Annotated in this window: 107 protein-coding genes and 1 tRNA gene (2 of these 108 only partly in view); 45 read left to right on the forward strand and 63 right to left on the reverse strand. The window is 39.4% G+C overall.

The genetic code is table 11. The annotated features are described in order from the left end of the window. A protein-coding gene (locus ABJH98_RS11180) for a serine hydrolase (protein ID WP_348307758.1) crosses the window boundary here: on the forward strand, window positions 1-579 show its end. It extends 762 nt beyond the left edge of the window; the window shows 579 of its 1,341 coding nt (coding positions 763-1,341); the start codon falls outside the window, past its left edge; the stop codon is at window positions 577-579. On the opposite strand, the gene ABJH98_RS11185 is transcribed toward ABJH98_RS11180, so the two are convergent. Further along, window positions 576-3,197: a hypothetical protein gene (locus ABJH98_RS11185; RefSeq protein ID WP_348307759.1), complete on the reverse strand. Its 2,622-nt coding sequence runs from the start codon at window positions 3,195-3,197 to the stop codon at window positions 576-578. The two genes, ABJH98_RS11180 and ABJH98_RS11185, sit on opposite strands and share 4 nt — an antisense overlap. A gap of 54 nt (window positions 3,198-3,251) precedes the next feature. On the opposite strand from ABJH98_RS11185, the gene ABJH98_RS11190 reads away from it, so the two are divergent. Further along, window positions 3,252-3,869 carry a class I SAM-dependent methyltransferase gene (locus ABJH98_RS11190; RefSeq protein WP_348307760.1) on the forward strand — a complete coding sequence of 206 codons (618 nt, stop codon included), beginning with the start codon at window positions 3,252-3,254 and terminating at the stop codon, window positions 3,867-3,869. A gap of 84 nt (window positions 3,870-3,953) precedes the next feature. Next, a complete protein-coding gene (locus tag ABJH98_RS11195) occupies window positions 3,954-4,850 on the forward strand; it encodes a DUF6089 family protein (protein ID WP_348307761.1) in 897 nt (298 codons plus the stop codon). On the opposite strand, the gene ABJH98_RS11200 is transcribed toward ABJH98_RS11195, so the two are convergent. Both ABJH98_RS11200 and ABJH98_RS11205 read right to left on the reverse strand, forming a co-directional pair. Then, on the reverse strand, window positions 4,841-5,959 hold the full coding sequence (locus tag ABJH98_RS11200; RefSeq protein ID WP_348307762.1) for an aminotransferase class I/II-fold pyridoxal phosphate-dependent enzyme: 1,119 nt from the start codon (window positions 5,957-5,959) through the stop codon (window positions 4,841-4,843). The two genes, ABJH98_RS11195 and ABJH98_RS11200, sit on opposite strands and share 10 nt — an antisense overlap. A gap of 3 nt (window positions 5,960-5,962) precedes the next feature. Beyond that, window positions 5,963-6,553, reverse strand: a complete 591-nt coding sequence (locus ABJH98_RS11205) for a sugar transferase (RefSeq protein WP_348307763.1) — start codon at window positions 6,551-6,553, stop codon at window positions 5,963-5,965. A gap of 66 nt (window positions 6,554-6,619) precedes the next feature. Between ABJH98_RS11205 and ABJH98_RS11210 the strand changes: the two genes are divergently transcribed. Then, window positions 6,620-7,276 carry a DUF4159 domain-containing protein gene (locus tag ABJH98_RS11210; RefSeq protein WP_348307764.1) on the forward strand — a complete coding sequence of 219 codons (657 nt, stop codon included), beginning with the start codon at window positions 6,620-6,622 and terminating at the stop codon, window positions 7,274-7,276. Here the strand turns inward: ABJH98_RS11210 and ABJH98_RS11215 are convergent. The 7 genes from ABJH98_RS11215 to ABJH98_RS11245 form a co-directional block, all read right to left on the reverse strand. Then, entirely contained in the window at window positions 7,273-7,839 is a 567-nt protein-coding gene (locus tag ABJH98_RS11215; RefSeq protein ID WP_348307765.1) for a pentapeptide repeat-containing protein, read from the reverse strand. The genes ABJH98_RS11210 and ABJH98_RS11215 overlap by 4 nt on opposite strands. 3 nt (window positions 7,840-7,842) lie before the next feature. Beyond that, the gene (locus ABJH98_RS11220; RefSeq protein ID WP_348307766.1) at window positions 7,843-8,451 is read right to left on the reverse strand and encodes a helix-turn-helix domain-containing protein; all 609 of its coding nucleotides are present in this window, start codon (window positions 8,449-8,451) and stop codon (window positions 7,843-7,845) included. A gap of 65 nt (window positions 8,452-8,516) precedes the next feature. Beyond that, on the reverse strand, window positions 8,517-8,780 hold the full coding sequence (locus tag ABJH98_RS11225; protein WP_348307767.1) for a DUF2024 family protein: 264 nt from the start codon (window positions 8,778-8,780) through the stop codon (window positions 8,517-8,519). After that, window positions 8,780-9,508 carry a hypothetical protein gene (locus ABJH98_RS11230; protein WP_348307768.1) on the reverse strand — a complete coding sequence of 243 codons (729 nt, stop codon included), beginning with the start codon at window positions 9,506-9,508 and terminating at the stop codon, window positions 8,780-8,782. Before ABJH98_RS11230 ends, ABJH98_RS11225 begins: the two co-directional genes overlap by 1 nt. Before the next feature lie 47 nt (window positions 9,509-9,555). Beyond that, on the reverse strand, window positions 9,556-9,789 hold the full coding sequence (locus tag ABJH98_RS11235) for a thioredoxin family protein (protein ID WP_348307769.1): 234 nt from the start codon (window positions 9,787-9,789) through the stop codon (window positions 9,556-9,558). 99 nt (window positions 9,790-9,888) lie between these two features. Beyond that, entirely contained in the window at window positions 9,889-10,788 is a 900-nt protein-coding gene (locus ABJH98_RS11240) for a DUF5050 domain-containing protein (protein ID WP_348307770.1), read from the reverse strand. Between the two features lie 76 nt (window positions 10,789-10,864). After that, on the reverse strand, window positions 10,865-11,521 hold the full coding sequence (locus ABJH98_RS11245) for a LysE family translocator (protein ID WP_348307771.1): 657 nt from the start codon (window positions 11,519-11,521) through the stop codon (window positions 10,865-10,867). Between the two features lie 101 nt (window positions 11,522-11,622). On the opposite strand from ABJH98_RS11245, the gene ABJH98_RS11250 reads away from it, so the two are divergent. After that, window positions 11,623-13,911, forward strand: coding sequence for an FdhF/YdeP family oxidoreductase (locus tag ABJH98_RS11250; protein ID WP_348307772.1), 2,289 nt, complete (start codon window positions 11,623-11,625; stop codon window positions 13,909-13,911). 30 nt (window positions 13,912-13,941) lie between these two features. On the opposite strand, the gene ABJH98_RS11255 is transcribed toward ABJH98_RS11250, so the two are convergent. Then, window positions 13,942-14,823 carry an arsenite methyltransferase gene (locus ABJH98_RS11255; RefSeq protein WP_348307773.1) on the reverse strand — a complete coding sequence of 294 codons (882 nt, stop codon included), beginning with the start codon at window positions 14,821-14,823 and terminating at the stop codon, window positions 13,942-13,944. Between the two features lie 207 nt (window positions 14,824-15,030). On the opposite strand from ABJH98_RS11255, the gene ABJH98_RS11260 reads away from it, so the two are divergent. After that, complete coding sequence (locus tag ABJH98_RS11260; protein ID WP_348307774.1) at window positions 15,031-17,178, forward strand: transglycosylase domain-containing protein; 2,148 nt, start codon at window positions 15,031-15,033, stop codon at window positions 17,176-17,178. Between the two features lie 65 nt (window positions 17,179-17,243). Here the strand turns inward: ABJH98_RS11260 and ABJH98_RS11265 are convergent, their stop codons facing one another. Beyond that, window positions 17,244-18,734, reverse strand: a complete 1,491-nt coding sequence (locus ABJH98_RS11265) for a hypothetical protein (protein WP_348307775.1) — start codon at window positions 18,732-18,734, stop codon at window positions 17,244-17,246. 278 nt (window positions 18,735-19,012) lie between these two features. Beyond that, a complete protein-coding gene (locus ABJH98_RS11270; RefSeq protein ID WP_348307776.1) occupies window positions 19,013-19,540 on the reverse strand; it encodes a PH domain-containing protein in 528 nt (175 codons plus the stop codon). Window positions 19,541-19,616: 76 nt separating this feature from the next. On the opposite strand from ABJH98_RS11270, the gene ABJH98_RS11275 reads away from it, so the two are divergent. From ABJH98_RS11275 to ABJH98_RS11290, 4 genes are all read left to right on the forward strand, one after another. After that, window positions 19,617-21,386 (forward strand): ATP-binding protein, encoded by a 1,770-nt coding sequence (locus tag ABJH98_RS11275; RefSeq protein ID WP_348307777.1) that lies wholly within the window; start codon window positions 19,617-19,619, stop codon window positions 21,384-21,386. Further along, a complete protein-coding gene (locus ABJH98_RS11280) occupies window positions 21,383-22,012 on the forward strand; it encodes a response regulator transcription factor (protein ID WP_348307778.1) in 630 nt (209 codons plus the stop codon). The genes ABJH98_RS11275 and ABJH98_RS11280 overlap by 4 nt, the downstream gene beginning before the upstream one ends. Before the next feature lie 122 nt (window positions 22,013-22,134). Further along, window positions 22,135-23,415 carry a sodium:proton antiporter gene (locus ABJH98_RS11285; RefSeq protein ID WP_348307779.1) on the forward strand — a complete coding sequence of 427 codons (1,281 nt, stop codon included), beginning with the start codon at window positions 22,135-22,137 and terminating at the stop codon, window positions 23,413-23,415. A 265-nt stretch (window positions 23,416-23,680) separates the two neighbouring features. Further along, the gene (locus ABJH98_RS11290) at window positions 23,681-26,905 is read left to right on the forward strand and encodes a M43 family zinc metalloprotease (RefSeq protein ID WP_348307780.1); all 3,225 of its coding nucleotides are present in this window, start codon (window positions 23,681-23,683) and stop codon (window positions 26,903-26,905) included. Window positions 26,906-26,959: 54 nt separating this feature from the next. Here ABJH98_RS11290 and manA read toward each other — a convergent pair whose 3' ends face one another. The 6 genes from manA to ABJH98_RS11320 form a co-directional block, all read right to left on the reverse strand. Then, the gene (gene manA / locus ABJH98_RS11295; protein ID WP_348307781.1) at window positions 26,960-28,156 is read right to left on the reverse strand and encodes a mannose-6-phosphate isomerase, class I; all 1,197 of its coding nucleotides are present in this window, start codon (window positions 28,154-28,156) and stop codon (window positions 26,960-26,962) included. 163 nt (window positions 28,157-28,319) lie between these two features. After that, window positions 28,320-28,391: transfer RNA gene (locus ABJH98_RS11300), tRNA-Arg, on the reverse strand. A gap of 61 nt (window positions 28,392-28,452) precedes the next feature. After that, entirely contained in the window at window positions 28,453-28,752 is a 300-nt protein-coding gene (locus ABJH98_RS11305) for an antibiotic biosynthesis monooxygenase (RefSeq protein ID WP_348307782.1), read from the reverse strand. Then, window positions 28,752-29,243: a rhodanese-like domain-containing protein gene (locus ABJH98_RS11310; RefSeq protein ID WP_348307783.1), complete on the reverse strand. Its 492-nt coding sequence runs from the start codon at window positions 29,241-29,243 to the stop codon at window positions 28,752-28,754. Before ABJH98_RS11310 ends, ABJH98_RS11305 begins: the two co-directional genes overlap by 1 nt. Next, entirely contained in the window at window positions 29,240-29,536 is a 297-nt protein-coding gene (trxA, locus tag ABJH98_RS11315) for a thioredoxin (RefSeq protein ID WP_348307784.1), read from the reverse strand. Before trxA ends, ABJH98_RS11310 begins: the two co-directional genes overlap by 4 nt. A 153-nt stretch (window positions 29,537-29,689) precedes the next feature. Then, window positions 29,690-30,283 (reverse strand): LemA family protein, encoded by a 594-nt coding sequence (locus tag ABJH98_RS11320; protein ID WP_348307785.1) that lies wholly within the window; start codon window positions 30,281-30,283, stop codon window positions 29,690-29,692. 42 nt (window positions 30,284-30,325) lie between these two features. Here ABJH98_RS11320 and ABJH98_RS11325 point away from each other — a divergent pair, with 42 nt between their 5' ends. After that, window positions 30,326-31,201 (forward strand): TPM domain-containing protein, encoded by an 876-nt coding sequence (locus ABJH98_RS11325; RefSeq protein ID WP_348307786.1) that lies wholly within the window; start codon window positions 30,326-30,328, stop codon window positions 31,199-31,201. A gap of 56 nt (window positions 31,202-31,257) precedes the next feature. Then, window positions 31,258-31,911: a hypothetical protein gene (locus ABJH98_RS11330; protein ID WP_348307787.1), complete on the forward strand. Its 654-nt coding sequence runs from the start codon at window positions 31,258-31,260 to the stop codon at window positions 31,909-31,911. Between the two features lie 421 nt (window positions 31,912-32,332). Here ABJH98_RS11330 and ABJH98_RS11335 read toward each other — a convergent pair whose 3' ends face one another. Both ABJH98_RS11335 and ABJH98_RS11340 read right to left on the reverse strand, forming a co-directional pair. Next, window positions 32,333-33,226, reverse strand: coding sequence for a 3-hydroxyacyl-CoA dehydrogenase (locus ABJH98_RS11335; protein WP_348307788.1), 894 nt, complete (start codon window positions 33,224-33,226; stop codon window positions 32,333-32,335). 6 nt (window positions 33,227-33,232) lie between these two features. After that, a complete protein-coding gene (locus ABJH98_RS11340; protein ID WP_348307789.1) occupies window positions 33,233-34,063 on the reverse strand; it encodes an alpha/beta hydrolase in 831 nt (276 codons plus the stop codon). 149 nt (window positions 34,064-34,212) lie between these two features. On the opposite strand from ABJH98_RS11340, the gene ABJH98_RS11345 reads away from it, so the two are divergent. Then, window positions 34,213-34,800, forward strand: a complete 588-nt coding sequence (locus ABJH98_RS11345) for a hypothetical protein (protein WP_348307790.1) — start codon at window positions 34,213-34,215, stop codon at window positions 34,798-34,800. Further along, on the forward strand, window positions 34,800-36,248 hold the full coding sequence (locus tag ABJH98_RS11350) for an SPFH domain-containing protein (protein ID WP_348307791.1): 1,449 nt from the start codon (window positions 34,800-34,802) through the stop codon (window positions 36,246-36,248). Before ABJH98_RS11345 ends, ABJH98_RS11350 begins: the two co-directional genes overlap by 1 nt. A 60-nt stretch (window positions 36,249-36,308) precedes the next feature. On the opposite strand, the gene mgrA is transcribed toward ABJH98_RS11350, so the two are convergent. The 3 genes from mgrA to ABJH98_RS11365 all read right to left on the reverse strand — a co-directional run bounded on the left by mgrA (window position 36,309) and on the right by ABJH98_RS11365 (window position 39,729). Next, on the reverse strand, window positions 36,309-37,301 hold the full coding sequence (gene mgrA, locus ABJH98_RS11355; RefSeq protein WP_348307793.1) for an L-glyceraldehyde 3-phosphate reductase: 993 nt from the start codon (window positions 37,299-37,301) through the stop codon (window positions 36,309-36,311). Between the two features lie 117 nt (window positions 37,302-37,418). Beyond that, a complete protein-coding gene (locus ABJH98_RS11360) occupies window positions 37,419-37,925 on the reverse strand; it encodes a histidine phosphatase family protein (RefSeq protein ID WP_348307794.1) in 507 nt (168 codons plus the stop codon). 109 nt (window positions 37,926-38,034) lie between these two features. Next, window positions 38,035-39,729 carry a PHP domain-containing protein gene (locus ABJH98_RS11365; protein WP_348307795.1) on the reverse strand — a complete coding sequence of 565 codons (1,695 nt, stop codon included), beginning with the start codon at window positions 39,727-39,729 and terminating at the stop codon, window positions 38,035-38,037. A gap of 109 nt (window positions 39,730-39,838) precedes the next feature. Here ABJH98_RS11365 and ABJH98_RS11370 point away from each other — a divergent pair, with 109 nt between their 5' ends. Next, a complete protein-coding gene (locus ABJH98_RS11370; RefSeq protein WP_348307796.1) occupies window positions 39,839-41,326 on the forward strand; it encodes a polysaccharide biosynthesis C-terminal domain-containing protein in 1,488 nt (495 codons plus the stop codon). 67 nt (window positions 41,327-41,393) lie between these two features. Beyond that, window positions 41,394-42,185, forward strand: a complete 792-nt coding sequence (locus tag ABJH98_RS11375; RefSeq protein ID WP_348307797.1) for a hypothetical protein — start codon at window positions 41,394-41,396, stop codon at window positions 42,183-42,185. Here the strand turns inward: ABJH98_RS11375 and ABJH98_RS11380 are convergent. Together ABJH98_RS11380 and ABJH98_RS11385 are read right to left on the reverse strand one after the other, a co-directional pair. After that, window positions 42,178-43,362 carry an ATP-binding protein gene (locus ABJH98_RS11380; RefSeq protein WP_348307798.1) on the reverse strand — a complete coding sequence of 395 codons (1,185 nt, stop codon included), beginning with the start codon at window positions 43,360-43,362 and terminating at the stop codon, window positions 42,178-42,180. The two genes, ABJH98_RS11375 and ABJH98_RS11380, sit on opposite strands and share 8 nt — an antisense overlap. Before the next feature lie 199 nt (window positions 43,363-43,561). Further along, window positions 43,562-44,458: an EamA family transporter gene (locus tag ABJH98_RS11385; protein ID WP_348307799.1), complete on the reverse strand. Its 897-nt coding sequence runs from the start codon at window positions 44,456-44,458 to the stop codon at window positions 43,562-43,564. A gap of 157 nt (window positions 44,459-44,615) precedes the next feature. Here ABJH98_RS11385 and ABJH98_RS11390 point away from each other — a divergent pair, with 157 nt between their 5' ends. The 3 genes from ABJH98_RS11390 to ABJH98_RS11400 all read left to right on the forward strand — a co-directional run bounded on the left by ABJH98_RS11390 (window position 44,616) and on the right by ABJH98_RS11400 (window position 49,116). Next, a complete protein-coding gene (locus ABJH98_RS11390; protein WP_348307800.1) occupies window positions 44,616-47,360 on the forward strand; it encodes a PAS domain S-box protein in 2,745 nt (914 codons plus the stop codon). Window positions 47,361-47,363: 3 nt separating this feature from the next. Then, on the forward strand, window positions 47,364-47,708 hold the full coding sequence (locus ABJH98_RS11395; protein WP_348307801.1) for a DUF1801 domain-containing protein: 345 nt from the start codon (window positions 47,364-47,366) through the stop codon (window positions 47,706-47,708). A 157-nt stretch (window positions 47,709-47,865) separates the two neighbouring features. Next, entirely contained in the window at window positions 47,866-49,116 is a 1,251-nt protein-coding gene (locus ABJH98_RS11400) for a hypothetical protein (protein ID WP_348307802.1), read from the forward strand. A gap of 190 nt (window positions 49,117-49,306) precedes the next feature. Here the strand turns inward: ABJH98_RS11400 and ABJH98_RS11405 are convergent, their stop codons facing one another. Further along, window positions 49,307-50,056 carry an SDR family oxidoreductase gene (locus ABJH98_RS11405; RefSeq protein ID WP_348307803.1) on the reverse strand — a complete coding sequence of 250 codons (750 nt, stop codon included), beginning with the start codon at window positions 50,054-50,056 and terminating at the stop codon, window positions 49,307-49,309. Between the two features lie 113 nt (window positions 50,057-50,169). Between ABJH98_RS11405 and ABJH98_RS11410 the strand changes: the two genes are divergently transcribed. Continuing rightward, window positions 50,170-51,075, forward strand: a complete 906-nt coding sequence (locus tag ABJH98_RS11410) for a LysR family transcriptional regulator (protein ID WP_348307804.1) — start codon at window positions 50,170-50,172, stop codon at window positions 51,073-51,075. Here ABJH98_RS11410 and ABJH98_RS11415 read toward each other — a convergent pair. Continuing rightward, the gene (locus ABJH98_RS11415; protein ID WP_348307805.1) at window positions 51,053-51,775 is read right to left on the reverse strand and encodes a porin family protein; all 723 of its coding nucleotides are present in this window, start codon (window positions 51,773-51,775) and stop codon (window positions 51,053-51,055) included. The genes ABJH98_RS11410 and ABJH98_RS11415 overlap by 23 nt on opposite strands. A gap of 67 nt (window positions 51,776-51,842) precedes the next feature. Then, a complete protein-coding gene (locus tag ABJH98_RS11420; RefSeq protein ID WP_348307806.1) occupies window positions 51,843-52,319 on the reverse strand; it encodes a hypothetical protein in 477 nt (158 codons plus the stop codon). Between the two features lie 226 nt (window positions 52,320-52,545). Here ABJH98_RS11420 and queD point away from each other — a divergent pair, with 226 nt between their 5' ends. The 6 genes from queD to ABJH98_RS11450 all read left to right on the forward strand — a co-directional run bounded on the left by queD (window position 52,546) and on the right by ABJH98_RS11450 (window position 57,660). Beyond that, entirely contained in the window at window positions 52,546-52,902 is a 357-nt protein-coding gene (queD, locus tag ABJH98_RS11425) for a 6-carboxytetrahydropterin synthase QueD (protein WP_348307808.1), read from the forward strand. Beyond that, window positions 52,862-54,151: a peptidase U32 family protein gene (locus ABJH98_RS11430; RefSeq protein WP_348307809.1), complete on the forward strand. Its 1,290-nt coding sequence runs from the start codon at window positions 52,862-52,864 to the stop codon at window positions 54,149-54,151. Before queD ends, ABJH98_RS11430 begins: the two co-directional genes overlap by 41 nt. Window positions 54,152-54,153: 2 nt before the next feature. Beyond that, entirely contained in the window at window positions 54,154-54,381 is a 228-nt protein-coding gene (locus ABJH98_RS11435; RefSeq protein ID WP_348307810.1) for a ferredoxin, read from the forward strand. 119 nt (window positions 54,382-54,500) lie between these two features. Beyond that, entirely contained in the window at window positions 54,501-55,208 is a 708-nt protein-coding gene (locus ABJH98_RS11440) for a Crp/Fnr family transcriptional regulator (protein WP_348307811.1), read from the forward strand. A 305-nt stretch (window positions 55,209-55,513) separates the two neighbouring features. Then, entirely contained in the window at window positions 55,514-56,794 is a 1,281-nt protein-coding gene (locus tag ABJH98_RS11445) for an alginate export family protein (RefSeq protein ID WP_348307812.1), read from the forward strand. After that, window positions 56,791-57,660, forward strand: a complete 870-nt coding sequence (locus tag ABJH98_RS11450; protein ID WP_348307813.1) for a type IV pili methyl-accepting chemotaxis transducer N-terminal domain-containing protein — start codon at window positions 56,791-56,793, stop codon at window positions 57,658-57,660. The genes ABJH98_RS11445 and ABJH98_RS11450 overlap by 4 nt, the downstream gene beginning before the upstream one ends. 64 nt (window positions 57,661-57,724) lie before the next feature. Here the strand turns inward: ABJH98_RS11450 and ABJH98_RS11455 are convergent, their stop codons facing one another. Continuing rightward, window positions 57,725-58,180: an SRPBCC domain-containing protein gene (locus tag ABJH98_RS11455; RefSeq protein ID WP_348307814.1), complete on the reverse strand. Its 456-nt coding sequence runs from the start codon at window positions 58,178-58,180 to the stop codon at window positions 57,725-57,727. Next, window positions 58,177-58,503 (reverse strand): metalloregulator ArsR/SmtB family transcription factor, encoded by a 327-nt coding sequence (locus ABJH98_RS11460; RefSeq protein WP_348307815.1) that lies wholly within the window; start codon window positions 58,501-58,503, stop codon window positions 58,177-58,179. The genes ABJH98_RS11455 and ABJH98_RS11460 overlap by 4 nt, the downstream gene beginning before the upstream one ends. A gap of 93 nt (window positions 58,504-58,596) precedes the next feature. Between ABJH98_RS11460 and ABJH98_RS11465 the strand changes: the two genes are divergently transcribed. Next, complete coding sequence (locus tag ABJH98_RS11465; protein ID WP_348307816.1) at window positions 58,597-59,487, forward strand: DMT family transporter; 891 nt, start codon at window positions 58,597-58,599, stop codon at window positions 59,485-59,487. Between the two features lie 81 nt (window positions 59,488-59,568). On the opposite strand, the gene ABJH98_RS11470 is transcribed toward ABJH98_RS11465, so the two are convergent. The 6 genes from ABJH98_RS11470 to ABJH98_RS11495 all read right to left on the reverse strand — a co-directional run bounded on the left by ABJH98_RS11470 (window position 59,569) and on the right by ABJH98_RS11495 (window position 65,493). Further along, window positions 59,569-60,849: a hypothetical protein gene (locus ABJH98_RS11470; RefSeq protein WP_348307817.1), complete on the reverse strand. Its 1,281-nt coding sequence runs from the start codon at window positions 60,847-60,849 to the stop codon at window positions 59,569-59,571. An 87-nt stretch (window positions 60,850-60,936) separates the two neighbouring features. Beyond that, window positions 60,937-62,034, reverse strand: coding sequence for an AraC family transcriptional regulator (locus tag ABJH98_RS11475; RefSeq protein WP_348307818.1), 1,098 nt, complete (start codon window positions 62,032-62,034; stop codon window positions 60,937-60,939). Window positions 62,035-62,082: 48 nt separating this feature from the next. After that, on the reverse strand, window positions 62,083-62,826 hold the full coding sequence (locus ABJH98_RS11480; protein WP_348307819.1) for a LytTR family DNA-binding domain-containing protein: 744 nt from the start codon (window positions 62,824-62,826) through the stop codon (window positions 62,083-62,085). Between the two features lie 10 nt (window positions 62,827-62,836). Beyond that, complete coding sequence (locus ABJH98_RS11485; protein WP_348307820.1) at window positions 62,837-63,892, reverse strand: histidine kinase; 1,056 nt, start codon at window positions 63,890-63,892, stop codon at window positions 62,837-62,839. Window positions 63,893-63,900: 8 nt separating this feature from the next. Next, complete coding sequence (locus ABJH98_RS11490; protein ID WP_348307821.1) at window positions 63,901-64,611, reverse strand: LiaF domain-containing protein; 711 nt, start codon at window positions 64,609-64,611, stop codon at window positions 63,901-63,903. A 114-nt stretch (window positions 64,612-64,725) separates the two neighbouring features. Further along, on the reverse strand, window positions 64,726-65,493 hold the full coding sequence (locus ABJH98_RS11495; protein WP_348307822.1) for a DUF5668 domain-containing protein: 768 nt from the start codon (window positions 65,491-65,493) through the stop codon (window positions 64,726-64,728). Between the two features lie 172 nt (window positions 65,494-65,665). On the opposite strand from ABJH98_RS11495, the gene ABJH98_RS11500 reads away from it, so the two are divergent. Continuing rightward, on the forward strand, window positions 65,666-66,778 hold the full coding sequence (locus ABJH98_RS11500; protein ID WP_348307823.1) for a hypothetical protein: 1,113 nt from the start codon (window positions 65,666-65,668) through the stop codon (window positions 66,776-66,778). Between the two features lie 159 nt (window positions 66,779-66,937). Further along, complete coding sequence (locus ABJH98_RS11505) at window positions 66,938-67,423, forward strand: hypothetical protein (RefSeq protein WP_348307824.1); 486 nt, start codon at window positions 66,938-66,940, stop codon at window positions 67,421-67,423. Window positions 67,424-67,456: 33 nt separating this feature from the next. Here the strand turns inward: ABJH98_RS11505 and ABJH98_RS11510 are convergent, their stop codons facing one another. Beyond that, on the reverse strand, window positions 67,457-68,089 hold the full coding sequence (locus ABJH98_RS11510) for a hypothetical protein (RefSeq protein WP_348307825.1): 633 nt from the start codon (window positions 68,087-68,089) through the stop codon (window positions 67,457-67,459). 125 nt (window positions 68,090-68,214) lie between these two features. Continuing rightward, on the reverse strand, window positions 68,215-69,333 hold the full coding sequence (locus ABJH98_RS11515; protein WP_348307826.1) for a DegT/DnrJ/EryC1/StrS family aminotransferase: 1,119 nt from the start codon (window positions 69,331-69,333) through the stop codon (window positions 68,215-68,217). Between the two features lie 222 nt (window positions 69,334-69,555). On the opposite strand from ABJH98_RS11515, the gene ABJH98_RS11520 reads away from it, so the two are divergent. Then, window positions 69,556-71,874 (forward strand): family 20 glycosylhydrolase, encoded by a 2,319-nt coding sequence (locus tag ABJH98_RS11520; RefSeq protein ID WP_348307827.1) that lies wholly within the window; start codon window positions 69,556-69,558, stop codon window positions 71,872-71,874. 10 nt (window positions 71,875-71,884) lie between these two features. On the opposite strand, the gene ABJH98_RS11525 is transcribed toward ABJH98_RS11520, so the two are convergent. From ABJH98_RS11525 to ric, 4 genes are all read right to left on the reverse strand, one after another. Continuing rightward, window positions 71,885-72,433 carry a hypothetical protein gene (locus tag ABJH98_RS11525; RefSeq protein WP_348307828.1) on the reverse strand — a complete coding sequence of 183 codons (549 nt, stop codon included), beginning with the start codon at window positions 72,431-72,433 and terminating at the stop codon, window positions 71,885-71,887. Window positions 72,434-72,566: 133 nt separating this feature from the next. Continuing rightward, window positions 72,567-74,069, reverse strand: a complete 1,503-nt coding sequence (locus tag ABJH98_RS11530; RefSeq protein ID WP_348307829.1) for a M28 family peptidase — start codon at window positions 74,067-74,069, stop codon at window positions 72,567-72,569. Window positions 74,070-74,139: 70 nt separating this feature from the next. Further along, entirely contained in the window at window positions 74,140-74,841 is a 702-nt protein-coding gene (locus ABJH98_RS11535; protein ID WP_348307830.1) for a sulfite exporter TauE/SafE family protein, read from the reverse strand. Between the two features lie 90 nt (window positions 74,842-74,931). Further along, a complete protein-coding gene (ric, locus tag ABJH98_RS11540; RefSeq protein ID WP_348307831.1) occupies window positions 74,932-75,651 on the reverse strand; it encodes an iron-sulfur cluster repair di-iron protein in 720 nt (239 codons plus the stop codon). 75 nt (window positions 75,652-75,726) lie between these two features. On the opposite strand from ric, the gene ABJH98_RS11545 reads away from it, so the two are divergent. The 3 genes from ABJH98_RS11545 (at window position 75,727) to ABJH98_RS11555 (ending at window position 79,509) form a co-directional block, all read left to right on the forward strand. Further along, a complete protein-coding gene (locus ABJH98_RS11545) occupies window positions 75,727-76,320 on the forward strand; it encodes a Crp/Fnr family transcriptional regulator (RefSeq protein WP_348307832.1) in 594 nt (197 codons plus the stop codon). A gap of 272 nt (window positions 76,321-76,592) precedes the next feature. Continuing rightward, complete coding sequence (locus tag ABJH98_RS11550) at window positions 76,593-77,066, forward strand: hypothetical protein (protein WP_348307833.1); 474 nt, start codon at window positions 76,593-76,595, stop codon at window positions 77,064-77,066. An 88-nt stretch (window positions 77,067-77,154) separates the two neighbouring features. Beyond that, window positions 77,155-79,509: an ABC transporter permease gene (locus tag ABJH98_RS11555; protein WP_348307834.1), complete on the forward strand. Its 2,355-nt coding sequence runs from the start codon at window positions 77,155-77,157 to the stop codon at window positions 79,507-79,509. Window positions 79,510-79,590: 81 nt separating this feature from the next. On the opposite strand, the gene ABJH98_RS11560 is transcribed toward ABJH98_RS11555, so the two are convergent. Together ABJH98_RS11560 and ABJH98_RS11565 are read right to left on the reverse strand one after the other, a co-directional pair. After that, window positions 79,591-79,914, reverse strand: a complete 324-nt coding sequence (locus tag ABJH98_RS11560) for a hypothetical protein (RefSeq protein ID WP_348307835.1) — start codon at window positions 79,912-79,914, stop codon at window positions 79,591-79,593. Window positions 79,915-79,935: 21 nt separating this feature from the next. After that, window positions 79,936-80,373, reverse strand: a complete 438-nt coding sequence (locus ABJH98_RS11565) for a hypothetical protein (protein WP_348307836.1) — start codon at window positions 80,371-80,373, stop codon at window positions 79,936-79,938. 347 nt (window positions 80,374-80,720) lie between these two features. Here ABJH98_RS11565 and ABJH98_RS11570 point away from each other — a divergent pair, with 347 nt between their 5' ends. Further along, complete coding sequence (locus ABJH98_RS11570; RefSeq protein WP_348307837.1) at window positions 80,721-81,212, forward strand: MOSC domain-containing protein; 492 nt, start codon at window positions 80,721-80,723, stop codon at window positions 81,210-81,212. 192 nt (window positions 81,213-81,404) lie between these two features. Continuing rightward, entirely contained in the window at window positions 81,405-82,637 is a 1,233-nt protein-coding gene (locus ABJH98_RS11575; RefSeq protein ID WP_348307838.1) for a GAF domain-containing sensor histidine kinase, read from the forward strand. Between the two features lie 56 nt (window positions 82,638-82,693). Here ABJH98_RS11575 and ABJH98_RS11580 read toward each other — a convergent pair whose 3' ends face one another. The 3 genes from ABJH98_RS11580 to ABJH98_RS11590 are packed head-to-tail and all read right to left on the reverse strand — an operon-like array spanning window position 82,694 to window position 85,756. After that, window positions 82,694-84,913, reverse strand: coding sequence for a molybdopterin cofactor-binding domain-containing protein (locus ABJH98_RS11580; protein ID WP_348307839.1), 2,220 nt, complete (start codon window positions 84,911-84,913; stop codon window positions 82,694-82,696). After that, window positions 84,910-85,374, reverse strand: a complete 465-nt coding sequence (locus ABJH98_RS11585; RefSeq protein WP_348307840.1) for a (2Fe-2S)-binding protein — start codon at window positions 85,372-85,374, stop codon at window positions 84,910-84,912. The genes ABJH98_RS11580 and ABJH98_RS11585 overlap by 4 nt, the downstream gene beginning before the upstream one ends. Before the next feature lies 1 nt (window position 85,375). Next, window positions 85,376-85,756, reverse strand: a complete 381-nt coding sequence (locus ABJH98_RS11590) for a cytochrome c (protein WP_348307841.1) — start codon at window positions 85,754-85,756, stop codon at window positions 85,376-85,378. A 231-nt stretch (window positions 85,757-85,987) separates the two neighbouring features. Here ABJH98_RS11590 and ABJH98_RS11595 point away from each other — a divergent pair, with 231 nt between their 5' ends. Then, window positions 85,988-88,387 (forward strand): ABC transporter permease, encoded by a 2,400-nt coding sequence (locus ABJH98_RS11595; RefSeq protein WP_348307842.1) that lies wholly within the window; start codon window positions 85,988-85,990, stop codon window positions 88,385-88,387. Window positions 88,388-88,487: 100 nt separating this feature from the next. On the opposite strand, the gene ABJH98_RS11600 is transcribed toward ABJH98_RS11595, so the two are convergent. From ABJH98_RS11600 to ABJH98_RS11610, 3 genes are all read right to left on the reverse strand, one after another. After that, window positions 88,488-89,294, reverse strand: coding sequence for a hypothetical protein (locus ABJH98_RS11600; protein WP_348307843.1), 807 nt, complete (start codon window positions 89,292-89,294; stop codon window positions 88,488-88,490). 175 nt (window positions 89,295-89,469) lie between these two features. Further along, entirely contained in the window at window positions 89,470-90,048 is a 579-nt protein-coding gene (locus ABJH98_RS11605) for an SRPBCC family protein (RefSeq protein WP_348307844.1), read from the reverse strand. 223 nt (window positions 90,049-90,271) lie between these two features. Beyond that, entirely contained in the window at window positions 90,272-90,802 is a 531-nt protein-coding gene (locus ABJH98_RS11610; RefSeq protein ID WP_348307845.1) for a hypothetical protein, read from the reverse strand. 46 nt (window positions 90,803-90,848) lie between these two features. Between ABJH98_RS11610 and ABJH98_RS11615 the strand changes: the two genes are divergently transcribed. Further along, window positions 90,849-91,001 carry a hypothetical protein gene (locus ABJH98_RS11615; protein ID WP_348307846.1) on the forward strand — a complete coding sequence of 51 codons (153 nt, stop codon included), beginning with the start codon at window positions 90,849-90,851 and terminating at the stop codon, window positions 90,999-91,001. Window positions 91,002-91,020: 19 nt separating this feature from the next. Here ABJH98_RS11615 and ABJH98_RS11620 read toward each other — a convergent pair whose 3' ends face one another. The 6 genes from ABJH98_RS11620 to ABJH98_RS11645 form a co-directional block, all read right to left on the reverse strand. Continuing rightward, a complete protein-coding gene (locus ABJH98_RS11620; RefSeq protein ID WP_348307847.1) occupies window positions 91,021-92,646 on the reverse strand; it encodes a PepSY-associated TM helix domain-containing protein in 1,626 nt (541 codons plus the stop codon). Between the two features lie 4 nt (window positions 92,647-92,650). Next, window positions 92,651-92,953: a hypothetical protein gene (locus ABJH98_RS11625; RefSeq protein ID WP_348307848.1), complete on the reverse strand. Its 303-nt coding sequence runs from the start codon at window positions 92,951-92,953 to the stop codon at window positions 92,651-92,653. Window position 92,954: 1 nt separating this feature from the next. Continuing rightward, entirely contained in the window at window positions 92,955-93,284 is a 330-nt protein-coding gene (locus ABJH98_RS11630; RefSeq protein ID WP_348307849.1) for a hypothetical protein, read from the reverse strand. A 12-nt stretch (window positions 93,285-93,296) separates the two neighbouring features. Next, on the reverse strand, window positions 93,297-94,010 hold the full coding sequence (locus ABJH98_RS11635) for a DUF4198 domain-containing protein (protein ID WP_348307850.1): 714 nt from the start codon (window positions 94,008-94,010) through the stop codon (window positions 93,297-93,299). 146 nt (window positions 94,011-94,156) lie between these two features. After that, complete coding sequence (locus ABJH98_RS11640) at window positions 94,157-95,389, reverse strand: DUF4374 domain-containing protein (protein ID WP_348307851.1); 1,233 nt, start codon at window positions 95,387-95,389, stop codon at window positions 94,157-94,159. A gap of 12 nt (window positions 95,390-95,401) precedes the next feature. Next, window positions 95,402-97,753 (reverse strand): TonB-dependent receptor, encoded by a 2,352-nt coding sequence (locus ABJH98_RS11645; protein ID WP_348307852.1) that lies wholly within the window; start codon window positions 97,751-97,753, stop codon window positions 95,402-95,404. A 382-nt stretch (window positions 97,754-98,135) separates the two neighbouring features. Here ABJH98_RS11645 and ABJH98_RS11650 point away from each other — a divergent pair, with 382 nt between their 5' ends. Next, entirely contained in the window at window positions 98,136-99,500 is a 1,365-nt protein-coding gene (locus ABJH98_RS11650; protein WP_348307853.1) for an MFS transporter, read from the forward strand. A gap of 50 nt (window positions 99,501-99,550) precedes the next feature. Here ABJH98_RS11650 and ABJH98_RS11655 read toward each other — a convergent pair whose 3' ends face one another. From ABJH98_RS11655 to ABJH98_RS11665, 3 genes are all read right to left on the reverse strand, one after another. Then, window positions 99,551-100,183 (reverse strand): LysE family translocator, encoded by a 633-nt coding sequence (locus ABJH98_RS11655; protein ID WP_348307854.1) that lies wholly within the window; start codon window positions 100,181-100,183, stop codon window positions 99,551-99,553. A 728-nt stretch (window positions 100,184-100,911) separates the two neighbouring features. Next, window positions 100,912-101,478 (reverse strand): class I SAM-dependent methyltransferase, encoded by a 567-nt coding sequence (locus ABJH98_RS11660; protein WP_348307855.1) that lies wholly within the window; start codon window positions 101,476-101,478, stop codon window positions 100,912-100,914. 314 nt (window positions 101,479-101,792) lie between these two features. Then, a complete protein-coding gene (locus ABJH98_RS11665) occupies window positions 101,793-103,175 on the reverse strand; it encodes a hypothetical protein (protein ID WP_348307856.1) in 1,383 nt (460 codons plus the stop codon). A gap of 344 nt (window positions 103,176-103,519) precedes the next feature. Between ABJH98_RS11665 and ABJH98_RS11670 the strand changes: the two genes are divergently transcribed. From ABJH98_RS11670 to msrA, 6 genes are all read left to right on the forward strand, one after another. Further along, window positions 103,520-105,673 (forward strand): TonB-dependent receptor, encoded by a 2,154-nt coding sequence (locus ABJH98_RS11670; RefSeq protein WP_348307857.1) that lies wholly within the window; start codon window positions 103,520-103,522, stop codon window positions 105,671-105,673. Between the two features lie 28 nt (window positions 105,674-105,701). Further along, entirely contained in the window at window positions 105,702-106,124 is a 423-nt protein-coding gene (locus tag ABJH98_RS11675; protein WP_348307858.1) for a DUF2141 domain-containing protein, read from the forward strand. A 14-nt stretch (window positions 106,125-106,138) separates the two neighbouring features. Then, entirely contained in the window at window positions 106,139-106,807 is a 669-nt protein-coding gene (locus ABJH98_RS11680) for a hypothetical protein (RefSeq protein WP_348307859.1), read from the forward strand. A 61-nt stretch (window positions 106,808-106,868) separates the two neighbouring features. Beyond that, complete coding sequence (locus ABJH98_RS11685; RefSeq protein WP_348307860.1) at window positions 106,869-107,942, forward strand: histidine kinase; 1,074 nt, start codon at window positions 106,869-106,871, stop codon at window positions 107,940-107,942. Beyond that, on the forward strand, window positions 107,939-108,694 hold the full coding sequence (locus ABJH98_RS11690) for a LytTR family DNA-binding domain-containing protein (RefSeq protein WP_348307861.1): 756 nt from the start codon (window positions 107,939-107,941) through the stop codon (window positions 108,692-108,694). The genes ABJH98_RS11685 and ABJH98_RS11690 overlap by 4 nt, the downstream gene beginning before the upstream one ends. A gap of 196 nt (window positions 108,695-108,890) precedes the next feature. Then, window positions 108,891-109,487, forward strand: a complete 597-nt coding sequence (gene msrA / locus ABJH98_RS11695; protein ID WP_348307862.1) for a peptide-methionine (S)-S-oxide reductase MsrA — start codon at window positions 108,891-108,893, stop codon at window positions 109,485-109,487. A 211-nt stretch (window positions 109,488-109,698) separates the two neighbouring features. Here msrA and ABJH98_RS11700 read toward each other — a convergent pair whose 3' ends face one another. Both ABJH98_RS11700 and ABJH98_RS11705 read right to left on the reverse strand, forming a co-directional pair. After that, the gene (locus ABJH98_RS11700; protein WP_348307863.1) at window positions 109,699-110,376 is read right to left on the reverse strand and encodes a hypothetical protein; all 678 of its coding nucleotides are present in this window, start codon (window positions 110,374-110,376) and stop codon (window positions 109,699-109,701) included. Between the two features lie 187 nt (window positions 110,377-110,563). Further along, a complete protein-coding gene (locus tag ABJH98_RS11705; protein ID WP_348307864.1) occupies window positions 110,564-113,005 on the reverse strand; it encodes an ABC transporter permease in 2,442 nt (813 codons plus the stop codon). A 334-nt stretch (window positions 113,006-113,339) separates the two neighbouring features. Between ABJH98_RS11705 and ABJH98_RS11710 the strand changes: the two genes are divergently transcribed. Further along, complete coding sequence (locus ABJH98_RS11710; protein WP_348307865.1) at window positions 113,340-115,136, forward strand: acyl-CoA dehydrogenase family protein; 1,797 nt, start codon at window positions 113,340-113,342, stop codon at window positions 115,134-115,136. A 129-nt stretch (window positions 115,137-115,265) separates the two neighbouring features. Here the strand turns inward: ABJH98_RS11710 and ABJH98_RS11715 are convergent, their stop codons facing one another. Continuing rightward, window positions 115,266-115,343, reverse strand: the final stretch of a protein-coding gene (locus tag ABJH98_RS11715; protein WP_348307866.1) for an endonuclease domain-containing protein. It continues 300 nt past the right edge of the window; only the last 78 of its 378 coding nucleotides appear in the window; the start codon falls outside the window, past its right edge; its stop codon occupies window positions 115,266-115,268.

Here is a 115,343-nt window from a genome sequence, read left to right on the forward strand (position 1 = left end):
AATAGTGATGCCATTGGTCAATATGCTATTAGCGTACCTGCAGAATCTGACCCCGGCGTTTGGAATTACTCCTCTGGCACTAGTAATATTATTTCTAGCCAAACGAGAAGGTTTTTCAAATCAAAAAAAGACTATTTGAATTTCCCATATGATAGCCTTTTTTATCGACTTGGCATGTATAGCATGCTCATAGAAACTGACGCTACTGGAGAATTTGTAGGGTCTTCCTACGCATGGGCAACAGCAAGAGACTGGGCAAGAATAGGTCAATTGTATCTCCAAAATGGAGTCTGGGAAGGAAAACAAATAATTTCTAAGGATTGGATTTCGTTTATTCAACAACCCGCCCAAGGATCAGAGCAGCTTTATGGTGGTCATTTTTGGATTAATAGTGGTGGCCATTTTCCAAATGTGCCTCTGGATGCCTATAGCATGAACGGTTTTCACAGTCAAAGAATTATGATCATTCCTTCCAAAGAATTAGTGATTGTACGTCTAGGAGTCACCTACAAGCGCGGTGACTTTGATTTTAATGAATGGTATGGTCAGATAATTGATGCCGTAGATAGTAGTTACTAATCTTCACAAACTAAGTTTTCGTAGGCTTCTTCTCGGTAGGCTTCTGAAAATAGCTTATTGCCATTGGTATCATAATAAACCACCACATAGATATCGGCCTCAGGAACCGCAGTTTCCGTAAAATAAAGTTGCACTTCATCATTACCCAAGTTCATCACATCGTGAAATACTGTTGGAATTATCAAGCCTTTGGCGCCATGATATACGCCATAACCCTCCTCTTTTCTCACCAGTAATATTTTTTCATTGGGTGAATCCCTAATAAATTCGTAATAAAGCACATCAGATAGCACATTTACGCCATCAGACATGCTGACTATTTGCCAAACGCCATGGTTGAGCCCTAAAAAACTCGAATCTGACCAATAAGCTATTTGCTCATATCCTGGTTCCACACGGACATTATTGAATTTATCCAACAATCCATATTCACCTTCCTGATTTACAATAAATAATTCTGAGTTATACGACTTGATTTTTTCCTGATAATCCATTCGCAATAGCACACGATCTTTAAAGTTGTATGCACCAAACTTCCCATACAACAAGACGGGAGCCACCCCATCTTCTACAGCACTTATGGCATCATATCTAATCCTCATAATCAGACGACCATCAATTCCAACAGCACCATATTTACCATTTTTCTTCACATAAAAGGCGCTATCTGAAATATATCCTAGCTCATCACAATCCACCCGAAATTGCTCTACTCCATCTTTATACAGGATGTTTTTTCCTCTTTCTTTCACCACCAAATAGTGGGTATCTGTCTGAATTTTTGGACCAATGGACTTAAGATATTGGTCTTCTACAATTTCTATTATCCTCTTGTTTGGGAATATAGCTAATCCATCTCTCCCTCTAAAAACAATCGCAATATCCTCCCCTAACAATTTGAGTGAATCAACTCCGATGATGGGTTCATCATAGATATTTTTGTTGTAAACAAACCATTTTTCGTTCCTTGTAAGCCCTAACCATTCAGCATTTTGGAGTACCCCCTGATAAATATTGGAAGAGAGCTGACCCAACTCCGGATCAAAAGTGGTGTAGCCCTCAGCTAATTCTATTACCCAAGTTTCATGTCGAGTATTTATTCTCTTGGTGGATTCAGGAGTAATCACTTCCAAACGATGATTTAACAGGACTTCTGTGTCTTCATGAAACCCAATGATATATTTTTCATTAATTAACTCAACTTCTTCAAATGGCAAATCCACCGCGAAAGATTCGTCCCTTGCCTGTCTTATCTGCTCCCTATTGGAAACCCCAAAATTTTCACCTTTTTGAAAAACCCAAAATGACCCCTTAAGATAAATATCGTCAAATGTCGGTTTTATATATTCTGTACCCGAAACAGACATTACTCCAAGCTTTCCTTCCATTTCATACACCAGAAGACTGTTATCTACTAGCTCCAAGTCATCATAGATTGGATTTACAAGTCGGAAACCTGATTTATGTATCACTCCAACTTTGCCCCCTTCTTCCACCGACAACAACCCTCTTCCTAAATCCTCAACTCGTCCATCGTAACCATCAAAAACCACATCTCCATTTCGATTGATCAACTGTTTCGTACCCGCCGATTCTATCGCAAGCAACTCGTCAAAAACATTTCCACATCGATAAGTATCCTGAATTTGTTGAAATGTCTCGTTTATAAAAACATCACCGTTCAGGTTGACAAACTGAAAAATTTCATCTCGTAAGGTTATTGCCAATGGTTGTTGATTCAGTTGCTCCAGCTGCTTCACGGAATCCACGAAACTGGTTTTGATCTCCAAGACATCACTTAATCTAGTGAAGTTAACTTCATCCAAATAGTACAACATGTTCAGCGTTCTTGTAGCAAGGACTTGATTATCATATTTATAATAAAAGTCGATCATTCGACGTGAGTCCAGTTCTCCAACATAATCCTCAAAAATTTTCCTCTCGATCGAATGTCTGTAAGGCGTACTGGGTTCAACGATTAAAAATTTTTCTAAATCTTCTATTCTTCCAGACCCCGTTTTTTCTTCATAAACCAATTTATCATATTGAATTTGTGCCTTTTCCACTTGATTTGCTGATGGGTACTTGGATATAAAATCGGCATAGGCCTGCCAAGTATGCTCAGACTCAACTTCACTAAAAATCAATTGATTTCTTATGGAAACAGCCTGATCAAAATCGGCTGCTCCACGGTATATCTCAATATAATGCTCATAGGCTTCTATATCATTTTTATTAGAAGCCACGGTAAAAGCCATGCTATCAATAGCAATTTTTTTATTCTTTAAATCATACTCAAAAAGGTCTGCATCTTCCAATTCATCCAGATGATCTTCGTCTTGCTCTTTGATATGTTCACAAGCATATTCAATAAAAAAATGGGCAGTGTCTAGGTGAAATTTTGGGTAATTCTCATTGGAGTAAAGTAAAGCCCAAACATATTCAGTGGCAGGATTAAGACTATCTTCTTCCATGGACTTGGTCAAAATATCCTCCACTTTTTCGAAATCACCCTTTTCATAAGCACGCATGGCTTGCTTAGTTTTCTCAGCTAATAAAATTTGAGGAAACGAACAGAATATGACGAAAACAGAAAAGAATAGAAGTCCTTTTTTCATACTGTTGCTAAATTAATAAATTCGCCATCATTACCTCAACGTCAATTTCATTCGATGACTATACAGCAACTCAATAAATTTTTAGGAAATATAGATCTGTATCTGCTGGATCAGATACTAAAGAATAAAATTGCTCCAGATGTGAAAATTTTAGATGCGGGTTGTGGAGAGGGGCGCAATTTGATTTACTTCTTAAACAATGGGTTTGAAGTACAAGGAATAGATCAAAATTCAGATGCTATTCGAATGTTAAAATTTATTATTGGATCTAATTATCCTACCTATTCAAAGGATCTATTTCAGACAGGAGATTTAGTCGAACTACCTTATCGATCCAATCATTTCGATTATTTGATTTGTTCGGCGGTCCTGCATTTTGCACAATCTGAGGCTCATTTTTGGCAGATGTTTAAAGAACTGGACAGGGTACTTGCTCCAGGAGGAACTCTTTTTATCCGTATGACTTCGAACATTGGACTCAATGGGCATGAAAAACTTACCAATGGATTGTTTCAGCTAGCAGATGGAAGCCAGAGGTTTTTACTCAATGAAAATATTATCCAAACTATTCTTGATAAATATGGCTTCAGCAAAATTGAACCAGTCAAAACAGTCATTGTAGAAGATCAAAGGTGCATGACTACACTTGTACTTAAAAAGACTAAGCCATAAAATTGACAATTCTGGCATATTGATTCAATACGTCCGTTATCTTTTCGTTGATTGCATTAAATTTACCTCGTTGCACATGTGTTTATGATTAGAAAACTAATTCTACTTTCCATACTAGTCCTGACATCCCTAGTCAGTCAGTCCCAAAGCTTTTTGGGGTGGCAATTACATGATAGGTACTTTTCAATCTATGCTGGCACTGGCTGGACAGGATACATGGGAGATCTCACCAACGGAAATCCATTTTCGAAAGGACTAACTCACATGAATTTTGGTGTTGAAGCCAGACTACTTACCCGAATCGGAGCGCGAGTTCAATTTTCTAGATATAAATTAGAAGGCACAGATAAAAATGCAGCGGACAGTTCTTTCAATCGCCAGCGCAACTTGTCATTTCATTCAACCAACTATGAATGGCAAGTAGAAGGAGTCTATTACTTTTTGAAATACAGAGGGAAGTACCACAAAAGGCGAACCTACGAACCATACATAGCAGCTGGATTTGGGATGACCTATTACAATCCTAAAGCTGATTACACAGATATCAACGATGTAACTACAACCTATGATTTGCGTGACATTGGCACAGAAACTGAGTCATACGGCAATTCAGCATGGATAATCCCCGTCAATTTAGGAGTTAAAGCTGCGTTGAATGAGTTTTTAAATTTATCCCTCGATCTAGGTTATAGGTTTGCGTTCACTGGTCATTTGGACGATGTAAACGGTATTTATGGAGGTCCTTTTGAAGACGGATCAATAGAAGCTACTTTGAGTAACAGGAAAAATGAAGTACCTGAAATCAATGAAGGAGCCTATGATGCATTGGTGCCAGGTGCGCAAAGAGGAAATGGCAAAAATGATGGGTATTTTTTAGTGAATATTAATATCGAATTGTACCTACCACAAGACTTATTTAGATCCAAAAATGGAAGGCAGAGAAAAGAGAAGATATTAGGCAAACCTTCGGCCTACGACTGATTGATTACTCCTTTCAGTTTCTCAATTGCATAAGCTTGCTGGTTATGAGTCAAACCACACCCAGAAGGCAAACAAAGACCTCGTTGAAATAAATTATCCGAAATCTCACCTCTAATCACTTTTTCGTTCTGAAAAATTGGTTGTAAATGCATCGGTTTCCACAGCGGTCTTACTTCAATATTGAAAGAATCCATTTGCTGAACAATAGATGCTATCTCAAGATTCGAATCTTGATCAAAAAGCACACACGTCAGCCATCGGTCAGAAGTCACACCATTTGTTTCTTGCTGAAACTCACACCCTAAAGATGATAATTCAGATTGATACGTTTCAAAAATTTGCTGCTTCTTTTCTACACGATCAGACAATGTCTTGATTTGAGCAACTCCCAGAGCAGCCAAGACATTGCTCATTCTATAATTATATCCAATCGCTTCATGATGGTAGCCTATGCCATTGGATTTGGCTTGAGTAGCCAAATACAAGGCTTGCTCCGCCTCTTCTTTGTTATTTGTCACAAATGCTCCTCCACCAGATGTAGTAATTAGTTTGTTACCATTAAATGATAAAATACCACGAGAAATATGTTTCCCTATTTTCTCTCCATTTACTTTTCCAGCCAAACATTCTGCCAGATCATGTAATAATGGAATCTGGTATTTTTGACCCAGTTTCTCCAGTTTAAAGACATCAGCTGGCATTCCATATAAATGTGTAGGCACCATAGCTTTCACTCCATTGGACTCGGACAAATACTCTTCTACCAACCGAGTATCCATATTCCACGAATCAGATTCAGCATCTACAAAAACTGGAACCCCTCCTTGATAAATGATGGGATTGACTGCTCCAGCAAATGTAAGATTGCTCGAGAGCACTCTATCGCCTTTTGCCACTCCTAAAGTCATTAAACCTAAGTGAAGTGCGGCGGTTCCTGACGCGGTAGCTACTGCATATTTGAAACCAGTAACTTGGCATATTTCCTCCTCAAACCGTTCTAAATCCGGCCCCACAGGTGCCAACCAATTGGTATCTAGGACTTTTTGGAAAGCCTTAATTTCATCTCCTGATTGATGTGGGGGCGATAGATAAATCCTTTCTTGCTTCAAAGATCAGCGGATGTTTTCTTTGTAACCCATAAACTTCGAATCAGGTAAATCCTTCCTCTTGCCTCCTCCTAATAATGTCATTGTTTTGAATGCAATTTTCAAATCCATCCAAAAACTCAAGTGATCTACATAATAGGTATCCAAATCTAATTTTTCCTTCCAGCTTAATTCATTGCCTCCATTTACCTGCGCCCAACCAGTAATCCCTGGCAATACCCACTGACGCTTTTTATGTTCATCAGAGTACAAATTCAAGTATTCCATCAAGTAAGGCCTGGGACCGATCAGACTCATTTCGCCTTTCAATACATTCCAAAGTTGTGGTAATTCATCTAGAGAATATCTTCTCATCCAGCTGCCAAATTGTGTTACTCGATTCGCATCACTTGCATGCCCATCATTCATAGTTTTGAATTTAAGGATATAAAATGGTTCTTCTAAAAGACCCGGACGCTGCTGAGTGAATAATACTGATTTATGATCCAAATAAACTGCGCAAGCAATGATCAATAATATTGGTGACAGCGCTACTAGAAGTGTCAAAGCTATCAGCTTGTCAAGCACCAATTTTACAGATTTATAGCAAGGTATCATTTTAAAAAATCTTTCTACGGTTTAGCAGCATATCTCAAACAAATATATTACGTTTATCATTCAATTATGACAAAGTACGTACTCCTCTATATCTGTCTACTTATATCCTTTGCCTCTGTTGGTCAAAGCCAAATTCAACTAGCCAAGCTCAAATATGATGGCGGCGGAGATTGGTATGCCAACAAAACCGCTTTGCCCAATTTGGCTTCCTTTTGCAATAGGCACCTAAGAATGGATCTTGAAAAAGTAGATGAAGTCGTCGAAGTAGGTAGTCCTGATATATTCTTGTATCCGTATGTCTACCTTACGGGTCATGGCAATGTGGTTTTCAATTCCCGTCAAGCCGAAAACCTTAGAAAATATATGATCGCAGGAGGTTTCCTCCATATCGACGACAACTATGGCATGGATCAATTCATCAGATTGGAAATGAAAAAGGTTTTTCCTGAATTAGAGTTTGTAGAACTGCCATTTAACCACCCGATCTATGACCAAAAATTCAAGTTTTCAAAAGGACTACCAAAGATTCACGAGCATGACGGAAAGCCTTCTCAAGGATTAGGTTTGATCTTTGAAGGTCGATTGGTCTGTTTCTACTCTTATGAGTCTGATCTAGGCAATGGCTGGGAGGATCAGTCCATTTATAACGATCCAGAGAGTAAACGACAAGAAGCACTAAAGATGGGAGCTAATATATTGTCTTATGCGTTCATGAATTTTTAATCTACTCTAATATCAAACTGATCTAATAAACCAATCAGACCCTCTCTTGAAAATCTAGCCTTGACTACTTTGTTGTTTTGAGGATTGATTGAGAAATGAGTAGCGGTCCTAAAGTCTGCCTTTTCTAAATTGGTGTTGTCAAATTGAGCTTTGGTGAGATTACATGCTAAGAATTTGGATTCACTCAAATCTGCTTCAACAAAGTCGGTTTCCTCTAAACTGCAATGATCAAAAGTCGTTCCTTTCAATTTCAGTTGATAAAATGAAGCCAAATTCATCAAACACTTCTCAAAGTTCATTTCTAACAAGAATGGATTGCACGAAGAAAAATCCACACCCTGCAATTTACAGCCTATAAATCTCACATCCTTGAATGCCGTATCTCCTAGCTTCACTCCCGAAAAATCACAGTCCTCAAACTCGCAATCCATAAATACGCGATGAGACAAGTTCACCTCAGTAAAGAGACAGTTTTTGAAAACACAACTTTCATATTCACCATTTGAAAATCCATCTTGAGCATAGTCTAAGTTTTCAAAGGTTTGGTCGTAAAAAGATTCCATGTTTTAGGAATTTTTTGATTCGTATTCCGGACAATCGATTCTGATCTCTTCGCTACCAAGTGGTTGGTTGAGGAAATGGCAATAATCCTGATCAGTCTTTTTTTCATGAAATTGGCATGAATAGCACGTACGTTGTACACTGAGGATTCCTGACTGATTCAGCTGAAAAATCAAGTTTGACAAGGATTGGTAGATACTTGCTAGCTGTTTGTTTTCCAGTTTCTCCAACTCCGTCCCTACAGGAGCCGCGAACTGTTCGATGCCTTCCAATATCTGTTTTCCATCAGTTGTAAGTCCAATGATATAGCTCCTACTATCACCACCAGCATCTTTCTTTTCGATGTGTCCTTTGAGTAATAATACCCTTACTGCATCACTAACCGTGGGTTTGGTTACATTGAACTCCTGTGCCAGATAGCTCACCTTACACAGGTCTGGCTTGTGATAAGCCACAAAAACGATGATTTGAATTTGAATCGGGCTCAACCCTGTAGCTTTCGATTGATCCCATAAGAGCGTTTTGAAAACTTCTGAAATTCGCTCCAACCCCACCACCACTTTACTGGTGAGGTTTTGTTGCTGTGACTCCGTATCAAATGCGCTCTTTTTCATAAAATTGTCCGACGAGCATGATGCTCGTCAGACAAAGTTAGTATTCCTAATTAGTAAGTCAAGCTTCAATTACAGTTTTCAAATTCTATGATATCGAAACCTTTTCCCTCAATAGCCCGAACGGTCATATCAGTGGCACTTTCAATGTGACAGAATTGACACTTTTTAACCTCAACATGCTCTATATCCAGACCCTTGCTTGCCAAAAACTGAATGGCGTATTCAAGTATTTGATTACTCTCTTGCACTTCTGTTGAAACGAGAATATCAAAATGCATCAGTAAACCATCCGTACGATGGACATAGGTATCCCAAACTGCAATATCCATTACTCTGCTTTTACCTGATACGGAAGAGACAAATCTCCACTGGCTATAGCATACACTTCATAGACTCCCAACATGGGTTTGTCACTCAAAGAAGTATTCACTTGCATATAAGCCGTCACGCCGTCATAACTAAAAGACGTTTGGTTATTCATTCGATACATCGGTACAATAACTCTGATAAATGCTCCATCGGTGACCACCTGAAAACCAGGCGAATCCATATACATGGGCATACCTGGATTGGTTGGAGGAAGTACCACCTCTGGATCAGCAGCATCAAACTGTTTCACAGCAAGCCCTCCATCCACTCGGTCGTCTTCTACAAGCACCACCCAATGGGCGTGCCATTCCACTCCATCATTATCATATAACTTATCATTATTTTCATCCCATAAAGGCGTGTCATCAAAGTCTGGGTGTGCTGTAAGTGCCATAGCCACTATTCCATCAGTAGACGAAAAACCAACATCTGTGGGTTTTAAGTTGGTTGGAAAAACATAACCTAACACAGGAGCACCATCGAGTTGCCCAGCAGCTGTGGGAACAGAAGCACCAGCTGCTCCTTCAACTTCTATCTCCCAAATATTGATTCCAAATTTATCCAAGTGAGTGACTTGTACAGACTTGATCAATAGATTTTGATCTTCAGGTTTTATATCCTGAGATTCTTCGCATGCTCCTACCGTAATCGATAAGAACATTAAAGTTAACATGAGTATATATTTCATAATACGATTTTTAATAAGGATTCCTAACTTTTAATTTCAAAAAAATATTAAGCCTTCAAATCAGAAATTGAAGCACCAAAATTAATATGCAATACCTGACCTGATGGTGTCACCAAAGCCGGTACTGACTGTACACCTGCTTGCTCCGCCACACCAACCTTGGCCTGATCCTCTCCTAAATGAATGACTTCTACTGCATTCGCATTCATCAAACTTAGAATCTCCTGCTCGGCACTGACACATACCGGACAACCCGCGTGATAAAAAATTGATTTGTTCATAATTATTCATGTTTTGTGTTTGACAATATTGTCAATACAATTATAGTAAGGATTCCTTACTTTATACTAATCCAAAGTAGATATTTTTTTAATTATCAATTAATCCTTTCTAAATGCAAAAGAAGGCGCATAATTATAACCCGATCGGGTAAGCGGCTTTTGGTTAGAGCCGTCAGCATTCATCAAATAGATTTGTTGATTATTGCGCTTATTGCCTCGTTCGAAGACAATAAGATTGCTATCAGGAGACCATCTTGGTCTGATATCCATAAGTGAATCATTCGTCAAACGAGATGTTCTACCCGTTGATATATTCATCTTGTAGATTTCCATATTACCCTCTTGATTACCATAATACAGGATTTCGCTTTTATTCGGAGCCAGTTGCGGCATCAGCTTGTCTCCTTTCCCTGAACTCAGTTGTTTACTATCCGAACCATTTGGCTTCATACTATAGATTTGATATGCACTAGACACTTTACTTGAATAATAAATCCGATTGTCAGATGCCCAAGTAGGCATAGTATTGTTTCCACCATTAGAAATCTGTTGGATATCATTGCCTTCCGATGTCATAGTAAATATCTCTGACCCACCGTTTCGGCTCGATACGAATACTATTCGTTTGCCATCAGGCGACCAGGAAGGACTATATTCTGCACTATTTGCATCCGTAAGTTGTTTAAAAGTTTGTGTCTCCAAATTCATGAGCCAAATCTTCCACCAGCCTTTACGCTCTGAAGTAAAAACCATGTACTTTCCATCGGGAGACATCATTGGACTACTGTCCTTCCGAGGGTGATCCGTAATTTGCTTCAATCTACCGTTTTGATTGATAGAATAAATATTGTCATTATTGTTAAGCTGCTTGGTAAACAAGATATCATAATCCTGCTTTACTACTTTTTCTGATGCTGTTGTAAATGTCGTCAATTCAGATTGTGCTGATGCGTTCCATCCAACTACAAGTGTCAAAACTGTATTCAAAATTCTTTTCATACCACTCGATTACGCTGGGTACACCATTAGGTTTGTCAGAAAAATGACCAATCTACAAGTATCTGATAAAGTCTTTTTATTTTGACCCACTAAAACCACCTGGCTTATTCACCATAAAAGTTAAAAGCCCGAGTGTGATGTAAATGACAGCACTGAGATACTTTTGCATATGGACATAGCGCATACTTGACCTGAAGTACTTCACCAATTTGCCTGATAGCAGCACATAACACATATCGCTAATAAATGCAATGGCCAAAAATAACATGCCCAAAAACAGTATCTGTGAAGTGGTACCTCCCCGATCAGCATTGATGAATTGGGGCAAAAAAGCAAAGAAAAATATCCCTGATTTAGGACTGAGTGTATTTACAATAATTCCCTCATAGAATATCTTACCTAATGATTTTTTCTCGGTTTGGACAGATGCTAAAGAGGTGGATTTATCCCTCAATTTCTTAATACCTAAATAGATCAAATAGATGGCTCCACCATATTTCAAAATAGAGAATGCAGTGGCCGATGCTAACAATAAGGCAGATATCCCAACAGCGGCTGCCACCACATGAATCATTGCACCTACACCTACTCCGAGAGCCGAAACCAACCCTGCTTTATAGCCTTGTTCCATGCTTTTCATCATAATATACAGAACAGCCGGGCCTGGCACAACAATCAAAATAGTGGCTGCGGTAACGAATAATAGAATGTTCTCTGGACTAGGTAAGATCATAATCAATTGGTTAGTTTTCGTTAAATATAAATCAGGATTTACAATTGGAATCTTAGTCTTTACATTTTACTTTCCATTCGCTTTCAGTTAACTTCAAACCTATGAATACAAGAAAGGTTTCAATTGTTCCCCCAGAAGAATTTTCCAATCTCAAATTTCAGCCAGCGCCTGAAAGCTCGGTAGGTTTACCTGCTGTAACTTCAGCAATGAAACACATCAGTGAAGAAATAGGGATCATTGATGGACTCAAAGTAATTAACAAAATGAATCAACATGGTGGGTTCGATTGTCCTGGCTGTGCCTGGCCAGATCCTGACCATGAGAGGTCAGCATTAGGAGAATACTGTGAAAATGGTGCCAAAGCAATCGCCGAAGAAGCCACCAAAAAACGTGTGAATACTGACTTTTTCAGTACACATAATGTAGAAGAAATGAGTGACTGGAGTGACTATCAAATTGGTAAATCAGGTAGAATCACTGAACCTTTCTACATGGCAAAAGACAGCTCTCATTACCAACCTATTAGTTGGGAAGAAGCATTCTCAAAAATAGGAAAAAAACTTAAGTCTCTGGATAATCCAAATGAAGCAGCTTTTTATACCTCTGGACGAACCAGCAATGAAGCAGCTTTTATGTATCAGCTTTTTGCCAGAGAGTTTGGCACCAACAATCTACCAGACTGCTCAAACATGTGCCATGAGTCTAGTGGAACTGGCCTAAGCAAAACTTTAGGGATTGGCAAAGGTTCTGTGACGTTAGAGGACATTCATCAATCTGAATTAGTCGTGGTTATTGGTCAAAACCCTGGAACCAATCACCCACGCATGTTGATGGCTTTGGAAAAATGCAAACAAAACGGAGGAGCCATAGTGTCAATAAACCCCATCCATGAAGTAGGCACCAATGTATTCATAGATCCACAAAATCCTTTAAAGATTCTAAAGGGTGGCACTAAGCTCGAGGATTTATACATACAAGTTAAAATCAATGGAGATGTAGCTTTGCTCAAAGCAACTTTACTTTTGATGCTCAAAGCGGAAGAAGATCGCCCAGGAACGGTATTTGATCATGATTTCATCGAGCGGAAATGTGACAACTACCAAGAATTCATTCATCATTTGCGCGAATCAGATTTTGGTACTTGTGTGCAAGAAAGTGGACTCACTGAAATAGAAGTCAGGCAATTTGCAGACTTGCTCATTTCAAAAAAGAAAATCATTTTTTGTTGGGCCATGGGTCTCACGCAGCATGAGAATGGTGTGGAAAATGTACAAGAAATCGTCAACATCCTATTACTCAAAGGCAGCATCGGAAAACCCGGAGCAGGAACCTGCCCTGTTCGCGGACATAGTAATGTACAAGGCGATCGAACCATGGGCATTTGGGAAAAGCCCAAAGAAGCATTTCTAGCCAAACTAGATGAACAATTTGGAATTAGTAGCCCAAGAAAACATGGTTTTGATACTGTGGAAACCATACGTGCGATGGATGCCGAGCAAATCAAAGTCTTCATTAGTATGGGAGGCAATTTTATTTCTGCCACCCCGGATAGCCAATTCACAGGAGAAGCCATGAAAAAATGTGAATTGACGGTTCAAATTTCTACGAAGCTTAATCGATCACATTTGGTAACTGGCGATGAAGCTATTATTCTTCCCTGTCTGTCCCGTTCCGAATCAGATCTGCAAAATGGCAAACAACAATTTGTCACTACTGAAAACTCTATGGGTGTGATTCAGAAAAGTGAAGGAACATTTGAACCTGCTTCGCCTCAGCTGCTAAGTGAACCAGCCATAGTCGCTGGAATAGCCCAAACCACTTTGTCTAAATCCAAAACCAATTGGCAGGAGATGATATTAAATTATGACACGATTAGAAATCATATCGAAGCAGTTATTCCCGGCTTTGAGAACTACAACAGTCGAGTCAGAAAAAAAGGAGGGTTCTATTTACCAAATGGTGCCCGAAGTGGTGAGTTCAATACCGAATCTCAGAAGGCCGTATTCACCATCAATCCATTACCTAAAAATACGATTGATGCCAATCATTTCGTATTGATGACCATCAGATCTCATGATCAATTCAACACCACCATATACGGTATGCATGATCGCTATCGTGGTATTCACAACGAACGAAGAGTACTTTTGATGAATCCTAAGGACATGCAAAAACATGGTTTTGAAAAAGAACAGGTCGTTCATCTTACTAGCCATTACGGTAAGGAAACTCGCGAAGCTAGAAACTTCAAAATCATTCCTTACAACATAGCAAAAGGCTGTCTCGGTGCCTACTTTCCAGAAACGAATGTACTCGTTCCTATCAATCATGTGGCTAGAGAAAGTAATACTCCTGCATCAAAGTTTATAGCCGTTTCTGTGAGCACTTAAAGCATACAGAAAATAGCCTATTGCACACTTTTAGCAACAACCACTTCCTGGTTCGCAACTATTTTGCAATTCCGAAAGCTTCACTTTTGGTTTGTTTGATTTGGCTCCAGGCTTTTCTGCATAGACCGTGATACTAAAAATTCCTGTCGTTCCATTTTTGAAATCCGTCAGTGCTTGATCATCTAAATACTTCAATAAAATATCATCCGGAATTTCAATTGTCTTTTCTTTCTGAATGGTGATTTTAGCAAAACCCTGTGCTTCAATAAAACCTAAATAATCCTCTTTTTGAATCGCACCAGATACGCAACCTGCATACATTTCGGCGTCGTGCTGAAGAGCCTCTGGCAACTCGCCTACTAGCACAATGTCAGAGATACTAAAATGCCCACCTGGTTTCAATGATCTGAATATTTCAGCAATCACATTTTTCTTGTTTGGTACTAAATTTAGTACACAGTTGCTTACAATCACATCAGCGGTATCCTCAGCTACTGGCATCTTTTCAATGTCTCCATAGCGAAATTCCACATTGTTGTACCCAAGTTTATCCGCATTGATTCTGGCCTTTTCGATCATTGGTTCGGTGAAATCGATCCCAATCACTTTGCCCGTTTCACCCGTTTCATGCCTGGCAATAAAACAATCATTTCCTGCACCAGAGCCTAGATCAATCACTACATCACCTTTCTGAATGTTGGCAAATGCAGTCGGCAAGCCACAGCCCAATGCCAAATCGGCATCCGCTGCATATCCCTCCACCTCGCTATAGTCATCAGTCATAATATTGTAAACTTCACCCGAAGATGGAGTGGCTCCACAACAGGACGAAGCATTTATAGCCGTTTCTTGGGTGGCTATCTTTGCATATTTATCTTTTACGATTTGTTTTAATTCTTCTGATGTGCTCATGACTTATTTATTTATTGCAAAAATACGATAGAGTGATTGGATTGATTGTTAGTTCATAAGATTTCTTTCATACCTCAACAATAATTATGGTTTTATTGGTTCCACTTTCGGAATAAATTTATTAAGAAACCACATACCATAAGATATTTTCAGGAACCTACCATTTCATCAATTATTTGAAGAATATTGCGTTTGATATTCCAGCACATGACAAACAAGAAGAGAAAGAAGCCTAATCGAAAAAGTGGAAAAAAAGCCAGCTCATTCAGCCTTATAATCAATTGGTTCCTGAGACTGATCGTTTTTGGATTAGTGATTTTCATTCTTTTTTTTGGTGCGGTTCATTCTGGTGTATTTGGCCCCATGCCTAGCAATCAAGATCTAGAAAACCTGATCAATTCTCAAGCTTCAGAAGTCTATAGTCAAGACGGTAAACTCATCGGTCGGTATTATCTAGAAAACCGTTCTGAAGTAAAAATTGATAGCATCTCTATTGACATCATTCATGCATTAGTAGCCACAGAAGACTCCCGATTCTATGACCACCATGGAGTGGATCATCAGGGGATGCTGAGGGTATTGATTAAGTCGATCATACTTGGACAAAATGCTGGTGGAGGAAGTACCATTAGTCAACAATTGGTAAAGAATGTATTTGGCCGTGAAGATCATGGCTGGCTCACCATGCCAGCTGTGAAAGCTCGAGAAGCTGCCATTGCCAATAAATTAAATGAGGTATATACCAAGGATGAAATTCTCGAATTGTATCTCAATACAGTTTCTTTTGGAGAAGATACATATGGCATTAAAACAGCCTGCGAGCGATTTTTCTCTGTCTCACCTGCCGAGATTAAAACAGAACAGGCTGCAGTGCTGATTGGAATGCTCAAAGCGCCCCACTCGTACAATCCACGGCTCAATCCAGAACGATCTAAAACAAGACGAAACATAGTCTTAGGTCAAATGGAGAAAGAAGGTTTTTTATCACCTGATTCAGCTTCCTTTTTGAAAGAGCTTCCATTGGAACTCAACTACAATCGAAACATCAGTGAAGCCTCTTCGGCACAGCACTTGACCCAACATTTAAAGCTACGTCTTGGGAAATGGCTAAATGAAAACCAAAACGAAGAAGGACAAGCTTTTAACCTAGAAACTGATGGTTTGAAAATCTATACCACAATCGACTCACGCATGCAGCAGTATGCACAAGAAGCTGTAGTCGCACATCTTGATCACTTACAAAAAGCATTTGATACTGATCTAAAACAGCAAGGCAAATGGTCAGCTGAAATAGATGCGACTTTGCAGTCTGGATTTTTGGTGTCAAACCCTCATAACGGTAATGTTTTAGCATGGGTAGGTGGACGCGATTTCAAAACTTCTCAGTACGATCATATTCTATCTGAGAGACAAGTAGGTTCTGTCTTTAAACCGATTGTATATGCCAAAGCTTTGGAAGATGGGTACGTACCTTGCGACTTTATCCCGAACCGACAAATCGAATACACACAGTATGACGGCTGGACGCCACAAAATTCCGATGGAGATTATTCAGGCAGCTATTCTATCCTTGGTGGACTGACGCATTCGATCAACACCATTAGTGTGCAACTCCTGATGGAATCAGGCATTGAAGATGTGATCGAGTATGCAGAAAGTTTGGGCGCTAAAAGCGATTTACCCGAAGTACCGTCTATTGCGCTAGGTGTCGCTAATATGTCTATACAAGAAATAAGTAAAATCTACACCCCATTTGCCAATGAAGGCTGGCAACATTCGCAAGTGATCATCACACGTATAGAAGATACTAACGGACAAGTTATATTTTCCAATGAATTGGATGCTTCTGAACGAGTGGTTTCTGAAAAAGTTTCCAGGCAAATTACCAACATGATGCAATCAGTAGCCAATCAGGGAACGGCCAGAAGGCTCAGAAGTTGGTACGGCATTCAGGGACCAATTGCTGCCAAGACAGGCACCACACAAAACCATGCTGATGGCTGGTTTGTGGGCTATACCCCCGATTGGCTTGGTGTAATATGGGTAGGTGCAGATAATCCAGGCTTGCATTTTAGCTCGATCAAAGACGGTCAAGGTGCAAATATGGCACTTCCCATCTGGTCCAAATTCTATCAAAAAGTAAAGGCCGATCTTGAGCTCAGCAAACAAATGCAAAGCTCGTTTCCTTTTTCCAATGACCTCGACTGTGAGCTTTTTCAAGAAGACAATTTCTTACAAAAAACTTTTAGAAAGAAGCTCAAAAAGAACAAAGACACAGGCCTAGAAGAATCTGAAGAAGAGGAAGAGCCTAAGAAGAAAAAACGATTCTGGGATATTTTTAAGAAGAAGAAATAGACAAAAACAACAAAAAAAGGGTGCAATCCAACGACTACACCCTGCTTAATTAATTAAGAATTTGTTTATTTCTTTTTCTTATCCACTTTTTTAGTTGGAGTGAATTCTACCATTTTTCCTTCCACGTCTTTGGTCCCTTCAAGGTAAAATAGCACCAATGGAGCGCTTGTGGTTTTTTCAATGGCATCCGACCATTTGGGTACCGCTTTCGTAAAACTGCCAAAACCACCACTACTCACACTGCTGGCTCCAAAGTAGTTGATATTAGCTTTTACAGGAGATTTCAATATTTTACTCCAGGATTCTGTTTGATTCCTTTCTTCGTGATATTTCTGTTTACTATCACTTTGTGAATTACAGTAAATTTCGCCTTTGGCTGTAGCCATATTGACAAACACAACTTGAGTTTGCTTATTATCAGAAATTTTAATTCTATTGATATTAAACTCCTTGGCCATATTTCTCTGACAAGTCAAAATTTCCATTTTACCACCTTCATATCTGAATCCAGCTCCAAATCTCATTCCAGGTCTGCTCGCCAATAACTCACCTGCCGCTTCAATTTTTGGTGCTTCAATATTCACGATTTGAGTATATACAGTACGCGATACCACAGGCTTTCCATCCGGTTCTATCAATTTGAATAACATAACTTGATCAGACGACATTTGAATTTTTGAGAAACTAGGTAAATTATCATGCGAAGTATCATAATACAGTCCCCAAATCGAGTTGTCGCTTGCCGTAATGAGATCTAAACCTGCACCTGATCCAAACCGTTTGTAATAAGCAATGGGCGTCTTTTCCCAAGAATTCAATTTCTCATTGGTAGTTTTATATACAGCCACTTTACCATTCGGCATATCCTGATCCATGAGCATGTACCAGCACTTCTGAATTGGGTGATAAGTCAGTCCTGCTCCCCCACTATTCATTCCTTCTTGTGTAATTCTACCAGCCTCAACCGAACAAAAAGGATCTTTAGCCAAATCAAATATTTTTGCCATAGAGCGCGCTTCTCTGGTCGACCCCAAAGCTGCCTGACTTACACCGTATTCAGCTTCTATTGCAACGGTTAAATAATTACCTGTCACTTGAATAGAACAAGGATGCGGGTAGCCTTTTTCCAATTCGACCAATTTACCCTTCTTGGTATTTGTATTATAAATCCAAAGTTTACCATATTCTCCCATCTTAGCTTTTTTCGAAGCTTCAACCTTATCAGAAGAAACTTTTCCGCTACTAAATGCCACATAGATGAAATTTTTGTATTGTCCAACCGCCTGAGCATGCCACCCTCCCAAAACAGCCTTTACGTCCATACTTGACCCGTTCAACGTTTCTTTTGAAGAACCAGAATTTGCCATAGCAGTCAATAATTTCGGCTGATCTCCATTCAGCCATTTCACATCCACTCTGTTTATTTTTTTTGGTAATACTGTTACAGCTTCAGTTTTAATCTTTTTCTCCTTATTGATATTTTCGAAAGTAAAAGCAGGAAAAATCAAGCAAACGATAGCCAACAATATGCTCATTAATAAATATGTTTTTTTCATCAGTTTAATAGTTATAGTCTATACTTCATTGAATTTAATGTGCTAATAGTAAGCTAGTGAATTTGGTGCTCTACTCCAACAATTCATTCTGTTACTCGATTAAGTTTCTATTGATTTTTTTCTGTATTAATTAATTACTTCTCTTACTAAAATTCTGATTCACAGGATATGATTTAGCCGAATCCAAAAGATAAAATGACATCTAATGAATACTTCAAACGTCACAACTATATGTAGCAAAATGAAGGCTATTTTAATGACATGCATGAAAAAACAAATTATTTATTGTTTAATTCCTTCAATAGCCCCTTGATATCTCTGAGCAAAGCCACTACTTCTGAGGATTCACTTGCTAAATCATTAGATTGCTTTCTGTCAGACAGCTTCTCTCTTTGAGCCAACACGGCATCTTTGAAAGCATTGGCTTCAATGATTCCTACCAATTGCATATCGCTTTTCATCGGGTGCCCCTGACTAGCCGTTTCTATTTTGAGGATTTTGAGTTGAAGAAATTTTAGCAAAGGGTTTTCAATGAAAGTCAAATCTTGAATATTCTCTAGCGGAATGGTTTTCTCTACTTTGAACATTACCCCCTTCTTGAATTGCAAATGATGTGAGGTCAAAGAGCAACTCAAACTTTCAAAATATCTCCTGCTGATATATTGACCCAATCCCAAAAACCATAAAGGCAAAAGCACAATTCCAAAAATCGATAGGGCCATAAAAAAGGAAACTAAGAGTAACGTATATAGTTTGATGTTGGGGCTAAACTCAGCAGCAAGTATTGGTTCTGATGATTTTGTCATAGGTATATCGAATTTTGCTCTTACGAAAGGTATTAAACAATTCTCAGTCATCCGGCTCTTTCAACTACTAATAAATTTGTCAAGGGTACTTTATTTGATTCAAAAGAAAACCTATCATTGTACCATGCTGTTCAACCGACTCAATATTGGCAACAAATTAGCCCTGATTATGATTGGGTTGTCTCTAGCCGTTTCAGCCTTTTTGTCTTATCTATTTTATGTGCAGTTCGACGCAGCTTTGAAAGAAAGGGTTTTGCTCCAGCTTTCTTCTGTGAAACAGCTCAAAATTGTAAAAATCAGAAAGGAACTGAATGAAAAATACGACGCTTTTAGGGCTCGTTCAATAAATCCAAATGAAACAGAACCCTCTGACCTTTTTTTTCATGAAGGTATTTATGCCAGTGTTCCTGATTCTTTATTAGGTTACCCTATACCTAAAAAACTGGAAGATATTGAACAAAGAATAACCATATTCGACCTGACCCAGCATAATCCTTCGCATGAAATTACCATTGGTTTAATATCTCAAATTGAAAGTGGCTATTTAATTGCATTGGCAGAGGAGCCAGAGATACAAAGCATTTTGCTCGAACGAACTGGCTTAGGCCAAACAGGTGAATCTTACATTGTAGGCAGCGATTTCAACCTTAGAACTAAATCACGTTTTCTTCGCGACAGTCCAAAAAATGTCCTAGTCAAATCTGAAGGTGTCTTGCGAGCATTAAATGATCAACCTGGTGAAGATTTGATTTATGACTATCGTGGCACACAAGTTTTCAGTAGTTACGAAAAAATCGAATTGAGCGGTCTCAAATGGGTTATTTTAACGGAAATAAACCATCAAGAAGCCTTGTTTCCTCTAGAGGAATTGAAAAACAAACTAATGATAACATTATTAGTTATCATTTTTTTGGTTCTCATTGGTTCTTATTATTTATCAAGAAAAATGGTAAGCCCAATTGTAGAAATGGAGCAAAAATTGATTGATATGTCAAAAGGTATTCTCGATCCTATCCATCCTACACAAACCAGCAAGGATGAAATTGGACACATGTTTGAAGCCTTGAACAAATTGGTGAATGCTTTGAATGAGGCCATTGTTTTTGCTGGTGAAATTGGTGCTGGTAATTTTCAGGCGTCTTATCAATTACTTAGTGAAGATGACAAACTAGGTCAAGCACTCAAGCAGATGAAAGAAAAACTCCAAGAATATCAGAAAAACGAACAACACCTCTTGTTAGAAAATCAAAGATCTATTCTGAATGGTGAAGAAGGTGAACGATCCAGACTTTCTAAGGAAATGCACGACGGACTTGGCCCTATGCTAACCACTATGAAAATGAGTATACAGTCCGCTGAACTCTCTACTCCTACCAAAAAAAGCTTGTTGAAACATATTGATGAAACGATCAGAGAAGTCCGTCGAATGTCAAATAATCTAATGCCAAGTGTTTTGGCTGATTTTGGTGCAGGAGAAGCTATTGGTAATCTTGTCGATCAAATCAATGAAAGCTCAGATATCAAAATTCGCTATAAAAATGACATGTCAAGTGAAGCAAAGATTGATGATTCTATTCAAATCACGCTATACCGAATAGCTCAAGAGTCTATAAATAATGCTATTAAACATTCTGGAGCCAAAGAAATCAAACTTTCTATCACGGCTTTTGACAATCGTGTAAGTTTTTTTGTTTCAGACAATGGTGCCGGATTCGACCCCAATCAACACACCAAGGGTAATGGACTGCGCAATATGAAAGAACGTGTTAAATTAGCCAACGGTACTTTAGATATTGTAAGCGAACGTACAGGAACCACTTTAGAAATTGAAATTCCAATCCAATGAGTAAGATAAAAATTATTGTAGCAGACGATCATCAATTATTCCGTGAAGGAATTATTGCGTTGCTTGCAAAAAATGAGTCTCTGGATATCATAGGCGAAGCTGCCTCTGCCAATGAACTGTTTGAATTGATGGACAAGAATGTTCCTCATGTGGTACTGATGGATATCTCAATGCCTGAAACCAACGGCTTAGATGCGATCAAAGTAGCCAGAGACAAATATCCCGATTGTAAGTTTATAGTGCTGACCATGCATGCAGAAGGTCAGTATGTAGTGAAAGCCGTTCGAAATGGTGCTTTTGGTTACTTAATCAAGAATGCAGATGAGAACGAATTAATTGCCGCCATTGAAGCAGTTGCATTAGGCAAGAAACACTTCAATAATGAAATTTCACAATTGATGATTGGCAATATGGCACTCGAAGGAGAATCCCATAAAAAACTCTCCGATCGAGAAATGGAAGTATTGGAATTAGTCTCTGAAGGACGCACGACTAAAGAAATTGCCGACCAACTTTTTGTAAGTGCCAGAACTGTAGATACCCACAGAGTAAACATGATGAAAAAGCTGAGTGTGCAAAACACTGCCGAACTAATTAAAAAAGCTGCGCACTTGAAGCTCATCTAAGCCTCAGTATTTATACTGAGCAGACTATACAAATAATTGCATATATATGACTAATACACAAATCATTAACTTAGTGACTTGAAATTAAGGGTAAAACTCAGAATTCTTAAAACAATAGAACCATGCAAATATTCGACATCATTGCAGTACTGATTTTTTTCTCAGGATTATTCATTTTTATAAATACATTCTATCTCAAACTACCCTCCTCTATCGGACTAAGTATATTGGCACTTATCCTTTCTTTGGTGGTTCTTATATTCGGAAAAGTATATCCTGAGTTTCATCTTGCAGAACAAGTGAAGGCTTACGATATGGAAGATGTGCTAGTCAGGTTTGTGCTTAGTGTCATGCTTTTTGCTGGAGCTCTTAATATAGATTTTGGGAAATTAGGAGATCAGCTGGTTCCTGTCATCGTATTGGCATTTTTTGGAGTCGTTATTTCTACTTTTATCATTGGTACATTAGTCTATTATATGCTCGATTTCATGAATATAGAAATGAGCTATATTGGAAGCTTGGTTTTTGGAGCACTTATTTCATCCACAGACCCAGTGGCTATCACCAAGATCATTCATAGACACAAACTTTCCGTAGAATTAGAAAACAAGATCTCTGGAGAAGCATTACTCAATGGTGGGATCGCTATCGTACTAGCTTTGGTGTTGGTTAGCTTACACAGAGAACAAGCTGTCGTTGGCACCTTAAGCATAGGAAGTTCCATTTGGGTCTTTTTAAGAGACTTGGGTGGTGGATTGATTGTAGGTCTCTTTTTTGGATGGTTGGGCTATCAAGCTTTGAAGTATATTGACAATGATGAGGCTCAAGTAGAAGTGCTGATTACTATGGCCTTGGTCATGGTGGGATCTTATGTAGCCAATTATCTTAATGTATCTTCCATGCTCGTTGCAGTAATGTCTGGCTTAGTCATCCGCAACTCTGAAAAATCTGAGGACGGTGAAAGCGCTGTAGGATACTATGTCTTTAAATTCTGGCAACTGATGGAAGAATCTTTAGCTGCCATGCTGTTTGTGCTCATCGGATTCGAAATGCTCGTTATCCCTCTAAGATTAGACTATTTTGCTGCTGGTTTCTTTGCATTAAACATCGTATTATTCGCTCGCTGGGTGAGTGTATACCTTCCCATCAAATTTATGTCTTCCAGCCATGCATTTGATAAAGGGACCGTATCGGTGCTTTCTTGGGGTGCATTGCGAGGAGGACTACCCGTTGCTGTATCTTTGGCATTGTCTGGATTTCCAGGTCAAGAGATCATTGTAACCATGACCTACGTGGTGGTGGTTTGCTCGGTGATCTATCAAGGATTTACACTTGGCCATGTGGTCAAGTCCTATCAAGCTCAGCAATATCCAAGTCATGGGATGAAAACTGGAACCAGCTAAAAAATTTCAACACCAAAGTAAGTTGTTTTCCTACACCAAAATTATTGACAGCAAGTTATATTGGTGGTTTTGAATGGAAATATGGAGGCTTCATCTGAGCCTCCTATTTTTATTTGTTTTAATTTTATATAACAGTTAAAATCGAAATTTTATACCATTCGGTTAAGATTCTACTAACAGTCGACAATTTATTACTTGATAGTGCTTTGTAAAGCATGGAATTTACGGTTACTAAATTTTATTTTTTTAACTAACCAACAATTCTATGAGAGGTATTTTATCTATTATGATGGCAATATTGCTGTCATCTATTTTCAACCCAAAGGGGTTGATCGCCCAAACAACGGGCATAAATTGTGGCACTTCCAAGGTCATGGAAGAGCTTTATAAGGCAAGGCCAGAAGCTAAAAAAAATGCGGAGGCATTTAATAATTTTACTCAGGCTTTTAGCGCACAACGCTCTTCACAAAAAGCAGCTAATGCTAACTATACTATACCAGTAGTATTTCATGTATTTGGAACTGATTTTTCTGGTTCCTCAGTGACTCAAGCCATAATCGAAGATGCATTACAAAAGACCAACGAAGATTTTAATGGTTTAAACAACGACTATGTTGATGTATCTGCACTTTTTAGTGGAAGAAAAGCAACATTAGACATTGATTTTGCTCTAGCCAAAATAGATCCTAATGGCAACGCCACTACAGGCGTCACCTTCAACCCAGTAAAGTCAGGCTTCGGAAATGGAGGCGGATACGACAGCCAGATTCAGCAATATGCTTGGGACAACGACAAATACATGAATATCTATATCATGTTGGATCTTTATGACGATGGTACGACCTACAACTCAGGAGTGGCTTGGTACCCAGACCAATGGATGACTGATAACAACTTAGCCAGAGTCGTTTACAACGGCAGATATTTAGGTTCAAATACAAGCGAAAATTTCAGAAGAGTACTCACTCATGAGTTTGGTCACTTTTTAAACTTGGCGCATACATTCGACAATGGCTGTGCCTCTCCTGGAGACAATGTAAGTGATACTCCTCCAACGACATCAAACTCAGGAACTTGCAACTATTCTGTGGAAACCTGCAGTGGCGCAGGCCCAGCCAATGGCGAAAACTTTATGGATTATTCTGAATGTTATAGAATGTTTACACAAGGTCAGGTAGCACGAATGGAAGCAGCACTGGGTCATACCTCTCGCCAGCCGCTTTGGCAACCTTCCAATCTAGTAGCCACAGGTGTTGATGGCATAGGGGCTCATTTGCTTTTATCATCTACTTCATTTCAAGAAGATCCAAACAATGACGGAACCGTGAGTGCCCAAGCTAATATCACAGCAGAAAACGGAGCTTCCTTTGCTACCACGGGCAATTTGACTGAAGGCGTACATTACACGACGACTAACCTGCCTTCCGGATTGAACATTTCAATTACGGTTAATAATAGTACTTCGGCCACTTTTACATTATCAGGAACAGCAAATAATCATAGTGCTGCCAACAGTTTAAGTGATCTTTCCATCACTTTTTTGAACCCAGCAATTACAGGTGGAGCTGGGAGCTTATTTAGCCCTACCCTCACCATGGGAATCGAATTTATTGACCCATATCAAATCGTGTATGAAGACATGACTGATGTATCAGCCAATGCTTCATCTACCTGGACTCACTTTACAATAATTACCGGAAGTGATTATGGTGTATGGTATGACAATGGAAAGCTTCGATTGGAAACCTACACCAAACCCATGATGTGCGAAGGAACTACCAGAAACCTTTCAAAGCTGAATTTCGGAGATCCGATCAATGCATCATCCAACTGGGTAGCTGGAGGTGCTTATCCAGATGAACATGATTTACGCTCAAGTGAATATACTGTATGGGATGGAGCTTCTGGGTACATTGGTTTCCAAGTGACTAACAATCAAGGTTTGAACATTCATGGCTGGTTCAGAGTCACAGTTTCCGCCAATGGCAATTCGTTTACCATTCATGATTATGCCTACAATGAGGATCCTAGTGGAACAATCACAGCTGGACAAACCGCTCCTACGACTGGCCAAGCACCAGAAGCTGCATTTTCCACATCTGCCACAACGATAAATGAAGGTGAGTCTATCGTGTTTTCAGATGAATCTACTCACACGCCTACGAGCTGGAATTGGACGTTTGAAGGAGGCACTCCTGCAACTAGCACAGATCAAACCCCTGAAGTGACCTACCTAACAGCAGGAGTCTACGAAGTAACTCTCGAAGTCTCTAATTCAAGTGGCAGTGATGTAATTACTCAATCAAATTATATTACTGTAAATGAAGTAAGCACTTCCGAATATTGCGAATCTGCAGGTAATCGGGTTTCCTACGAGTGGATCGCAAATGTCTCGGTAGACAACTTTTCAAATTCTTCAGGTGCGCAGACCTATTCGGATTTCACTAGTCGTACCATTTCAATGACTAAAGGACAAAGCCATTCTATTTCCTTAACACCTGGTTTTTCTGGCTCAGCCTATAACGAATATTTCAGAGTCTGGATTGATTACAATCAGGATGGAGATTATGAGGATGCAGGCGAACTAGCCTTTGATGCAGGATCTGCCTCAAGCTCAACGGTGAATGGATCTATCACCCCTCCTCCTTCGGCCGTATTAGGAAACACAGGCATGAGAGTGTCTATGAAATACAACTCTGCGCCTTCCTCTTGTGGTGACCAAGGAGATGGTGAAGTAGAGGATTATACAGCCAACATCAGCGAGGGCACGACCAATCCCCCAGCAGACTATTGTACAGTAAACAATGGTGCTCCGAGTGGTCAATACATCAAAAGAGTGCAATTAGGTTCTATTGATAACAGTACTAATTATGTATCAAGTGGATATTCAGATTTTACTTCACAAAGCACGACTTTGTCAGGTGGTCAATCAACTTCCATCACAGTTACACCACACACCACCTGGAGCAGTACTGGCGCTAAGGCCTGGATAGATTGGAATCAGGATGGTGATTTTGAAGATGCCAATGAAGAAGTACTTTCTGGCTCTGGTTCAGGCGGAAGTTATACTGCCAATTTCAACGTACCAACATCTGCAACTAATGGTTCTACCAGACTTAGAGTAAGAGCACTTTATGGAGGCCCTATAAACCCTTGCGGAGATGGATACTTTAGTGAAGTAGAAGATTACACTGTTCAAATCACTGGTGGAGCTGCAGGACCTGCCGAACAAGAAGTTGTATACGGCAGTGTTAAGATTTATCCTAACCCATTCAAAGATTTCATTCAACTGGATTTAACTGGTTTTAAGGCCGAAGAAGTGCAAGTCAGTCTATTTGACCTTACTGGTGCTATTAAGTTTCAGCAAATGATTTCTTCGAGTGTACGTCAATTGAGACTTGGAGCAAACTTAGAAGGTGGATTCTATGTACTCCAAATCAAAACTGATCAATTACGTCAAACCTTTCGCGTAATCAAATCAGATCAATAATTAAAAAGAAAGCCGGTATATGCCGGCTTTCTTTCATTTAAACCCTTTCTATTTTTATGGAGCTGTCGCTTTATATAGAATAGCAGTACTCGCTGCCTTAATTTTGTATTCAGCATCTGAGGCAATAAAGACCGACTCACCCCTTGCTCTACGCAGTTTCTTATTTGACTCTATCATCGTTACCTCACCATCGAGTACGATTATAATTTCGGAGGTAGTGGACAAATGGCTATATACGTCTCCAGTTCTCAAATCAATTTTACTCAGCTCAAAATCAGGTGCCTGACTCTTATAAATCCGCTCTAACCCATCAGCTTGCAATTCACCTTTCATGATATTTGGGTGCGTTTCCTCAAAGGCTACATGTTTGAGCAACTCAGGTACGTCAACATGTTTAGGCGTGAGACCTCCTCTTAGGACGTTGTCCGAATTCGCCATGAGTTCCATATTTTGCCCTTCCATATAGGCATGCGGTATGCCCGCATCTTGGAAAACTGCTTCTCCAGAGTTCACTTTCACGATATTGAAAAAATAGATCGAGTAAATACCCTTGTCCAATTTACCATTCTGACAGAAGGTTTTATAAGCTTTTGCTGCCCAATAATCTGCAGAAGTTTTATCCAGCTTCCCCGCTTCATAAAGAGGTAATACTCTTTCAACAAGGGGTCTGAGTACTTTTTCAGTTTGCTCATCCGACTCTTCCATCACGGCTTGGTACAATCCTTGGTACCCGCTTTTTTCAAAAATTGAAATAAGGCCTTGAAGCTCTACAGTGTTTGTTAGTATCTCCTTGAGTTTAGCTTCTGCTAAAAAACCGTGCAACAACCAAAACTCACTCAAAGCCACCATAATTTCTGGCTTATGATTATCGTCTTTATAGTTTCGATTCGGGGCGGTGATCGGAATACCTAATTTATTCTCTCTGGCAAACCCTTTCTCCGCTTCTGTTTTAGTAGGGTGTACCTGAATAGAAAGCATATCATTCACATCCAACACTTTAAACAAAAACGGTAGTCTGCCGAATTTCGATGCTATAGCAGCACCTAACTTCTCCTTAGGATTGTCGTCAATAAATTCATTCAAGTCAGTATTGGTGCTCGTCAAAACTGCAGGTGCATTGACGTGAGCGCCGAGCCAATATTCAGCATAAGGCTTGTCCTCAGATGGAATGCCAAGCAAATTGGGAATGTATTTTTGCCCACCCCAAGCATAGTTTTGAATATTTCCCTTGATTGAATGTAATTTTGACATTTGATAAAATTGATTTAAAAGTAGCGGGTGTTTGACGCTTTGGGATGGCAAATTAAAAAGGAAAAATGGAAGTAAGTCAGTGGTTAGATTGAAAGTAGCCCCTCCAGGGATTGAAAGGCATCGGCCTCCCGGCTGGATAAATCGTTTATGTCCTTATAAATAGTGGCCTCGGCAAGAATCGAACTTGCATCTAAAGTTTAGGAAACTTCTATTCTATCCATTGAACTACGAGGCCAAATCTAATTGAACAAATCTATTCAAATTATTGGAATGACAGAATTGAGAGAGCAATCAGTCTATTTGGACATAAACTCGTCTAGTTTCTCTTCAAGCAAAGTCATTTGATCTCCCATTACATCAATCTGTTTGATTTCTTTGTGGTGCTGTTTGTAAAAATTCTGATAGGCTTCCTTCGATTTCCAATAATCTATGGTTAGAAAATATTGATCTGCATTGACATCATTAAACAACGCCGTTTTGATAAAATCAGATGACTTGGAAAATAACTGCACCCATTCCCCATTTGCATCATAGATTTTTAAAAAATCCTTGATGAATTCTGCCTTTACCTTATATCGCCAAATAACTTTGTACATTAATAAACCGTCTCGGCGTCGTTCAACCACACCCCCCAGGTACGGCCGTAGCCATGTATTTTATTGGTAGGATTACCCAAACTATCTACGACCGACTTGCCCGAATTATGCCAATCGAAAATGCCGCCATATAGATTCTTCACATTGGTATAACCGGCCTTCTCTAGCTTTTCAGCTACTTTCTCACTTCTATAGCCAATAGAACAGTAGACTATTATCTCAGCCTCTTTTTCAATGTCTTTGACAGCTTTGATTTTGAAATCATCATAACCGACAAACTGAGCTCCTTCTATTCTACTCACATCATATTCGTCTTGTTCGCGGGCATCCAGCCACACCACATCAGATGGCTCTAATTCATCCGCTTTTACTTCTGTTACAGAATGACTGATCAGAGAATTGATCAAAGTATAAAAGGCTTTCTTTTTCATATCGTCTTGGGCATAGCAAAAAGATGGAATGAGTAATATGGCAAACAAAAGACGTCTCATAGATTGGCCTCTATGACAGATTTGAGTTGCTGCTTGGTAGATGTACCGGAGTGTCTCCACAGGATCTGGCCTTTCTTAAATAAAATCATCGTAGGAATCGATCGAATCTGATAGACTTGAGAAGCCTTCTGATTTTTATCCACATCTACTTTGATCACTTGTGCTTTGCCTTTGACTTCTCCCTTGAGTTCAGAAAGCACTGGTGCCATCTGCTGACAAGGTCCACACCAGTCGGCGTAGAAGTCGACCAGTACAGGCTGGTCGGAGTTGATAATGTCTGAAAATGTTGCCATGGATAAAAAAATTACAATAATATTATTTGAGAATTAATTAAATCCGTCATCACGAGGATACGAAGTGAAATTAAGCCTATTAAACGTATTCAAGCATAAGATTGCTTCACGCTGTTCGCAATGACGAATAATTCTCAAAAAACTTCACGATTCCTAAAACTCCACCTTCGGAGCATTTTCACTTCCTTCTTGCGCAGCAAACGCTGTTTTCTTTTCGAACCCAAACCAGCCAGCGAATATAGTATTCGGAAACTTTCTAATGTAAGTATTATACCCTTGCACCGACTCGTTGAATCTTCTTCGCTCTACGGCAATTCTATTCTCTGTTCCTTCCAATTGTGCCTGTAGTTCTAAGAAATTCTGATTGGCCTTTAGATCAGGGTATTTCTCTACGGTGACTAAAAGTCTAGACAACGCAGAAGACAATCCACTCTGCGCTTCTTGAAACTGCTGCATGGACGCGGCATTCAAGTTGCCAGCATCAATCGTGGTACTTGTCGCTTTGGCTCTGGCCTGTACCACCGCCTCCAAAGTTTCTTTCTCATGAGCGGCGTACCCTTTTACTGTACTTACCAAATTGGGAATCAAATCCGCTCGTCTTTGATATTGTGTTTCTACGTTGGCCCATTGTGCAGTTACACCTTCGTCCATGGCTACCATGTTATTATATTTTCCTGTGAAGGAACTATAAGCCCAAATCAAAGCAACTGCTACGACGCCTAATATTATTAATGTCTTTTTACTCATGTTCTTACTTGGTTAAAAATCAAATTTACTACTTTAGCTGGAATGAAAATTAAGAATACTCCAACTCTTTTTGTCCTTATAAGTTTCATTTTTCTAAGCAATATTACAATTGCTCAGGACTATGTGGCTATCCCCGAACTAAAACAAAGGGTAACGGACCTTACTCAGTCTATATCAAGCAACGATCTTGACTACCTGGAAGATAAATTAGCAAGATTTGAGCAGACCAAAGGCAGTCAAATTGCTGTGTTGATTCTGTCTTCTACCAAACCAGAGGAAATCGAACAATTCAGCATCCGGGTGGCTGAAAAATGGAAAATCGGTCGTGGTGGAGTGGATGATGGTGTACTCATGATCGTAGCCATGAATGATCGTAAACTCAGAATCGATGTAGGCTATGGGCTGGAGGGTGCCATTCCGGATATTTATGCGAAGCGTATCATCGAAAATATTATCACCCCTGAATTTAGACATGGACAGTTTTCCACTGGTATCAATAAAGGACTAGATGCCATTATGGACTTAATCAATGGGGAAGATTTACCTGTGGTAACGTCAAACAAGCAAAGTACACAGAAGTCAGGTAAGAAATTTTCAATTTTCTTAATTGTATTTGGGTTGATTGCGCTGAGCGTGATCAAATCCATGATAAAGAATTCTCCCATGAAAATTGTTGTGGCTGTAGTCATCGCCATTTTGTTAGGCTTTCTATTCGCTAACATCTTGATGGGCATTATTTCACTCATCTTCTCTTTGGTCGTACTTTTTGGCAACTCTTCAGGAAGAGGCGGCGGTGGATATTACGGTGGAGGATATTACGGCGGCTCTGGTGGAGGCTTTTCTTCTGGAGGAGGCTTTGGTGGTTTCTCTGGCGGGGGCGGGGGCTTCGGTGGAGGTGGCGCATCAGGCGGTTGGTAGTCTGAGCTGGAAGTAAAAAGTTACAAATTGAAAGTAGAAAGTAAGCGTTGCTAAGTATGAGAAAGAAATTCGAATTTTCGGAAGCAGACAAAAAACTAGTCAAAGAGGCGGTACAAGAGCTGGAGCAAAAAACGGCTGGTGAAATGGTAGTCTATTTCGCCCGAGAGAGCGACAGCTACTTGATGGCTTGCTGGAAGTTGGCTGGTATTTTTGGTGTACTATTTTTGGCACTCATCGCCACGCTATCTTATTTGTGGCTGTTACCCGCTTCGATAGGTATTATGTTCACTTGCCTGATCGGAATAGGCACGACTGCTTTAGGTTTTGCTATCCCCTACTTTCTCCACTCCCTCAGAGTATCATTCACACCAGATGCTGTGGTATCTCATCGGGTATTGACTAAAGCCAGAGACATCTTTTTGCAAGAGGAAATTTTTAATACTTCAGATCGAATTGGTATTCTTATATACATCAGTGAATTGGAGCATCAAGTGCAGGTCTTGGGCGACTCTGGCATCAATGCCAAAATCCAACAAGAAGATTGGAATGAAGTTTTGGGACTAGTGATTCAAGGCATCAAAGCCAATCAACCGGCCAAGGGCATTGCCAGCGCAATCAAGAAATGCGAAGACTTACTTTTAGCTAATGACTTCGTGAATGTGGTGAAGCCAGACAATGAGTTGTCTGATGACATGAGGATTGAGGAGTAAGGTCTGATTGATGATAAAATTTCTCCCTTCACCCTCCTATCGTCAGGTTTGAAATGACATTTCCATTTCAATGTTGTATAGAATTTTCAGGTTTAACATCATTCTGCGCTCACCTACACCTTCGCCTCGCCAGCGGGCCAAACTTTTCCATTGATGAAAAGTTTGCAAAAATCTAGGCAGGTATTCATTTCTTAACGCTTTTTACAGTACAAAATCAGGAAACAAAAGAAACTCGTCCTTTTCGATTCTCATAATTTTCTTCAAAAACTCAAGGACTCAAACAGCCTTTTGTTCCTTTTCTGATTTTCACCGCAAAAAACTAAAATGAATAATTGCCAATACGGAGAATTTATTTTCTCTAATATTCAATCTAAGCTTTAATTCTATTTTCTAAAGTTTGACCTAGTTTGAATGACAGGTATTACTTCAAAAAATCGGGGTTTTTAAAAGCTGGATTCGGATAATCATAAAAGCCACTTTGGGTCTTAATGCCCAGTTTCCCTTTATCTAAATAGTTGATTTTTAGATATTCAGCATTGGCTAATTTTTGTGAGTCGTTGTTCGTTTCTCCCCAGTGTCGTTCGACATTGTAAATCGTTTCCAGCCCAATCACATCCATAATCATAAATGGCCCTCTAGGATTGCCAGAGATCATCCAGGTGCGATCTACTTCTTTAAAATCCACTACGCCTTTCTCCACCAGATCCAATGCAGAAGAAAGCATGGGTCCCAAAATAGAATTGAGCACATAGCCGTTCTGCTCTTTGTTGAGTACAATGGGTACCATTCCAATTGCTTTGGCAAAGTCAATCACATCTTCTTTCACCCTTGGGTCTGTAGTTGCATGAGTCATCACTTCCGCCACGTTGAAAGTCCAAATCATATTGGCAAAATGGAGCGCCAAGAACCTTTCTGGCTTATTGATGGAATCAACAAAATCACTGGGTAAAAGCGTAGAAGAATTGGAAGTAATAATAGTATCAGCCGACACCATTGCCGACAACTCTTCATAAAATTTAGATTTGATGGCTGGGTTTTCTGGCACTGACTCGCTGATCAAATCAGCGGATTCAACTGCCATCTTCAAATCAGTGGTATAGCTCAACCGGTTTTTAGTTGCTACTATTTGCTCCGCTGAGGCACCTAATGATTTCTGGAAAAGTGAAGCGTATTGAGCATGAAACAACTTACTCGCCTCTAATCCCTCTGGAAATGCATCGTAAACCACGACTTCCATTCCTTTGAAGGCTGTTTGCCAAGCTACTTGAGAGCCTAAAGTGCCTCCTCCTGCTATCATTACTTTCTTGATTTTCATCGCTTATTACTTCATGTTTTTGATAATGTCATAAGTCGTAGTAGTCGATACAGGCTTGGTGAAAAATTCATCCAGCACCTTGAAAAACAACTCCGGTTTTTCGTACGACCCGAAATGAGTAGCTCCTGGCATCACAAAAAGATTGGATTGCTTAATGTTATAAAATATTTCTAAGGAGTGTTCCAATTTGATGACATCCCGATCTCCCGTCATCACCAAAACTGGTGCCGCGACTTTAGCCAAGTCTTTGATTGGTATTTGTGGTTGGTAAATAAGCAACCCAAAAAGCCTCAATTTATAATCGTCCGTTTCATTGGCTATCATCTTTTTTACAAATTCTGCATTATCAGCATCTACCGCAGTGGAATCTGGTCGCAGGTTGGCTCCGAAAACAGCCAACCTTTTTACTTTATCAGGATAATCAATAGCCAATTTTATGCCGATGATTCCTCCATCACTTTGCCCCATGATATAACATGAGTCAATATTCAGTTGATCTAATACAGCATTAACATCACTTGTCATGTTTACATAAGTCAGGCTGTCTCCAATGTCTTTGGTTTTGCCATGTGCTCGGCTATCCATCGCGATCACCTGATACTTGTCCTTGTAGTATTCTATTTTGGGCGTACTGGATTTGATTGAACCACCATTACCATGAATGAGAAGCAAGGGTTCTCCTTCTCCATAAATTTCATAATAGACTTTAATTCCATTCACTGCTGAGTATTTTCCCACTGCTGGATTGTTACCATATGGGATTTTTGACTTTTGACAAATTCCGAGATTACTAAGGGCTAGAATCAAGAATGAGATAATAACAATAATATGTTTCATTGAATGGTGCCTGGTGTGAGTCTATAATGATACTTTAATAACCAGAGAATTAAAAATGTACCTGAGAATAAAAGAATGTTAACATCTTATAATTAATTTTTTTCTCTCAAATAAAACCTCTATTTTCAAACGCATTTTACACTTACCTCATGTCATACAATTTTACCGAATGGTGGGAATCTCTAGATACTTTATTGAGAATTTATTGGGGCATTGCCATTCCTTTCACCATATTCTTCTTGCTTCAACTCATCATGACTTTTTTCTTCGGGGACATTCCTGATGATGGAAGTGCAGACATGGATGTGGAAACCGATGATGGCATCGGTTTTCAATTTTTTACTCTAAAAAACCTGGTTGCCTTTTTTACCATATTTTCCTGGACTGGCATTGCGTGTTTAGACTCAGGACTTTCGAACAACTGGTCCATTTTTATTTCGATGATATCTGGATTGGTGATGATGGTTGTTATGGGTGGAATTCTATACTTGCTGGGCAAAGCCAATGCCAGTGGCACAATCAAAATGAAAAATGCCATTGGAGCAGTCGGTGAAGTCTACATGGAAATCAGAGCCAAACGTGATAACATCGGTCAGGTTCAAATTCAAGTGCAAGGCACTTTGCGTACACTGGAAGCCATCACAGATGATGAAGAAACCCTGCGTCCCGGGGCTGTCATTACAGTAAGGGACATCGCTACCAACAATATTTTAATCGTTACAAAAAGCCAATCATAATGAGCATATTCGCATTACCCGTATTAGCCCTTTCGGCGCTATTCGTTTTTGTTGTACTTGTTACCTTTTTCAGGAGGTACAAGCGTTGTCCATCGGACAGAATTCTAGTCGTTTATGGAAAGGTGGGCGACGGATCAGCCAAATGTATCCATGGTGGGGCCGCCTTTGTTTGGCCGGTTTTTCAGGATTATGAATTCCTAGATCTTACCCCCATTTCCATAGAAGTAATGCTGACTAATGCTTTGAGTAGGCAAAACATCCGAGTAGATGTACCATCCAGATTTACGGTAGGTATTTCAACCGAATTAGGCGTGATGAACAATGCAGCTGAGCGTCTTTTGGGTCTTTCTCAAGAAAATATCCACGATCTAGCCAAGGACATCATCTTTGGTCAGTTGAGATTGGTAGTGGCCACCATGGACATTGAAGAGATCAACAGCAACAGAGATAAATTTCTTGAAAACGTAGCTTCAAACGTGGGACAAGAATTAAAGAAAATTGGTCTTAAACTGATCAACGTAAATGTGACAGATATCAAAGATGAGTCTGGGTACATTGAAGCACTAGGAAAAGAAGCTGCAGCCAAGGCCATCAATGATGCCAAAAAATCTGTAGCTGAAAAGGACAGGGATGGAGCTATTGGTGAAGCCAATGCTCATCAAGATCAAAGAGTTCAAGTCTCTGATGCCAATGCAAGAGCCGTGGAAGGAGAAAACACAGCCAAAATCAAAGTCGCACAATCAGATGCTTTAAGAGTCGAAAAAGAAGCAGAAGCTTTGAAAATATCTACTGCAGCAGAAAAAGTACAACATGCGAAAGCGTTAGAGGAAGCTTATGCCGCAGAGCAGTCTGCAGAAAAAGCTAGGGCAACAAGGGACAAAGCTGCACAAAATGCCGACATTGTGATTCCTGCTCAAATAGATAAAGAAAGAGTAGAGATCGCCGCTGAGGCCGAAGCCGAAATGATAAGGAGAAAAGCTAAAGGAGAAGCGGATGCGATTCTATTTAAAAAACAAGCGGAAGCGCAAGGTTTACTAGAAATATTAACCAAACAAGCTGAAGGATTAAAACAAATCGTAAGCGCCGCTGGAGACAACTCCAAAGATGCCGTACTTCTTTTAGTAGCTGATAAATTACCAGAATTGGTCAAGACTCAAGCAGAAGCAATTAAGAACATCAAGATTGATAAAATCACAGTCTGGGATGGTGGAAATAAGGACGGAGAAAAAGGCTCAACAGCTAATTTTATTTCCGGATTATATAAGTCGGTACCGCCGCTGCAAGAAATGTTCAACATGGCAGGAATGGAATTACCAGAGTACTTGAAAGGCAAATCTCCGGAAGAAGTTCAGGCGATTATTGAGTCTAAGAAAGCAAAAGCAGCAGCACCAAAAAAATCTAAGAAAACGGATTCAAAGTCAGATGACGATGCGCAAATTGTAGAGTAATAGAATAAATTTAATACAAAAAAAGGCCTGTTTCAATTGTGTTGAAACAGGCCTTTTTTATTAACCTTTCAATATAGTTTCAATATCATCAAGCTCCTGTTCGGAGAACTCAATATTGTCTATACTCTTCAAATTCTGCTTCAGTTGCTCCACGCTACTCGCCCCTATCAGCACTGAAGTTACGACATCATTTCTCAGCAACCATGCAATGGCCAATTGAGATATTTCCTGTCCTCTGGACTTTGCAATTTTCTCCAAGGCTAAGACTTTGTTAATCTTTTCTTCAGTGACATGATCGCTTTTCAGGAAGCCCCAATCTTTCGCTGCTCTTGATCCTTCTGGAATGCCTTTCAGATACTTATCAGTCAATAGGCCTTGCGCCAATGGAGAGAATACAATACTTCCTATCCCATTGGATTCCAAAGTGTCTAACAACCCATCTTCAACCCATCGATCAAACATGGAGTAGCGTGGCTGATGAATGATAAACGGCGTTCGGAGTTCTTTGAAAATCTTGGTGATCTCTTCTGTCTGCTCTGGTTGGTAATTCGACACTCCCACATACAAAGCTTTTCCTTGTTTCACAGCATGATCCAAAGCCAATGCAGATTCTTCGATAGGCGTATTCGGATCTGGTCTGTGATGGTAGAAAATATCCACGTAATCCAATCCCATTCTTTTCAGCGATTGATCCAGACTAGAGAGGATATATTTTCTACTCCCCCATTCTCCATAAGGCCCTTCCCACATGTGGTAGCCAGCTTTGGTAGAAATGATCATTTCATCTCTGAACGGCATCAAATTCTGCTTCAGCATTTTGCCAAAGTTTTCTTCCGCAGATCCTGGAGGTGGTCCATAATTGTTGGCCAAATCGAAATGGGTAATGCCTTGGTCAAAAGCATATTGCACCATTTTACATCCGTTTTCATATTCATCGACATGACCAAAGTTGTGCCACAGGCCTAATGAAATAGCGGGTAATAAAAGTCCCGATTTACCACATCGGCGGTATTTCATCGTGTCGTATCGATTGGCTGCTGGTTTGTAAACCATAAATTCTTATTTAGTGTTTTAAACAAATTTGTTGCGATAGCTGCTATTCAAATTCTCATCAAGAATTCGAATCAAGCAGAATCACACTTAGCTTTGGGAATGGAAGAGCCATAGACTCTATTGGGTTCGTAAATCTAGACCTTTCGGATAAAAATAAAAAAGCATTTCGGCTTCACATTTCCCTACTTCTTTCCAATCATCGGTCTGCAATTGAATACCAGCTATACCACAAGTGGGAATATTGAATATATTGGCATCAGTTAATTCATTTACATATTCCGTAATTCCAGGGTTATGAATGAAGATCATTCCTGAATCATGATCATTACCTATAGAATGAATGACCGTTTCAATATCTTGTTCATCGCCATGAAACAAATCTTCCTCCAATACCAAGTCGCTCATGACCTTCCCAAAGGCATGTAAAAAATTAACGGCAGTATCTTGAGTTCTTCTAGAAGGACTACTTACAAATACATCTGGGCAGTCTATTTCTTTCTTTAAATACTCGGCCATCCGAGGTGCATCACGTTTGCCGCGTTTATTTAAGGGTCTATCTCTATCCCTCAAACTAGAATCCTTCCAGCTGGATTTGGCATGACGAACGAGGTAAATGGTTTTCATTTTTTATAAAATTTTTTTGTCATTTCGACTGGAGGGAGAAATCTCATTAAGATTTTGAAGTTGGGTAAGATTTCTCTCTAGCGTTCGAAATGACAAACTAATGTTAAATTCATTTCCGTCTCCCCTCAAAATACTTAGAAATCTCATCCAAACTCATCGCATTCAGGCACATCTCTTTGGTCAATCCTCCTTTGCGCCCAGCTAGCAGTCCGTAGTACATATCCTTATAGCCTTCCATTTTATGCGCGTCAGGATTGATGCTGAGCATCACTCCCTTTTCTATCGCATAATGAACCCATCGCCAATCGATATCCAATCGGTAAGGGCTGGCGTTGATTTCTATCACCACACCCATTTCAGCACAGGCGTCAATGACCGCCTTATGATCGACAGGATAGCCTTCTCTTTCGAGAATCAATCTCCCAGTCATATGGCCTAAGATTGTAGTATGAGGATTATTGATCGCAGTGAGTAGTCTGTTGGTGGCCTTGGTAATGTCCATGGTCAGGCCTGAATGTACCGAAGCCACGATAAAATCAAAACTGGCCAGTACATCATCGGGATAGTCCAAGGAGCCATCAGCTAATATGTCAGACTCTATTCCAGAAAAAATCTTAAACGGAGCTAGCTCTTCATTTAACTTATTGATTTCCTCTTGTTGTTCTTTGACTCTAAAATCTTGTAGTCCATTGGCATAAACTGCCGTCTGACTGTGATCTGAAATCCCCAAATACGCATATCCCAAATCCCTACAATGTTCTGCCATTTGGCGCAAAGTATGTTTGCCATCGCTATAAGTGGAATGATTGTGCAGGATGCCTTTCAAATCCTGCATCTCTACCAACTTGGGTAGTTTGTTTTGCTTAGCCAACTCTATTTCAAACTCTCCTTCTCTCAATTCTGGTACCATAGGAGATAATCCAGCTGCCTCGTACACGGCTTCTTCTGAAGCATAGGCTTTTTCACGAACCACTGTTTTCAAACTTTTATCTCCTTCAAGTGGAGCATTCAAATGTTTTGGATTTGCCGTGGTTTCTACCAATGTATTGTAAAATTGATCTGTACTGCAAAACCTTATTTTTATGGGAATAACACAAGGATGGTACAAACCACACCAGGTCATGGGACCGGATAGTTTTTCTTTTTCCTCAAATGATTCAATTCCGTTAATTGATTGACGTGTTGCTTCAAAATCATCTGATGCTACAAGAAACTCTAAACAACCAATCACTTCCATTCGGCGGCGTAGATCCCCGGTTTCTGAAAATAAAGTAATCGATGGGTGTTTTTCAAAATCCGATAAGATCAAAGTCATAAAAGGTTCCACATTGGCATAGCGCTCAAAACCTCTACAACTTATGGCGAACTGAACGGCATTCATCAGCGTCTCTTGTGACTTCTCAGCGAACCCTTTGAGCTTGGCTACTTTTCCTTGTTGACACAATTGCAAGAGCTCATCCATGGATTCTGCCCCTCCTTCTTTCCAGAGTACCCCAATTTTCTTTGGACCAAACCCCGAAATTTTGAACATCTCGACTACGCCCTCTGGCGTATCAGTCAGCAACTGATCCATGCTGTCGAACGAACCACGCTCGAGTAGTTGAGTAATATTGGAAGCCATTCCCTTTCCTATACCTTCAATATTGGGGATATCGGCTAGAGGCATGGAATTCATTTCTACATCGAGCCCATTGATTGTATCTGCCGCTGTTTGATATCCACGGATTTTGAATGGGTTATCGCCATGAAGTTCCATCAGTTTGGAGGCGAGTTTTAGCTTGGATTTTATTTCAGCGTTCGTCACGGTAGTCGTATTTTAGAATTGAATTATAAACTTACAAATTGCATTAGAATTAAATACCAAATTACGGTTTATAAGTTATCATTGCGGCGAACCAAAACACAAAATTCGATTGGGTGTAGTTATTAAACAAAGCAGTATCTCAGCGTTTTTCACCTATTTAGGCGCGGGTATCGGCTTTGTAAATACGATTATTCTTTTCCCTCTATTTCTCTCAACCGAACAAATTGGTTTACTTCGGGTGATTCCATCTACTGCTTTTCTGATTGTTTCATTCTCACAACTCGGAATTGGTAATACGTTACTCAAGTTTGCTCCTGAGTTAAGAAAAAAAACCAATGGGCTTAATCAGTTAATTACTTTTTGCGTGCTAGTAGTCTTGCTGGGTTTCGCAACAGCTTGCGGTTTGCTCCATATTTTTGAAGCGCCAATAACCAACTACTTCAGCACCAACTCTGCCCTTTTATCAGACTACTTTCGGGTAGTTATCGCTCTAGTTTTAATTCTATCTCTTTATAGTTTATTTGAAATTTATGGCAGGTTATTCCTAAAAATCATTGTGCAAAACATTATCAAGGAAGTGGCTTTGAGGCTGATGCTGTCCATTGGTGTCACGCTTTACTTTTTACAGTTCATCTCATTTCATCAGCTGGTCTATAGCCTCATTGTCATGTACGGTTCTATGTTGATCTTATTACTTGCATACATTTTCAAACTGGGTCAACTTCAATTTAGTTTTCAATTTGATTTGATAGACAAACCACTGATCAAACGAATAGCGATGTACTCCTTGTTTGTTATGATAGGAGCTGGGAGCAACAATATTGTTCTAAACATTGACCAAATTATGATCTCTTCAGCTTTAGGGCTTAGTGCCAATGGCATCTATTCGACAGTTTTCTATTTTGCCGTGATGATCGAGCTTTCGCGACGAGTCATTGCTCAAATTACCACACCGTTGGTCTCAGACTCACTGGAAAATCAAGATTTAGCGGCCATAGAGAAAATTTACAAGCAAACCTCCATCAATCAAATGGTAGTTGGCGGATTGTTTTTTATAGGGCTGGTCTGCAATCTTGATAACTTATTTAGCCTTATGGCGAATGGTGAAATGTTTGCTTCGGGTAAATATGTAGTTTATTTCATAGGCCTTTCTAAAGTGATAGAAATGACATTCGCCAATAGTAGCCCAATCATATCGATGTCCAAATATTACAAATTCAACGTCGCCACCATAGCCATATTGGCTATCATGATGATCTGTCTTAATTTGATTTTGATACCCGCATTTGGTATTACCGGAGCCGCATTTGCGTCTTTTTTAGCTTTGCTTGTTTTTGCTATCATCAAAATGATTTTCATTAAAGTAAAATTTGGATTTACTCCATTTACTTGGAATAATGCAACTCTTCTAGTCATCGGAATCATCGTGCTAATTATTGGATTTGCGATACCATCATTTGAAAATACGGTATTGGATTTGGCTATTCGATCTATAATTATTGGATTGATCTACTGTGGTTCAGTCTATTTCTTTAAAATTTCAAAAGAAATCAACGGAGGTTTGATACATCTAATTGGGAAGTTTAACAATCGATAATTCTGGACGATTCATCGAAAACCGTCGCAATATTCAATTACTTATCACAATGCATCGTTCCATTGATATGAAAAAAATTAACCAACTCCTTATTTTTAGCGCACTCCTATTTGTCATCGCATGTGTTAGCGACGAGCCAGAATCAATGAATGATTCTGAATCAGACAAAGATGAGGAAGTGATTGATCTCGACGAATTATCTGATGATTTTGCTGGAAATGGTGCATTATTAGATTATGTTACCAATAATGAGTCAGCGCTCCCGGATGTCTCAAGAAAAGACGGCCGTTACTATGCGAACCTGACTTCTAATACTGACAACATAACCTTACACTACCACGAAGATCAAGGTCGACTAGATGCAAAAAAGCTCTCCTTTCCATTTGAATTCATTGCCAGAAATATTGGAATAGGAACTCAAGAAGACTCTCAAACAGCACCTACTTCTGCTAATGATCCATATAATTTTTGTGGCGTTCAAGTTCATGTACTTGATTTGGCTACAGCCAGTTCCAGCCATGTCGTAGTTGGACATCGCGGTTCTGCGAGTTTCACGATTGAAGGAAAAAACACAAACGATGGCAACTCAAGTGTAAACGATATAGGAGCCAATACAGTCCCTGATGGAAGAGCGGACATTAGGATCGTGGGCAACGAAGATCAATCGATTACAGTGTATTGGCAAGTCCCAAATCTAGATGAAAGTGCCGACGATTGGACGTTGTATAACGGTACTGGTGAATTACCAGGCACAGCCCCAACTTATGAAAATGAAGTTTACGTTGGTTTAATTACATATGCTTTTGAGCAAAATGGCGTTCCTTTTGTAGGCACTTGTGATGGTATAGAAATTAAGTAAACATATTTGTTTTATCCTTTTTCGTTCTGGTCTTTGCTTGAAATTCTTTGAGCACCAAACTGAATTCCGTGGCTTGATTAGGAATACTTTCTACCTCAATTTTTCCACCATTTAATTTGGCAAATTCGAAGCACAATTTCAGACCCATACCTGTGCCTTTTTCTCCAGCCGTACCTGTGGTACTGGATTTTTCCATTTGGGTCAGTAAATCTGCAATTTCTTCTTTAGACATGCCCACACCATTGTCTTTAACTAGAATATTGACTCTATTATTACTTGTTTTGGATACTTCCATTTCCACCATTCCACCCTCAGGGGTGAATTTGATGGCATTGTTAAGCAAATTCCTGACAATGAATGTAATCTGATTTTTATCTCCAAATGCGTTGACTTTACTCTTCTTGATATTACACAATTTGATATTTTTCTTTTCCGCTTGATACCTGTACAAATGCCAAACGCTATTTAATACATCATCCAATACAACTTCCTCTTTTCTGGTTTCAAACTCTTGAATCTGTATCCTTGCCCACTCTATCAAATTATCTGTCAAGTTGATGGCATTGTCCACTGTTGTTTGAAGACCCAAACTCAATTTTTTAATATCTTCATTACTTAAGTGATCAATTCCATCAATCATTATAGATGACAGGCCTTTTAACGAATGGAGTGGGCTTCTTAAATCATGAGCTATAATATTGAAAAACTTATCTTTGGCATTATTTAGGTCTTTCAAATACTCTGTTTGAGCTTCGATCAATATTTTCTGATCCAGAATTTCTTTGGTCCTCACTTCCACCAATTGCTCCAATTCTTCATTTGACTTCCGAATAATCTCGTCCGCCTTCTTCTGTGCTGTGATATCGAAGGATAGAATTAATAACCCATCTTCAACTGGCCGTATTCTCAACTCGAAATATCCTTTAGATTGGTCGGGGAAATCAAATTCATTAATCCAAGTGTCGGCCTGTTGGTTTTGCATGCACTTTTCCAGAAGCTTGAATAAAGGTGTTTTTTCAATGCCTGGAAATTTTTCCATCATTGTAAATCCTACCAAATCACTTTTGGAAAGTTTGGCATGCTTTGCTACTGCGTCATTAGCATATATATAATACCAATTCTGATCAATGACTTGAACGCCCTCGATCATTCCATCAAAAATCTTATACTTCCTCATGGAAATAATTTTTCTCTTCTAGATTTTTACGCGCTAGTAAGAATGCTGCAATACTTGCACGACAGGTCAGGGGCTTCTGTCCAATAGCTGATAGATATGCAATAAAGGTCAATAGTTGAACTAAATGACACGACGAATAATACTGCGTATTATTGTGTTTAATTAAATATAGCCAAAAAAAGTGTTTTGCAGCTCAATCTCAGGCTACTTTCGTAGCATTTTTCTTTTTTCGAATAGCTAATACATTACCAATCAAAATCAGAATTATTCCAATTGCCGCATACAGCGTCATTTGATAGTTTTCAAAAATAGAAGAGATGACAATCGCAATCACAGGTATAATAACCAAGGCATAGGCCGCCTTATCTGCTCCTACTCTACTGATCAATGTCAAGTAGGTGCCAAAAGCAATGATTGACCCAAATACAGTAAGGTAAAGTAGAGAAATAATATATGATGCCGATGGATCAAAGCTAAATGGTCTATTTAAAATCAGAGCCAATAAACCCATCCATATCCCTCCGTACAGCATGCCATAAGCATTGGCTTGGATCACTGGAATATGATTGGCTGAATTTCTAGCTGAAGTGATATTTCCTAATGAAGCGATCACAACAGATAAAACTGTAATAATGGTACCTATAATTGTTTCGCGAGAAAAAGTCAAACCTAAAAACTCATTACTAAAAATTAGAATGGTTCCAGACAATCCAAACAAAGCAGCCATTAGAATGCTCTTATCAATTGGACGATTTAAGAAAATGGCACCGAAGCCTGAATTCAAAAACACGAGTGTAGAATAAGCTACTGCGATTAATCCGCTGGCCAAGAAAACCTCCGCCTCATAAACCAACCAATAGTTGACACCAAACAACAGAAAACCCTGTAATGCAATAAACCCATGCTCCTTAAGAGTGAATTTCATATTCCTCTTGGTGAGTAAACAAAATGAAATCATGAGTATCCCTGCGAGCAAATAACGGTATACTACAGACACCAATGGATCCACATTTCCCAGCTGGAACTTGATAGTAAACCATGTAGAGCCCCAGATCAAAGCGGGCACAATAAACAACCAAAGATTCTTATTCATCATCAATGTTCCTCAATTAGCGTAATCTAAACAAAAGTACTTGATGAATATTGCTAATCTGGCTGATGAGAAAATGTAATAGATTTAGTTAGATACAAAATTAGGCTTGTTCCTGAGGTCATCATCGCCTATATTTAAACAACCTAACTTTTGACCAGCTATGAACATGACACTCCAGGAGCAAATACTTGATGGCTATGATTCGTTGATTGTCCTGGCATTAGACACTTCATACAAAATCCTTTCAATTAATAGGAGTGGCATTATTTTGCTCAAAAAAATGTATGGACTAGAGGCAAAAAAAGGTGATTGCATTCTAGATTTTTTCAATTCTGATTCATCCAAATCTCTTGCTAAAAAACACTTTGATAGAGTACTCAAAGGAGAAAAATTCACAGTTACTAGACCATTTGGGTTGGATGAAAAGGTCAGGTATTATGACATCATGTACGCCCCACTGTTGAAAAATGATACCATTTATGGTTTTTCGGCATTGATCGTAGATATCACTGAAAAAACTAAAAACGAAGAAGAGCGAGTTCAGGCCAATGAAATGTACAAACGGCTTTTCGTGACTTCAAAAGATGCCATCATGACTTTGGAGCCTCCTTCTTGGAAATTTACGACTGGCAACGAGCGCATACTGGAAATGTTTAAAGTTAAGGACATGGAAGAATGGACTTCCATGGGGCCATGGCAAGTTTCACCAGAATTCCAGCCTGATGGTATACCTTCATCCGAAAAAGCTAAGAAGATGATCCAAAAGGCCATGAAAGGTGGCTCACATTATTTCGAATGGACGCATCAGCGAATGAATGGAGAAAGTTTTCCAGCTACTGTTTTACTCACAAGAGTTGATATTGGCGAAAGACAATTTCTTCAAGCTACTGTGAGAGACATCACACTGTCAAAGAAAACTGAAGAAGAAAGAATTTTAAATGAGACAAAATTCAAAAATGTTTTTGAAGGAGTAAGTGAAGGCATTCTGGTGGCAGGTTATTACGAGGGTTCTTTTCTTTATGCAAATCCAGCTATCCAAAAAATGACTGGTTATACACAGGATGAAATGATCAAGCTGCATCCGACACTTGTTCACCATTTAGATGATCATCAATCAGTTATTGAAGCAGTAAAAAGCAGTAAACGCGAAAAAACAAGTAAAACTTTAGAATTAGAGTTTATTCGCAAAGATCAATCAACTTTTCTCGGTTTGGTTTCTTACTCCTTTATGCAATGGGAAAATCAAGATTGCATAGTTGCCTTCATCAGGGATATCAGTGAACTCAAAAAAGCTGAAAAAGAAATTTTGGATAACCAAACGCGATATCAAGCCCTTTTTGAACATTCCCATGATGCTATTATCATTCTAAAAGCTTCTGGCGAATTTCTAACTGGAAATGACGCCGTATTGAAACTATTTAATGCTGAAAGTATAGAAGCTTGTAGGAACACCCCTCCTACTGCTATCTGGCCAGAATATCAACCAGATGGTAGATTATCTACTGAAAAAGCTGAAGAAGTGATGCAATTGGCTTTGATGAATGGCTCACACTCATTTGAGTGGGAATACAAAAAATACACTGGTGAAAGTTTCCACGCTTCTGTAGCACTATCCAGAATCAATACGCATGACGAAGTATTGATTCAGACCAGTATTAGAAATGTATCATTCCAAAAAGAAGCAGAAGAAGCGTTGAAATCTCAGAATCAATTGCAAGAACTTTTGATGAAAATTTCTTCTCAATACATCAATGCGCCATTGGATCAGGTGGATTCGATCATACAAAAATCTTTGGAGGAATTGGGACATTTTGTTTCAGCAGATCGAGCCTACATTTTTGATTATAATCCTAAAGATGAAACCATAGACAATACTTTTGAATGGTGCTCAGACGAGGTTACTCCGTTTATTGACAAGCTTCAAGGCTTGCCTCTTCATTCTATTCCAGAGCTCACTTACCCAGACAGTAGACATGTCTATATACCAGACACTTCTGTGATGCCTGACGGTCCATCCAAAGACATTACGATCGAGCAAGAAATTAAAAGTATTCTAACCGTTCCATTGATACATGAAGGAAAATATGCTGGACTGGTAGGATTTGATTCAGTCAAAGATTATCACACTTACACCGAAAAAGAAATTGCATTGCTTCAAATATTCTCCAATATGCTGGTGAATATTAAGATAAGAACGGATAAAGAAAAAGAATTGGCCAAGTTGCTTTATACGACAAAAGATCAGAATCAACGGCTAAAAGAATTCTCCTACATTACGTCTCACAACATGCGGGCTTCCGTTGCTAATATGATTGGTCTTTCTCAGATGATCGAAGTTAACTCTGGTAGCGAGGATTATTTAGATATGCTGAAAGTAACAACTCAAAAGTTGGATAACTCAATCACGAACATCAATGAATTAATCAATTTCGAAAATGAAAACGAGCTACTTACAAAAGTCGAATGCAATCTATCTGAAGCTGTGCAACGAGTACTCAAACTGACCAACCAAATCATTAAAAGGAAAGAGGTTGTTTTGCATGTGAACATTGAGGATTCTCATATTATCAAAGCGTTTCCTGCTTATCTGGACAGTGTCTTTCATAACTTGATCACTAATGCACTCAAATATGGCATCACTGATCAATCAAAAACAATAGACATCTATTCTTGTAAGGAGGCAACAGGAACTTCTGTCTTTATAGAAGATCACGGGCTTGGAATGGATCTCCTCAAGTACAAAGAAAAATTGTTTAAACTTGGTACTCGACTCCACGACACATCAGATGGTCAAGGCTTGGGATTGTTTATGACTAAAAGACATCTTGAAGCGATGGGTGCCAAAATTGAAGTACAAAGTGAAGTCAATCATGGCACTACTTTTAAACTTCATTTTCAAAGTTGATATATGCATCCTGATTTATCCTCTTTTTATTTAGAAAAACCTGAGCTGGTTAAAAGTTGCCTATTAGCATTGAGAGAACTGGTACTAAAATTCGACGCCGACATTAAAGAAACCAAGAAATATGGCATGCCCTGCTATTTGCTTCAGAACAAACCGTTTTGTTATATCTGGACAGACAAAAAAACTCAAGAACCTTATTTGCTCATCGTGGAAGGACACCAAATCCAACATTCGGCTTTGATACAAGGAGATAGAAAACGAATGAAGATATTGCCAGTCAATCCTCACAATGACTTAGACATAAAATCAATAAAAGAAGTATTTGATTTGGCTAAAAATCTAGTTTAATCTTGATATGGTTTGGTTCACGACTGAACAACAAACAGCCAAAAACTGTATCATTTTCGAACACTTCAAATTTTTAAAAATGCCTTAACACCTACTTAACACTTCATTTGTACTTTTAGCACAATAATTGCCTCAACAAAGAAAAACTAAAACTCAAATGAAAAAATTGATTTCAACGCTGTCCGTAATGCTTTGCATAGTAAATGCCTCCATCGGCCAAACCCATCAGCCTACTCTCGAAGATCGCAAGCTGATGTTTCAGGATTATTACTATCTCAAAGATTGGGAAAAGGCACAAACCAACTTGGAAGTAATTATTAAAAACATTCCAGAGGAAGATGAAAAGTATTACGTCAAAGGAGTAAAAGTTTACGAATATTTGATGAAAGAAACAGAGGACACTGAGATGGATAGAATCTATCAACAAAAAGCACTCGATCTATACCAAATGCGATTTTCGATTTTTGGTCAGAATGATCAAGTACAAAATCAATTCCTTTCTTCTATTTATCGCTATTGGATTAGTCAGCCTGCTAAATATGACAGTCTAGCTTCTCTTTTCCAAGTTCGATTTGATGACAACATGACTTCCGTCTCCCAGTCTAATATGCTTGCATATTTTGATGTGATGCGTAGAGCTAAAAAATACAAGCAACCTTTTGATGAAGCTCAGGTATTGTCCAACTATGATCTGATCTCTAAACAAATCAACCAACAAGGTGATGAAAAAGGCTATATGGATAAAATAGACCAAATGTTACTTCAGTCAGTTGATCTAGATTGTGGCAAAGTTGAAGAGATATACGGTCAGGACCTTAGTGAATTAGATGATGCCAAACGCTATCTGAGTATGGTATTTAAAATGGACTGTGGAGTGAACGACAAGGCACAGCAAGCCATAGCCGTAGTCTTGGCTCAGGAACCAGAGTACAAACTGGCCATGTACGCAGCAAAAAAATCGATCATTGACAAACGACTAGGTGATGCACAACGCTATTTGGGGATAGCACTTTTGCAAGCACAAAATGGTTCGGAAGAAAGTGATGTCTACTTAGAGCTGGCCAAAACCATGACATTGAACCAAAAAAAGCAAGAAGCCTGTAAATATGCCAAACAAGCTATAGCCAAAAACAACAACAAAGAAGCTTACAAACTGATTGGTAATCTGTATATGTCTAGTTTCAATGAATGTGTGGGAGAAAAAGACATCGTAGCTCGCCGAGCAGTTTTTATTGCGGCTTATGACAAATTTAAAATGGCAAACGACGAAAAGAACATGGAATTGGCTGCTGCTCAATTTCCAACCATGGAAGAGATTCATTTCAATAGCTATGAAGTAGGACAATCTGTAGTAGTAGACTGCTGGTTCAAAGAAGAGGTGGCGATAGCCAGACGGCCAGCTGAGTAAAATTTTAAACAACTTTTCCAATATTTTAAACTTTGGAAAAGCCCATGGTCTGCTAAACAACAAATGCAACTAAGGTTTCAGTGGCTAATTATTTGAGACCGAATAGGATTATTTCCAAAAAGAAAAAACCCTGACTCTCGATAACTATCGGGACGTCAGGGTTTCAAAACCAACTCAAACTACTCGTTTCTTAGCCAATGTACTTGGCAAATTCTTTTTCAATTGTTTTTGGACTAGTGCCATATCCAGCACCCAATTGCTCAGACATCACATCTGGATAGATATCTTCTTGTCCGCCAATCAATCCATTCACCACTGCCTTAGCTACGTTTTCAGGAGTATCTTTACCCATTTCCATGTCCTTCGTCATGTCGGTATCGATCGCACCAGGATAAACACCAGATACTAATATGTTGCTCTCAGCTAATTCGGCCCTGTACCCTTGCGTCACACTATGCACGGCAGCTTTCGTCACAGAATAGGTTCCGATTACCGGCATATTGGCTAGTCCAGCTAGAGACGAAACATTCGCAATGGCCGCTACTTCCCTTTTCTTCAAATCCTCCACAAAGGCATTAGTCAAGCCGATGACTCCTTCAACATTCACTGCTAATTGTGCGGCTAGATTTTGAGTTGCATCCTTGCTCAAAATGCTATCGAACTTCAATACGCCTGCATTATTTATCAAAATCTCTACATCATTGGCGATTTTTGCTGCTTCGGCTACAGTAGATTGATCTGTAACATCCAATTTCAAAGGCACTAGGCGATCACCATATTTTTCTTTTAATACTACAAGGGTCTCAGGATTTCTCGCACCAGCATATACTTTCTTCGCTCCTCTTTCGAGTAATTCTACAACAATGGCTTTACCAATACCTCTATTGCCACCACTTACGAGTGCTACTTTCCCTTCCGGGTTAATTTTTACTTCTGACATTTGATTATTGTTTTAGTTTTTTAAAAGTTGTAGGCTAGGAAACGGGACTAAACAAAAACCGGATATAAATTTTTATCGTAAAATCGCATTAGTGATATTAAAATATTTATAGCATGATCAACCTAGAGTGGCTCAGGACTTTTAGAGCTGTGTATAAAACCAAATCATTAAGTAAGGCAGCAGAACTACTCATGGTGAGCCAGCCTACGGTGAGTCAGCAAATTTCAGCTTTAGAATCTCGAATGGGTAAAAAACTCTTCGATCGGAAATCAAAAGGGGTAAAGGAAACAGACGTAGGGCAAATGCTCAATACGATGATTTCCGGGTCTATAGAAGCACTGGAAGGCGTAGAATACAAAATCATCAAACCGGATTCCAATCTTAAAAATATACTGACCATCGGCGTTTCCCCACATCTTTACAAGACTACCTTCTGTCAAAATATCCTGGGACTTGGCGAATACGTTCATCTGACTTTTGGAACCAAACAAGAGCTCATTAGGAAGGTAGAAGAAGGCAATTTGCTATATGCTATTGTTCCAGAAAAGCAGAACACCTATGACACTTATTGTCATCATTTGACACCTCAAAATGTGGTATTAGTCGGTACACCAGACATCGACTTTAATGAACTTAAGAAATTATACAAAAAAAGTCACCAAATGGCGCAAGACTGGCTCGCACAATACAATTGGTATGCACACGATCACAATTCCAGTTTTATTAAAATCTTTTGGTTGAACGTGTTTGAAAAGAAAAGACCTGCTATAGTGCCCAACTATGTGATCCCCAACGAATTCGAAACTTTGTACCAACAGACCAGAGGATCTGGACTTTCCATTGCTTTTGACAATGTGGCTCAATACTTTATAAATGAAGGAACTTTACAAACCTGTGAATTGAAAAAAGTACCATACCGCGATTTGTATCTGATCGCTAATAAGAAGAAGTCCAAATCAGCAGAAACGGAAAAATTACTTGATGTACTCAGAAAGATCAATCAGCCACAGCATGTTTAGCCTCCGCTTTTCCTCTGCCAATAGGAATGGTACAATAGACATACCAACTTCGGTTTCTTTGAGCATCTCCAGGGTTGTCTTTTCTAACATCTACTAATCCCTGATAATATCTGAAGCCTATATTCATTCCTCCAGGTTTCAACTTAAAACCAGCACCGCTAGTAAATCCAGCATCCAATCGTTTATAGCTATCCCTGACATCTTCCTTATATATTAATTCATTTCCATTGGATTCATAGTAATAATAGGCTGCCGCCTTGTGTCTCAAGGCCAGCTGAGGGCCTAACATCAAATGAAAACCAGGGGTGATATTGTATTTCATCAAAAGTGGGACCTGAAAATATTCAACTTTTAAATCAACATCTGCACCAACCAAAACATCATCCAAGTCATTTATACCCGTTACAGCAGGATTCTGATTGGTAAACTCCATGCCCGAGGCCGAGATCACGTTTACCGACGGGTTAAATACCCATTTGTCATTTAAGATAAAATCAAAATAAAACCCAAGATGAAATGCGCCCAAACTACTGCTCCCATCTAAACCAGATTGATTAGCAGAAGAAAAACCTCCTATTAAACCAAATTCTAGTTTATCAGAATTCAATTTATCTCCTAATAAGAGTGAAATAAGTACTTGCGAATGAGCTGAAAAAGAAATACAAATAAATATGAAGGATAATATAGCGAACCTTTTCATTTGGTTTGATTTGATTAGGTTCTAAATTTAATCAATGAATTCCTACCATGATCAATCTGATCCTATATTATAACATAAACTTCACTTCAGCTGACATGGCTCTTCTCAGCATCAATCGGAATGTTTTATCTGTCACTTCCAGCCAGTTGACCTTCATAGCCAATAGCAACTCACGCCCCATTTTATAACTATGAAATCCATAATGGATAGCTACCTTTTCTAATATCATCTTGTCTTTAGCTCTTTTCCCTCTAGCCAATTGCTGAATATCAGCAAGTACTTTTTTAGAAGAGCTTAAGATTAATGGCTCTCCCGTAGAAGAAGAAATCACATATAGGCCAGACAAATCATTGAGACGACCAGTTTTTTCCATTATGGTCTTAAGACCATTTCCTTTTTTCTGGAACATACTGATGTCGTATCCTCTCAAGAGCTTTCGTTTAAAAAGTTTGATTTTGGAAGTCAGTTTGAGGGAATGATTGAGTTGCTTTGCTGGATAATTTGGAGTGATTAAATCTAATCTATTGGCTATTGACTGTTTCATGATTTTATGATTTGGTTCAATACTTACCAATTCCATTCCAAACAGAAAAGAGCATTTCATGCGTTTCCAGGCCATATATTTTACTGTTCCCTCTGTGCAACGGGCAATATTTTCCCCAATAGAGATAAATAGAATCACTATTACCATACAAGTATTATGATTTTAGTCTCTGGTTTTCAGCATTGATATAAAATCACCTAACTTCGCGGATTAAACAACAGGTAAGATGGTTATTTACAAGAAGTTCGCATTTGATTCAGCACATTTTCTTCCCAATGTAGAGGAAGGTCATAAGTGCAAAAACATGCATGGGCATACCTATCATTTGACTGTATATCTGGAAGGTGATTTGGATACAGAGTTGCAATGGGTCATGGACTTCAAAGAATTGAAAGATGTAGTCAAACCTGTAATAGAGCGAATTGATCATCAATTGCTTAACAACATAGAAGGACTTGAAAACCCAACTGCAGAGCGCATAGTAGTATGGATCTGGGAGCAGATACAACCAAAGCTCCCACTTTTGAGTAAATTAGAACTGAATGAAACACCGACTTCTGGAGCGATCTACGAAGGCAAATAAAATAACAATGGAAGCAAAGAAACACGATATCGAAATTATGGCGCCTGCAGGCTCATACGAAAGCTTACATGCAGCCATTAAAGGCGGTGCCAATTCTATCTATTTTGGTGTAGAGCAACTCAACATGCGTGCTCGATCCTCCAACAACTTCACGCTAGAGGATCTTAGAAAAATCGCTGAAATCTGCGCCGAAAACAATATGAAATCATACATAACACTCAATACAGTGATGTATGACCATGATATGAGTTTGATGCGATCTATAGTAGATGCTGCCAAAGAAAGTGGTATATCTGCGATTATCGCAGCCGACCATTCTGTAATGAATTATGCCAAGAAGATTGGATTTCCTGTCCATATTTCCACCCAAGCAAACATTAGCAATATTGAAACGGTAGAGTTTTATGCTATGTATGCCGACGTGATGGTCATGGCGCGTGAATTAAGCTTGATGCAAGTCGCAGACATCACTCGTGAAATCAAAAAAAGAAATATCACTGGCCCTGCTGGCGAGCTCGTACGAATAGAAGTCTTCGCACATGGTGCGCTCTGTATGGCCGTCTCAGGCAAATGCTACTTGAGCCTACACTCCGATATGGCTTCTGCCAATAGAGGAGCTTGTGTTCAAAATTGTAGAAGAGAGTACACGGTCAAAGACGAGCAAGGAAACGAGCTCAAAATCGACAATGAATACATCATGAGTGCAGCTGACCTTTGCACCATAGACTTCATGGACAAAGTAGTGGAAGCTGGCGTGTCCGTATTCAAAATAGAAGGAAGAGGCCGGGCGGCTGACTACGTATACACCACCACCAAGTGCTATAGAGACGCAGGTGATGCCGTGATCGATGGAACGTACACTTCTGAAAAGTTTGCAGAATGGAAAACGGAACTAGAACGGGTCTATAACCGTGGCTTCTGGGATGGCTATTACTTAGGTCGTAAAATGGGTGAATGGAGTGAAGTCCATGGCTCAAAAGCCACTACCAAAAAAATCTTTCTCGGCAAAGGTGTAAAGTACTTCAATAAGTTAGGTGTAGGAGAATTCCTAATGGAAACGCATGCACTTGAAAAAGGTGACGAAATAATGATCACTGGCCCTACTACAGGAATTGTAAAGACGACCATCGAAGAAATGCGTGTAGCAGATCAATCAGTTGAAAAAGTCAAAAAAGGTGATAGTTTCTCTATTAAAATCGAAGAGATGATTCGCCCATCTGATAAACTGTACAAAGTAGTACCCGCCTAATTATGCATAAGATCACCCAATATCGTGATCGCTGCATTGGATGCAATGCTTGTGTAGAAATAGCACCGGACCGGTGGAGAATTTCTAAAAAAGATGGTAGATGTACTTTAGTAGGTGGGAAAGAGAAAAAGGGAATCTATCATGTAGATATCCACGAACATGAACTGGAAGCCAATAAACGAGCTGCCATTAGCTGTCCGGTAAACATCATCAAGATAGACGGAAAGTAGTCCCTTCAAACCTTTCATTGTTTTTTAAAATTGCATTTTCGCATATAAAAATATGTCATCGGCTTTGACCTTGATGTATATTACGTATATTTGTACGTAGTTATACGTAATTATAAATCATGGAAAGAGCAATTTGTATCACCTGCACGAATCAAAACTGTATTATCAAGAAAAACAGTCAAGACAAAGATGTTGAACAGTATCTGAGCAAGAAACACACGATCCAATGTAAAAAGGGTCAGCAATTTATACTAGAAGGCGCACCTGTGCATGGCTTATACTTCGTAAATAAAGGAAAAGTAAAAGTTGCCAAAACTGGATTCCAGGGTCGCGAACAAATCGTAAGATTTGCCAAAGACGGAGAAATCATTGGGCATAGAGGATTTGGAGCTGGAGAATCTTATCAAATTAATGCAGTCGCGCTTGAAGATACAGTGCTTTGCAATTTCCCGAATGAATTGATGAAGGATATGCTCCAGCATGCTCCAAATTTGACTTATGATTTTATGATGTTCTATGCGGATGAACTCAATAGAAGCGAAACTAAAGTCAAAAAATTTGCTCAAATGACCGTAAGAGAAAAGGTAATTGATGCCATACTCTACATCCATCGCAAATTTGGACAGCTTGACAAATACCTCAATATTCAATTATCCAGAAAAGAAATAGCTGATTTTGCAGGAACTACTGATGAACAAGTGATCAGAGTGATTTCTGCTTTAAAAAAGGAAAATTTACTTAGGGCATCAGGTAAAAAATTAGGAATCGTGGACATCGAATTGCTTCAAAAAGAAATTTCTGAACATAATTTCTTTCTAGATAGCTGAACTTAACAAGTAGACCCAAAAATGATTTCACAAATTAAATAACAGGAAACTAGAGCTACTCAAAATACCTAACCCAATTCTTGTTTCTACTTATTTTGGTTATCAATACTACTTAGTTTTAATAATACTCTCTTTAATAACCTGCAATATCGCAGAAATAAAAGCCGAATAAAAAAGAATGATTCGCTGTCATTTACCATTTCAAGACTGCGTGTACTCATCTAGGTTTGCCATGCAATTACGTAATAGTACGTAATCATTGTTAACCCAGCCAAGCAATAATTTAAGTACTAAACCAAAGAGTCATGAAAAAACTAATACCGGCCTTAATCGCCATTCTCCTAACCATCAGCTCAGCACAAGCACAATTCTCTCTTAGTGCGGAAGTCAATGCCAGATCTGAATTCAGAAATGGATTTAAAAAACCTATAACTGAAAGTCTCGACCCAGCCTTCTTCACAGAACAGAGAACCAGACTTTATGCTAATTATAAAGCAGACGAATATGAGGTAAATATTGCCTTGCAAGATGTAAGAATGTGGGGTGCCGATGGAATCGTAGACAAAACCTATGGTGGCTCTTTTGGAATCTCCGAAGCCTGGGCACGTTACTACATGACTAATAAAGTATCAGTCAAATTCGGCCGTCAAATAATATCTTACGACAATCAAAGAATGTTTGGCGGGCTAGAATGGGCTATGCAGGGACTCAGACATGACGCGGCGCTTTTGATGTACGAAGATTCGCTCGGACTAAAAGTACATGCCGGAGTAGCCTACAACCAAAACCCCACAACTGGAGGTGAACCAGTAAGGTTAACCGGCACTTACTACCCACCCTTCACTGGAAATGGTCCATACCATGCCACAGGCAACTACAAACACATACAGTTTGCTTACTTAAATAAAATGTACGACAGCGGTAGTGTATCGGCTTATTTGGTCAATGATGCCAGACAATATGGATTAGAAGATTCTGTCGCCAACAGACAAACTTATGGAATGATGGGAATGAAGAAAGTAGGTGAACTGAAATTGAATGCTGAATTTTTCTACCAAGGCGGAAAAGTAGCATTGAGTGACCTGAGCGCTTATATGTTCTCTTTATCCACAACACTCCAAACAAATGCTACACCACTAACCATTGGATATGATCACCTTTCCGGACAAGATTCAGAAAGCAGCAAGAACACCACCTTTGCTCCTTTATTCGGCACCAATCATGCCTTTTATGGCTTTATGGATTACTTCTACGTGGGCAATGGAAATAATAACTCGGGACTTCAAGACTTATATTTAAAAACCAAATTTAAAATTGGTAAAGGAGCTATTCTTGGACATGTTCATCACTTTCTAACTGCCAGCACCATTTATGAATCAGACGGTATCACCGAAGCCAGTGCTTCTCTGGGAACTGAACTAGATTTGGTCTATGTCACTCCTCTGGGTAAAATAGGCACTTTCAAGTTGGGCTATTCTCAAATGTTCGCATCAGACAGTATGGACATCATCAAAAACACAATTGATTCCAAGGCCATCAACAATTGGGCATGGGCTCAACTAATTATCAAACCTAAGTTTATATGAAAAAATTAACGATTCAGTACCTTATGTTTTTAGGAGTACTAACTCTGGCCATTGTGGCTAGTCAGATACTCATCCAACGCACCATTTCTGATAGTAAAACTGACTCCAGGATCATCAATATTTCTGGAAGACAGCGAATGCTTAGTCAAAAAATCAGCAAGGCTGCATTGAAACTACCGCTAAGTAAATCAAAGGAAGAATTCAATCGAACCAAGTCTGAGTTGACGGATGCTGCTCGTCTCTGGAATGATTCACACCAAGCATTAAAATTCGGAAACGAAAGACTCGATGTCAGTGAAATGAACGAATCCGTTTTCTTAGAAAGGCTTTTTACACAAATACAGCCCTATTTCCAATCGATCAATGAAGCGGTAACTGAATTAGATCAGTTTAACTATGACCATATCCTTACAGACAAGGTTCCTCCTCAGATGGATGAAGCTATACAGGCCATTTCTGATCATGAGAAAGATTTCCTTAAACTCATGAATGACATCACCTTTGAGTATGATAGAATTGCCTCTGAAAAAGTAGAAAAGCTTTCTACTTCAGAGTACTATCTTTTGGCTGGCACCCTGTTACTTATATTGCTAGAAGCCTTTTTTATTTTCCGACCTATGGTAAAAACATCTAAACGTAAAGACCATGTCATTTCTGAATTTAATGACTATGTTCAACAATCCATTTCAGCCTTGGGACAAACACATCAAGAGAAAGAAATAGCCAATAGTACCCTAACTGAAGCGAATGAAAAGATTGAGGCACTTTCTACTGTGAATAACAATCTACGCAAGCGAATTAAACAAACTAAGAATGAATATGAGAAACTCGAAAAAGAATTCAGGAAGATGAATAAAACTGTCTAGCTTGACAGGTAATAGTCAAGTAAATAAGGATTGAACCTGCCCAACCATCTTCCTAAGTCCAATTTTATTTCACCAAAAAATCTGCTAATCGAATGAATACTGAGCCCCAGCCATTGTAAAAGCCCATTTCTTCTTGCTGCTTACAATACTCCTCCGTTTCATGCACGCATTTAAAGGTAAACTTGGTTTTTTCTCCATCCGCTTCAAAATAGGACTGTATTTCAACACCTTCAGTCATAGGCTTAAAATTAGCAGATGAACATATTTTACTGAATTCAACAATTTCTGTATACACACCATCTGCAATAAACACTTTCCCATCAGGCATGGTCATGGCATATTCCCAAGCTCCTCCCACTCGAAAATCATGTTTATTTACCTTGGTTTGCATGCCTTCAGGTCCCCACCATTGGGCGACATGTTCAGGGTTGGTCCAAGCCTCCCAGACCAGAGAAATAGGTGCGTTGAAAATTCTTTCTAGTGTCAAAGTTCGATTAGTTGCATCGTTTGATTGAGTCATGATTTAGAGTTTTTTGATTGAAGTTTGTTTAAATATTTTTCGAACGAGTCAAGTTTTTCTTCCCATAGCTCGCGATATTGTTCCATCCACAAAAAGGCCGGAATAAGTGTCTTCGGCTGAATCATGCAGTACCGTTCCCTACCCTTTTGTTGAAAATCTATAACACCACATTCCTTGAGAATTTTCAGATGTTTGGAAATCGCTGGTCTACTGACATCAAATTTTTCAGCTACAGCATTTATCGTCAATGAATCTTCAGCAAGTAGCTCGATGATGTCCCGTCTTACAGGATCTGCTATGGCTTGAAATATGTCTCTTCTCATTATTAAAGTAACCGTTCGGTTACAAATATATATGTAACTATTTGGTTACGCAAATTATTTTTCAAAATCAGAAAATTCCACTATCATCGCTTGATGAACCGTTCAATCACGCTTTTACTGCTTATACTGACGATGCTGTTTTGGGCAGTCAATTTTCATGTCACCAAAATTGCATTAGCGCACTATTCTCCAATGGCGGTAGCATTCTGGAGGTTTCTATTTGGAGCAGTAGTTTTGATAGGTGTATTAGCGTTTCAATATGGTAAGGGCTTGATGAAAGTTCGGATTTCACTTCGAAGTTTTGGATTGATCTGTCTGGTTTCCTTCTTTGGTATATTCCTAACCATCTACTTTTTCAACAAAGGATTGCAAACCGCCAGTGCAGTGAGCGGCTCATTGATCCTATCGACCAGTCCTATTATTACCGCTTTGTTAGCCTTCTTTTTTCTGAACAGAAAATTCACTTCCGTTCAGCTATTCGCCATGGCCACAAGCATCTTCGGAGTCATCATTTTATTAGTGAAAGGTGATTTTACTCAATTGCTGAAAATGAATCTAGAGACTGGTGATCTTTATATTCTCTGCATGGCGCTGGTTTTCTCTTTATCGCAGATCATCGTAGACAAATCCCTGTCTGGTGTGAATAGTATCTTGATGACTACCATTAGCGCTATCATAGGTTTGCTGATGTTTGCGGCAGTCTCTACTCCCGAACTCATGACTACGCTCCTTCCTACCCAATGGCCCTTTTGGGCCAGTGTAGGTTTTATGGGAGTGTTGGGTACGGGTGTGGGTTATGTAGCTTTTTACTATGCCGTCGTCAAACTAGGAGCTACTACTACCGCACTTTATGGTAATCTGATTCCATTTTTTACTGTCCTATTGGCATTCCCTTTCGGAGAAGAAGTTTTTGCTTCGCAGTTGATCGGTGGTTTTGTGATTATCATAGGGTTACTCTTATTTGGTCAAAGTAAGAAGGGGTAACACTCGTTATTTGACTACACTAAGTCAAAAAATAGTGATCCACTTTGGGACTCTTTGAGCATAATAGGTTATAACTAATATCTATTGTTTCAATTCAATTTTTCGAATGGACGGTTTGCCATAGTCGAGTATGTACATGGTATTGTTCGTTTCGTCTGTCACTATACCGTTTGGGTTGGAGAAGGCAGCATAGTCGGCTACCCCATCCAATGTGGATTTGGCACCAGTACCAGCAAAAATCTCAGATGCTCCAGTCGTAATGGATATTTTATAAATCACGTTAGAGCCTATACCAGTAGTATAAAGGTAATCCCCAAGTTTATCCATATAGCCTAATCCAAAATTAGGCACCACCTCTAGCTGCGTCAGTTCTGTAACGTTGCCAGAGAGATCTGATCTCAGAATTTTGCCATCGTTGTAATTGGCCAGATATAAAAAATCATCTGCATAAACAATGCCCACACAGCCTCGCAGTCTCGCATCTGAGGATACCAGCTCCACCATTCTATCAGGTGTAATTCTATGAAGAGTGGCGCTCGAATAGTTAGACACATAGACATTCCCATTGTCATCTTCAGCAAGGCCACCGGGCCAGCCATTGATTGAGGCTATCTGATCATTATCCCCTTCTGGTTCGATTTTAAGAATATGACCTCGTGTACCATTGTTGTCGTCCACAACATACAAACTCCCTGAAGAGTGATACATCAAGTCTAAAGGGCCATTGAGCTGAATCGCGTAAGAACTCACCGAACCATCTTGAGCTATTTTTAGTATTTGATTTCCAGAGCCACCAGTAGAAGACCAATTACCAAAATTGGATGCATATAAGTTGCCTGAGTCATCCATTGCCAAAGCGTCATTGGCTCCAAGGCTTGCCACGAAAGTGGTAACCTCTGGTTGCTGCGTAAGAATGAAATTTTCAGATGGTTCTGATAGCCTTCTCGCATAACCTGTTTCTTCTGAGGTCACAGATAAAACCACTATTTGATAGTCGATGTACTCTTCTATTTCATCTCCATTGGCATCCGTTTGAGATGCACTAAGAAAAAAACCAGCTACCGTGCTGCTGGTATAATAGCTAGCAGAAAGATCGAACCAATCGTCCGTAGACCGATCATCCGTAGAACCAGCAGGACTCACATACACCCTATACTCAGCAACCAGATCACTATCGTTCGTTTCGAAATTCACATAAATATCGGCTGCATTTGCTTGATTGGATTTGTCCATTGCTTGGACTGACGAGACTGCTTGTAATTCAATGACATCTTCTGGATTATCATTGGAACAAGCAGACATAGATAGATAAGAAAAAAATAGCAGGCAATGAGCGAATTTGAGCGTTTGTATGGTTACCATATTTTCAATTTTTATAATGAATCTGAAAATTAGGCTTAGCAGTAAACATTAGCGTTCGGGTGGATACAGACGTACCCATTTGATATTTTAGTTGACTTCTGAAGTCTTCAAAAATTGTCGTTTGAGGTAGGCACTGGGTGTTCGTCCAACTTTTTCTTTGAAAGCCTTGTTGAAGGTAGTCTTGGAATTGAATCCCGCTTCAAACGCTATTCCAAGTAGGGTTTTGAACTCATGTTCTTGATTAGAAATTCTGTTCAATACATCCTCTACCCGATACCCGTTGATAAAATCATAAAATGAAGAATGGTAAACTTTGTTGAGTAGCCAAGACAGCTTATTTGAACTGATTTTTAGTTTATCCGAGACTTTTTTTAAAGTCAGATCAGGTTCTCGATACAGCGCGTGCTTCATCATCAAATCATCTAGCTGTTGAGACAGTTCACCAATTTCGTCACTGGCAAGCAATTCCTTATTGGCAGTACCTATTTTCAGTTTCCTGAAAATTTCGGGCCGACTAATAGCATTGTAACCCACAAAAACAGAAACCATTGAGATAGCCACCCAGGTATAATCATATACGGGTAAATCTGGAAAATAAGGTCTAAACACAAATACTGTTAACCATACCGCCAGAATAATACCTATGAGACCAAGTAATATGGAAAGGTAATTCGAAAACCGCCTACTCAGTTTTTGCTTATACAAATAAAGTAGTCTAATGGATGCGCCAAGATAACTTATATTTAGTGCTATCGCGGTTCCAACACATATTCGAAAATAAGTTTGAAGTTCTCCTTGACTAGCCATTTGAGTATATTCCTCAGAACTAAACTGAAAATAATAAACGACGCTGATCATATACACAATCGCTGGAATAAAATGCCAGAAAAAATGCTTCGGTAAATCAATGCTCGAATGAACAAGTCGAAAGGTATACAGCCACAAAAAAGGGCCAAACAAGTAGATAATCACATCTGGAATCAAGGTAATCTGATACATCCAAAGCCGTGGAAAATTGAAAAACATCAGTCTTCCTAAGAGCATCACCGACATCATGAACAATAAAAAGCTCAATACATGATTGGCTTTTTTGTTTCCATCAGCAATGGATGGCAAAAGCAATCCTACAAAAACACCTTGAAGGGCACCAAAAATTATAATGATATCAAAAATTGTTATTGACATGATCAATGAACAATGCTAATAAAAATTTCCCTTAATGGAAAAATCCCGTTACCAGCCTAACAGCTCCTTCAACTTGGCATAACCCGTAGCACTCACGACCACTTCATCGCCATTTTTGAGTTGGGCGAGGTGCGTCTCTTTGCCATACTTATCGATCTTTGCGATTTGAGAAACTTGGACAATTGACGAACGGTGGACTCTTACAAACTTCTTCGGGTCCAGCACCTGCTCCAGGTGTTTCATGGTTTGCTTTTTCAGGTGCTTGCCTTTGGCTGTGATGATTTCTGAATAGTCGTCTTGCGCAGCTATTCTAATCACGTCATCAGCCGGAATGATGTCTATTTTAGCACCGTCTTTTACTACCAAGCGATGAGTAGGTTCTTGGAGATAATCTTGTACTAGTGCTTCGGTAGCAATGGGTACTGTCGTCTTACGGATCAAAGTTTTGGCCTTCGACAAACCTTCTTCAAACCGAGCTCTATTATAAGGTTTGAGCAAATAGTCAGCGGCATGTGATTCAAAAGCCTTCAGCGCATACTGATCATAAGCCGTAGAGAAAATGATTGTTGGCGGCTGATCAATCAGTTCCAGTAATTCGAATCCGGTCAATTTGGGCATTTGGATATCCAGAAAAATCAAATCTGGGTTGTGAGATTGAATTAACTTGAGACCGTCAAAACCATTTTCCGCTTCGCCTACCAGTTCGAAATCTTCCTGCTCTTTTAGGAAGTGTTTGATCACCTCTCTAGCTGGTGGTTCGTCGTCAATGATGATTACTTTATAAGCACACATAGTTTTACAGTTAGTCTAGTTGTGGGATGGTCAGTTGTACTTTGTATTCGTTTTCTTCTTTATGCGTATGCAATAAATCCGCACTTTCATAAATCAGCTGTAATCTTCCTCTCACATTCTTCAAACCAATCCCTTTACCCTTGTGAGCCACCGAATCGTCTTCTATGCTGTTGGTGATTTCTATTTGCAAATGTCTATCGCTGTATGAAACTTTGACGACAATGGTACTAGCTGATGTACTTTCGTACACACCATATTTGATGGCGTTTTCAATGAGTGGCTGCAAAATCAGATTAGGGAGTTTGGCTGAGTCAGGAATGGCATCAATTCCTTCAAAATTCACTTTCAATTTATTTCCAAACCTCAATTTTTCAATTTCCAGATACAGCTGTATAGTTTCAATCTCCTGACTTAGCGACACCAGTTCCGTCTCAGAATGCCCAATCGTGTAACGTAAAAAGGAAGACAATTTCACAATCATCTCATGCGCATCTTCTGGCCTAGTGAGTGTCAAGGAACTGATCGAATTCAGACTATTGAATATAAAATGGGGATTGATCTGAGCTTTGAGCATACTCAATTCAGTTTCCTTCAAGGTGGATTCCATCTCAATCTCTCGAATCTGTTTTTCCTTATTGTTTTGGTAGAAAATCAAGAGATAATAAATCAAAGCAACCAAGAGATAATAAACCGCACCTAACGCCACTCGCCACCAAACATCCACAATTGAAGCCTGACGGATAGAAGATGCATAGCCCAATAAATAGCCTGTAATAAAATAGCTAGTAGCCAGCCATACAAAAATAAGCAACGCTCCTGCTGCCAAATGACTCATGATCGCATTCCATAAGTTGCCATCAGTGAGTCCCGTAAAACGGACGATAAACCAAATGCTTAGTCCAACCAATGAAAAACCGAGGCCATAAATAGTGGCTTCGACTAAAGCAGCTGACCATATCACTTGTTGTCCCCAGTGCAAGAGCATGGTATGGATGATGATCAGCATGAGCCAAAACAGCCCGTAAACGAGTAAGTGCTCTCTATTTTTTAGAATAGGGTTGATCATGGGTTAGATCAGTAATTTTTGATTTCCCCTCCACCAAACAACACAAAGCCTTTTATTCGAAGTTTTTTAGATGTTCCTGACTCGGGTGGTTTCACAAATTTTCGTTTGTCCACCAAAGCTCCAAATATGGCAGTCACTTCAAGCTGTACTTCCCAGTCAGAAGGAACAATAAACGTAAAACCACCAAATACAGCCAAAACTTCTAATACATGGTGACCTTCTGCTAATTTGGATCCTGTCATATCATAACTCGCTCCTCCAAATACAGCACTCGTTTGCCCCCCTTTGAATTGTTCAGACATGACCTTCACTTCGCCGCCGCCCATGATATTTGAGTCATTCAGATAATCAAAAGATTGGCCTGATGATTTACGTTTAAATTCAATTTTTCTTTTATTCAAAAGCATAAACCCTGCAGCTATCATCAAGCCAGGCCAAAAGATTCTACTCATCCCAATATTGATATGATACTCTTGCCAAACGAAAGTAGCCAGGATAAAATAACTGGCTATGCCAACCATCAGAATGCCTGGAAGTTTGTTTTTATTAGTGCTCAAGGAAATGAGTCCTATTATCAAAACAATGCCTTTCCAATTGAAAGCCAAATTCTCTATCGAGACAGGCAGAATATTAAAATTGGCCAACAAAAATGCACCGCCTATAATCACTAGGACTATGCCAATGAGGTTGGATCTATCTTCTATTTTATGATGTCTCATTTGTGTTTGGATTCTGATCTACAAGATACGACGAGTTGTTTGATTTTGAAAAATCACCCAGGCGTCGATCGACTCACTGGGTGATTGAGTATTGGATTATTCTGAGTTTATTTCTTAGACGTAATTCTTGACTTCTCCACCGCCAAATAATACGGTTCCTTTGATGAGTAATTCTTTGGTCGCATCCGTTTTTACGTCAGTTGTTAGTTTTCTACTATCGCTGAAGCCTCCAAAGATCGAAGTCACTTCCAGACGAACGTTCCAGTCTGAAGGGACTATAAAATTGGCTCCACCCATCAATACCAGTACGTCAATTTCTTGTGTGCCATCTGCCAAGCCACACTTACTGAGATCATAGGTGCCTCCACCCATGACAGCAGTGACTTTGCCTCCTCTGAATTTTTCAGAAGAAACCGCGATATCTCCACCTCCTAATACAGCGGTGACATTGATATGGTCAGCGTCATTGGGTACGTCATTATCATTGGAATCTGCGGTAAAAACATGAGCTGAAACTATCGGACTTTTACTCTTTCTACTCAAAATGACTAAGCCTATCACAATTAATAGTACAGGCCAAAAAAGCTTCCGTGTGTCATACCAGTGCCAGTCAAATTCATAAGACAAGACATCGGACATGATAAAAAAACCGCCCACAGCCATCAAAATGATACCTGGACTTTTATTTTCCTTGGTAGAAAGAAATACCAAACCTATCATAATCATAATCCCCTTCCAGTTGAATAAGTAATAGGAGATTTCATAAGGGATCAAGTCTAGATTATCCAATAGAAATAATGTACCTAAGGCTATTAGAATAAGCCCCAAGATTCCTGATCTTGAATTAGATGATGGTGATTTTTGTGATTTGCGTTGTGACATGGTTTTATGAGTTATTGATTATGATACAATTCTACGCCTGAACTGCAACACAGTATATACTCAATCGGTAAACCCGGAGATAATATCGGTGAAACCGGATTTCGTTCACCTTATTCCCTAAGGGGTTCTATATTGGGGTTTGTTTTTTTAATGAAACAAACCCAACAAACAAATGATCTTTTTGCGCTTTTCTATAGCCCTCATCATTCTAATCACTACAACCCAAAGCACGGCTCAAATACAAGGGCCTAAAGGTTTTAGTCAAGTATACAGTGAAAGACTAGATGAGCAGCACAATGCATTTAATTTTTGGTTAGGTAATTGGGAGGTGACTTGGAAGCGATGGGCTGGAAATGATGAATACCAACCTACCAACATTAGTCAACATCGTGTCTTTGCAGCGCTGAATGGAAAAGCACTGATTGAATTGGCTTATGAGGACTCTGTAGTCAACAATAGCAAAACAGCTGGATTTAGTATTCGCTATTTTGATGAAAATCTTCAAAAATGGGTGATGTTTCAGAGTTGGCCTGGGAAAAATAGAACGTCTTTTTCTTCGCTTCAAGGGATCCATCATCACAAAAGAATTCAATTATATAAAGATGGGAAAACCATTCGGCCATTTCGCGGTAATCCTATTGGCACCCCTTACATCAATAGATATACTTTCTCTGATACACACCAAGAATCATTCAGGTGGGAAAGTAGCATCACATTAGATAGCATGAAAACCTGGGCCACTTTAAATATCGCTGAAGGCACGCGTCTACCAGATTACACATCATTGATTGATGAGAACAAGCAATGGTACACGCAAGGAGACGGCTATAACTGCAGTGACAGCATTCTAACACCGTTACAACCATTTCTCGGTACCTGGAGTGGGGAAATCAGTTATAAAGAAGGCAATCAAAAAAACAAGTTCAAAGTAGAACGTGTACTTAAACCATTTCTTAGCAACTGCGCAGCTTTGGGCTATCAAATCAATTACAAAGATGGGGAAACACAAAAAGAAATCATTTTTGTAGGCTACGTAACTGGCTCAGATCAGTGGGTATTCTACACTCTCAATGATCGCATGGGAGAAAGCCATAAAACTTTCTTTACCAAACAAATGAGCGATGAGGTCATTTTCACCAAAAAAGATACACTTGGAGTAGTAAGTTCAGGAAATCTCAACACATTCAGTTGGAAAATCAACAAACCCAACGAACAAATCATAGAAGGAGCTATCCCAGACAAAAATTGGTCCTTTCGAATGGATTTAAAAAAGGAGGATGAGTAATTTGATATTTTCTAACTCAATATGAATTATTCTCAGTTGCACTTTTAATAACGTAAAATTTCGGAAAAAACGAGCCTACTAAATCGTAAAAAGTAAAGAATTATTATTCATAGATGCCATAATCTCACTAGATTCGAGCCGCATTATTTTTGAATAGGAATGACAACAGAAATACCTAAAATAAGTGGAAAAGAGGCAGATAGTATGCCTAATGAATTTGACAGTCGCGGTTTAGCAGTGATGGTATCCGTTTTCTTATTCTTTATGGCTGGTCTATTCTATGTCATCCATATTTTTCTTGAGTGGCTACAAAACGATACGGTTAGAGATGTCATATACTATGCTTTTGTTGGATTCTATTTGTTGATTTCGGTTTCTGCTATCAAAGGCACTGTTTTTGGCAAGGGTCTACCATTCGACAGTACATCGAATAAAATCAAGTGGTTTGTCCATAAAGTATTGGTCACTATTGCATTCCTTGCTCTATTCGGTTGTTTTTCTTACTACATGGTCGAATTCATCCACATGGACATTTTTGGATACCCAAACATGGATCGCTCTTGGTTGAGCATGATCATCACTTTTGCTTTTAGTTATTTCCCTTCTATTACTATTTCTGCTTGGATTAAGAAAAAAGTAGTGTAATACCAATAATGGGATTTAGTTTTCACAAAAATTCTACAAATTCTTCCCGTGTTTGATTAATCTCATTTCAATATCATTCGGAGATTGATAAAATTGACATTTTTTTCTTACTAACCCTGTCATTTCAGCATAAGATACAGTATTCACCCTAGATCCATGCTCATAATCTTCTTTTAAAGGATCAATTAATCCTCCAAAACTCAAACACTCAAAGGTTCCAGCAGGAACTTCGACAATAACTTGATCTGAAGTTAGCGCAAAATTGCCTACAGCTAATGGGTCATCTTTTGGACCAAAAAATGTAGTTACTTCTTTTGTTTCATCTAATGTGAATTTCAGCTCTCTACTTGGATAATGATAAACAGAATTTGCTGAGTCAAAAATCAAGGAATATTGATTCTGATTCAAAAAAGTACCCGCTTCAACAAACATTCTATGTCCTTCAATGAGCGTGTCGCTTTTAATGTAGACACTATCTCTTATGCCATAATACGACTCTTCTCCATTTGGTGTAATCTCATACCATTCGTAGACCCAATAATGTCCTACACTTAAATTCATAAAGCCAACGATAGAAGTATCTGTCTCGAAATCTGAGGACATATCATTTTCGGAACAAGCAAGGAGAGTTAAAAAGAAGAAAGTGAAATAGGTTAAGTTTTTCATTTATAAGGGATTTAATTTCACATTCAATTTAGCACTTTCATTCCTTCCTAAAAAAAATAATACTATTTAATTACAGTACTTGATTAGCCATTTCAACCATTGCACTATTTGCTTTTACTTAAAATTCACCCGATGATATTGCCTATCGACTCAACCACATGATCCTGCTCTTCCCTAGTCATTTCAGGAAAAAGTGGCAAAGACAATGTTTTAGCTGCCAATGCTTTAGCTACTGGATAGTCTTTTATGTCAAATTTATCTTGATAAGGGGTGAGCTCAGGAAGAGATAAAGGATTATGAATTTGGGTATCAACCCCTTGCTTGGCCAATTGCTCCTTCAACGCATTTCTGTTTGCTATTTGAATCGCATATATATGAAAGACATGTTGATGTTTGTCTTCTATTAGAGGAAGCGCTATAGGCAACTCTTTCAGTTGCTCATTGTAATATGCGGCTTTTGAAATTCGTGCATTAGTCCAATTATATAAATATTTTAATTTAACACTAAGTATAGCTGCTTGTAAGGTATCCATCCGACTATTTCTTCCTTCTCTTAGGTGCTGGTGTTTTGTTTTCTCTCCATGATTACTGATCAATCTACAGTTGCTTGCCAAAACCTGATCATTCGTTACAATACCGCCAGCATCGCCATAAGCCCCTAGATTTTTACTCGGGTAAAAGCTAAAAGCACCCAGATCACCAAACGAGCCTACAAGTTTGCCATTAAACTTAGCACCATGTGCTTGGGCACAATCCTCTATTATTTTCAAATTGTGTTTTTTGGCTATAGCCAAAATTTGATCCATCTCCGCAGGCCGACCATAGAAGTGCACAGGAATAATGGCTTTTGTTTTTATCGAAATTCGTCTTTCAATTTCTGTAGGGTCAATTGTGAACCTATTAGGTAACACATCGGCAAAAACAGGCTTCGCACCTACAGTACTAACCACCTCTGCGGTAGAAATCCACGACATGGCAGGCACGATTACCTCATCTCCTTCCCCAATCTCAAGTGCCTGAAGGGCTATTTCCAATGCATCCGTTCCATTGCCACAGCTTACGCAATGATTAACTCCAACGAATTCAGCAAAAGAATTTTCGAATTTTTCGACGATAGGCCCACCAATAAAATTAGCATTGCTCAATACCTCTGCAACGACGCCATCAATTTCTGATTTTATGGATTCATATTGGACTTTTAAGTCCACAAACGGAACATGCATAGGCAAATGACTATTATTCAATACAAGATTATCAAATTATAAATAAAGGATTTCATTTTCTAAGATTACTTTATTCAGCTCGTATTTAGCTCATAATAAAGATGAATAACCCCTCTTAGCTCCATTCCTATTCCATTCAGCTAAATAAATTCGTTCGTTCTCCATTTGTTTTTAGCCTTATATGATCAAAAAAAGTGAATACAAGTGAAAATAAAATTTAGCAACATATTAAGTCTTTGTTTTTTGGCTCTAACAGTCCTTGCCTGTCAGAGAAAATACAACCCTGCCTCCTATAATCAAGGGATCAACATCACGCCCAAACCTCAAGAACTAACAGTCAATGAAGGTCGATTTTCACTAAATAATTCTACTTTATTTGTTACTGATGGAAACACAGAGCTTGAACAAATAGCAGAATTTTTCACCGCTAAGATCAATAAATCAACGGGCTTTAAACTGGAAAATCAAAGTGAGCAAGCAGCAGACAACTATATTTCACTCTCATTGGATGCTGACCTAGAGACGAATGAAGAAGGATATATATTAGATGCTAATGCGCAAAGAGTTCTGATTCAAGCTACATCTCCAAAAGGCATTTTTTATGGTTTGAACACATTCATGCAATTGCTACCTGCCGAAATCGAATCAGAAACTCTAGCAAGAAACATAGATTGGACATTGCCTGCAGTAAATATTAAGGATGAACCCAGATTCGCATGGCGAGGATTTCATTTAGATGTATGTAGGCATTTCATATCAATTGATCAAGTCAAAAAGCATATTGACATGCTTTCTATTTTCAAAATCAACAAATTCCATTGGCACTTGACTGAAGATCAGGGTTGGAGAATTGAAATTAAGAAATATCCAAAACTCACATCCGTAGGAGCCACCAGAACAGAAGCAGACGGTTCTATCCATGAAGGATATTATACGCAGGAAGAAATCAAAGAAGTAGTGGCTTACGCTGCAGAGCGATATATTGATGTTATACCAGAAATAGAAATGCCTGGCCATGCGCTAGCCGCTTTATCGGCATATCCAGAGCTTTCTTGTAATGAAGGTACTTATACACCAAGAATTATTTGGGGAGTAGAAACAGATGTATTCTGCGCTGGAAAAAAGGAGGTATTTACTTTCTTAGAAGATGTGATTGAAGAAATCCTTCCACTATTTCCGTATGGGTACTATCATATGGGTGGAGACGAATCACCAAAAGACAGATGGAAAACTTGCCAACGATGCCAAGCCAGAATCAAAAAAGAAGGTCTGCATGACGAGCACGAATTGCAGAGCTATTTTATGAGCCGAATGGAAAACGTACTTCAAAAACACGGCAAAAAAATGATCGGATGGGACGAAATACTTGAAGGTGGAATATCTGATTCAGCCAATGTAATGTCGTGGAGAGGCGAAGAAGGCGGCATTGCCGCTGCCAATGCCGGCAATGACGTAGTGATGGCTCCAGGTGCATGGATGTACCTCGACAAATACGAAGGCGATTACAAAATTGACCCAGTGAGTATAGGTGGCTTGCTACCCATAGAAAAAGTATACAACTATGAACCAATTCCTGCAGATATTGATTCATCAAAGGCTCATCATGTACTGGGAGCTCAAACTACCCTTTGGTCGGAATATATCTATCAGGAAGAATTATCCGAATACCGAATGTACCCTCGAACGATTGCTCTAGCAGAATTGACTTGGACGGCAAAGGACCAAAAAAATTATAAGGATTTTGAACAAAGACTCAACAATCAGATGGTTCGAATGGATGGGCATGAAATCGACTATTATATCCCATTACCAGAAGGTCCTACTTCACAAATTGCCTTTGTAGATAGTGCCGTACTAACGTTTGCTACACCAAGACCAGTAGATCGAATGGTTTATACTTTAGACGGATCAGCACCTAAATTATCCTCTACTGTTTACAAAACTCCATTAGTCATTAAATCTGATGTAACTGTGAAAATCGCGTCCGTTTTACCACAAGGAAAAATGAGTAAAATAAGGTCAATAAGCGTCGAGAAACAATCCCTATCCCCTGCCGTTGTCACTAAAGACATTGCGACCGGTTTAGTCGCAAAAACAGCCTATGGAAACTTCCTTAGCACTGACGATATTGCCGACGTAGATGACTGGAGTGAAAAAAAGTTAGATTCTTTAAGCCAAGCAAATTCAACGCTTTATTGGGGTTTCGTTATTGATGAAAATAAATTTAGAGCTGAAATCATAGAAGGATATATCGACATTCCTGAAGATGGAGTCTATTTCTTTTCTAGCAATCAAGATCAAGTTTGGATAGATGACGCACTGGTGATCAACAATGACGGTTTCGTTAAACGATTCTCGCAAAACGATGGATCCAAAGCCCTGGCCAAAGGATTGCATAAAATCAAAGTCATTTATCTTAACAATGTCTATCGCGGATGGGCATCTGATTGGAATACAATAGAAGTAAAAATCAGAAAGTCTTCTAGTCAAGAATTCCAACCCATCGCTTCAAGCATGCTATATAGAGATTCTAAAAAAGAATTATTGACCAGCAATCAGTAAGCAGTTCTGGCTATTTAGCGGATGGTTCCAATGCATCTATTATATCTTGCATTTTGTTTCGCGTGTATTTGCCAGAGGTGTGATAGACTATTTTTCCATCTCCATCAAGAACATAGAAATAAGGAACATCATTTCCATCGAAATTCAAAGCTTTTTTGTACTGTTTCAGTGTGCCTTTGTAAAATAACACCAGATGTTGTAGCTCAGGGGCTACCGTCTCTTGCACCTTTTTCATCGTCCCCTTATAAGCGGCACGTTTGGCGCCTGTAAACATGGGGATAATGTACATATTTAGATCATATTCGAAGCTAAAAAATGCATTGGGATCAGGTTCGGTAAGGAATTGATTATATAGAGGGTTGAACCATGAGCCCAGATCTTTTTCGGATTTTTTGGAAAAGGCCAAAGCAATCAAGCTATATTTTCCTTTCAAATCAGAAGGGATATTCACTGTGTCATAGCGCAAACTTTCTCCTTCCATATCTGGAAAAATATCTCCCATTTGCGCAGAAGCAGCACTTACCGTCATGGTCAAAAGAATAGCTAGTAGATTTTTCATTTTAAAATGATTGAAGTTTAAAAATGTCAAAAGATTCTAATCACTAAACTAATCATTCCAACATCGAGTATGGTTAAATCTGAGGTATAAAAAAAGTCCGATGATTGATCATCGGACTTAAATTTTAATTTCCCTATTGCTCATTCAGAGCTGGCCTCTTATCTCGATTGACCAATTCCCAAGCTGTATAAAAAACTAGTCTTGTTCGTTTCAAATAGACTTCTTTTTCTATTTTCTCTACCGTATCCGTTTCTTGGTGATAGTCATCGTGCGACCCGGTAGTATAAAAAATAACTGGAATACCATTTTTTGCAAAATTCCAGTGATCTGACCTATAGTAGATCTGCTCTGGGTGGTTTTCATCGTTATATACGTAGTTCAATTCTAAATCTGTATATGTACTATTAGCTTCTTCACTAATTTCATGCAGCTCAGTAGAAAGCTTATCAGAACCCACCAGACACACATAATCCTTGTCATTGTAGTTCTCATCGTCATTCCTTCCGATCATATCCATGTTAAGATTCGTCACTGTATTCTCCAATGGAAAAACTGGATTGTCTGCATAATATTCGGAACCTAATAATCCTTTTTCTTCGCCAGTGAAAGCTAGAAAAAGCATGCTTCTTCTCGGTCCATTTCCGTCAGCTTTAGCCATGGCAAAAACTTCAGCCATTTCCATAACACCTGCAGTACCTGAACCATCGTCATCTGCTCCATTAAATATCTTGTCTCCTCTTCTTCCTAAGTGATCATAGTGAGATGTAACCACCACCAATTCGTCTTTCAAATCGGATCCTTCGAGATATCCCATTACATTTTCGGAAGTGATTTTTTTAACTTCTTTTTCTATCGAAATGGATACACTGCCTTTTTTAATTTTTTCAAACCCTGCATTATCCTCAGAAAATGCAATAGGACTCAGTTTTTCGTATGATTTACCCAAAATTTCTTTTACCAAACTTGGAGCTAAAAAATACATACCTAAAAAATCATTCTGCTCTATTCCAGTATCTACGGTCATTCTACCTGCTTCGAGGTATCTTCTATAAGAAGTCATCAATTCTTCTAGAATTTCATCTGTCTCGGTCCTTACAGCAATCAAAGCTTTTGCTCCGTTTGCAGCTGCGATTTTACTCGCTTTTCTTGTCGCTCTGTAGTTATTATCTCCTATCATCAAGACGAATTTGCCTTTCACGTCCACGGATTCATATCTTTCAGGCGCTCCATTTCCTACGAAGATTACTTCTCCAGACATTTCTCCAGCTGTTACTCCAGTTCCGACGAAAACATTCTTGTTGAAATTTTCATACTTTGTCTTTCCGATTTTCAAATAGGAACTTTTTGTTTTTGAGGAGACCAAAGGCACATTTTGATAATAGCTCATTTGGTCACCTTGCTTCACTGGAGCTTTTAGTCCTAATTTCTGAAAATGATCCATCAAAAGTGCGGCTGCCATTCTTTGGCCTCTTTCGCCTGTTTCTCTTCCTTCTAAGGCATCAGAAGCCAATATGTTGAGCTGATCCATTAGTCCTTCCACTGTAATGGAATTACCATATTTTTCTGCTAATTCAGATTTTTGTGCCTGAGTATTCAGTGCAACTAAGGTTAATAAACCCAAAAGTATCTTTCTCATAAGTTGATATTTAATAATTGCACGAATATAGAAAAACTGTTCGCGCCCAAATCAAATTTTATATTAATGGTTAAAAGACCATAAAAACGGCGGCCAAAGCTGTCATAACCATCACAAACCATCTAAAGTTCTGATCAGATATTTTTTTAATGACTTTTATTCCTAAGTAAGCACCAATGGCTATCATCGGCAAAACCATAAGATCGAGTAGTAAGGAGTCCCAAGTAATCGTCTGCCAACTCCAAATATGGAATGGTACTTTGAACCAGTTGACAGCCATAAAAAACCAGGCCGCAGTACCTATAAATTCATTCTTGGGCATGCGCATGGAGAGTAAATACAGTGCCATTGTGCTACCAGCCAGATTACCTACCATGGTAGTAAATCCCGCAGCTATTCCGAGAATCATAGCAAACCACCAATAATCAGGAATTTTGTCTCTATTAACTCTATCTAGCCAAACCATAATAGCTAGGCTCGCAAAGATAATAACACCCATGATCGTTCTAAATAGCTGATCGTCTATGTAATTACCCGTCCATGTACCTAACAAAACTCCAACTATGGCCCAAGGAAATAATTTCAGTAAATACTTCCATTCGGCATGTCGATGATAATAGCTGACGCCAAACACATCAGCCATAATAAGTAAAGGCAACATCAATCCACTCGACTCCTTACCTCCAAAAATGGTAGCTAATAATGGTACTGCTATCATACCTACTCCGTGTACGCCAGTTTTTGACATACCCACCAGCAATCCTACCAGCATAAAAATTGCTAATGAGACAAAAGATAAATCATACGAGAATAGAGATATCACAATCGCCAATTTTCTGGCGAAGATAGTTTACTCCATTCGTTATACTAACTCTAGCTCGAGTCTTTTAGCATTCTCAAATAAGATATTGTTTTCCAAATGAATATGGCGATGTAAGTCACTAACAAATTCTTGAAGTTTAGAGAAAGCAACATGGTAAGTATTACATGCATCCTCTGGTGGTGTAAAATTCTGAGACAACGCCGCTATTTGCTTGAATGCATCTCCTTCAAAGTCGTGCTCCCCCTCCATGGCCATAATCGGATTTGAAATACTACCGAAAGGAAATGGTGGCAATTGTTTATTGTTGGCTTTAGCATGCTCAATACTTTCAATGGCAGGAAACAAAATGAGTTCTTCTTTCTTCATATGATCGTATAGTGCGTCTGTGGCCTCATCAAAAATATCTCGAATCTGTTCTAATTCAGGATGTCCTTCTCCATGAACGATTGCAATTTTATTGAGTAGCCGAGATAGATACGGAACGGTATCTTCGATGTATCTATGATGTACATCTACTATGTGATTGATCAATTTTGTGCTAGTCCAGGACTCATAGGATTCGTCTACCTGATCTTTGTTGATCACAGCATTTAGCTCATTTAGTAGTACATCTAGATCCAGATCATGTTTTTCACAAGCTTCCTCCAATGGCACTTTTCCTCCACAGCAAAAATCCAATCCATTGGCACTAAATACTTGCGCCGCTCTATAGTCTTGTCTTACAATTTTGGCGATAGTTTCTTTTTTATTGATTTGCATGGTTTCGTTTATTTTTGATCAAAATTATGAAAGCCAAAGAGCTCAAATTATGACCTCAATCATAAGTGAAAAAAAATGATTAAATCAAGCATTTTACTGAAGGCAGGAGCGAAAAAAGTTCAACTTGATAAAGGAGAATGGGTTTTCAGGCAAGGCGACCATGCCCTGTTCTATTTTCAAGTTCTTAAAGGCCAAATCAAGATGAGCAATTTCAGCGATCAAGGTCAGGAATTTGTCCAAGGTCTTTTCTCTGACGGTCAAAGTTTCGGAGAACCCCCGCTTTTTGTAGATGTCACCTATCCCGCAAGCGCACTTGCCACTACGCACTGTGAGTTACTAAAATTAGGCAAAGACAAATTCATGACCCTCCTATTAGACAATCCTGATATCAATCTTGAAATATCCAAAAATCTAGCTAAACGTCTGCATTACAAAGCGGTAATGGCAACAGAAATATCAAGTCATGACCCTGAACATAGAGTACTTACTTTGTTGAAATATTTAAAAGCAGAAATGAATGTTGATTCCAAATCTCAATTTGCTATAGAACTTACGCGCCAGCAAATAGCAGACATGACAGGGCTCAGAGTGGAGACGGTCATTCGAGCCATTAAAAAAATGGAAACTGAAAATCTATTAGAAATTAAGAACAGGAAAGTCTATTTGTAGATTAATAATTGTAATTGGGGCAAATAGTTCATGCTATCTCCAAATAAAATATAATTATTTCAAGATCAAGTTTTAAGTATAATTGAACTTTTCATGAAAATTTTGACCTAAACCTATTCTTTTACAAGAATTGCTATTTTTACTCGGTGATAATATTCGTGAAATATTATCATATGGTTTAACCAAATCGAATCTTTCTAACCTTACCAAAAAAGCAATTGAAGAATTGCACTTTTATCATTTAAGCAAGAGCAAATAAAAACGATTCAGCTATGACTAATGTGTTCAGAACCCTCAGAGACGATGAAATTGAAATTGTAATGAACGCTCCTGCTATGGTAGCCATGCTTGTGGCTGGTGCCGACGATGATGTAGACAAAGACGAGATTGCTGAGGCCATCCACTACGCTACCACTGCTAAGCATAGATATGATATGTTGGGAGAGTATTTCGAAGATGTAGCTGATAAATTTGAAGATATTTTCAAAAACTACATTGCCGATTTGCCTACAGATTTGGATACCAGACAGCATACAATTACTTCCTATCTAAGACAGCTAAATTCTGTCTTACCTAAGGTAGACCCGAAAGTTGCCACACAGGTTCATCAGTTTTTGCTAGATATAGCTAAAGTAGTAGCAGAAGCTTCTGGTGGAGTTTTTGGAATTAAGAAAGTAAGCAAGGCCGAAGCGCAATGGCTTCCACTCGATATGATCGACAAGCCAGCTGACTATGAAATGATGTAATCCATATCATTCAAAATTTATTTCATCCTTTGCAACTTTTTGAGTTAGGTGACAATCTATAGTTTAGATGTAACCAAAAACTCAAACCATGTTCAAGCACAATCTGATTTTGACTTTTCGGAATTTCAAGAGATTCAAAAGTTCCTTTTTCATTAATCTTATAGGCCTGTCTACAGGATTAGCCTGTACCATGTTCATTTATCTCTGGGTAACGGATGAAATGAATACCGATAAGTACCATGCCAATGACGAACGACTCTTTCAGGTGATGGAGCATCAGCAATATGCTGACAACATCATGACTACCTGGTCTACTCCCGGCCTTTTAGCAGAGACACTCAAAGAAGAATTTCCTGACATTGAACATGCAGCTACCACTACCTGGGTAAACAAAATGACGCTCACTCATGAGGACAAAAACCTAAAATCAGAGGGGTGGTATGTTGGTTCTGATTTCTTTAATATTTTTTCTTACGAACTGATCTACGGTAACCCAAATCTGGTTCTGGAGGACAAAAATAAAATTGTAATTTCTGATGCACTCGCGCATAGAATTTTTGGTACCACTGAAGATCTGATTGGAAAATCACTTCAATTGAACCACGACGGTTCATTTTTAATATCAGGTATATTTAAAAAGATGCCGCCTACTTCAAGTACTACATTCGATTTCGTTCTCTCTTTTGAGAAATTCAAGGAAGACAACGATTGGGTCACAAGATGGGGTAATAATGGTCCACGAACCTATGTCACGCTAAACGAAGGAATATCCGCAGATGAGGTAACCGAGAAAATCGCAGATTTTGTAAAAACCAAGAACGAGAATACTAACGTCACACTTTTTCTAAAAAAATACTCTGATAACTATTTGTATGGAAGGTACGAAAACGGGCATCTATCTGGTGGCCGAATAGAATATGTGCGACTTTTTTCAATCATAGCTGTATTTATCCTACTCATTGCGTGTATCAATTTCATGAACTTATCTACGGCCCGAGCTTCACGAAGAGCCAAAGAAGTGGGTATTAAAAAAGCAGTAGGCGCACCTAAATCCACTATCATTGCGCAATACATGACAGAATCTTTGATCATGTCGTTAATCTCTTTCGCAGTCTCCATAGTGATAGTTTATTTACTCCTACCTCAGTTCAATGAGATTACCAGCAAACAAATCTCTAATTCATTTGACTTGAATGTAGTTCTTGTATTTTTTGCCATAACCATTTTTACCGGTATCATATCGGGCAGCTATCCTGCGATCTATCTATCTGGTTTCACCATCGTCAAAGTACTGAAGGGGGAAATGAAAGGAACTCTTGCAGAACTTTGGGCCAGAAAAGGATTAGTTGTTTTTCAGTTTACGCTGTCCATCATTCTGATCGTATCTGTGATGGTCATTTACAAACAAATAGATTTTGTACAATCGAAAAGCCTGGGCTACAACAAAGACAACATGATCTATTTTGCTCAAGAGGGTAAAGTGGAAAGCAATGTGGAGACTTTCTTAACTCAACTCAAGTCTATTCCAGGAATCGTATCCGCCACGAGTACGGGACATACGCTACTTTATCGCAACAACAACACATCTGGCTTAGAATGGGAGGGCAAAGACCCTGAAGCCAATATTCTATTTGAAAATGTCAGAACCAATTATGACATTTTTGAAACTTTAGGCATTGAATTCAAAGAAGGAAGGGCATTTTCCAGATCATTTGGCACGGATACGGCCAAAATTATATTCAACGAAGCAGCTATAAAAGCGATGAACATGCTGGATCCAATTGGCAAAAACATTACGCTTTGGGAAGAAAACAAGTTAGAAATAATTGGCGTGGTTAAAGATTTCCATTTTCAATCATTGCATAATGAAGTAAAACCGCTGTTTTTTATTCTTTCTCCTGAAAACACCTGGCATATCATGGCCAGAATACAAGCCGGTACAGAAAAACAAACATTGGCCGAAATGAAAGCCTTCTATGAGGAGTATAACCCTGGATTTGCCTTTGAATATGAGTTTATGGACGAAACCTATAAAGCACATTATGAAGCTGAACAGCGTGTATCTACCTTATCGAGATTTTTTGCCGGAATGGCAATTGTCATCTCCTGTCTCGGCCTCTTTGGGCTAGCAAGTTTCACAGCAGAGCGAAGACAAAAAGAGATCGGCATCAGGAAAGTCCTTGGATCTAGTGTGATAAATATCGTTTACCTACTTTCGACCGACTTCACAAAACTCGTAGGCCTATCCATTCTACTGGCTCTTCCCATCAGCTATTACCTGATCAGCGGTTGGCTGGATCAATTTGCCTTTCGCATCAGCCTAGAAGTTTGGTTCTTTGTTGGTGCTGGATTACTCTCGCTAGTCATTGCCTGGCTAACGGTCGGCTCGCAGGCTCTAAGAGCAGCCCATGTCAATCCAGCAGAATGCTTAAGAGATGAATAAAAATTTTGATTGATGGTTATATAAAAACGGCTGCATTATTGCAGCCGTTTTGTTTTTTTTGAGCTTTATTTTCAAATTGAATTACAATATTTTATCAAATATTACATCAACGATAATATTCAGAACTGATTGTTTAAATTGATCGACTCTAATTTGCGCCAATCCAGCTTGCGTTAAAACCTTCATTTGAGCAAGGCTTTGTTGTGAGTTTACAAGCCATTCGAATTCATCCGTTGAAATTTCGCCTGCAGCTAAAAGTTTGGTCCATTTTTTTAATTTTTCTTTACTGCTCTCTAAAAAATCATTCGCATCCTGCTTAGCTTCTTCTGCATATTTTTTTGCAGACAATTTTGCGAGTTCTGATATTTTACTTTTTAACTCGTCATATATTTCATCAAAATCCATATCGATTCTTTTTAAGTTTGGTTATTGTTTTTTGTTCTTGCTACTTTCAAGTTTCAATATTTCATCAAAAATTTCTGAAAATTGAGTTTTTGCTGGATCAATAAATGCATTGCTCAGAGAGCCTTTTGATTTCCACATTTCAAAAAAATCAGGAAATACAGACTTATTGGTAGCTGGATCCTTCTCCATTAATTTTTTCCATTGTCCTATTGTAGCATGATTGATATCTCTTGCTTTTTGAAGAGAATAAAGCTCTTCTGCCATTATTTTAACTTCATCGATTTCTTTGACGTAATCATTATAATTCTCGTCTGCATGTCCGACTAGCACTAGAGTTTTTGCCTTTAATTCTGCAGTCTTTTTAAAACTATTGGCATCATAGTAAGCAATTGTTGCACATGAGTAGGAAATTATTACAACACTAAGCCAAAGTGCAATTTGTTGTGTTTTTTGTCTCATAATATTGTTAGTTAAATTGATTTACTCTCCCTAAGAGCTTCTGAATCATTTCTTGAAAAGATACGGTTTCCAAGTGATTTGGTCAGGTCAATTTAGGAGTTAATAATATTTCAAAATAGCTACTATAATAGCTACAAATCCAGACGAATAAATGTAGTCTGTGCCTAATCGTACGCCGTACGATTACCGATAAATTAAATGATTCTCAAAATGGTGCGGGAAGTAAGTCCTTAGTAGAACTTACTTTAATTTGAAGGTAACTAAGGCTGATTAATTTTAAAAGAATTTGAGAAATAAATTGGTTATAACGGTTGATACTCACATTTTTACTTCAAAAAATTATATTTATGTCCTACGATGAACCTGTCATGAAGCAACTGCTTAGATCTATCACTCAAGTAGGTAAAGTAGAATGGATAAGCATTCGCAAAGAACGTAAAGCCATTCCCACGACAATAAATCAAGTAATGGCGGTAAAAAAAACAGGGCTAGAAGGCGATCATTTCAAAGGCAGTCTATCTGGTAAGCGCCAAGTCACATTGATCCAAAAAGAACATTTGGAGGTTGTCGCCAAAATTCTTGGCAAAGATGACATAGATCCTAAATTGACCCGAAGAAATATAGTAGTATCAGGCATTAATCTACTTTCTTTAAAATCTCAAAAATTCAAAATTGGAGATGCTGTATTGGAAACCTCCGGAATCTGTGCTCCATGTAATCGCATGGAAGAAAACCTAGGCCCAGGTGGCTACAACGCCATGAGGGGCCATGGCGGCATCACAGCTCGCGTGTTAGAAGGTGGAGAGATAAAAATCGGTGACGATATTTCTTTGGTTTAGAAATTACCATTATATAATTATTCCAATATTTATTTTAATTAAGAATAGCTGAAAACAGCAATTCTGATCAGTCAACGAGCGGATGGACTCGTTCATCGAAAACGATAGTCATTGAATTTTATAGCCCCTAATTTAGTAATTCCATTCCCCTTCTTTATCCTCATTTCGATTTAGGATTTTTATTTGACAGCTATGACAATAGATCATAATTCTGAGAAAAAGGCAATGATGAGGATGCAGAAAATCTTTGATTTATTCACGGAACTTTCTGCGGATCAGTCCTACCACTTCGACAAAGTACTAAAGCGTGCAACAGAACTCGTAGAAATGGATATTGGCATCATTAGCCATATTGAAGATGGAATCTACGAAGTGAAAGAGGTATTTGCTATTGCTGAAAATAGCATTGAAAAAGGTCAAGAATTTAAGCTAGAGGACACTTATTGTAGCATTACCTTCGATAGCAATCAAATTGTAGATCTTAATCATATTGGGATCTCTGAACATAATGGCCACCCATGCTACCAAGGCACCAAGCTGGAAGCATATATAGGGGTGCCCATAAAAGTGGGTGATAAAAAATATGGCACTCTTAATTTCTCTTCATTATCTCCCAGAAAAAATCAATTCAATCAATTCGATCGTGATTTTGTACTGTACCTAGGTCAGTGGCTCGGGCAGCACATTACAAGATTGGAATATGAAAAAACACTAAGTGAGAAAAATAAACAGCTGCAAGAATTGCTGGATGAACGAGAAAAATTGAGTTCCATATTAATTCATGATCTTAAAGCACCCTTAAACAATCTGAGTGGATTATTGGATATTTCAGAGTTTACCACTGACGACCATTTTATTTCAGACATGATGAAAGACTCTCTAAATAGAGCCTTTAATCTTATCACTGATTTACAAGACATCAATCAACTAGAACAAGGACTTACCATATTTGAACCGGCAAAAATCAATGGTGTTGAAGTGGCTGAAATTGTAATCAGTCAGTTTATTTCTGAATCAAAGCAAAAGAATATCAACTTAGTGCTTAAAGCAGTTGAAGAACACATTTCATTAGAATCTGATATGAAATTGTTGTGCAGGTCTTTGAATAATCTGGTATCCAACGCCATCAAATTTTCAAATCCAGATTCTATAGTCGAGTTGAGAGTTTTTCAGGAAAATCATCAATTACACTATAGTGTGAAAGATCAAGGGCCTGGCATTAGCCAAAAAGATGAGTCAAAACTTTTTAGAAGATTTCAGAGATTGACTGCGCAACCCACCGCCAATGAGCATTCTTCTGGATTAGGCTTATACATAGTGAAGGAGAATTGCAAAATCCTGAATGGCAAAATTGAGTTAGAAAGTAAGCTCGATCAAGGTACTGTTTTTACGCTCTCTGTTCCATTAAGGATTGAAAAGAAATAAGTTAGCGATGACTGGAACGGTCATCGCTAAATCAAAAAAACAAGTCACAAAACTAACTATGCTAAAATATCTTCTCGTTTGACTGGTAGTTTGCGAATTCGCTTTCCTGTTGCGTCAAAGATGGCATTCAAAACCGCTGGTGCCAACGGTGGAGTGGCAGGCTCGCCTAACCCAGTAGGTGGCTCTTCACTAGGGACAAAATGCACTTCAATCTCTGGCACCTCATCTATACGGAGCAATTTATTGTTATGAAAATTGCTTTGTTGAACTACACCTTTTTTAATATCAATTCCTCCGTACTTCAATGCGGACAAAGCCCAAACAATACTTCCTTCTACTTGCCCACGACCAAAATGTGGGTTGACAACAATTCCACAATCCAATACACTGGTAATCTTCTTGATATGAATACCCCAATCTGAGTCATCCTTTTCGACTTCCACAATATGTGCACAAACGGTATTGGCAAAAAAATCTTCCATAGCAAATCCCCTTCCAATCCCAGGAGACTTAGCTTTTTCCCACAATTGATGCTCACCTATATAACTCAACACACTTCTATAGTTCTTTCTTAGCGTAGTCCGAAACTCTTTGACAATCTCATCGAATGGTTGCTGTCCTGGACGCGTAGGCCTATTAAACTTGACCGTTTCGATTTCTTTGGCTAACAGCTCCTGTCTAAATGCCACTGGATCTTTACCCAACTCCACGGCCACCTCATCTATAAAACATTCCTTACCCATAGAGCTGGAATGAACCTGCACGCTTCGCCACGCGCCCTGATGCACCAATCCATCCACTGCTTTTAGGTAAGTATCCAAATGTTCGACGTAGTAAGGTTGCTCCCAAAGGTGATCTCCAGAACCATAGGGCACAGTTTTGATCAATTTCACTTCCATGCCAACAAAATGATTGTCTTTGAGTAAAGCGCTAAACCGTGATTCCTGATAAGGGTGGAAATAATCGTGCTGTATCCCGTCTTCCCGACTCCAGGTCAGCTTCACTGGTTTTTGTATTTGCTTTGAAATATATGCTGCTTCTATGGAAGTATCTGGATAATACCTACGCCCAAAAGATCCACCAGAATTTTGAGTGTGAACCTTTATTTTATCATCAGGAATATCAACAGCTTTCGCTACGTTAAGCACTACACTACTTGCGTTTTGAGTGCCGACCCAGAGCTGACAGGTGTCTCCGTTGTAGTGGGCAGTTGCATTCATCGGTTCCATGAGCGCATGTGCTTGGTGGGGATTGATATAGGTGGCTTCGATTTCACTTACACCTTCCTCCTTTTTCATTTTATTGTAATTGCCTTGAGAATAGACAGGATTTTCAAATTGCTCTCCTGCTTTGGCAAATTGCTCTTCAATTTTTTGATTGCTATTTGTAACGTTTTCTCCTAAGTCCCATGTGACTTTCAATGCTTTCCTGCCTTTGAATGCCGCCCAAGTCGAAGTCGCTATCACTACTACCCCTTCCTGGATATGATTCATATCCTCAGCTGGTTCAAGCGCTGGCATAGCAAATACCTGAGTTACGCCATTGACTTTTAGTGCTTCTGAATCGTCAAAAGATTGGAGTTTGCCTTTGTAAACCGGGCACTTTTCTATCGAAGCGTAGACCATATCAGGTAAATCCATGTTGATTCCGTAATTGCCATCCCCAACCACGACTTGATCAGTAATCAAGTTTCTGACGGGTTTTCCAACTATTTTAAAGTCAACAGGCTTCTTGAATTCCACCTCCTCAGGCACCTCCAACTTGGAAGCCGCTGCTGCTAATTCCCCGAAACTTAATTTTCTATCTGTGCCAGTCTCTAATACGAATCCATTGTCTACTGTCAATTGATCCTTGGCTTTCTGCCATTGGTCAGCTGCTGCTGATTTCAGCATTTCCCTTGCCGTGGCTCCCATACGTCTCATCAGATCCCAATGGTCTTGTATCGTGCCACTTCCGCCTGTGGTTTCTCGGATAACTCCAATGAATTTCTTATCATATCCAGCACGTTCTATTTTTACTTTTGACCAATCCGCACCTAATTCTTCAGCCAAAATCATGGGTAAACCCGTACCAGAACCCTGACCCATTTCATGTGCAGTCAATTGAAAAATGACGTTCCCTTCTAAGTCGATACTTAGAAAGTGATTCAATTCATTCAAACCATTTTCACTTCCATTCTGGACAAGTTTAGCCATTCCAGGAATGGTCATGGTCAACATTAGACCACCCCCAGCTAAAGTGCTTACTTTTAAAAAATCTCTCCTACTTGTTTTCATGACTCCTGAGTTTTAGCAGCTGATTTTATAGCATTCATGATTCGAGGATAAGTGCCACATCGGCAAACATTACCTTTCATGGCACGATGAATCTCTTCATCTGTTGGCTGCGGAATACGGTCTAGCAAGGCAGCGGCCGACATAATTTGTCCCGTTTGACAATAGCCACACTGCGGTACATCTATTTCTTTCCAGGCCTCCTGAACGGGATGGTCGCCAATTTCTGAAAGACCTTCTATGGTGATAATGTTTCTGTTTGGCATTCGCTCTATCGGCACTACACATGAGCGAACTGGAGTTCCGTCGATGTGTACGGTACAAGCACCACACTGAGCGATTCCGCAACCATATTTGGTACCATATAATTTGAGATGGTCTCGAATGACCCAAAGCAATGGTGTATCCGCATCGGCTTCTACACTCATGTGCTTTCCATTGATATTGAGTTGATAAGTTGCCATATTAATTAGTTGATAATTGAGTTGAAGATGGTAGTGTTTCGAATGCTGCTTCGTTTCCCCAGGCGTTCTGGATGTAATTGATGACTTCTAAAGTTTCTTTTTTAGAAATCTGGATCGGTAACATACCTCCTTCATTGGGAGACCCATTTACTATGAGATATCTGGCGTGAGCAGTAAAATCTGGTGTGATCTCTTTTCTTTTCAGGCTAGGGTATACTCCGCCCATCCCTTGGCCATCTGCTCCGTGACAACTCAGACAATTAGTTAAATAAACTTCTTGTCCTCTTGCCCATTCAAGCTGCTGTTCGTCTGTCAAGCGGCTACAGGCACTGATTGCGAAGAGTGTCACCAAGAGGAATACGTTCGTCAATTTTGGTTTCATTTTGAGTTCTTTTTTCTAAAAAGTTAACGTAAAGTAGAGATGAAGCATACCCGCTCCAGACGTACGACAGGATAAAGACGATCAATGACAAGTAGTCTAATAATCTCTAAATCGCACACCCATTGCACGCATGCGAACAGATCATCAAGCTAGAAAAACCATATATCACTGATTACTTGATAGTTACAAGTATCGGCACGTATTTTGGCATAGAAAGAAAAACTCATCACCATGCTGAAAAATTATTTTAAAATTGCGCTCCGTACTTTGATCAAAAACAGGACCTATGCGCTGATCAATATTTTGGGACTGTCTGTTGGAATCACTTGCGCTTCACTCATTTTGTTTTATGTAGAGGATGAACTGACTTACGATCAATTCAATGCCAAGCATGAGCAAATCTATCGTGTCATAGAATCGGATCATTCAGATCCATCGGATGTCCAATACTATGGTCAGACCTCTCCAGCGGTAGCTTCAGCTATGAAAAATGACGTTCCGGGTGTAAACGATTTCACTCGTGTATTTCAGCCTGGAGGACATCGTGATATTCTTTGGAATGGCGACAAAGTTCAAGTCCGGAGTTATTTGATTGCGGAGTCCAACTTTTTTGATTTTTTCGATTTCGAATTCGTAGCAGGAGATAAAAGCTCCGCACTTAAGGAGTTAAATTCTATAGTAATTTCAGAGTCGGCAGCTTCTCAGTTTTTTGGCAATGAAAACCCCATAGGAAAAACCATGAAATGGGAGGGTATGAATGATGTAAAAGTCACTGGCGTAATAAAGGAAGTACCAGAAAATTCGCACCTCCAATTCACTGTTTTGTTCTCCATGAACTCCAACAACCAAGAACGCTTTGCTAACTATCTCAATACTTGGGAAGACTATGGTGCATTTTCCTATGTAATGCTTGAGCCAAATACAGATGTCCAATCTATCGAATCGAATTTCCCCGCCTTAGTCACTAAATATGACAAAAAACACACACCAGATATCAGACAGCTCTCTCTACAAAACTTAAAAGACATCTATCTGAATTCAAAAGACATCCAGTACGGTATATCAGAAGCCAACGGTAACATATTTTATATCAATTTGTTTATAGGTATCGCCATTTTCATCATGATAGTGGTTTGCATCAATTATGTAAACTTGTCTACCGCCAAAGCCACACAAAGAGCTAAAGAAATAGGCTTACGCAAAGTAAGTGGTGCCAGCAAAGGTCAGTTGATTTTCCAGTTTTTAATTGAATCTATCGTACTAGCGATTTTTTCATTTTTACTCTCTGTTTTATTAATTGAAATTCTTCTACCCTATTTCAATGCAATTGCAGGTAAACATTTTGACCTGAATAGAGAAAATATTTTCAACATTTCATTAATCATTTTCTGTATCACAGTTTTCCTCGGTACCGCAGCTGGCTTCTACCCTGCCCTGATCTTGTCCAATCTAAAACCCGTTGCGAGCCTAAAAGGTGAAGTGAAATCCAACACCATGAGCGTAAGAAGTTCTTTAGTAGTGATACAATTCGCCATCAGTATTGTGATGCTGGTGGGTGCCTTGGTCATCTACCAGCAGATGAAGTTTATCGAAAACAAAGCGCTTGGATTTGATCAGAACAATATGCTGGTGGTGGACATCAATAGTGGAAATGTAAGAACGAACTTCGAAGCCATGAAAACTGAATTGGCTCAGGTACCAGGGGTAGAAAATGTGGCCACTTCGTCTCGAGTTCCAGGTGAATGGAAAAACATCAGTAGAGTAGATTTCAAAGCACGACAGTCAGCACAAGATTCAGTCAATTCCTATTTCATGTGTTTTGATGAGCAAATGCTTGATACTTATGATTTTGAACTGCTCGAAGGCTCCAACTTCACAGGCAACAAAGTCACTGACTCTACCAAGGTCATACTCAATGAAGCGGCAGTAAAAGCCATGAACCTAGAAAACCCCGTAGGCCAGACCATCTACTTGTCTGCTAGAAGGTCTGGACCCATGCAGGTAATTGGAGTAGTTAAAGACTTTCATTATCAGTCGCTTCATAATGATATCGCACCCATAGCTTTGGGATATTGGGCAAACCCAGTTACTGTCATCGACTATTTTTCTCTAAAACTCACGACAGCCAACTTCAATGAAACATTGGCTGGTATTACTGCGGTGCACGACAAATTTGACAATAATACAGCCATGGAATGGCACTTTCTAGACAGCCAAATCAACAACTTCTATGTCAATGATAAGCGAATTGGTCAGCTCTTTGGGATCGGCGCAATCATCATGCTGATCATAGCTGGTTTTGGATTGTTTGGGATTACGTCTTACATGATCGACAGACGTAAAAAAGAAATTGGGGTAAGAAAAGTACTCGGTTCTACTGGTGTACAACTGGTAGTTCTCCTCTTTAGATCGTATGGCAAGCAAGTTTTAATGGCCTTTGGTGTAGCTGCACCATTTGCCTACTACTTCACCAACGAATGGTCGAGCCTTTTCACCTACAAAGAAACTATTTCAGTAGTAGTTTTTCTAATAGCCGGTTTAGTTGTGATGCTTTTTACTTTCCTCACGGTGAGTTACAGGGTGATCAACGCCGCCAGGCTAAACCCTGTAGATGTACTGAAAGACGAGTAGTTGGTTCTCCGTCTCAGTAATAAAAAACTATAGGTCATTTACTCAATTTTGATAAGCCTATCATCCCAGTCGCTGCTAACGACGAAGGGTGGTAGGTTTTTTAATTTTTAGCCAATCGGAAGGAGAACCCAATCATAAGATTCAAACCTGATAAATCTAAAGTTTGTTTGTGGATTGGGACAGTAATTCCACTTTGGCCAGCAAAGTCAGAATTGCCATAATACAGTACTGACTTAGAGTCTTCTCCTATTGTTATCTCCATAAAACTATATTCCGCTTTTAGTGACAAACTAAATTTATCAGTAAATACTTTACTTATTGTAGTCGAAAGATTGTACGCCAAACCGTAATCCTGATAATTACCTTCATATTGACTATTAGTAATTGCAAAGGAGTCTGGGGCAGTAAAAACACTAACCCCTTCCTGCTTTGTGGACGCCAAATATATCATACCACCCACTCCAAAGGTTACATTCATACTATTACTGATAGGCCATGTATAGGTTGGTGATATAAAATAAGTAGCGTATTGAAAATCAAAGCCGTATTCATAATCACCATATTCAACAAACAACTCAGGCAGTTCTCCGAGATCTATTCCGTTAAATTCAGAGATATATTCAACGGTCTTGTGCTGCCCATTCAACCTAAAATATTTAAAACCAGTTTGAACAAAGAATCGCTTACTCTTAGTAGGAAAATAGTTAATGGAGAGCTCTGATGAAAAAGCTGCCTTGGCATTATAGATTGCCCAATCAGGAGAAAGGGCCTCTGAATTATTGAAATGTAAATTATTTAATGATTGTACTCCTACGTACAAATTGATATCCTTGAACTGACCATAGGAGGTCAATTGTAAAGAGAGAAGAAAAAGAAGAAAGAATTTACCCCGTATTAAGTTCATCATTAATTCAAATGCTTTAGGATTCAGCCGAATATAATCTTTTTTGGTTTCATGATTATACGTGCTATTTATGATAACAAACAGAAGCTGGCGCAGACTTCTTGTACCGTGCAACTAATCATCGGCAAGAGCGGCTAGATGAATTAATGGAAACATTGAAAAAAGAGCATTTGTAAGTTTACATTTCAGCGCTTGTTTCCTCTTCAATCTCTACTGCCTCAGATGGTGGAAAATAATCCTTTGTATTCTCTTCGATTATTTTTTTCAAGTTGTTTAAGTTTTTCTCCTCCTGCTCTATCATGGCACTCGTAATAAAAGAAACAATAGATTTCGCCATCATGCCATTGCCAGAAACTACAGATTTTGTACGAATTTGAGTATTACCCTCTTTTTCATCAAATGCGATTTCATAATCCATATCCATAAAATCCATGGTAAAGGTCATGGCCATGAGTTCATTCGGTTTGAGAGCTGTGATGGTCTCTTGCATCACCATTTCTTCCCCATTTTCTTCCACATAGATATTTGATACTGCTCCGACGGTTCCAGCCGTACCGCTGACTAGTTCGCCTCTCTTATATCCTTCGATCCATTCCGCTAGCTTTGATTCATCCGACATCACGGCCCAGGCTTCTACAGCAGCTTTGTTTACCGTCACTTCACAATCATAGGATACCGAAGGCGTCAATAGTCCTTTGCCCAGGAATATGACAACTAAGGCTAAGACAGCGAAGAAGAGATACTTTAGATATTTCATAGTTCAGTGGATTTGTTGGGCAACTAATTTAAGGAATTTGTGGGATTGGTGTGGGGAGAAGGTAGCGACCAGCTATAATGAGTAGGGATTAGAAAGCACTAACCTTTTGTCACTCACATAGCCACGCCATAAATTAAATTTAAATCTTGTAGCGGACTCTCCAGTCCCCCACTAAATTGTCCAGACCGATGAAACCCCATTCATTGCATTTATTATCTCCTTTTTAATTGATGTCCCATAGTTCTCTTAGGAATTTCGTTCTTTGCTCATCAGTCCAATTGTCGGTCACAACAGCGAAATTATAAGCAAGATTATTCTTGACGCCATAAAGGAAAACGGAATTAACTTGGCTAGATTTTGCCTTCCAAATTACGTATTCTTTCGTTGTTTCCCTGTTCGTTTGAGTCACCGCTATTCCTTTCTCAGAATAGAAGTCAGATTCCCACTCGAACCAGTTTTTACTCAGTTCAGAATTGGAAAGTTCGGAGGAATAAAAAGGGTATTTATCAATTGGGTTTTTTGCTACCGCAATGGCAGTTGAATCACTATTTCTGAAGAAATGCTGTTTGCTCGTTTGGTTATAATTGTATTTAGTCCATTTACCAGGAATTACGATGTTACCGTATGGAATTAGAGTTAAGGTTGTTTCACCTTTAGCTTCATCATAACTATCCGCAATCAGCATTGACGTGTGGGTTGTTTTGCAGCTAGTAAAAATGCAGAATGCTAATATGGTTACAAATAGTCCTTTCATGCGAGTAATTGGAGACAACAACCGGATATAGTGCACTATGCACTTTATGCCTCTAATATGGCAGAATAAAGTGCATTATACAAATCTAGACCTGGGCAAGCGCATGGAATTAAATCGAAGTAGGCCTGTGGGGATGGCCACGTCTTATGATTTGGCTATCGCCAATCATATTCCTCGCCATGACGAAATCATAGAGTGAGGCTGCTGGTCATAAAAAATCAAACGGGCAAAGCTTTCTTTGTTAATATTTTAGTTTTGATGCTTTTTTTAGGAAGCAAATCGACGGTCGGTTTCTCCTCCTCTGCCATAGGCTTGTTCTTCATTTTGAGCCACACCCAAAGCGTAGTGACCGAAAGCCCCAACCAAATTACATCGACAAAAAGCACCTGAAAATGTCCAGCACGCAAGGACTCCCAAAGCCACTCACCAGAAATTAGACCATTGACGATTGGGATTAGAAAACCAATCACAATACCTGACAGCAAAGTAACACGGTTCATGTAGCCAATGTCTTTTTTCCAAATCAGAAATACAGAAGCGATCAACCAGGTAGTAAAATAGAATTGATACAAAAAGGTCATGCCTTGTCCCAACGTTTTTACTGCGATAAAGGCCAATGCGGTGACTGGATACATGCTCAGGCAGATCGCCATGTATACACGAGCCACTCCTTCGTTAAACTTTCGTCTCTTCTCAGGGATATTCTTTTTGCGACGAGCGACGAGCCAGATCATAATCCCTGAAGCAATCACAAAACACGAGACAATGCCCAACACAAAGGAAATCACTTTCAAGGCATACCCTCCATAATCACCATAATGCAGGCGGTAAAGAGAGTTTTTGACCCCGTCCAAATAGCTGGCTTTAATAAAGGGATTTTTCTCCGCTATAAGCTCTCCCATTTCGACTTTATAAAGTCTTTTTCCTGGGCCAGTAAATTTTGACTTCCGATCAGTTTCGCCTTCTATGGAAACATGCATATTGACATCTCCATAATTGAAAATATGCAAGTGGTTGATATTGAATTCGGGCCAGTCTGCTTCGGTTTGACTGACTAGTGCATTGATACTAAAGTCTGCCGTCAATGGTTCTGCAGCATAGGCTATTTCTGGTTCGCTATACCCTAAATCATTATACAAAGCAGACTCGTCTCCATCATAGAGCGCAAATACGCTGGGTGCAATAAGCAGTGCTTTGATCATAAAAAAGGCACCAGTCACCGCATAAACAAATTGGAAAGGTAACCCTATGGTTCCCAAAGCGGTATGGGCATCTGTCCAGAGCGCTTTGAGTTTGGCCCAAGGGCGGAAAAGATAAAAATTAGAAATGATCTTTTCCCAATGGACTAAAATCCCTGTGATAATAGCAAACAGAAAAAAGAAAGCCGTAAATCCCGACAAGTAATAGCCATATGGACGAGGTATCTGAGCCAAAAAATGCAGACGATACAAGAACTCACCTAATGAATAAGAGCTCGCATAGTCGGCGGTTTGTAGTGTCTCTGTATCCTGATAAAAGAAATGTCTAGCCTTTCCTTTTTCATCAGCCAAACTATCTTGCGAAGGATCCAGGCTTACGCCAATTCTACGCTCCACATAATGTTTGGAAATAGAAATATTTCTTCCATGAAGTGCATATTTCTGATCCAAAGAATCAAATGCATGGTCCAAGTCCATGGAGATATTTTCAGCATATTCCACATCATGATTTCTTTCCCAATTGGCAATCTCATCCCTAAAAAACGAAAAAGAGCCAGTAAAAAAAATAACATATAAAATCACACTAATCACTATACCGCTGACAGTATGCAAGTGAAAAAGTACGTTGTAAATTCTTTTGCTCATTTTTCTATATAGTATCAGGTAAATACATTTTTCCTACATAAACTATTCCCATAAAGAAAGCAGTAAGCAGTAGGTAAACACCCCAGGTCTTCCAGCCATTTCTACCCAAAAACGCCACCACCATCAGTGCGGCCCAAAGAATGAATCCAGTAAAAGTGGCCGTGATCAAAACCGTGGCTTTATCCAACCAAATTGCCAACGCCATATGTAGGGACATGGTCACCAAATAACCACCCAAAATAGCTGCAGAAATTTTTGCAATGCGCTGATGTAGCGATTTGGTTAGGTGCTTTTTGTTCGCTGGCATATCAAACGATATTTTCTAATAAAATTGAAAAAAACAAGACCCCTATCACTAGCTTGTAGCTGATGACTTGTAGTGGTCGCAAGATCACAACCAAGCTCGCAAAGGTCATGACCAGAATGGAAAAGAAGAGCAATCCCGAGGCAATTCCCCAGATAACCATAGCCAAAGAGACGGCTCCTATCCATAAAAGACTTCCGATCCATTTTGCCTCTTGTCGATGACCATAAATCCAATTTTCCACTGGCAACGAACGCACAAGTTCAACCCTTTCTGAAGTATGATAGAAAAAGAAAAAACCTACCAATACCAATAAAAATGTAAGTGTTGCCATTGTCTCTCAGGATTAGTTAGTAATACAAGTGGTGGCGCAATGCCAGATAAATTCGTATTCCTCTCCTCTGAATTGGCCAGGTACTTCTTCTTTCGTAGTGGTCTCTACGATGTATTTGCTCTGCCATGGCAATTCGAAGTTTACTTTTCCATTTTCGTCAGTTTCCAAAGTCTTAGACCACTGGTCTGCGACGAAAACTTTCACTTCATTTTCTGCCAATGGCTTCCCTTTGTAAGTCACCAAGAGCTGGATGCCTGATTCTGATACCAGTCGCTGGATAGCGATACCCGTTTCATTCTGTGCGGCGGTGTTTGCTTCACCTTCTCCTACTTGCACCTTGGCTATAGAGTTGTAATGCGTTCTGAAAATACCGAAATCATATTTGGTGTAATCGATCACATCGATCTGATCATTGTCCATCACTACGGTGTAGGTTCCTTTTTTCTTAGGTGTGAATGTCGCTAGGTAGTAATCTGCTGATGCTGTGACCTTCAGTTCGGATTTTTTTCCTTTGGGGTCTATCACATACAGCTTGAAATCTTTCACTGCATTGAAAGCATCATCGCCTACTTTTTCGATCACTCCATAGGTATATTCTCCGAAGTGTACTTTGATTTCCTGTGCCTGATTGAGCTTACCATTGGCGCTGGTCTCTATCCAGAGGTAGTGGGCAAAACTTGGCAAAGTTGCCAACACGAATAGGAATGTAACTAATGATTTCTTCATTTTTGATTTTTTAAACTTATGTCAAATAAAAAACCTCGTCATTAACCTGTGAATTCGACGAAGGAGAAAGCATCCCGGTAATCCAACTCCACTGGGAGATTACCCGGATGCTCCAGCCGTCGAACCGTGCAATGACGTAGTCTTTTTTACAATGCCGCAAATCCCTTCGCCCAGTTGCCATCAATTTTAGCTCCTTTAGCTGCTGTAGCAGTCGATGGATCGATCTGATAGATGTAAGCTTCATCAGCATTTGAAATGTTGACGTAGACCATTCCATCATGATATAGATTAGCCATGCCCCATTCGCCACCATGGGCAGGGATGTTTAGCTTAGTCACTGTCTGAGCTTCTAGGTCTACTACCGCCATTTCACAGATCGCTAAGGCAGGATCAATGGTCGGTCCATAGGTAGCCCATAGATAATCGGCATTGGTATCATCTTCTTTAGCCATTCTAACTACTGCCTTATTTCCTCCGGCATATACCACATTGTTCAATTTGTATCCTCCACTTTTCTCTTCGAAATTGAAAAAGTAATCATCATCAAAAGCAGTAGTTCCGCTGTTGATTCTCAAGAATCCAGATGGATTGTCAGGAGTTGGTGCAAAGCCACTTGCCAAAGCAGAAGTAGAATAAGTGTATAGATCTCCTCTATCCGTTTTTAAAATGCTATTCTCACCAGAGTATAATCCAATGTCAGTTGTGCGATTATCAGTAATAATCTTCTCAAACTCCATGTCAGGGTAAGAGTAAATAGCCACTCTTGCCTGATTAGAATTAGGTGTAGCAAATGCTGGTACATCTTCCTCTTCGCCTGCTCCCATCAAATAATAAGCTACGTACATTTTATCATCTTGAACAACAACTCCTGTAGGCCAAGTGACCAATCCTTCATCTTGTCTTTCGTCAATTTTTGTATTGAACCTGCTAACTATCGACATATTTTCTAAATCGATAGTATAAAATACTCGATCTTCATATCCAGCACGTGTTACACCTACAGCAATAGCTGTGTTTTCATCCACTTCAGTGACTCCATAAATACCCAATTCTGTTACTAATGAGCCCAGATCAGTCAGTTCTTCGCCAACCATACGATATCCAGTCATCACATTGTCAGCGTTGTACCCAGTGGTCACCAAGGTTTCTCCGATTTGATAGTACGACATCCAAGCCGGTTGCTCTATCCCATTGTCAATTGGTGAAATTGTACCCGAAGTAATCGTATCCACAGATACTAAAACATCTGTACCTATAGCCGCTTCGATTCCTAATACGAATTGAGCGCTTTCCGCAACATCATTGTCATCTGAACACGATGCCAGAGTGATTATTACTAAAGACAGGGCTGTTGCTATATTTAAAAATTGCTTTTTCATTTTATGCTTTAATTAATTTTTACTGATAAAGTATCTCAGTTTGAGATTGAAAGATCTTCCTGGGTTTTGTTGGTTGAAATTGTCGTACACTTCAGCATCTAATACATTGGCTACCAATAGTGATACATTGTATTTGCCTTCTTGGAGACTATAGGTCAATTGTAGGTCATTAGTCAATCGAGTAGGAATGCTAGACTTTCCAGAAGCAGCCAAGCTCGGCCACTTCAAATAGAATTCGTTCACATAGCGGTTGGAATTGGTCAATACAAGTTCATTATTCAAACCTAATAGGTCAGTCATTCGATAGGTAATAATCAAGTTTCCAAATAGATAGGGCTCATTGGGCAATCGATCCTGATACACCGTAGAGGTCTCGTCGTTATTTCTCAAATCCAAATAAGTACCACCAAAACCTACCGTCCAATTTCTATCGAATCTGTAGTTGAGTGATAAATCCACACCTACAGCAAGTACTTTTGGATCGTTGACATAAGTACTTCTGTTCATTTTTGGCTCAAAGCGGATGTAGTCCCTGGAGTCTCGAACAAATACATTTGCCTCAGCTACGTAACCTGTATAAGCCTTCATCTGATTCAATCGCACACCTATGTTATAGTTGTAGCTGGTTTCGGGTTGGAGTGTAGGATTTGGAATCACATTTAAGCCATCCCCGTACATTTCTCCAGACTCTGGAAAACGAAAGGCCTTTTCAAATGATGCTTTTAATTGCAAATGCTCTTTCAAAAAGAAGGTAGAGGCGAGACCATAGCCGATTCGAGTGATTTGCGTTTCGAAATAGGCTTCTTCGTCTCCAGAATAATCAGCGTTATTGGATTTCAAATCATATTGATAACGCTTGGCAAATACTGTAGTCTTCAGTCGTTTGTTCAACGCCTGATTTGAATACGCCATGCCTATCACTTGCTTGGTCACTATATTCGGTGTATTAAACTGTGTATTATTTTGTGGCTGATGGTCGTCTTTTCCCTGAAGAATCAGACGGTTCAGCGAATAGCTAGCGGACACATTGTGCGCTGGTGCTAATTGATATTCGGCATTAAGATTAGCCAGGTAGTTTTCTCGGTCGAGATAAAAATGCGTCTTCCTGCCCAACTCACCTGTAGTAGGATGAACATCAGGCTCATAGTTGCCAAACCAATCATATCTATGCGGACTCACATCTCGATATTCTTCGCTGGCTTTTAGATAAACTCCATACCCTCTGACGTTTAGGTTTTGAATAAACAGGTTCTTCTTCCGATAGGAAAGGTTATAAATATTGATGATAGATGCAGAAAAAGCCTCTCCAACTGGAAAGGATGATACACCTGTGGCATACGGGTTCTGCTGTAACTCTTTGTAATTATCCGATACCACCGTCCCGATCATCAGCTCATCAGCATAGGGTTTGTTCATCACTCCTGCTTCTATCCAAGCCATTTTGGAAGTGTATGCATCATGGAATCTTTTGATTTCAGTAGTCTCTTCATCCAGTTTTCCTGATTCTATATCCAGTAGATTGATATCAATTGGATAATCATTGTCCGAATGATTGTAGAATGACTTCACCCGAAGCGTCAGGCCAGTATTGGCATGATGCCACTGTCCATTGAGTGCTGCCGTGTGCGTATTGAATGAACCAAATGAATAAGAAGCATCCAAATAACTGATGGGTCTGGTATCAGTAATGATGTTGATTGATCCTCCTAGTGCATCTGACGATAAATGGATAGGAACTGCACCTTTATAGATTTCGATGGTACTAATCAGATTAGCAGGAAAGTTATTGAGGCTCAGAGATGAACCAAAATAGTCCATGGGTATCCCGTTAATAAAAGTTCTGACGCGATTGCCCGAAAGACCATTGAGCGACAAATTGAAATTGGAACCCATCCCACCACTTTGACGAATATTGATACCCGAAACACGATTCAGGATTTGGTTTACATCTGTACTTACATTTTTAAATTCTTTGGCCTCCACCACTGCCACAGCATAAGCCTGTTCCCTGACCACTGTTGCTTCTGACTTTCCATAGATAGTCACTTCCTGAAGACTAGTTGCATCTGGCTCCATTATGACGCTAACGTCTGTGGTTTTGCCTGCCGCCACTTCTACTTGTTTGATTTGCTCTACATTTCCTAAAGAAGAAATCTGAAGTTGATAAGTACCGGGCTTTAGCTCCTTTAATATAAATCGACCATCTACATCGGTCACTGCTCCATTATTAGTCCCAACCATCAGAACGGTACTTCCTGGCACTCCGTCGCCTTGTTCGTCTACCACCAACCCTGTGATCGTTTGTCCTGTTGCCACCCAGGCAACCATTTGAAACGAAACCAAAAACAACAGAACTCTTTGCATTATTCTTATTTAGAATTATTATAAATAGAATGCAAATGTACGTTTAGCAATAGCAGAGGCGCAATCGCTATTACTAGTGAAATAGAAATTTAGATTCTAGCTAATGCTAGTGATGTATTGAATAATCAGTCACTACTACTAGTGATTGAAAGAAATCTACCAACCTCAGCACTGTTAACCTTTGAGGAAATAGAAAGAAATGGACAGCCATTTTATGAAATTTGAAATACCTGCGTTATTGCAGTTTTAATAGTAATATAAAAACAGTTTGCACCTTGATATCTACCATTTTAATGCGGAAATAAGCTACTTAGTTTTGTGGGTATAATTACGTATTCAATAAAAAAACACTACGTAATTCACTCACTAACTTATATCAACTATGAATGCTACACTATCACTAGAAAAAGCCACAAAAATCAATCTTTTTGATTTTCGATCCACCCAAATGCGAACCTTCCACCTCAGTTGGATCGCCTTCTTTCTCTGTTTTTTTGGATGGTTTGCACATGCTCCACTTATGAACTCTACCATTGGTCCAGATATGGATTTAACCAAGGCACAAAAGATCACAGCTTTCATTGCTTCTGTGGGAGTCACCATTTTTGCACGACTGATTATTGGAAGTCTGTGTGATAAAATAGGCCCCCGAAAAAGCTACACCTACTTATTAGTATTTGGTGCTATTGTGGTAGCTGGATCTTCCTTCGCCTACAATTGGGAAACTTACTTGATCTCCAGAATGGCGATTGGAGTGATCGGTGCCTCATTCGTAATCACACAATATCATACGACTAAGATGTTTGCACCGAATGTAGTCGGCATCGCCAATGCCACCACAGCTGGTTGGGGGAACCTAGGTGGCGGGGTCACTCAAGCCATGATGCCTTTGATCGCTTCCGGCATGTTGGCGCTTGGATTTGCAGAGTCAGAATTATCCAGATGGAGACCGGCTATGTTTGTTCCAGCTTTGATTATGCTCGGTGTAGCTTTCTTATACTGGAAGTATACCAAAGACACACCAAAAGGTAACTTTGACGAAGCACCAGACGAAAAATCACAAACTGCCAAAGGGGAATCTGGTTTGTTCATGTCTGCTGTAAAAGATAGACGCGTATGGATTCTATTCGCTATCTATGGTGCTTGTTTTGGACTAGAACTGTTCGTTAATGGTCGTGCGGCCACTTACTACCAAACCAAGTTTGAACTCAATGAAACCACCGCAGGAATGATCGCTGCACTCTTCGGATTGATGAATCTTTTTGCTCGATCTATGGGTGGCTGGTTAGGCGACCGATTCTCCAAAACTGGTGGATTGAGTGGCAGAGTAAAATGGTTGGTGATGGTACTATTTGCTGAGGGGTTTGCTTTGATTTTGTTCTCCAGAATGGACATGCTGGGTCTTGCCATTATCACCATGATCATATTCTCGCTTTTCGTGCAAATGGCCGAAGGAGCCACCTATTCAGTGGTACCTTTTATCAATAAAAAATCTCTCGGTGCAGTAGCTGGTATCGTAGGTGCCGGAGGCAATGTAGGCGCTGTCCTATATGCACAGTTTTTACTCCGCAGTGGTGCCACCTTAGAAAACAGCTTTATGTACTTCGGAATAGCAGTAGTCGCCATTAGTCTACTCGGATTGGGCATTAAATTCTCACAAGCAGACGAAGACGCCGCTGTAGAAGAACAAAAGAAATTAGAAGACATGAAAGAGCACTTACTTTCCAAACAGAAACTCGCTGCTTAAGACTTTTTTGGGTTTAATGTTGTAAAAGCCGACTCATGAGTCGGCTTTTTTTATTTCTTAGCCATCGCCAATTTGATACCTAATCCGATGAACAGCATTCCAGTTACACGATCTAACCAGGTCTTGAATTTATAATTGGATCTGATGCTAGTAGAAAGCCTTGAAGCAAACAAGGATAACAAAAAACTGTAGCTACTTCCCAATACAAAAAAGGTAAAACCAAGTAGAGAAAAAGTCAGCGTACTTTGTGTATAAGTAGGATCGACAAACTGCGGGATGAAGGCCAGAAAGAACAAAGCCACTTTCGGATTAAGCACATTTGTCAACACACCAGACATGTATATTTTCTTAAGGCTCTTGTTATTTTTGGGGTGATCCATTTCAATAGTATCCTGTGGCTTAGCTATAATTGACTTGACACCTAAAAATATGAGATAAGCCGCACCCAGATACTTCACCACTTCAAAAGCCAATGCGGACTTGGCCAAAATAATCGATAGACCAAGCGTGGCAAAAATGCAATGCACCAATACGCCTGTTGAAATCCCTAATGCAGACATCAAGCCAGCCTTTTTGCCTTGCGAAATGCTACGACCTAAGATGTACATGGTATCCGTCCCAGGCGTGAGTATTAACAAAATACCAGCAATTAGAAAGGTTTCAAAGTTGATGATTCCGAACATAATGAATGAGTTTAGATTTCGTACTCTTGATCATACGAAAAACAAAGAGAACGGTGGAAGCCCTTAGCTACTATCCCCTAACGCTGAAGTAACTTCCGTGCCAAAGAAGTTTTTCTTCTTTCTCGCATAGCATACACGGTTTGGCTATGAAACGTGGCATAGAGCGACATGATTTATTGTCGTTGTAATACATCGTTTTATTTTAATTCACTTCATATTGTCCTAATTATAGCACCGAATAGATAATTCCAAATCCAAATAACATTGAGAAAGGTGATGTCACTCTAATAAGTTGTGGTGTGAGAATCTCTGCGCACTTTAGCGCATAACGATGATGAATTCTTCGTGGCACAAAATATAGTACCAGAGATGTTACAATCATGAACCAACCGAAGTACTTGAAGATTTCGGGAAAAATTGAGAATTCTGAATATAGAATGAGTCCAGCAGCTGGTATCATTCGAATCGTGATCTCAGTATAATTTATAAAGTCAGTACTTCCTGCTCGCTTCAAATATGCCCTCGCCTTTGACGGATTCAGGAGCATCAGCACACCTACTCCTATGAGAAAGATGCCAAAGAGAATTACGACATACTTAGTTATGACTATCATAAGTTCTTTAGTTTCTTTGAGATCTTTCTTTAAATAATGTAAAATGGTTTGGCTATGGCAGTTACGTCCCGCAGGGCGCTATTGCTTTTAGGTATTGTTGTGTTTAGGGTGTTTTTTATTTTTCAACTACTATCATTCGATAATCAGTTTCAGATTTATGACCGCTGTCGCTATCTTCAAATACGTATTTGAATTCTTTGTCAGTTAATCGTTTATGCTGGTTTTCAAAGTCAATGGCCTGTTTGAGTAATTGAACTTTGTCACCTGTGTCCTGAATGCAAACTACAGCTAGACTACCATTTTTTATATGAGAAACTATTTTTTTTATTAATCCAATTTCCTTTTCCTTGTCTTTCTTGGCGAAATGAAACATACTGTCCACCAGAACAATATCAAACTCACTAAAACGGTCAAAAGCGTAAATATTTCCTACTTGTCCAACCAAATCCAAGTTTTCGTTTTGACCTATTAGGTTCATTTGGTCGATTCCGATTTTTGAAATATCAATTCCAGTTACAGAATAGCCAAGTCGAGCCAAAGCAATTGCATCTCTACCTTGTCCGCAACCTAAGTCAAGTATTTTTCCTTTACCGGGATATTCAGCAAAAAACTCAATCAATTCGGGATAAGGTTCTCCGAAAAAGTTTTCTGTCTGATAGTATTTGTCATAGGTTATCGTCATTGGGTTCTTTTACATTAGTTCAACATTTATATAAACACAATGCACAAAATCCGCACTGCAACATAATCTATAAAATTGATTAATTAAAAATTCACAGAAGGGCTGCTACTCAAGAATAAGGATTTTTAGAATAAGATCAAAGACCTACGACCTCCACAAGCGTACTTGCGTGGAACTTAGTTCCGATTAGTGCAGGCATGGAAGTTACTTCCACGCTAGAGAAGAGCCAATAAGAAGGCAAGCATATTAAGATTACACCTTTTTTTACATGTCAAAGAGTACTTATATCATAAAAAATCTTGATTAGATGCAGATTACATACTGCAATTTCCATCCTCCATATCCTCGACTGTCGGATTATAAGCGTTTTCAATGGTCGAAAAATACCCCTCAGCTTCTGAGTTGAAATCAATATTTTGCAATGCGCAAAAATCACTTAACAAATGATTACAATTAATAGAAATAGAATTGCCCACGCTTTCTAATCTTTCAAGACCATCCAAAGTAGTAAGTTCAACATTGCTAAATATATCCAGACCTACCGAACTACTACTATTTCCGTCTCCAATTTTTGTCAGATTTTTCAAGTCAATAATATTCGTCAGTACTGGATTATATCGAATTCTCAAACTTCTACCTATTTCCTTTAAATTGTCTAATCCATTTAAATCTAACAAAGCGCTATCATATAAAATTCGCACATCTCCTCGTACCTTTTCCAAATTATTAAACCCCTCTAGATTCAAAAGAGACACATTATTTGTTATTTCAATGGTATGAGCAGTTTTTATATTTTTCAACCCCTTTATATTTACTAAAGAAGGATTGTCAAAAATAAATATAGACGTGAATTCACCACCACCGAGCCCTTCAAGGCCATCCAGATTTGATAGAGCTTTATTGCCATATATAACGACTGATAATTCTCCATTAGTCAAATTTTTTAATGCACTTAAATCTTCTAGTAAACCGTGCCCTCCAATATGTAGAGAATTGGCCGATGTTAAATTATTAAGACCTTCCATATTTTTTAGAACATCGTTGTTAGTAAGTATTACTCCCCAATCAACAGATATTAAATTATTCAATCCATTAAGGCTGGTCAGTCTCTCATTATTTGCAATTCGTAATCGATAAACTGATTTCAGATTTTTAAGACTTTCAAGAGATTTTATGGATGAGTTTAATTCATCACTCATACCTATTGATAGCTCACCTTTTATATGAACGAACCCTTTCGCTCCAAATGCATCAACCTCTTCCTGAGTTTTTAATACGATGGCATCCAGATAAGTATTTTCAGGTGTGAAAATTTTCTTCTGGACTCCATATTCTATTTTATCACCTGAAATGGCATATGCTCTAACGTAATAATTAGTAGTTGCTTTGAGATCTGTTAAAATACTTTCAAAGGAATCTCTCCCTTTTCCATCTTCAGTCTTCGAATCCTCAATAGTAGGTTCAGGACTGGTGCTCCAGCACACCCCTTTTGCATCAATATTATTACCTGTAGAAATATCTATGGACCCACCACTACTAGCTGCATCTGAACCAATTGCTAAAACGGGAAAAGTATTTACTTCAAATCTTATTTCTGGTTCTACACCTACTTCCTCACATCCAGAAATTAAAAGCTTAAGAAGTACAACTAATAAAAAACTATAGTTCAATCTACGTTGCATAAAAATTTTATTCATTTTTCAACATTAGATTTATAAAACTAATGTCAAACAAAGATATTTTTTTCCTCACACTTAACCTCATTATCAAACTTTAATTGACCTAAGATATATTTGAATCAAATCATTGAATTTCCTAAAATGTAGTAGGTATGAAAATACTCTGAAAGTTTATTGGTTCTCAAAAAAGAGGAATACTTCCAACAGTAAAACAAGAATCTTGCAAAAACCCTAAAATCCCTCCTCCGATTCATCTCCAACATTCCACAATTCATCCACCTCAAACCCCGGCTTACCGATTTATTATTCTGATTTCAGCGGCCAATACTGAGTTTTGAAGCATCAAAAAAATTAAAACTCAGATGACCAAATCAATTTTAACACTACTCTTAATAGTCACTTCGCTACTCACCGAAGCGACTACGATCAAAGGCCGAATCACCGACCCTACAGGGGAAGGGCTACCTGGCGTCAATGTATTTATCAAAGACACTTACGATGGAGCTACCACCGACATGAATGGCAACTATTCGTTTGACACTTATGAAGCTGGCGAACAAATCCTGGTCGCCAGTTTTATCGGGTACAAAAAACATGAGCAAACGGTTGACCTTTCGAAACCCATCTCCCTCAACATCGAATTGAAAGAAGAAGTCAACAGACTCTCTGGTGTGACCATCACAGCCGGAAGCTTCGAAGCGAGTGACGAAAAGAAGGCCGTAGTGCTCAAGCCGCTAGACATCGCCATGACCGCTGGCGCTCTGGCGGATATCCCCGGTGCATTGAGTAAGCTACCTGGAACCTCAACGAATGGAGAGTCCGGCCGACTTTTCGTCAGAGGCGGCACAGCTGCTGAGACCCAAGCCTTCATTGATGGTATTTTAGTTCATAGCTTTTATACCCCAACCCCAAACAATGTCCCGTCAAGAAGCAGATTCTCTCCTTTCTTATTCAAAGGCACCTTCTTTAGCACTGGTGGTTATTCTGCTGAATTTGGCCAGGCTTTGTCTTCTGTCTTGTCTTTGAATTCCAATGACATCGCAGACGAAACTAGAACAGATTTGTCCTTCATGACTGTGGGTGTGGATGCTTCACACACACAGAAGTGGGAAAATGGTTCGGCATACGGGCAGGTGAATTACACCAATCTTGATCCTTATAGGAATTTGGTGGATCAAGCCTACGACTGGGAAGATGGCTACACCTCACAAAGCGGCACGTTCATGCTTCGACAGAAACTCAGCAAGCATGACATGCTAAAAGTCTATGCCAATTATGACCACAGCGCCTTTGTGATCAATCAGGAAAGTTTGAATCAAGCCGGATATGATCACACGGACATGGGCAACAATAATTTCTACTTAAACACCAGCTATAGAAGAGCGATTGGCGAAAACAGTACAGCCTATGTAGGCACTTCTTATGGAAGAACCTATTCCGATGTAATCTTCAATGAGGCTCATGTGAAAGACACGCAAAACAGCATCCACACCAAAGGATACTTCACTTCTGATATCAACAGTCTTTCAGTGAAGGTCGGTGGAGAAATCATGAGCACCAAGCATGAAGAAAAGACAGTGATAGAAAACGGCGAAACTTTCTTGCCTGACTATACCAGCCACTTGTCATCTGGTTTTGCGGAAGCGGAATATTACCTGACCAACAGCTTGACCGTTCGTGCAGGACTGCGCTATTCGCACTATTCTATATTCAACGAAAATGCGCTTTCCCCTCGATTGTCGATGGCATTAAAAACTGGCGAGAATGCGCAGCTGTCTTGGGCGTATGGAAAATTCCATCAGTTGCCGACCAGAGACTTATTGCTTCGCTCTCAACAGATGAGCTTCGAGCGTGCTGATCACTACATGCTCAGCTATCAGACCATCAACAATGGCAGAACTTTCCGCTCAGAGATCTATTACAAAAAGTATGATGATTTGGTAAAATTTGATGGCAATGATCCATTCAACCCAACCACTTTCAATAACAACGGTGGTGGCTATGCGAGAGGCATTGACTTATTCTGGAGAGATAGCAAAACCATCAAAAATGTGGATTATTGGGTGTCGTACTCTTATATCGATACAGAAAGAGACTATAGAGATTATCCTTATCAAGCCAATCCAACATTTGCCGCCGGTCACAATTTTGCGGTAGTGTACAAACATTTTATTCCGGATATCCGAACTCAGATTGGCGCCTCATTTACTTACAACAACGGTCGACCATACGACGATCCTAACCAAGATGATTTCAACGGAAGTCAAACCAAACACTACTCAGACTTGAGTTTCAACTTCGCCTACTTGTTCAAGCCAAACTTCATCATCTACGCCTCCGCCACTAATCTATTGGGTCGCGACAATGTATTCGGCTACGACTATGCGGACAATCCAAATGCCAATGGGGTCTATGAATCCAGACCTGTTGGGCAGCCAGCCAAAAGATTTTATTTCGTCGGGGTATTTATCACGCTGACCAAAGACAAGAGCAAAAACAACCTTGAAAACCTTTAAAGCTAATAATCAATCAAAATTCAAAGAAATGAAAAAATCAATTTTAACTGTATTGGGAATTGTAGTAGCTACAATCTCTATGCTAGCAGCAGATAATCAAAACGAACTGACCGTAGTCATTAAAAACATGCAAAACACCGAAGGCGTACTCGAAGTCACTCTCTTCGACTCTGAAGGCAACTGGCTAAAAGAAGGCAAGAAACAACAAGTGTCTATTGATAACCAGTCAGAGATGAAGATCGCATTCAAAGACCTACCCGCAGGCAATTATGCAGTCACGGTTATTCACGATGCCAATGCTAACGGAGAGTTGGACACAGGTGCCTTTGGCATCCCCACTGAAGCCTACGGATTCTCTAATGACGCCCGAGGCATGTTCGGGCCAGCCGACTTTGACGACAGTCAATTCGAACTAAATGGCAACACACAAATTGAAATCAATATCAAATAATTAAAATCAAAACCATGAAATCTCTAAACATCCTTATTGTTTTTGTTATTACGGCCACGTTCGCTAATGCGCAAAACAAAAAATATATCAAAACCATGGAAACTAGTATTACGGCCATCTTCCAGGCGGAAAATACAGAAGCACTTGATGCTACAGCCAACAAGTTCGATCGGATCGGGCAAGCGGAAGCATCCGAATGGGAACCGTACTACTATGCTTCCTTGTCGCATGTTTTCAAAGCCTTCAAAATAGAAGACTTGCAAGCGAAAGACAAAGTATTGGACCAAGCGCTTGTCGCTTTAGGGAGAGCGACGACTCTTTCTGAAAACAACTCTGAAATTATTGCCTTACAAGGCTTCATCAACATGATCAAAATCGGAGTAGATCCAGGCACACGTGGTCAGACGCTTTCTCCAAAAATCATGGCTGATTTTGGCAAAGCCATGAAACTAGACCCAAACAATCCAAGAGCCAATCTATTTATGGCACAGATGCTATATGGTTCTGCCCAATTTTTTGGGACGGGCGTAGACGATGCTTGTGCATTAGTTGACAAATCCATGGTCTTGTTCGAATCTGAAAAACCAGAGTCAACCATTGCACCAAGCTGGGGTCTGCACAGTGCGAAGCAATACAAAAAGCAGTGTGAAGCTGCACTAGAAAAAGCAGAAAATCAGGAATAGCATATAGGATCGTTTGTGATTACAAACGATCCCATTATTTTGCAGCATTCAATCCAAAACTATGAGCAATCCACAAATTTGTGCCAATCCAAAAAAGAGTCCATGGGACAATTTTAAGCAATGGATCGTTATCCCTGGCATCGGAGGTTTAACCATTGCTTTTGTCGAGTATTTTCTTCGTGACAATATGCATGGGCAAACCTTCTTTCAAAGCGCCCTCATATCATCCACTTTCTGGAGTGTGTTGGCGAATGGAAATGGGATTCTTGTTGATTGGATCGATAAACGTTGGACTTGGTTAGAATCCCCTGTTCAGCGCGTGATTGTAGGCGTATCCGGCTTGTTGGCATATACAGTCGTGGCCTCCCTTATAATATTATATGCCTATATCGAATGGGTGCTCGGATATTCATTCTTCAAAGTCATGGAATCTCAGGGTGTCATGACCATGCTCTCCATTCCATTAGGAATTACAGTATTTATTGCCCTCCTCCAACATGGACAAGGTTTCCTTCTCGAATGGCGACAAGCCGCCATCGATGTAGAACGACTCAAAAACGAAAACCTCAAATCAAAATTCGAAACGCTAAAAACTCAGGTAAATCCCCACTTTTTGTTCAACAGTTTAAATGCGCTCACTTCTTTGGTGTATGCCGATCAGGGCAAGGCGGTAGAGTTTATACAGAAACTCTCTCAAGTTTATCGTTATGTGCTAGATCACCAGAATGACGAAGTAGTCCCACTGCAAACTGAAGTGGATTTTCTCAAATCTTTTGTTTATCTCAATACGATTCGATTTGGGGATAACTTCGAAGTACTCTACAAGAATATGGATGATTTCGACGCCAATCAAAGCATACCACCCGTAACCCTTCAGATGCTTATCGAAAATTGTATCAAGCACAATGAAATTTCTAAGCTTAAACAATTAAAAATCATAGTTGAGAAAAAAGGCAATGAAGTCATTGTAGAAAACAATATCAACCCCATCAACCAAGCCAAACAGGATTCTAGCGGCTTAGGACTTAGCAATATCATTTCCCGTTATGAAATGTTATCCGATCAAAAAGTCGAAGTCATAGCGTCAGATGACCATTTCAAAGTGATAGTACCCATCCTTTCTCTAACATCATGAAGGTTTTAATTGTAGAAGACGAAGGCATTGCCGCAGAGCGGTTGATTCAGTTGTTGGGTCAAATAGATCACACGATAGAAATTGTAGAGCATCTAGACTCAGTCAAGTCCGTAGTGGATTGGTTCCAATTGAACACCTCGCCTGATCTGGCCTTTTTTGACATTCAACTGGCAGATGGTTTGAGTTTTGAGATTTTCAATCAAGTGGATATCAATTGTCCCATCATTTTTACCACAGCTTACGACCAGTACGCCATAGAAGCATTCAAAGTCAATAGCATCGACTATTTACTAAAACCTATGGTGACAGAAGATCTACAAAGGGCGCTGGACAAATTCAACAAACAAAAATCACCCACACAGTCCGTAGATGTATCGGCACTCATGAACCTGATGCAGCAACAAAACAAATCTTATAAAGAAAGATTTGTGATCAAAGTAGGTGAACACTTGAAGTCAGTTTTAACTGAAGATGTCGAAATATTCCTTAGTGAAAACAAAGCCACTTACCTTTTGACCAAAGAAAACAAGAAATTTATCGTCGATTTCACATTGGATCAGATTCAAGAAGCTATAGACCCCAAATCTTTTTTTCGCATCAATCGGAAATACCTGATTCACATCGATGGCATCAAGGACATCATCACCTACTCCAATAGCCGCCTCAAGTTGGAACTCCATCATTTCAATGCGGATGACTTGATTGTATCTAGAGAGAAGGTTGCGTTGTTCAAAGAATGGCTGGATCGGTAGGATCGATAATTTATCTCGTAATAGCCCGATTCAATTCGGGCTATCTATCAGCAATATCCAGATCCCAGCGGCATCAACTGTTTTGTCCTACAGATCCCCCGGACTACCGCCGTGGGATGACGACTTTCATAAGAGCCTTGAACCATTTCCAATCCTACCTTGTTAATTTCCCGTATTGACAACAAACACCTTGGCTATGCGTATTCAACTTTTCATTTTATTATTCATATTTGCTCAAACGCTTTCAGCACAAACAAAAAAGATGGAAATAGCAACTTTCGGTAATGGCTGCTTCTGGTGTACAGAAGCCATATTTCAGGAATTAAAAGGAGTTTCAAAAGCCGTATCCGGCTACATGGGTGGAGAAGTGAAAAACCCAACCTACAAGGAAGTTTGTTCGGGGACTACTGGTCATGCCGAAGTGCTTCAGATCACTTATGATCCTTCGGTGATTTCTTTTGATGAATTGTTGGAGGTATTTTGGAAAACGCATGATCCCACTACGCTCAACCGCCAAGGCAACGACGTAGGCACCCAGTATCGTTCGGCTGTTTTTTATCATAATGATGAACAGAAAAAGCTTTCGACTGAATACAAAAAGAAACTGGATGCTTCCGGTGCCTGGAGCGACCCGATCGTAACTGAGATCACCGAAGCCAGCACCTTCTACGCTGCCGAGGACTACCACCAAGAGTACTTCAATCTCAACGGTTCACAGCCCTACTGCAACTTCGTGATCAGACCTAAAGTGGAGAAGTTCAGGGAAGTGTTTGGGGATAAGTTGAAGGGGTGATTTGACGCCAAGATATGGTGTCGTGGCGTTTTATGATTTGTTCGTTTCGGATACTAATATAGCCGAATCTGTGATTCGGCCGGGCGACGTTCGCTCATACATTTTTGATTTCTTCATGAGTCGCAGCACAGAATCGGCGAGGCTTGCAAACACCTCAAGCACTTCCTTTTCAACTAAACCACCATGCATCTCATATCATATGTTGTATGTCTTATTGACGTCCTAAGCCTCCCATTCCAATTGTGAAATAAACCATATTTCCATCGTAGTAATTTTCATATTTAGGCGTTCCTATTGGGGAGTTTATTCCAAAGCTGAGGCGAATACAAGTATAGTCTTCGTCATAATTGAAGCTTCTATGATCTTTAAAAAGTCGAAGAGACTTTATGTCTATATAACAACCTAGCTTGTAATACGGCAAAATGGGTTCATTTTTAGAATTGTCAGATGATGTTAAAAATGATGAGGTAAGTAAGTTAATCCCGATTCCAGACAATGGAACTATCTTAATTGCTTCAGTATTAAGGATTGTATACCCAAAATTTCCGCCTAACATAAAATGCAATGCTGGCATGTTCTCAGACCATTCTAAATCATCAGGAAAACTTAAAGTTTGTATAGTCTTGCCAAACCCTATGTAATCATCAATTTGAAAGACCATTTTTCCCCTAAGAATGTCCACATTTATACCAAGAAATATAGGGTTGCTAATGTAATTAGAGATATTTCCTTTAAGATGTCCATATCCTAGAAAAATGTTACCGCCTAAAGCTTTATACCGTTCAGGCTGGGCTTGTTTCGTTGAGTGCGCCAATGAGTCTTGACCAAAACCGAATAGATTTATGTTTCCAACTAAAAGTACGAGGGTTAATGCTAATCTTAGATACATGTTGAGGTGAATATTTGCATGACATACAACATCCGAATATAGTGCATTATGCACTATATCCACCTTGTATATTTTATGTTTCGTTTGGTTAAACATCTCAAAAGAGCTGCTACTCAAGGATAGGGCATTTTGCATAAATATCAAACCTATAAGGTTTTAGAAACCTTATAGGTTTATATACCATTGGCTACTCCTGCCTCAGAGACTTTACTGGATTGGCCGTAGCCGTTCTGATCGACTGAAAGCTGATGGTGACTAACACCAAAGCAATCGTCACCAAACTGGCGATACCAAAATTCCAATAGGAAATGTCTACCCGATAGGCAAACTCATCCAGCCAGGAGTTGGCCAGATAATAAGCGGCCGGTATGGCAATCATCATCGCACCTAAGGCCAACAATACAAATCGCTGAGAAAGCATCAAAACCAACCCTGAAACCGAAGCACCGAGTACTTTACGTATTCCCACTTCTTTCATTTTTTGACTGGCCAAAAACATGATCATACCATAAGACCCCAAACAAGAAATGAGAATGGCCAATATGGAAAAGTTGCTGATCAGTTTACCCAATTGCTCTTGTTCGCCGTAGCTCTGGGCTAGCTGCTCGTCCAGAAATTGAGCAGCAAACGTTTCTGTAGGAAAGTGTTTGTTCCATATGGTTTCAATAGTGGCCAAAGTCTGCGGAATGTTTTGATTGTTGATCTTGAACGAAAAGTGCGTGAAAGCTGGAACTCGGATATCCACAATCATTGGCCCTAGCGCCTGCGACAATGGCATATAGTTAAAATCCTTCGCCACGCCAATCACTTTCCCTATTTTTCCTTCCATATTGATGGAGCGACCCAGCGCCTCCTCGGGCGTACCAAAATTATAAGTACTGACAGCCGTTTCATTGATAATGAACGCCGCCTGAGGGTCGGTTTCAAATGTTGTAGAAAAATCCCTCCCCGTAATTATCTCAATTCCATAAGTGCTGATAAAATCATAGTCCACTGAAAGTACGGGTGCGAGCAAATGATCATCAGACGTGAAACCATCGGGAATCACGTTACGGTGAGCTACACCCTCTCCTGGGATTCCTGCAGACAAAGTACTTGCCAATACTCCTGGAATACTAGTCAACTCCGTCTCAAATGCATCCATGGCTTTGCGTTTGTCCTCACTCACTGCCCCAAATACATTATTGAAATTGGCACTCATCACTGGGGCCGTCACCATATGGTCTTTGTTGAGCCCTAAAGGTTTGTTCTGTAAAAAGTTCAATTGATCGAATACAATCAGCGTTCCGGATATCAGTAAAATAGAAATAGAAAACTGAATAACGATCAGCCCTTTTCTAAAAGACAAACCTCCTTTGGCACTGCTTCCACTTAAGCCTTTCAGACTATAAATAGGTGATATTCGAGTAGCAAAAAACGCCGGATACAAACCAGCCAATAGACTTGTAATCAAAAACAAGCCTATAAATCCAGTGACAATCTCCGGTCTGTAAAGCGCCGAAAATTCAAGCTCCTTTCCTGTCACTTCATTAAGCACTGGCAATAGAAAGACAGCAGCCACATACGCCACCACAGCAGCCACACCTGCAGTTACAAATGACTCACCTAAAAACTGAGCCACCAAGCTCCCCTTCCAAGCCCCCATCACTTTCCGCATGCCGATTTCTTTGGTCCTTTGCAGGGAACGTGCAGTAGATAAATTAATGAAATTGATGCAGGCAATCAGCAAGGTCAATGCCCCAACTGCCATAAATACAAAAAGGAAAACACGGCTACCTGCTGGTTCGAGCTGAGCCCCCACTTCATCATTGAGATGAATATCCAACAAAGGTTGAATCTTAAAAGACTGGCCTTTTTGCATGTTTTCGGGAATCTTCTCTGTGACGAAATCAGCAAATCGAGTATTGACTGCCTCTGGATCGGCTCCTTCTTTGAGCAAAACATAAGTCGGCGAATGAGACACCATCCAATTGAGCTTAAAATTTTGGCGCAAGCCAGTCGCTAAGGGTTCTGGTTCCAGATCATACATATTTTGGTAAGGTACCATCGCATTGAAATGAAAGTGAGAGTTGGTCGGGTACTTAGCCACCACTGCAGATACTCGAAAGGGTTTGCCTTCCATTTTGATGATCTGGCCAATGGCTGATTCATTGCCGAAATATTTCTTAGCTAGTTCATCTGTGATGATGGTTGTAAAGGGTTCTTGTAAAGGCAATTCTGAATTGCCTTCCAAAAACTGGAAATCAAAAATCTCAAAAGTGGAAGAATCCGTAAAGAAGATATTTTCCTCTTCAAATTTTTTCAACTCACCACTAGGGGCATCTACTTGCACGCTTACTCCGCGAGTAAAGAGCCGCGTCGTCTTCTCCACTTCAGGAAAGAAGTCATTTAAGTGCTCAGCAAAAATTGGTGGCACACTGCCTATATTAAAATCACTGATAAAATACTGGAGTCGATAGATACGATCCTTTTTACTCTGAAACTTGTCGTAACTCAATTCATCATTGACAAAGACAAATATGAGTAAACAACAAGTGAGCCCTCCTGCCAGACCAATGATATTGATCAGACTAAAAGCTTTGTGTTTGAATAAATTCCTTACGGCAATTTTGATATAATTCTTGAGCATGACCTATTATTTTGAGTTGAGTAGTGAAAAAGAATAATTACAGCGTTTCTCTTTCGTCATTTCGAAAAAGCAGATTCACACACGAGATCATAATCATTCTTGTTCTTATCACTAGATAACGTTTTCTGACAACAATGAAGAATAGGATTTGAAGAATGGAACTTTATAGAGACGAGCGGTTAAGCAAACTACCTAATCTTAGGATTTTTACTGATTTAACAAAAAAGAAATCTAATTTGTTATGCATGCATACCAATATTTTATATATTTGGATTTGTTATGCATGCATAACATTACAAAAGTCATTAACTTTAAGTATTAATAAAGACAAGATATGGAAACCACAGCAGAAAAAAGATCGATTCGAGGAGGAGAATTCCTCATCAAAGAATCACAAGCAGCAGACATCTTCATCAGAGAAGAGTTTTCTGAAGAGCAAAAAATGATGGCTCAGGCTACTCAGGATTTCATTGAAAAGGAAATCAACCCTAACATAGAAAAAATTGAGAAACAAGAAGAAGGATTGATGCCTTCACTCATGGAAAAAGCTGGTGAGCTTGGACTTTTGGGTGTGGCTGTACCAGAAGAGTATGGTGGGCTAGGCATGGACTTCAACACTTCCATGTTGATCGCAGATGAGATCGGTGCTACGGGCTCATTCTCTACTGCTTACGGTGCGCATACAGGTATTGGCACTTTACCCATCCTTTACTACGGCAACGAAGAACAGAAAAAAGCATATTTACCAAAATTAGCCAGTGGCGAATGGAAATCATGTTACTGTTTGACCGAACCAGATGCTGGATCAGATGCCAACTCTGGTAAGACAAAGGCAGCTTTGACCGCTGACGGTAAGCACTATGTGATCAATGGTCAAAAAATGTGGATCTCAAATGGTGGATTTGCAGATTTGTTGATCGTGTTCGCAAAAATTGATGATGACAAGAAATTAACAGCCTTCTTGGTAGAGAAAACGTATGGTGGCATCACCATGAACGACGAAGAAGTGAAGTTAGGAATCAAAGGTTCTTCTACTCGCCAGATCTTCTTCAACGACTGTAAAGTGCCCGTTGAAAACATGCTTTCTGAAAGAGAGAATGGCTTTAAGATAGCTGTGAACATTCTGAACATTGGACGAATCAAATTAGGTGCTGGTGTAATCGGCGGATGTAAAGAAGTAATCTCTCAGTCTACCAACTACGCCAACGAAAGAAAGCAATTCAACACGCCTATTTCGAGCTTTGGTGCAATCAAGCACAAATTAGCTGAGATGGCCATCAAAACTTGGGTTACTGAATCTGCCGCTTACAGAGCTGGACAAAATATCGATGACAAAATTGCCGACTTGATTGGACGCGGTACAGATCCAGCTGAAGCTAAATTGAAGAGCTTCGAACAGTTCTCTATCGAATGTGCGATTATCAAAATTCATGGATCTGAAATGCTGGATTATATCGTTGATCAAGGCGTTCAAATCTATGGAGGTATGGGCTTCTCAGAAGATGCTCCTATGGCCCGAGCCTATAGAGATGCGCGGATCACAAGAATATATGAAGGCACCAATGAAATCAACAGGATGTTGATGGTCGGTATGATCATGAAGCGAGCAATGAAAGGAGAATTGAATATTATGGAGCCTGCCATGGCAGTTGCGAAAGAATTGGTTTCGGTGCCTTCTTTCGAAGTTCCAGATTTATCAAAACCTTTCGCTATCGAAAAAGACGTCTTAGTGAAATTGAAGAAAGCAGTCTTGATGGTCGCTGGAAAAGCTGCTCAGACCTTCGGGCCTAAATTGGAAGAAGAGCAGGAAATCATGATGAATGCAGCGGATATGATGATCGAAATCTATGCGGCTGAGTCAGCGCTTTTGAGAGCAGAAAAATTAGTGGGAATGAATGGTGAAGAAGCTACTAAAATGCAAGTCAATGCGGCTAAGGTTTACTTGTACGAAGCCGTTGAGAAAATAAATAAGGCTGGAAAAGATGCTATTGCGTCATTCACGGCTGGAGACGAGCAAAAAGTGATGTTGATGGGATTGAAAAGATTCACCAAAATGAATCCTGTAAACATCAAGCAGCTAAGAAGAGAAATTGCTGATCATTTAATTAGCAAAAACAAATATGCTCTTTAATTAAGCGCAACCCTAAAATACAATTGTTTGATTTAGTATCTAAAGGCCGTTCTAACTAGAGCGGCCTTTTTCGTTTTTAATAATTCAATGAAGGTCAAGTCCCCTCTTGGGAGGGGATTTAGAGGTGGGTTAATCACCTATAGCTTTCAATTCTTCCACAGTATAGTATATTTCATTCAATACCCATTTGATATTGGTCTTAACATC

Origin of the sequence: Reichenbachiella sp. (genome assembly GCF_039969095.1) — a bacterium.
Lineage (GTDB): Bacteria > Bacteroidota > Bacteroidia > Cytophagales > Cyclobacteriaceae > Reichenbachiella.

What these genes read in the sequence shown, in the direction of transcription:
- ABJH98_RS11185 (WP_348307759.1), bottom strand. Translation starts at nt 3,197, where the DNA reads ATGAAAAAAGGACTTCTATTCTTTTCTGTTTTCGTCATATTCTGTTCG.
- ABJH98_RS11190 (WP_348307760.1), top strand. Translation starts at nt 3,252, where the DNA reads ATGACTATACAGCAACTCAATAAATTTTTAGGAAATATAGATCTGTAT.
- ABJH98_RS11195 (WP_348307761.1), top strand. Translation starts at nt 3,954, where the DNA reads ATGATTAGAAAACTAATTCTACTTTCCATACTAGTCCTGACATCCCTA.
- ABJH98_RS11205 (WP_348307763.1), bottom strand. Translation starts at nt 6,553, where the DNA reads ATGATACCTTGCTATAAATCTGTAAAATTGGTGCTTGACAAGCTGATA.
- ABJH98_RS11210 (WP_348307764.1), top strand. Translation starts at nt 6,620, where the DNA reads ATGACAAAGTACGTACTCCTCTATATCTGTCTACTTATATCCTTTGCC.
- ABJH98_RS11215 (WP_348307765.1), bottom strand. Translation starts at nt 7,839, where the DNA reads ATGGAATCTTTTTACGACCAAACCTTTGAAAACTTAGACTATGCTCAA.
- ABJH98_RS11220 (WP_348307766.1), bottom strand. Translation starts at nt 8,451, where the DNA reads ATGAAAAAGAGCGCATTTGATACGGAGTCACAGCAACAAAACCTCACC.
- ABJH98_RS11225 (WP_348307767.1), bottom strand. Translation starts at nt 8,780, where the DNA reads ATGGATATTGCAGTTTGGGATACCTATGTCCATCGTACGGATGGTTTA.
- ABJH98_RS11230 (WP_348307768.1), bottom strand. Translation starts at nt 9,508, where the DNA reads ATGAAATATATACTCATGTTAACTTTAATGTTCTTATCGATTACGGTA.
- ABJH98_RS11235 (WP_348307769.1), bottom strand. Translation starts at nt 9,789, where the DNA reads ATGAACAAATCAATTTTTTATCACGCGGGTTGTCCGGTATGTGTCAGT.
- ABJH98_RS11240 (WP_348307770.1), bottom strand. Translation starts at nt 10,788, where the DNA reads ATGAAAAGAATTTTGAATACAGTTTTGACACTTGTAGTTGGATGGAAC.
- ABJH98_RS11245 (WP_348307771.1), bottom strand. Translation starts at nt 11,521, where the DNA reads ATGATCTTACCTAGTCCAGAGAACATTCTATTATTCGTTACCGCAGCC.
- ABJH98_RS11250 (WP_348307772.1), top strand. Translation starts at nt 11,623, where the DNA reads ATGAATACAAGAAAGGTTTCAATTGTTCCCCCAGAAGAATTTTCCAAT.
- ABJH98_RS11255 (WP_348307773.1), bottom strand. Translation starts at nt 14,823, where the DNA reads ATGAGCACATCAGAAGAATTAAAACAAATCGTAAAAGATAAATATGCA.
- ABJH98_RS11260 (WP_348307774.1), top strand. Translation starts at nt 15,031, where the DNA reads ATGACAAACAAGAAGAGAAAGAAGCCTAATCGAAAAAGTGGAAAAAAA.
- ABJH98_RS11265 (WP_348307775.1), bottom strand. Translation starts at nt 18,734, where the DNA reads ATGAAAAAAACATATTTATTAATGAGCATATTGTTGGCTATCGTTTGC.
- ABJH98_RS11270 (WP_348307776.1), bottom strand. Translation starts at nt 19,540, where the DNA reads ATGACAAAATCATCAGAACCAATACTTGCTGCTGAGTTTAGCCCCAAC.
- ABJH98_RS11280 (WP_348307778.1), top strand. Translation starts at nt 21,383, where the DNA reads ATGAGTAAGATAAAAATTATTGTAGCAGACGATCATCAATTATTCCGT.
- ABJH98_RS11285 (WP_348307779.1), top strand. Translation starts at nt 22,135, where the DNA reads ATGCAAATATTCGACATCATTGCAGTACTGATTTTTTTCTCAGGATTA.
- ABJH98_RS11290 (WP_348307780.1), top strand. Translation starts at nt 23,681, where the DNA reads ATGAGAGGTATTTTATCTATTATGATGGCAATATTGCTGTCATCTATT.
- manA (WP_348307781.1), bottom strand. Translation starts at nt 28,156, where the DNA reads ATGTCAAAATTACATTCAATCAAGGGAAATATTCAAAACTATGCTTGG.
- ABJH98_RS11305 (WP_348307782.1), bottom strand. Translation starts at nt 28,752, where the DNA reads ATGTACAAAGTTATTTGGCGATATAAGGTAAAGGCAGAATTCATCAAG.
- ABJH98_RS11310 (WP_348307783.1), bottom strand. Translation starts at nt 29,243, where the DNA reads ATGAGACGTCTTTTGTTTGCCATATTACTCATTCCATCTTTTTGCTAT.
- trxA (WP_348307784.1), bottom strand. Translation starts at nt 29,536, where the DNA reads ATGGCAACATTTTCAGACATTATCAACTCCGACCAGCCTGTACTGGTC.
- ABJH98_RS11320 (WP_348307785.1), bottom strand. Translation starts at nt 30,283, where the DNA reads ATGAGTAAAAAGACATTAATAATATTAGGCGTCGTAGCAGTTGCTTTG.
- ABJH98_RS11325 (WP_348307786.1), top strand. Translation starts at nt 30,326, where the DNA reads ATGAAAATTAAGAATACTCCAACTCTTTTTGTCCTTATAAGTTTCATT.
- ABJH98_RS11330 (WP_348307787.1), top strand. Translation starts at nt 31,258, where the DNA reads ATGAGAAAGAAATTCGAATTTTCGGAAGCAGACAAAAAACTAGTCAAA.
- ABJH98_RS11335 (WP_348307788.1), bottom strand. Translation starts at nt 33,226, where the DNA reads ATGAAAATCAAGAAAGTAATGATAGCAGGAGGAGGCACTTTAGGCTCT.
- ABJH98_RS11340 (WP_348307789.1), bottom strand. Translation starts at nt 34,063, where the DNA reads ATGAAACATATTATTGTTATTATCTCATTCTTGATTCTAGCCCTTAGT.
- ABJH98_RS11345 (WP_348307790.1), top strand. Translation starts at nt 34,213, where the DNA reads ATGTCATACAATTTTACCGAATGGTGGGAATCTCTAGATACTTTATTG.
- ABJH98_RS11350 (WP_348307791.1), top strand. Translation starts at nt 34,800, where the DNA reads ATGAGCATATTCGCATTACCCGTATTAGCCCTTTCGGCGCTATTCGTT.
- mgrA (WP_348307793.1), bottom strand. Translation starts at nt 37,301, where the DNA reads ATGGTTTACAAACCAGCAGCCAATCGATACGACACGATGAAATACCGC.
- ABJH98_RS11360 (WP_348307794.1), bottom strand. Translation starts at nt 37,925, where the DNA reads ATGAAAACCATTTACCTCGTTCGTCATGCCAAATCCAGCTGGAAGGAT.
- ABJH98_RS11375 (WP_348307797.1), top strand. Translation starts at nt 41,394, where the DNA reads ATGAAAAAAATTAACCAACTCCTTATTTTTAGCGCACTCCTATTTGTC.
- ABJH98_RS11380 (WP_348307798.1), bottom strand. Translation starts at nt 43,362, where the DNA reads ATGAGGAAGTATAAGATTTTTGATGGAATGATCGAGGGCGTTCAAGTC.
- ABJH98_RS11385 (WP_348307799.1), bottom strand. Translation starts at nt 44,458, where the DNA reads ATGATGAATAAGAATCTTTGGTTGTTTATTGTGCCCGCTTTGATCTGG.
- ABJH98_RS11390 (WP_348307800.1), top strand. Translation starts at nt 44,616, where the DNA reads ATGAACATGACACTCCAGGAGCAAATACTTGATGGCTATGATTCGTTG.
- ABJH98_RS11395 (WP_348307801.1), top strand. Translation starts at nt 47,364, where the DNA reads ATGCATCCTGATTTATCCTCTTTTTATTTAGAAAAACCTGAGCTGGTT.
- ABJH98_RS11400 (WP_348307802.1), top strand. Translation starts at nt 47,866, where the DNA reads ATGAAAAAATTGATTTCAACGCTGTCCGTAATGCTTTGCATAGTAAAT.
- ABJH98_RS11405 (WP_348307803.1), bottom strand. Translation starts at nt 50,056, where the DNA reads ATGTCAGAAGTAAAAATTAACCCGGAAGGGAAAGTAGCACTCGTAAGT.
- ABJH98_RS11410 (WP_348307804.1), top strand. Translation starts at nt 50,170, where the DNA reads ATGATCAACCTAGAGTGGCTCAGGACTTTTAGAGCTGTGTATAAAACC.
- ABJH98_RS11415 (WP_348307805.1), bottom strand. Translation starts at nt 51,775, where the DNA reads ATGAAAAGGTTCGCTATATTATCCTTCATATTTATTTGTATTTCTTTT.
- ABJH98_RS11420 (WP_348307806.1), bottom strand. Translation starts at nt 52,319, where the DNA reads ATGAAACAGTCAATAGCCAATAGATTAGATTTAATCACTCCAAATTAT.
- queD (WP_348307808.1), top strand. Translation starts at nt 52,546, where the DNA reads ATGGTTATTTACAAGAAGTTCGCATTTGATTCAGCACATTTTCTTCCC.
- ABJH98_RS11430 (WP_348307809.1), top strand. Translation starts at nt 52,862, where the DNA reads ATGAAACACCGACTTCTGGAGCGATCTACGAAGGCAAATAAAATAACA.
- ABJH98_RS11435 (WP_348307810.1), top strand. Translation starts at nt 54,154, where the DNA reads ATGCATAAGATCACCCAATATCGTGATCGCTGCATTGGATGCAATGCT.
- ABJH98_RS11440 (WP_348307811.1), top strand. Translation starts at nt 54,501, where the DNA reads ATGGAAAGAGCAATTTGTATCACCTGCACGAATCAAAACTGTATTATC.
- ABJH98_RS11445 (WP_348307812.1), top strand. Translation starts at nt 55,514, where the DNA reads ATGAAAAAACTAATACCGGCCTTAATCGCCATTCTCCTAACCATCAGC.
- ABJH98_RS11450 (WP_348307813.1), top strand. Translation starts at nt 56,791, where the DNA reads ATGAAAAAATTAACGATTCAGTACCTTATGTTTTTAGGAGTACTAACT.
- ABJH98_RS11455 (WP_348307814.1), bottom strand. Translation starts at nt 58,180, where the DNA reads ATGACTCAATCAAACGATGCAACTAATCGAACTTTGACACTAGAAAGA.
- ABJH98_RS11460 (WP_348307815.1), bottom strand. Translation starts at nt 58,503, where the DNA reads ATGAGAAGAGACATATTTCAAGCCATAGCAGATCCTGTAAGACGGGAC.
- ABJH98_RS11465 (WP_348307816.1), top strand. Translation starts at nt 58,597, where the DNA reads ATGAACCGTTCAATCACGCTTTTACTGCTTATACTGACGATGCTGTTT.
- ABJH98_RS11470 (WP_348307817.1), bottom strand. Translation starts at nt 60,849, where the DNA reads ATGGTAACCATACAAACGCTCAAATTCGCTCATTGCCTGCTATTTTTT.
- ABJH98_RS11475 (WP_348307818.1), bottom strand. Translation starts at nt 62,034, where the DNA reads ATGTCAATAACAATTTTTGATATCATTATAATTTTTGGTGCCCTTCAA.
- ABJH98_RS11480 (WP_348307819.1), bottom strand. Translation starts at nt 62,826, where the DNA reads ATGTGTGCTTATAAAGTAATCATCATTGACGACGAACCACCAGCTAGA.
- ABJH98_RS11485 (WP_348307820.1), bottom strand. Translation starts at nt 63,892, where the DNA reads ATGATCAACCCTATTCTAAAAAATAGAGAGCACTTACTCGTTTACGGG.
- ABJH98_RS11490 (WP_348307821.1), bottom strand. Translation starts at nt 64,611, where the DNA reads ATGAGACATCATAAAATAGAAGATAGATCCAACCTCATTGGCATAGTC.
- ABJH98_RS11495 (WP_348307822.1), bottom strand. Translation starts at nt 65,493, where the DNA reads ATGTCACAACGCAAATCACAAAAATCACCATCATCTAATTCAAGATCA.
- ABJH98_RS11500 (WP_348307823.1), top strand. Translation starts at nt 65,666, where the DNA reads ATGATCTTTTTGCGCTTTTCTATAGCCCTCATCATTCTAATCACTACA.
- ABJH98_RS11505 (WP_348307824.1), top strand. Translation starts at nt 66,938, where the DNA reads ATGACAACAGAAATACCTAAAATAAGTGGAAAAGAGGCAGATAGTATG.
- ABJH98_RS11510 (WP_348307825.1), bottom strand. Translation starts at nt 68,089, where the DNA reads ATGAAAAACTTAACCTATTTCACTTTCTTCTTTTTAACTCTCCTTGCT.
- ABJH98_RS11525 (WP_348307828.1), bottom strand. Translation starts at nt 72,433, where the DNA reads ATGAAAAATCTACTAGCTATTCTTTTGACCATGACGGTAAGTGCTGCT.
- ABJH98_RS11530 (WP_348307829.1), bottom strand. Translation starts at nt 74,069, where the DNA reads ATGAGAAAGATACTTTTGGGTTTATTAACCTTAGTTGCACTGAATACT.
- ABJH98_RS11535 (WP_348307830.1), bottom strand. Translation starts at nt 74,841, where the DNA reads ATGCTGGTAGGATTGCTGGTGGGTATGTCAAAAACTGGCGTACACGGA.
- ric (WP_348307831.1), bottom strand. Translation starts at nt 75,651, where the DNA reads ATGCAAATCAATAAAAAAGAAACTATCGCCAAAATTGTAAGACAAGAC.
- ABJH98_RS11545 (WP_348307832.1), top strand. Translation starts at nt 75,727, where the DNA reads ATGATTAAATCAAGCATTTTACTGAAGGCAGGAGCGAAAAAAGTTCAA.
- ABJH98_RS11550 (WP_348307833.1), top strand. Translation starts at nt 76,593, where the DNA reads ATGACTAATGTGTTCAGAACCCTCAGAGACGATGAAATTGAAATTGTA.
- ABJH98_RS11555 (WP_348307834.1), top strand. Translation starts at nt 77,155, where the DNA reads ATGTTCAAGCACAATCTGATTTTGACTTTTCGGAATTTCAAGAGATTC.
- ABJH98_RS11560 (WP_348307835.1), bottom strand. Translation starts at nt 79,914, where the DNA reads ATGGATTTTGATGAAATATATGACGAGTTAAAAAGTAAAATATCAGAA.
- ABJH98_RS11565 (WP_348307836.1), bottom strand. Translation starts at nt 80,373, where the DNA reads ATGAGACAAAAAACACAACAAATTGCACTTTGGCTTAGTGTTGTAATA.
- ABJH98_RS11570 (WP_348307837.1), top strand. Translation starts at nt 80,721, where the DNA reads ATGTCCTACGATGAACCTGTCATGAAGCAACTGCTTAGATCTATCACT.
- ABJH98_RS11575 (WP_348307838.1), top strand. Translation starts at nt 81,405, where the DNA reads ATGACAATAGATCATAATTCTGAGAAAAAGGCAATGATGAGGATGCAG.
- ABJH98_RS11580 (WP_348307839.1), bottom strand. Translation starts at nt 84,913, where the DNA reads ATGAAAACAAGTAGGAGAGATTTTTTAAAAGTAAGCACTTTAGCTGGG.
- ABJH98_RS11585 (WP_348307840.1), bottom strand. Translation starts at nt 85,374, where the DNA reads ATGGCAACTTATCAACTCAATATCAATGGAAAGCACATGAGTGTAGAA.
- ABJH98_RS11590 (WP_348307841.1), bottom strand. Translation starts at nt 85,756, where the DNA reads ATGAAACCAAAATTGACGAACGTATTCCTCTTGGTGACACTCTTCGCA.
- ABJH98_RS11595 (WP_348307842.1), top strand. Translation starts at nt 85,988, where the DNA reads ATGCTGAAAAATTATTTTAAAATTGCGCTCCGTACTTTGATCAAAAAC.
- ABJH98_RS11600 (WP_348307843.1), bottom strand. Translation starts at nt 89,294, where the DNA reads ATGATGAACTTAATACGGGGTAAATTCTTTCTTCTTTTTCTTCTCTCT.
- ABJH98_RS11605 (WP_348307844.1), bottom strand. Translation starts at nt 90,048, where the DNA reads ATGAAATATCTAAAGTATCTCTTCTTCGCTGTCTTAGCCTTAGTTGTC.
- ABJH98_RS11610 (WP_348307845.1), bottom strand. Translation starts at nt 90,802, where the DNA reads ATGAAAGGACTATTTGTAACCATATTAGCATTCTGCATTTTTACTAGC.
- ABJH98_RS11615 (WP_348307846.1), top strand. Translation starts at nt 90,849, where the DNA reads ATGCCTCTAATATGGCAGAATAAAGTGCATTATACAAATCTAGACCTG.
- ABJH98_RS11620 (WP_348307847.1), bottom strand. Translation starts at nt 92,646, where the DNA reads ATGAGCAAAAGAATTTACAACGTACTTTTTCACTTGCATACTGTCAGC.
- ABJH98_RS11625 (WP_348307848.1), bottom strand. Translation starts at nt 92,953, where the DNA reads ATGCCAGCGAACAAAAAGCACCTAACCAAATCGCTACATCAGCGCATT.
- ABJH98_RS11630 (WP_348307849.1), bottom strand. Translation starts at nt 93,284, where the DNA reads ATGGCAACACTTACATTTTTATTGGTATTGGTAGGTTTTTTCTTTTTC.
- ABJH98_RS11635 (WP_348307850.1), bottom strand. Translation starts at nt 94,010, where the DNA reads ATGAAGAAATCATTAGTTACATTCCTATTCGTGTTGGCAACTTTGCCA.
- ABJH98_RS11640 (WP_348307851.1), bottom strand. Translation starts at nt 95,389, where the DNA reads ATGAAAAAGCAATTTTTAAATATAGCAACAGCCCTGTCTTTAGTAATA.
- ABJH98_RS11645 (WP_348307852.1), bottom strand. Translation starts at nt 97,753, where the DNA reads ATGCAAAGAGTTCTGTTGTTTTTGGTTTCGTTTCAAATGGTTGCCTGG.
- ABJH98_RS11650 (WP_348307853.1), top strand. Translation starts at nt 98,136, where the DNA reads ATGAATGCTACACTATCACTAGAAAAAGCCACAAAAATCAATCTTTTT.
- ABJH98_RS11655 (WP_348307854.1), bottom strand. Translation starts at nt 100,183, where the DNA reads ATGTTCGGAATCATCAACTTTGAAACCTTTCTAATTGCTGGTATTTTG.
- ABJH98_RS11660 (WP_348307855.1), bottom strand. Translation starts at nt 101,478, where the DNA reads ATGACGATAACCTATGACAAATACTATCAGACAGAAAACTTTTTCGGA.
- ABJH98_RS11665 (WP_348307856.1), bottom strand. Translation starts at nt 103,175, where the DNA reads ATGAATAAAATTTTTATGCAACGTAGATTGAACTATAGTTTTTTATTA.
- ABJH98_RS11670 (WP_348307857.1), top strand. Translation starts at nt 103,520, where the DNA reads ATGACCAAATCAATTTTAACACTACTCTTAATAGTCACTTCGCTACTC.
- ABJH98_RS11675 (WP_348307858.1), top strand. Translation starts at nt 105,702, where the DNA reads ATGAAAAAATCAATTTTAACTGTATTGGGAATTGTAGTAGCTACAATC.
- ABJH98_RS11680 (WP_348307859.1), top strand. Translation starts at nt 106,139, where the DNA reads ATGAAATCTCTAAACATCCTTATTGTTTTTGTTATTACGGCCACGTTC.
- ABJH98_RS11685 (WP_348307860.1), top strand. Translation starts at nt 106,869, where the DNA reads ATGAGCAATCCACAAATTTGTGCCAATCCAAAAAAGAGTCCATGGGAC.
- ABJH98_RS11690 (WP_348307861.1), top strand. Translation starts at nt 107,939, where the DNA reads ATGAAGGTTTTAATTGTAGAAGACGAAGGCATTGCCGCAGAGCGGTTG.
- msrA (WP_348307862.1), top strand. Translation starts at nt 108,891, where the DNA reads ATGCGTATTCAACTTTTCATTTTATTATTCATATTTGCTCAAACGCTT.
- ABJH98_RS11700 (WP_348307863.1), bottom strand. Translation starts at nt 110,376, where the DNA reads ATGTATCTAAGATTAGCATTAACCCTCGTACTTTTAGTTGGAAACATA.
- ABJH98_RS11705 (WP_348307864.1), bottom strand. Translation starts at nt 113,005, where the DNA reads ATGCTCAAGAATTATATCAAAATTGCCGTAAGGAATTTATTCAAACAC.
- ABJH98_RS11710 (WP_348307865.1), top strand. Translation starts at nt 113,340, where the DNA reads ATGGAAACCACAGCAGAAAAAAGATCGATTCGAGGAGGAGAATTCCTC.